This window comes from Mangrovibacillus cuniculi (genome assembly GCF_015482585.1).
In the GTDB taxonomy this organism is placed as follows: Bacteria; Bacillota; Bacilli; order Bacillales; family R1DC41; genus Mangrovibacillus; species Mangrovibacillus cuniculi.
In genome coordinates this window covers 1,084,560-1,199,902 of record NZ_CP049742.1, presented here as the reverse complement: position 1 = coordinate 1,199,902, position 115,343 = coordinate 1,084,560, and the positions used below count along the sequence as shown (strand labels likewise).

The 115,343-nt window shown below is 36.2% G+C and carries 119 protein-coding genes, 3 pseudogenes and 1 riboswitch (2 of these 123 cut by a window edge); of the genes and pseudogenes, 57 read left to right on the top strand and 65 right to left on the bottom strand.

The annotated features are described in order from the left end of the window. Positions 1 to 1,128: the 3' portion of a 2-oxoglutarate dehydrogenase complex dihydrolipoyllysine-residue succinyltransferase gene (gene odhB / locus G8O30_RS06085; RefSeq protein WP_239674087.1), read on the top strand. It extends 111 nt beyond the left edge of the window; 1,128 of the gene's 1,239 nt are visible here — the last part of the coding sequence; its start codon lies beyond the left edge, outside the window; its stop codon occupies positions 1,126 to 1,128. 440 nt (positions 1,129 to 1,568) lie between these two features. Here the strand turns inward: odhB and G8O30_RS06080 are convergent, their stop codons facing one another. After that, positions 1,569 to 1,691 carry a sporulation histidine kinase inhibitor Sda gene (locus G8O30_RS06080; RefSeq protein WP_239674086.1) on the bottom strand — a complete coding sequence of 41 codons (123 nt, stop codon included), beginning with the start codon at positions 1,689 to 1,691 and terminating at the stop codon, positions 1,569 to 1,571. Positions 1,692 to 1,878: 187 nt separating this feature from the next. On the opposite strand from G8O30_RS06080, the gene G8O30_RS06075 reads away from it, so the two are divergent. The 9 genes from G8O30_RS06075 (at position 1,879) to G8O30_RS06035 (ending at position 10,601) form a co-directional block, all read left to right on the top strand. Then, positions 1,879 to 2,718 carry an AAC(3) family N-acetyltransferase gene (locus G8O30_RS06075; protein WP_239674085.1) on the top strand — a complete coding sequence of 280 codons (840 nt, stop codon included), beginning with the start codon at positions 1,879 to 1,881 and terminating at the stop codon, positions 2,716 to 2,718. Beyond that, a complete protein-coding gene (locus G8O30_RS06070; protein ID WP_239674084.1) occupies positions 2,719 to 3,498 on the top strand; it encodes a gamma-glutamylcyclotransferase family protein in 780 nt (259 codons plus the stop codon). It begins immediately after the preceding gene. A gap of 32 nt (positions 3,499 to 3,530) precedes the next feature. Continuing rightward, positions 3,531 to 4,577, top strand: a complete 1,047-nt coding sequence (locus G8O30_RS06065; RefSeq protein ID WP_239674083.1) for a C45 family autoproteolytic acyltransferase/hydrolase — start codon at positions 3,531 to 3,533, stop codon at positions 4,575 to 4,577. 113 nt (positions 4,578 to 4,690) lie between these two features. Beyond that, positions 4,691 to 4,894, top strand: coding sequence for a DUF6501 family protein (locus G8O30_RS06060; RefSeq protein WP_239674082.1), 204 nt, complete (start codon positions 4,691 to 4,693; stop codon positions 4,892 to 4,894). Positions 4,895 to 4,915: 21 nt separating this feature from the next. After that, entirely contained in the window at positions 4,916 to 5,485 is a 570-nt protein-coding gene (locus G8O30_RS06055) for a Rok-like winged helix domain-containing protein (RefSeq protein ID WP_239674081.1), read from the top strand. A gap of 158 nt (positions 5,486 to 5,643) precedes the next feature. Continuing rightward, complete coding sequence (locus G8O30_RS06050; protein WP_239674080.1) at positions 5,644 to 6,513, top strand: ATP-binding protein; 870 nt, start codon at positions 5,644 to 5,646, stop codon at positions 6,511 to 6,513. 12 nt (positions 6,514 to 6,525) lie between these two features. Beyond that, positions 6,526 to 8,445 carry a vWA domain-containing protein gene (locus tag G8O30_RS06045; protein ID WP_239674079.1) on the top strand — a complete coding sequence of 640 codons (1,920 nt, stop codon included), beginning with the start codon at positions 6,526 to 6,528 and terminating at the stop codon, positions 8,443 to 8,445. 477 nt (positions 8,446 to 8,922) lie between these two features. Beyond that, complete coding sequence (locus tag G8O30_RS06040) at positions 8,923 to 9,336, top strand: CHASE3 domain-containing protein (RefSeq protein ID WP_239674078.1); 414 nt, start codon at positions 8,923 to 8,925, stop codon at positions 9,334 to 9,336. A 71-nt stretch (positions 9,337 to 9,407) separates the two neighbouring features. Beyond that, positions 9,408 to 10,601, top strand: a complete 1,194-nt coding sequence (locus tag G8O30_RS06035) for a methyl-accepting chemotaxis protein (protein ID WP_239674077.1) — start codon at positions 9,408 to 9,410, stop codon at positions 10,599 to 10,601. A gap of 38 nt (positions 10,602 to 10,639) precedes the next feature. Here G8O30_RS06035 and G8O30_RS06030 read toward each other — a convergent pair whose 3' ends face one another. The 5 genes from G8O30_RS06030 to G8O30_RS06010 all read right to left on the bottom strand — a co-directional run bounded on the left by G8O30_RS06030 (position 10,640) and on the right by G8O30_RS06010 (position 16,534). Beyond that, positions 10,640 to 11,803, bottom strand: coding sequence for a toxic anion resistance protein (locus G8O30_RS06030; RefSeq protein ID WP_239674076.1), 1,164 nt, complete (start codon positions 11,801 to 11,803; stop codon positions 10,640 to 10,642). Next, positions 11,781 to 12,440, bottom strand: coding sequence for a 5-bromo-4-chloroindolyl phosphate hydrolysis family protein (locus G8O30_RS06025; protein WP_239674075.1), 660 nt, complete (start codon positions 12,438 to 12,440; stop codon positions 11,781 to 11,783). The genes G8O30_RS06030 and G8O30_RS06025 overlap by 23 nt, the downstream gene beginning before the upstream one ends. A gap of 314 nt (positions 12,441 to 12,754) precedes the next feature. Beyond that, the gene (locus G8O30_RS06020) at positions 12,755 to 13,906 is read right to left on the bottom strand and encodes a Ger(x)C family spore germination protein (protein ID WP_239674074.1); all 1,152 of its coding nucleotides are present in this window, start codon (positions 13,904 to 13,906) and stop codon (positions 12,755 to 12,757) included. After that, on the bottom strand, positions 13,884 to 15,008 hold the full coding sequence (locus tag G8O30_RS06015) for a GerAB/ArcD/ProY family transporter (RefSeq protein ID WP_239674073.1): 1,125 nt from the start codon (positions 15,006 to 15,008) through the stop codon (positions 13,884 to 13,886). The genes G8O30_RS06020 and G8O30_RS06015 overlap by 23 nt, the downstream gene beginning before the upstream one ends. Positions 15,009 to 15,019: 11 nt before the next feature. Then, positions 15,020 to 16,534 (bottom strand): spore germination protein, encoded by a 1,515-nt coding sequence (locus G8O30_RS06010; protein WP_239674072.1) that lies wholly within the window; start codon positions 16,532 to 16,534, stop codon positions 15,020 to 15,022. Positions 16,535 to 16,612: 78 nt separating this feature from the next. Here G8O30_RS06010 and G8O30_RS06005 point away from each other — a divergent pair, with 78 nt between their 5' ends. The 4 genes and pseudogenes from G8O30_RS06005 to G8O30_RS05990 all read left to right on the top strand — a co-directional run bounded on the left by G8O30_RS06005 (position 16,613) and on the right by G8O30_RS05990 (position 20,017). Beyond that, a complete protein-coding gene (locus tag G8O30_RS06005; protein ID WP_239674071.1) occupies positions 16,613 to 16,954 on the top strand; it encodes a DUF1033 family protein in 342 nt (113 codons plus the stop codon). A 59-nt stretch (positions 16,955 to 17,013) separates the two neighbouring features. Then, positions 17,014 to 18,033 (top strand): DUF3231 family protein, encoded by a 1,020-nt coding sequence (locus tag G8O30_RS06000; RefSeq protein ID WP_239674070.1) that lies wholly within the window; start codon positions 17,014 to 17,016, stop codon positions 18,031 to 18,033. Positions 18,034 to 18,083: 50 nt separating this feature from the next. Next, entirely contained in the window at positions 18,084 to 18,362 is a 279-nt protein-coding gene (locus G8O30_RS05995; RefSeq protein ID WP_239674069.1) for a YkvA family protein, read from the top strand. Positions 18,363 to 18,689: 327 nt separating this feature from the next. Next, positions 18,690 to 20,017: pseudogene (locus G8O30_RS05990) on the top strand (FAD-dependent oxidoreductase). A gap of 28 nt (positions 20,018 to 20,045) precedes the next feature. Here the strand turns inward: G8O30_RS05990 and G8O30_RS05985 are convergent. Together G8O30_RS05985 and G8O30_RS05980 are read right to left on the bottom strand one after the other, a co-directional pair. Next, positions 20,046 to 20,909: a DMT family transporter gene (locus G8O30_RS05985; RefSeq protein ID WP_239674068.1), complete on the bottom strand. Its 864-nt coding sequence runs from the start codon at positions 20,907 to 20,909 to the stop codon at positions 20,046 to 20,048. Positions 20,910 to 21,184: 275 nt separating this feature from the next. Then, positions 21,185 to 22,777: an ABC-F family ATP-binding cassette domain-containing protein gene (locus G8O30_RS05980; RefSeq protein WP_239674067.1), complete on the bottom strand. Its 1,593-nt coding sequence runs from the start codon at positions 22,775 to 22,777 to the stop codon at positions 21,185 to 21,187. A 121-nt stretch (positions 22,778 to 22,898) separates the two neighbouring features. Here G8O30_RS05980 and recQ point away from each other — a divergent pair, with 121 nt between their 5' ends. The 5 genes from recQ (at position 22,899) to G8O30_RS05955 (ending at position 27,624) form a co-directional block, all read left to right on the top strand. Then, positions 22,899 to 24,698 (top strand): DNA helicase RecQ, encoded by a 1,800-nt coding sequence (gene recQ, locus G8O30_RS05975; RefSeq protein WP_239674066.1) that lies wholly within the window; start codon positions 22,899 to 22,901, stop codon positions 24,696 to 24,698. Between the two features lie 103 nt (positions 24,699 to 24,801). Further along, complete coding sequence (locus G8O30_RS05970; protein ID WP_239674065.1) at positions 24,802 to 25,974, top strand: MFS transporter; 1,173 nt, start codon at positions 24,802 to 24,804, stop codon at positions 25,972 to 25,974. A gap of 141 nt (positions 25,975 to 26,115) precedes the next feature. Further along, entirely contained in the window at positions 26,116 to 26,421 is a 306-nt protein-coding gene (locus tag G8O30_RS05965) for an SNARE-associated domain-containing protein (RefSeq protein ID WP_239674064.1), read from the top strand. Continuing rightward, positions 26,355 to 26,690: a DedA family protein gene (locus G8O30_RS05960; protein ID WP_239674063.1), complete on the top strand. Its 336-nt coding sequence runs from the start codon at positions 26,355 to 26,357 to the stop codon at positions 26,688 to 26,690. The genes G8O30_RS05965 and G8O30_RS05960 overlap by 67 nt, the downstream gene beginning before the upstream one ends. Before the next feature lie 70 nt (positions 26,691 to 26,760). Beyond that, complete coding sequence (locus G8O30_RS05955) at positions 26,761 to 27,624, top strand: CvfB family protein (protein ID WP_420844613.1); 864 nt, start codon at positions 26,761 to 26,763, stop codon at positions 27,622 to 27,624. Between the two features lie 73 nt (positions 27,625 to 27,697). Here the strand turns inward: G8O30_RS05955 and G8O30_RS05950 are convergent, their stop codons facing one another. Next, positions 27,698 to 29,245 (bottom strand): glycosyl-4,4'-diaponeurosporenoate acyltransferase CrtO family protein, encoded by a 1,548-nt coding sequence (locus G8O30_RS05950; RefSeq protein ID WP_239674061.1) that lies wholly within the window; start codon positions 29,243 to 29,245, stop codon positions 27,698 to 27,700. A 134-nt stretch (positions 29,246 to 29,379) separates the two neighbouring features. Between G8O30_RS05950 and G8O30_RS05945 the strand changes: the two genes are divergently transcribed. Continuing rightward, positions 29,380 to 30,897, top strand: coding sequence for a phytoene desaturase family protein (locus G8O30_RS05945; RefSeq protein WP_239674060.1), 1,518 nt, complete (start codon positions 29,380 to 29,382; stop codon positions 30,895 to 30,897). An 82-nt stretch (positions 30,898 to 30,979) separates the two neighbouring features. On the opposite strand, the gene G8O30_RS05940 is transcribed toward G8O30_RS05945, so the two are convergent. Then, a complete protein-coding gene (locus G8O30_RS05940) occupies positions 30,980 to 31,738 on the bottom strand; it encodes an SDR family NAD(P)-dependent oxidoreductase (protein WP_239674059.1) in 759 nt (252 codons plus the stop codon). Positions 31,739 to 31,940: 202 nt separating this feature from the next. Between G8O30_RS05940 and G8O30_RS05935 the strand changes: the two genes are divergently transcribed. Genes G8O30_RS05935 through G8O30_RS05920 form a run of 4 tightly spaced genes read left to right on the top strand, consistent with a single transcriptional unit; the run spans position 31,941 to position 35,469 of the window. Then, on the top strand, positions 31,941 to 32,348 hold the full coding sequence (locus G8O30_RS05935; RefSeq protein WP_239674058.1) for a GntR family transcriptional regulator: 408 nt from the start codon (positions 31,941 to 31,943) through the stop codon (positions 32,346 to 32,348). Then, a complete protein-coding gene (locus tag G8O30_RS05930) occupies positions 32,323 to 33,225 on the top strand; it encodes an ABC transporter ATP-binding protein (protein WP_239674057.1) in 903 nt (300 codons plus the stop codon). Before G8O30_RS05935 ends, G8O30_RS05930 begins: the two co-directional genes overlap by 26 nt. Then, positions 33,197 to 34,933: a hypothetical protein gene (locus G8O30_RS05925; protein WP_239674056.1), complete on the top strand. Its 1,737-nt coding sequence runs from the start codon at positions 33,197 to 33,199 to the stop codon at positions 34,931 to 34,933. The genes G8O30_RS05930 and G8O30_RS05925 overlap by 29 nt, the downstream gene beginning before the upstream one ends. Before the next feature lie 17 nt (positions 34,934 to 34,950). Further along, on the top strand, positions 34,951 to 35,469 hold the full coding sequence (locus G8O30_RS05920; RefSeq protein WP_239674055.1) for a hypothetical protein: 519 nt from the start codon (positions 34,951 to 34,953) through the stop codon (positions 35,467 to 35,469). Positions 35,470 to 35,537: 68 nt separating this feature from the next. On the opposite strand, the gene msrA is transcribed toward G8O30_RS05920, so the two are convergent. After that, positions 35,538 to 36,062 (bottom strand): peptide-methionine (S)-S-oxide reductase MsrA, encoded by a 525-nt coding sequence (gene msrA / locus G8O30_RS05915; protein WP_239674504.1) that lies wholly within the window; start codon positions 36,060 to 36,062, stop codon positions 35,538 to 35,540. A 164-nt stretch (positions 36,063 to 36,226) separates the two neighbouring features. Between msrA and G8O30_RS05910 the strand changes: the two genes are divergently transcribed. Both G8O30_RS05910 and G8O30_RS05905 read left to right on the top strand, forming a co-directional pair. Then, positions 36,227 to 37,144 carry an FkbM family methyltransferase gene (locus G8O30_RS05910; protein WP_239674054.1) on the top strand — a complete coding sequence of 306 codons (918 nt, stop codon included), beginning with the start codon at positions 36,227 to 36,229 and terminating at the stop codon, positions 37,142 to 37,144. 171 nt (positions 37,145 to 37,315) lie between these two features. Beyond that, positions 37,316 to 37,516 carry a cold-shock protein gene (locus tag G8O30_RS05905; protein ID WP_239674053.1) on the top strand — a complete coding sequence of 67 codons (201 nt, stop codon included), beginning with the start codon at positions 37,316 to 37,318 and terminating at the stop codon, positions 37,514 to 37,516. An 84-nt stretch (positions 37,517 to 37,600) separates the two neighbouring features. Here the strand turns inward: G8O30_RS05905 and G8O30_RS05900 are convergent, their stop codons facing one another. After that, positions 37,601 to 38,137, bottom strand: coding sequence for a DUF3231 family protein (locus G8O30_RS05900; RefSeq protein WP_239674052.1), 537 nt, complete (start codon positions 38,135 to 38,137; stop codon positions 37,601 to 37,603). A gap of 445 nt (positions 38,138 to 38,582) precedes the next feature. Between G8O30_RS05900 and rpmG the strand changes: the two genes are divergently transcribed. From rpmG to G8O30_RS05885, 3 genes are all read left to right on the top strand, one after another. Continuing rightward, positions 38,583 to 38,732: a 50S ribosomal protein L33 gene (gene rpmG, locus G8O30_RS05895; protein ID WP_239674051.1), complete on the top strand. Its 150-nt coding sequence runs from the start codon at positions 38,583 to 38,585 to the stop codon at positions 38,730 to 38,732. A gap of 70 nt (positions 38,733 to 38,802) precedes the next feature. Continuing rightward, complete coding sequence (locus tag G8O30_RS05890) at positions 38,803 to 39,051, top strand: type B 50S ribosomal protein L31 (RefSeq protein ID WP_239674050.1); 249 nt, start codon at positions 38,803 to 38,805, stop codon at positions 39,049 to 39,051. 114 nt (positions 39,052 to 39,165) lie between these two features. Beyond that, complete coding sequence (locus tag G8O30_RS05885; RefSeq protein ID WP_239674049.1) at positions 39,166 to 39,447, top strand: hypothetical protein; 282 nt, start codon at positions 39,166 to 39,168, stop codon at positions 39,445 to 39,447. A 108-nt stretch (positions 39,448 to 39,555) separates the two neighbouring features. Here the strand turns inward: G8O30_RS05885 and G8O30_RS05880 are convergent, their stop codons facing one another. Further along, complete coding sequence (locus G8O30_RS05880) at positions 39,556 to 41,139, bottom strand: YndJ family protein (protein WP_239674048.1); 1,584 nt, start codon at positions 41,137 to 41,139, stop codon at positions 39,556 to 39,558. 118 nt (positions 41,140 to 41,257) lie between these two features. On the opposite strand from G8O30_RS05880, the gene G8O30_RS05875 reads away from it, so the two are divergent. Together G8O30_RS05875 and G8O30_RS05870 are read left to right on the top strand one after the other, a co-directional pair. After that, entirely contained in the window at positions 41,258 to 41,779 is a 522-nt protein-coding gene (locus G8O30_RS05875; RefSeq protein WP_239674047.1) for a type 1 glutamine amidotransferase domain-containing protein, read from the top strand. A gap of 340 nt (positions 41,780 to 42,119) precedes the next feature. After that, positions 42,120 to 43,454, top strand: a complete 1,335-nt coding sequence (locus tag G8O30_RS05870; RefSeq protein WP_239674046.1) for an alkaline phosphatase — start codon at positions 42,120 to 42,122, stop codon at positions 43,452 to 43,454. A 15-nt stretch (positions 43,455 to 43,469) separates the two neighbouring features. Here the strand turns inward: G8O30_RS05870 and G8O30_RS05865 are convergent, their stop codons facing one another. Together G8O30_RS05865 and G8O30_RS05860 are read right to left on the bottom strand one after the other, a co-directional pair. Next, on the bottom strand, positions 43,470 to 44,516 hold the full coding sequence (locus G8O30_RS05865; RefSeq protein WP_239674045.1) for a DUF2515 family protein: 1,047 nt from the start codon (positions 44,514 to 44,516) through the stop codon (positions 43,470 to 43,472). Next, positions 44,500 to 45,225 (bottom strand): YwaF family protein, encoded by a 726-nt coding sequence (locus G8O30_RS05860; RefSeq protein WP_239674044.1) that lies wholly within the window; start codon positions 45,223 to 45,225, stop codon positions 44,500 to 44,502. Before G8O30_RS05860 ends, G8O30_RS05865 begins: the two co-directional genes overlap by 17 nt. Before the next feature lie 90 nt (positions 45,226 to 45,315). On the opposite strand from G8O30_RS05860, the gene G8O30_RS05855 reads away from it, so the two are divergent. Next, positions 45,316 to 45,870: a thioredoxin family protein gene (locus tag G8O30_RS05855; protein WP_239674043.1), complete on the top strand. Its 555-nt coding sequence runs from the start codon at positions 45,316 to 45,318 to the stop codon at positions 45,868 to 45,870. A 39-nt stretch (positions 45,871 to 45,909) separates the two neighbouring features. Here the strand turns inward: G8O30_RS05855 and G8O30_RS05850 are convergent, their stop codons facing one another. Continuing rightward, positions 45,910 to 46,521, bottom strand: a complete 612-nt coding sequence (locus G8O30_RS05850) for a DUF1349 domain-containing protein (protein WP_239674042.1) — start codon at positions 46,519 to 46,521, stop codon at positions 45,910 to 45,912. A 150-nt stretch (positions 46,522 to 46,671) separates the two neighbouring features. Between G8O30_RS05850 and G8O30_RS05845 the strand changes: the two genes are divergently transcribed. Both G8O30_RS05845 and G8O30_RS05840 read left to right on the top strand, forming a co-directional pair. Further along, the gene (locus G8O30_RS05845; protein WP_239674041.1) at positions 46,672 to 47,436 is read left to right on the top strand and encodes an AAA family ATPase; all 765 of its coding nucleotides are present in this window, start codon (positions 46,672 to 46,674) and stop codon (positions 47,434 to 47,436) included. Positions 47,437 to 47,458: 22 nt separating this feature from the next. Continuing rightward, entirely contained in the window at positions 47,459 to 47,890 is a 432-nt protein-coding gene (locus G8O30_RS05840; protein ID WP_239674040.1) for a GNAT family N-acetyltransferase, read from the top strand. Here the strand turns inward: G8O30_RS05840 and G8O30_RS05835 are convergent. Continuing rightward, positions 47,867 to 48,088, bottom strand: a complete 222-nt coding sequence (locus G8O30_RS05835; protein ID WP_239674039.1) for a hypothetical protein — start codon at positions 48,086 to 48,088, stop codon at positions 47,867 to 47,869. The genes G8O30_RS05840 and G8O30_RS05835 overlap by 24 nt on opposite strands. A gap of 201 nt (positions 48,089 to 48,289) precedes the next feature. Continuing rightward, positions 48,290 to 48,859, bottom strand: a complete 570-nt coding sequence (locus G8O30_RS05830; protein ID WP_239674038.1) for a GDSL-type esterase/lipase family protein — start codon at positions 48,857 to 48,859, stop codon at positions 48,290 to 48,292. Between the two features lie 967 nt (positions 48,860 to 49,826). Here G8O30_RS05830 and proC point away from each other — a divergent pair. The 7 genes from proC to G8O30_RS05795 all read left to right on the top strand — a co-directional run bounded on the left by proC (position 49,827) and on the right by G8O30_RS05795 (position 55,735). Next, positions 49,827 to 50,723 (top strand): pyrroline-5-carboxylate reductase, encoded by an 897-nt coding sequence (gene proC / locus G8O30_RS05825; protein WP_239674037.1) that lies wholly within the window; start codon positions 49,827 to 49,829, stop codon positions 50,721 to 50,723. Between the two features lie 20 nt (positions 50,724 to 50,743). Further along, positions 50,744 to 51,853: a glutamate 5-kinase gene (gene proB, locus G8O30_RS05820; protein WP_239674036.1), complete on the top strand. Its 1,110-nt coding sequence runs from the start codon at positions 50,744 to 50,746 to the stop codon at positions 51,851 to 51,853. A 41-nt stretch (positions 51,854 to 51,894) separates the two neighbouring features. Beyond that, entirely contained in the window at positions 51,895 to 53,139 is a 1,245-nt protein-coding gene (locus G8O30_RS05815; RefSeq protein ID WP_239674035.1) for a glutamate-5-semialdehyde dehydrogenase, read from the top strand. A gap of 125 nt (positions 53,140 to 53,264) precedes the next feature. Then, entirely contained in the window at positions 53,265 to 54,236 is a 972-nt protein-coding gene (locus tag G8O30_RS05810) for an ABC transporter permease subunit (RefSeq protein WP_239674034.1), read from the top strand. Then, positions 54,226 to 55,128: an ABC transporter permease gene (locus tag G8O30_RS05805; protein ID WP_239674033.1), complete on the top strand. Its 903-nt coding sequence runs from the start codon at positions 54,226 to 54,228 to the stop codon at positions 55,126 to 55,128. The genes G8O30_RS05810 and G8O30_RS05805 overlap by 11 nt, the downstream gene beginning before the upstream one ends. Before the next feature lie 66 nt (positions 55,129 to 55,194). Further along, a complete protein-coding gene (locus tag G8O30_RS05800) occupies positions 55,195 to 55,359 on the top strand; it encodes a hypothetical protein (RefSeq protein ID WP_239674032.1) in 165 nt (54 codons plus the stop codon). 127 nt (positions 55,360 to 55,486) lie between these two features. Continuing rightward, complete coding sequence (locus G8O30_RS05795; RefSeq protein ID WP_239674031.1) at positions 55,487 to 55,735, top strand: hypothetical protein; 249 nt, start codon at positions 55,487 to 55,489, stop codon at positions 55,733 to 55,735. 47 nt (positions 55,736 to 55,782) lie between these two features. Here G8O30_RS05795 and G8O30_RS05790 read toward each other — a convergent pair whose 3' ends face one another. From G8O30_RS05790 to G8O30_RS05775, 4 genes are all read right to left on the bottom strand, one after another. After that, a complete protein-coding gene (locus G8O30_RS05790) occupies positions 55,783 to 56,364 on the bottom strand; it encodes a biotin transporter BioY (protein ID WP_239674030.1) in 582 nt (193 codons plus the stop codon). A gap of 162 nt (positions 56,365 to 56,526) precedes the next feature. Then, on the bottom strand, positions 56,527 to 57,717 hold the full coding sequence (locus tag G8O30_RS05785; protein WP_239674029.1) for a NupC/NupG family nucleoside CNT transporter: 1,191 nt from the start codon (positions 57,715 to 57,717) through the stop codon (positions 56,527 to 56,529). Positions 57,718 to 57,949: 232 nt separating this feature from the next. Next, a riboswitch (purine riboswitch) is annotated at positions 57,950 to 58,051 on the bottom strand. A 127-nt stretch (positions 58,052 to 58,178) separates the two neighbouring features. Further along, positions 58,179 to 59,234: a copper resistance D family protein gene (locus G8O30_RS05780; RefSeq protein WP_239674028.1), complete on the bottom strand. Its 1,056-nt coding sequence runs from the start codon at positions 59,232 to 59,234 to the stop codon at positions 58,179 to 58,181. Between the two features lies 1 nt (position 59,235). Beyond that, a complete protein-coding gene (locus G8O30_RS05775; RefSeq protein ID WP_275576537.1) occupies positions 59,236 to 59,700 on the bottom strand; it encodes a copper resistance CopC family protein in 465 nt (154 codons plus the stop codon). A gap of 301 nt (positions 59,701 to 60,001) precedes the next feature. On the opposite strand from G8O30_RS05775, the gene G8O30_RS05770 reads away from it, so the two are divergent. From G8O30_RS05770 to G8O30_RS05760, 3 genes are all read left to right on the top strand, one after another. After that, positions 60,002 to 60,628, top strand: a complete 627-nt coding sequence (locus tag G8O30_RS05770) for a metal-dependent hydrolase (RefSeq protein ID WP_239674026.1) — start codon at positions 60,002 to 60,004, stop codon at positions 60,626 to 60,628. A gap of 66 nt (positions 60,629 to 60,694) precedes the next feature. Continuing rightward, positions 60,695 to 61,243, top strand: a complete 549-nt coding sequence (locus G8O30_RS05765; RefSeq protein ID WP_239674025.1) for a hypothetical protein — start codon at positions 60,695 to 60,697, stop codon at positions 61,241 to 61,243. A gap of 86 nt (positions 61,244 to 61,329) precedes the next feature. After that, the gene (locus G8O30_RS05760) at positions 61,330 to 61,719 is read left to right on the top strand and encodes a GNAT family N-acetyltransferase (protein ID WP_239674024.1); all 390 of its coding nucleotides are present in this window, start codon (positions 61,330 to 61,332) and stop codon (positions 61,717 to 61,719) included. A gap of 27 nt (positions 61,720 to 61,746) precedes the next feature. Here G8O30_RS05760 and G8O30_RS05755 read toward each other — a convergent pair whose 3' ends face one another. Continuing rightward, complete coding sequence (locus G8O30_RS05755) at positions 61,747 to 62,385, bottom strand: NUDIX hydrolase (protein ID WP_239674023.1); 639 nt, start codon at positions 62,383 to 62,385, stop codon at positions 61,747 to 61,749. 172 nt (positions 62,386 to 62,557) lie between these two features. Here G8O30_RS05755 and G8O30_RS05750 point away from each other — a divergent pair, with 172 nt between their 5' ends. Beyond that, positions 62,558 to 62,962 (top strand): hypothetical protein, encoded by a 405-nt coding sequence (locus G8O30_RS05750; protein WP_239674022.1) that lies wholly within the window; start codon positions 62,558 to 62,560, stop codon positions 62,960 to 62,962. A 53-nt stretch (positions 62,963 to 63,015) separates the two neighbouring features. Here the strand turns inward: G8O30_RS05750 and G8O30_RS05745 are convergent. After that, positions 63,016 to 63,530 (bottom strand): annotated as a pseudogene (locus tag G8O30_RS05745) (3'-5' exonuclease). A 206-nt stretch (positions 63,531 to 63,736) separates the two neighbouring features. After that, on the bottom strand, positions 63,737 to 65,647 hold the full coding sequence (locus G8O30_RS05740) for a DUF294 nucleotidyltransferase-like domain-containing protein (RefSeq protein ID WP_239674021.1): 1,911 nt from the start codon (positions 65,645 to 65,647) through the stop codon (positions 63,737 to 63,739). Positions 65,648 to 66,201: 554 nt separating this feature from the next. On the opposite strand from G8O30_RS05740, the gene G8O30_RS05735 reads away from it, so the two are divergent. The 3 genes and pseudogenes from G8O30_RS05735 (at position 66,202) to G8O30_RS05725 (ending at position 67,903) form a co-directional block, all read left to right on the top strand. Then, on the top strand, positions 66,202 to 66,639 hold the full coding sequence (locus G8O30_RS05735; RefSeq protein WP_239674020.1) for a peptidylprolyl isomerase: 438 nt from the start codon (positions 66,202 to 66,204) through the stop codon (positions 66,637 to 66,639). A 187-nt stretch (positions 66,640 to 66,826) separates the two neighbouring features. Next, positions 66,827 to 67,345: pseudogene (locus G8O30_RS05730) on the top strand (peptidoglycan recognition protein family protein); the annotation flags it as partial. Further along, positions 67,334 to 67,903: a peptidoglycan-binding domain-containing protein gene (locus tag G8O30_RS05725; protein ID WP_338040677.1), complete on the top strand. Its 570-nt coding sequence runs from the start codon at positions 67,334 to 67,336 to the stop codon at positions 67,901 to 67,903. The pseudogene G8O30_RS05730 and the gene G8O30_RS05725, both read left to right, overlap by 12 nt. A 55-nt stretch (positions 67,904 to 67,958) precedes the next feature. Here the strand turns inward: G8O30_RS05725 and G8O30_RS05720 are convergent, their stop codons facing one another. Continuing rightward, entirely contained in the window at positions 67,959 to 69,014 is a 1,056-nt protein-coding gene (locus tag G8O30_RS05720) for a DUF3900 domain-containing protein (RefSeq protein ID WP_239674019.1), read from the bottom strand. A 117-nt stretch (positions 69,015 to 69,131) separates the two neighbouring features. Here G8O30_RS05720 and G8O30_RS05715 point away from each other — a divergent pair, with 117 nt between their 5' ends. Beyond that, the gene (locus G8O30_RS05715) at positions 69,132 to 69,299 is read left to right on the top strand and encodes a hypothetical protein (protein WP_239674018.1); all 168 of its coding nucleotides are present in this window, start codon (positions 69,132 to 69,134) and stop codon (positions 69,297 to 69,299) included. 101 nt (positions 69,300 to 69,400) lie between these two features. Then, positions 69,401 to 69,712: a hypothetical protein gene (locus tag G8O30_RS05710; RefSeq protein WP_239674017.1), complete on the top strand. Its 312-nt coding sequence runs from the start codon at positions 69,401 to 69,403 to the stop codon at positions 69,710 to 69,712. Positions 69,713 to 70,186: 474 nt separating this feature from the next. Here G8O30_RS05710 and G8O30_RS05705 read toward each other — a convergent pair whose 3' ends face one another. The 3 genes from G8O30_RS05705 to G8O30_RS05695 form a co-directional block, all read right to left on the bottom strand. Further along, entirely contained in the window at positions 70,187 to 70,756 is a 570-nt protein-coding gene (locus G8O30_RS05705) for a cell wall hydrolase (RefSeq protein WP_239674016.1), read from the bottom strand. A gap of 257 nt (positions 70,757 to 71,013) precedes the next feature. After that, positions 71,014 to 71,313, bottom strand: coding sequence for a hypothetical protein (locus G8O30_RS05700; RefSeq protein ID WP_239674015.1), 300 nt, complete (start codon positions 71,311 to 71,313; stop codon positions 71,014 to 71,016). A gap of 152 nt (positions 71,314 to 71,465) precedes the next feature. Next, a complete protein-coding gene (locus tag G8O30_RS05695; RefSeq protein ID WP_239674014.1) occupies positions 71,466 to 72,101 on the bottom strand; it encodes an SDR family oxidoreductase in 636 nt (211 codons plus the stop codon). 120 nt (positions 72,102 to 72,221) lie between these two features. Here G8O30_RS05695 and G8O30_RS05690 point away from each other — a divergent pair, with 120 nt between their 5' ends. Then, positions 72,222 to 72,809, top strand: coding sequence for a hypothetical protein (locus tag G8O30_RS05690; RefSeq protein ID WP_239674013.1), 588 nt, complete (start codon positions 72,222 to 72,224; stop codon positions 72,807 to 72,809). 31 nt (positions 72,810 to 72,840) lie between these two features. Here the strand turns inward: G8O30_RS05690 and G8O30_RS05685 are convergent, their stop codons facing one another. Then, complete coding sequence (locus tag G8O30_RS05685; RefSeq protein WP_239674012.1) at positions 72,841 to 73,536, bottom strand: DUF421 domain-containing protein; 696 nt, start codon at positions 73,534 to 73,536, stop codon at positions 72,841 to 72,843. Positions 73,537 to 73,803: 267 nt separating this feature from the next. Here G8O30_RS05685 and G8O30_RS05680 point away from each other — a divergent pair, with 267 nt between their 5' ends. Then, on the top strand, positions 73,804 to 74,304 hold the full coding sequence (locus G8O30_RS05680; RefSeq protein WP_239674011.1) for a hypothetical protein: 501 nt from the start codon (positions 73,804 to 73,806) through the stop codon (positions 74,302 to 74,304). On the opposite strand, the gene G8O30_RS05675 is transcribed toward G8O30_RS05680, so the two are convergent. The 6 genes from G8O30_RS05675 to G8O30_RS05650 all read right to left on the bottom strand — a co-directional run bounded on the left by G8O30_RS05675 (position 74,292) and on the right by G8O30_RS05650 (position 82,558). Beyond that, on the bottom strand, positions 74,292 to 74,741 hold the full coding sequence (locus tag G8O30_RS05675; protein WP_239674010.1) for a staygreen family protein: 450 nt from the start codon (positions 74,739 to 74,741) through the stop codon (positions 74,292 to 74,294). The two genes, G8O30_RS05680 and G8O30_RS05675, sit on opposite strands and share 13 nt — an antisense overlap. Before the next feature lie 155 nt (positions 74,742 to 74,896). Beyond that, entirely contained in the window at positions 74,897 to 75,694 is a 798-nt protein-coding gene (locus G8O30_RS05670; RefSeq protein ID WP_239674009.1) for a hypothetical protein, read from the bottom strand. Positions 75,695 to 75,805: 111 nt separating this feature from the next. Then, complete coding sequence (locus G8O30_RS05665) at positions 75,806 to 77,251, bottom strand: alanine/glycine:cation symporter family protein (protein WP_239674008.1); 1,446 nt, start codon at positions 77,249 to 77,251, stop codon at positions 75,806 to 75,808. Between the two features lie 268 nt (positions 77,252 to 77,519). Beyond that, positions 77,520 to 79,964, bottom strand: a complete 2,445-nt coding sequence (parC, locus tag G8O30_RS05660; protein ID WP_239674007.1) for a DNA topoisomerase IV subunit A — start codon at positions 79,962 to 79,964, stop codon at positions 77,520 to 77,522. 3 nt (positions 79,965 to 79,967) lie between these two features. Then, on the bottom strand, positions 79,968 to 81,938 hold the full coding sequence (parE, locus tag G8O30_RS05655) for a DNA topoisomerase IV subunit B (RefSeq protein ID WP_239674006.1): 1,971 nt from the start codon (positions 81,936 to 81,938) through the stop codon (positions 79,968 to 79,970). Positions 81,939 to 82,141: 203 nt separating this feature from the next. Further along, the gene (locus G8O30_RS05650; RefSeq protein ID WP_239674005.1) at positions 82,142 to 82,558 is read right to left on the bottom strand and encodes a CoA-binding protein; all 417 of its coding nucleotides are present in this window, start codon (positions 82,556 to 82,558) and stop codon (positions 82,142 to 82,144) included. A 157-nt stretch (positions 82,559 to 82,715) separates the two neighbouring features. Here G8O30_RS05650 and G8O30_RS05645 point away from each other — a divergent pair, with 157 nt between their 5' ends. Both G8O30_RS05645 and G8O30_RS05640 read left to right on the top strand, forming a co-directional pair. Continuing rightward, positions 82,716 to 83,900 (top strand): GTP-binding protein, encoded by a 1,185-nt coding sequence (locus G8O30_RS05645; RefSeq protein WP_239674004.1) that lies wholly within the window; start codon positions 82,716 to 82,718, stop codon positions 83,898 to 83,900. A gap of 28 nt (positions 83,901 to 83,928) precedes the next feature. Beyond that, positions 83,929 to 85,008, top strand: coding sequence for a metal ABC transporter solute-binding protein, Zn/Mn family (locus G8O30_RS05640; protein WP_239674003.1), 1,080 nt, complete (start codon positions 83,929 to 83,931; stop codon positions 85,006 to 85,008). 25 nt (positions 85,009 to 85,033) lie between these two features. On the opposite strand, the gene G8O30_RS05635 is transcribed toward G8O30_RS05640, so the two are convergent. The 4 genes from G8O30_RS05635 to G8O30_RS05620 all read right to left on the bottom strand — a co-directional run bounded on the left by G8O30_RS05635 (position 85,034) and on the right by G8O30_RS05620 (position 89,429). Next, positions 85,034 to 85,924, bottom strand: a complete 891-nt coding sequence (locus tag G8O30_RS05635; RefSeq protein ID WP_239674002.1) for a glycine betaine ABC transporter substrate-binding protein — start codon at positions 85,922 to 85,924, stop codon at positions 85,034 to 85,036. 13 nt (positions 85,925 to 85,937) lie between these two features. Beyond that, the gene (locus G8O30_RS05630) at positions 85,938 to 86,576 is read right to left on the bottom strand and encodes an ABC transporter permease (protein ID WP_239674001.1); all 639 of its coding nucleotides are present in this window, start codon (positions 86,574 to 86,576) and stop codon (positions 85,938 to 85,940) included. After that, the gene (locus G8O30_RS05625) at positions 86,569 to 87,525 is read right to left on the bottom strand and encodes an ABC transporter ATP-binding protein (RefSeq protein ID WP_239674502.1); all 957 of its coding nucleotides are present in this window, start codon (positions 87,523 to 87,525) and stop codon (positions 86,569 to 86,571) included. The genes G8O30_RS05630 and G8O30_RS05625 overlap by 8 nt, the downstream gene beginning before the upstream one ends. Positions 87,526 to 87,680: 155 nt before the next feature. Then, a complete protein-coding gene (locus tag G8O30_RS05620) occupies positions 87,681 to 89,429 on the bottom strand; it encodes a glycosyl hydrolase family 18 protein (RefSeq protein ID WP_239674000.1) in 1,749 nt (582 codons plus the stop codon). 202 nt (positions 89,430 to 89,631) lie between these two features. On the opposite strand from G8O30_RS05620, the gene plsY reads away from it, so the two are divergent. Then, positions 89,632 to 90,219: a glycerol-3-phosphate 1-O-acyltransferase PlsY gene (plsY, locus tag G8O30_RS05615; RefSeq protein ID WP_239673999.1), complete on the top strand. Its 588-nt coding sequence runs from the start codon at positions 89,632 to 89,634 to the stop codon at positions 90,217 to 90,219. Between the two features lie 22 nt (positions 90,220 to 90,241). Here the strand turns inward: plsY and G8O30_RS05610 are convergent, their stop codons facing one another. The 3 genes from G8O30_RS05610 to G8O30_RS05600 all read right to left on the bottom strand — a co-directional run bounded on the left by G8O30_RS05610 (position 90,242) and on the right by G8O30_RS05600 (position 93,834). Continuing rightward, positions 90,242 to 92,461, bottom strand: coding sequence for an ATP-binding protein (locus G8O30_RS05610; protein WP_239673998.1), 2,220 nt, complete (start codon positions 92,459 to 92,461; stop codon positions 90,242 to 90,244). A gap of 102 nt (positions 92,462 to 92,563) precedes the next feature. Continuing rightward, positions 92,564 to 93,313: a LytR/AlgR family response regulator transcription factor gene (locus tag G8O30_RS05605; RefSeq protein WP_239673997.1), complete on the bottom strand. Its 750-nt coding sequence runs from the start codon at positions 93,311 to 93,313 to the stop codon at positions 92,564 to 92,566. Positions 93,314 to 93,573: 260 nt separating this feature from the next. After that, a complete protein-coding gene (locus G8O30_RS05600) occupies positions 93,574 to 93,834 on the bottom strand; it encodes a hypothetical protein (RefSeq protein ID WP_239673996.1) in 261 nt (86 codons plus the stop codon). A 120-nt stretch (positions 93,835 to 93,954) separates the two neighbouring features. Here G8O30_RS05600 and G8O30_RS05595 point away from each other — a divergent pair, with 120 nt between their 5' ends. Continuing rightward, entirely contained in the window at positions 93,955 to 94,248 is a 294-nt protein-coding gene (locus tag G8O30_RS05595; RefSeq protein WP_239673995.1) for a HesB/YadR/YfhF family protein, read from the top strand. Positions 94,249 to 94,320: 72 nt separating this feature from the next. Here the strand turns inward: G8O30_RS05595 and G8O30_RS05590 are convergent, their stop codons facing one another. From G8O30_RS05590 to G8O30_RS05535, 12 genes are all read right to left on the bottom strand, one after another. Continuing rightward, the gene (locus G8O30_RS05590) at positions 94,321 to 97,164 is read right to left on the bottom strand and encodes an ATP-binding protein (protein ID WP_239673994.1); all 2,844 of its coding nucleotides are present in this window, start codon (positions 97,162 to 97,164) and stop codon (positions 94,321 to 94,323) included. A 5-nt stretch (positions 97,165 to 97,169) separates the two neighbouring features. Beyond that, positions 97,170 to 97,532 carry a response regulator gene (locus G8O30_RS05585; RefSeq protein ID WP_239673993.1) on the bottom strand — a complete coding sequence of 121 codons (363 nt, stop codon included), beginning with the start codon at positions 97,530 to 97,532 and terminating at the stop codon, positions 97,170 to 97,172. Beyond that, on the bottom strand, positions 97,525 to 98,475 hold the full coding sequence (locus G8O30_RS05580) for a diguanylate cyclase (protein WP_239673992.1): 951 nt from the start codon (positions 98,473 to 98,475) through the stop codon (positions 97,525 to 97,527). The genes G8O30_RS05585 and G8O30_RS05580 overlap by 8 nt, the downstream gene beginning before the upstream one ends. A gap of 17 nt (positions 98,476 to 98,492) precedes the next feature. Further along, entirely contained in the window at positions 98,493 to 99,143 is a 651-nt protein-coding gene (locus G8O30_RS05575) for a response regulator (RefSeq protein WP_239673991.1), read from the bottom strand. A 135-nt stretch (positions 99,144 to 99,278) separates the two neighbouring features. Next, complete coding sequence (locus G8O30_RS05570; RefSeq protein WP_239673990.1) at positions 99,279 to 99,581, bottom strand: hypothetical protein; 303 nt, start codon at positions 99,579 to 99,581, stop codon at positions 99,279 to 99,281. 2 nt (positions 99,582 to 99,583) lie between these two features. After that, positions 99,584 to 100,006, bottom strand: a complete 423-nt coding sequence (locus G8O30_RS05565) for an acyl-CoA thioesterase (RefSeq protein WP_239673989.1) — start codon at positions 100,004 to 100,006, stop codon at positions 99,584 to 99,586. Between the two features lie 121 nt (positions 100,007 to 100,127). Beyond that, positions 100,128 to 100,358, bottom strand: coding sequence for a small acid-soluble spore protein Tlp (tlp, locus tag G8O30_RS05560; protein WP_239673988.1), 231 nt, complete (start codon positions 100,356 to 100,358; stop codon positions 100,128 to 100,130). Between the two features lie 26 nt (positions 100,359 to 100,384). Then, positions 100,385 to 100,528: an acid-soluble spore protein N gene (locus G8O30_RS05555; RefSeq protein WP_239673987.1), complete on the bottom strand. Its 144-nt coding sequence runs from the start codon at positions 100,526 to 100,528 to the stop codon at positions 100,385 to 100,387. Between the two features lie 74 nt (positions 100,529 to 100,602). Then, positions 100,603 to 100,731 carry an FbpB family small basic protein gene (locus G8O30_RS05550; RefSeq protein ID WP_239673986.1) on the bottom strand — a complete coding sequence of 43 codons (129 nt, stop codon included), beginning with the start codon at positions 100,729 to 100,731 and terminating at the stop codon, positions 100,603 to 100,605. A 62-nt stretch (positions 100,732 to 100,793) separates the two neighbouring features. Continuing rightward, positions 100,794 to 101,273 (bottom strand): TlpA family protein disulfide reductase, encoded by a 480-nt coding sequence (locus G8O30_RS05545; RefSeq protein ID WP_239673985.1) that lies wholly within the window; start codon positions 101,271 to 101,273, stop codon positions 100,794 to 100,796. Between the two features lie 181 nt (positions 101,274 to 101,454). Further along, positions 101,455 to 104,166 carry an aconitate hydratase AcnA gene (gene acnA / locus G8O30_RS05540; RefSeq protein ID WP_239673984.1) on the bottom strand — a complete coding sequence of 904 codons (2,712 nt, stop codon included), beginning with the start codon at positions 104,164 to 104,166 and terminating at the stop codon, positions 101,455 to 101,457. Between the two features lie 333 nt (positions 104,167 to 104,499). After that, positions 104,500 to 104,760, bottom strand: coding sequence for a hypothetical protein (locus G8O30_RS05535; protein WP_239673983.1), 261 nt, complete (start codon positions 104,758 to 104,760; stop codon positions 104,500 to 104,502). Between the two features lie 118 nt (positions 104,761 to 104,878). Here G8O30_RS05535 and G8O30_RS05530 point away from each other — a divergent pair, with 118 nt between their 5' ends. Further along, positions 104,879 to 105,022 carry a small acid-soluble spore protein P gene (locus tag G8O30_RS05530; protein WP_239673982.1) on the top strand — a complete coding sequence of 48 codons (144 nt, stop codon included), beginning with the start codon at positions 104,879 to 104,881 and terminating at the stop codon, positions 105,020 to 105,022. A 66-nt stretch (positions 105,023 to 105,088) separates the two neighbouring features. Here G8O30_RS05530 and G8O30_RS05525 read toward each other — a convergent pair whose 3' ends face one another. The 10 genes from G8O30_RS05525 to G8O30_RS05480 form a co-directional block, all read right to left on the bottom strand. Next, complete coding sequence (locus G8O30_RS05525; protein WP_239673981.1) at positions 105,089 to 107,332, bottom strand: DEAD/DEAH box helicase; 2,244 nt, start codon at positions 107,330 to 107,332, stop codon at positions 105,089 to 105,091. A gap of 49 nt (positions 107,333 to 107,381) precedes the next feature. Then, the gene (locus tag G8O30_RS05520; protein WP_239673980.1) at positions 107,382 to 107,660 is read right to left on the bottom strand and encodes a DUF4359 domain-containing protein; all 279 of its coding nucleotides are present in this window, start codon (positions 107,658 to 107,660) and stop codon (positions 107,382 to 107,384) included. A gap of 49 nt (positions 107,661 to 107,709) precedes the next feature. Next, positions 107,710 to 109,230 carry a glycine betaine uptake BCCT transporter gene (locus tag G8O30_RS05515; protein ID WP_239673979.1) on the bottom strand — a complete coding sequence of 507 codons (1,521 nt, stop codon included), beginning with the start codon at positions 109,228 to 109,230 and terminating at the stop codon, positions 107,710 to 107,712. A gap of 93 nt (positions 109,231 to 109,323) precedes the next feature. Continuing rightward, positions 109,324 to 109,977 carry a YczE/YyaS/YitT family protein gene (locus G8O30_RS05510; RefSeq protein WP_239673978.1) on the bottom strand — a complete coding sequence of 218 codons (654 nt, stop codon included), beginning with the start codon at positions 109,975 to 109,977 and terminating at the stop codon, positions 109,324 to 109,326. Positions 109,978 to 110,041: 64 nt separating this feature from the next. After that, positions 110,042 to 110,491 carry a hypothetical protein gene (locus tag G8O30_RS05505; protein WP_239673977.1) on the bottom strand — a complete coding sequence of 150 codons (450 nt, stop codon included), beginning with the start codon at positions 110,489 to 110,491 and terminating at the stop codon, positions 110,042 to 110,044. A 63-nt stretch (positions 110,492 to 110,554) separates the two neighbouring features. Beyond that, entirely contained in the window at positions 110,555 to 113,662 is a 3,108-nt protein-coding gene (locus tag G8O30_RS05500) for an AAA family ATPase (protein ID WP_239673976.1), read from the bottom strand. Continuing rightward, the gene (locus G8O30_RS05495) at positions 113,659 to 114,792 is read right to left on the bottom strand and encodes an exonuclease SbcCD subunit D (RefSeq protein ID WP_338040671.1); all 1,134 of its coding nucleotides are present in this window, start codon (positions 114,790 to 114,792) and stop codon (positions 113,659 to 113,661) included. The genes G8O30_RS05500 and G8O30_RS05495 overlap by 4 nt, the downstream gene beginning before the upstream one ends. Before the next feature lie 109 nt (positions 114,793 to 114,901). Continuing rightward, a complete protein-coding gene (locus tag G8O30_RS05490; RefSeq protein ID WP_239673975.1) occupies positions 114,902 to 115,042 on the bottom strand; it encodes a YvrJ family protein in 141 nt (46 codons plus the stop codon). Positions 115,043 to 115,055: 13 nt separating this feature from the next. After that, positions 115,056 to 115,277 carry a DUF2922 domain-containing protein gene (locus G8O30_RS05485; RefSeq protein ID WP_239673974.1) on the bottom strand — a complete coding sequence of 74 codons (222 nt, stop codon included), beginning with the start codon at positions 115,275 to 115,277 and terminating at the stop codon, positions 115,056 to 115,058. Between the two features lie 17 nt (positions 115,278 to 115,294). Continuing rightward, positions 115,295 to 115,343 carry the final stretch of a DUF1659 domain-containing protein gene (locus G8O30_RS05480; protein WP_239673973.1) on the bottom strand. Its footprint extends 176 nt past the window's final position, so only the last 49 of its 225 coding nucleotides appear in the window; the start codon falls outside the window, past its right edge; its stop codon occupies positions 115,295 to 115,297.

The window sequence follows — 115,343 nt, the reverse complement described above, 5'->3', positions numbered from 1 at the left end:
GAGTTAGAAACAGATAAAGTAAACGTAGAAGTAATCTCTGACGAGTCTGGTGTCATCCAAGAACTAAAAGCATCAGAAGGAGATACGGTGGAAGTTGGGCAAGTAATTGCTGTTGTTGGAGAAGGTGGGGCGTCTACTTCTGCACCTTCGTCAGAAACAACTACAACACCTGAAGCAACAAAAGTACCTGAAGAAACTCAGCCACCTGCTCCAGAAAAGAAGGACAGAACAATCGCTTCTCCTTCTGCTCGTAAATATGCAAGAGAGAATGGTATCGATCTTTCAACAGTACCAACACAAGATCATTTAGGGCGAGTTCGTAAGCAAGATGTGGAGAATTATCAACAACAGCCTGCTCAACCGGCTTCTCCTTCACCTCAAGCAAAACAACCTGCCGAAGCACCAAAAGCTAAAGTACAGTTTGAAAAGCCAGTGGAGAGAATTAAGATGTCTCGCCGTCGCCAAACAATTGCAAAACGTTTGGTAGAAGTACAATCGACTGCTGCAATGTTAACAACATTTAATGAGATTGATATGACAGCAGTAATGGATCTTCGTAAACGTAAGAAAGATCGCTTCCAAGAGCAACACGATGTCCGTTTAGGATTTATGTCATTCTTTGCAAAAGCAGTTGTAGCTGGATTGAAGAAATATCCATATGTAAATGCAGAGATTGATGGAAACGAAATCGTACTGAAAAAGTTTTACGATGTGGGTATGGCTGTCTCTACAGATGATGGATTAGTCGTACCAGTAGTAAGAGACTGTGACCGTAAATCTTTCGCAGATATTGAAAGAGAAATTTTAGAGTTAGCGCTTAAAGCAAGAGATAATAAACTAGCTCTAAGTGACTTACAAGGTGGATCGTTTACCATTACAAACGGTGGTGTGTTTGGGTCTTTACTTTCTACTCCAATCTTAAACGGTCCTCAAGTAGGTATCCTTGGAATGCACTCCATTCAATTAAGACCTGTAGCGATTGATAAAGAGCGAATGGAAAATCGTCCAATGATGTATGTTGCTTTATCTTACGATCACCGTATTATTGACGGGAAAGAAGCCGTTGGTTTCTTAAAGATGGTGAAAGACCTGTTAGAAAATCCTGAAGATCTTCTTCTTGAAGGATAATGTGTAAAAAGCCGTTAGATGTCAGATCTAACGGCTTTTTCCTGCCCTTTGAATGAAGATAAAGATACATTGATACTATTGATTGATGAGTTGCCATATAGACAAACAACTATTTTGTTTCCCTAAAGAAACATTTTAAGTTATATGCATATTTATATAAAAAGGAGTGATCTATATGAATAGCAGAACTCAAAAAAAAGTGCTTGGCTGCGCAACACTTTTAAATAAACTTGGTGTACTATCACAAGATGATGTTAAATCAATCCAGAGTACACTAGTAAACCAAAGTACAAGCAAATAGGGGGACTTATGCTAACTATTTCTACAAATTTAGTGTTGATTGACAGTGTTATTAGAGAGCTTTTTCATACTATTGACCGTAAAAATGCTATCTAGCATTCACTAGATAGCATATACATATAAGGTTCATTTAAAGTTTCTTAATGTTTAATTCCACGCATTCTTAATTCTTTCTTCAGAACTTCTCTCCACTCTGGTAAGTCACCGTTCTTTTTTGCTTCACGATACGCTGATAAAAGTTGCTCATTACTCATGATTTTCATTGATGGGTTCCTCCTTGAAGTGAGTTGTTCTTGCTTGAGTAAAATTGTAACAGGTGAGGAGTGAGATGTATATATATAAAACAGAATAATTTGAATTGTTAGAATAATGTAACGGTATAGAAAGAACTTTGTCATAATGGACAAGTTTTTGTAGAATGGACAAAAGTATTTAAGAAGGATGTTCTATTTGGAAAAATATTATTTAGCTAACTACATACATGAGGTGATGAACATGGTACAAAAAAATATGGTGACAAAAACCGAGCTTGTAAGAGTGTTGAAACAACTGCTTCCAGATAATTGTTCATCTGTTATCATTCATACTTCGCTCTCTTCAATTGGATATATACCTGGTGGAACACAAAGCTACATAGATGCATGGATAGAGGTTATGTCAAACGAAGGAACAATTATCATGCCTGCTCAAAACGCGAATAATTCGGATCCATCTTTTTGGAAAAACCCTCCTGTTCCAAAAGAATGGTGGCAAACCATTAGAGATGAAATGCCTGCATATAGGAAAGATATAACACCGACTGCCTATATAGGAAAGGTGCCTGAAACATTTCGACAGTACCCAGGAGTAGAAAGAAGTAGTCACCCAACATGTTCATTCGCTGCACTTGGCCCTTTAGCAACTTACTTTATGGGTACTCATCCTTTAGATGATTGCTTTAATCTGGACTCTCCTCTTGGAAGAATAATAGAGAAAGACACATGGTGTGCATTAGTAGGGGTTGGATATGACGCTTGTACAGCAATGCATTTAGGGGAAGCATTATCTGGTAAGTTACCTTTGTTTACTCAAGGTTCTGCCATATTGAATGAGAAAGGTAAAAGAGAATGGGTTAACTACCTGTCTCGTGAAGAAAGAAGTGAAGACTTCCCTCTTATAGGAAATGAATTTGAAAAGACATATTCAGGAGATGTAATAAAGGGGAAAATTGGAGAAGCGAACATAACATTAATTAAATTAAAACCATTGGTAGAATATACAGCTAAGTGGTTTAAAGAAGAGGTGAAATAAATGAGATTTGTTTTTGGTAAAGATCAATCCTATTTTACAGATACAAAAAGTAACGTTTTTTGCGAACAAGCAAATATTCTTGGGGAAGGTTATTATCATAATGGACAATACAAAATTGTTTTAAATGGAGTAGAAAAAGTATATGGTGAATTACACATTGCGGAAGAGAGACCAGAACACTCCGTGGAAGTGAACGTAAAGACCGATAATGGGGACTACTTAGCTTGGATTGCACAGGAAGATATTTTAGAAGTTGCAACGGGAATAAAGGTAAGTCTAGGGAATGCAGCAGTTGATGATTATTTAAAAGAAAACCATGAGTATTATTACTTTGCTTATGGATCTTGCATGGATCACGAACGCTTTAAACTTGCAAATGTTGTTCATCACTTTCAAAATGGAGAAAAAGCTAGCTTATCTGAATACGATATGAGATATACATTTATGGTTCATGATGGAAGCCGTGCAGACATAGTAGAGTCTAAAGGGTCTGAGGTAGAAGGAGTTTGCTATAACGTACCGAAAGAAGCGATAGACTATTTATATGTTAGAGAAGGGGTAAATGGTGGTTGGTATCGTCCTGCTATCATCCAAGTAAAAGTAAATGAACGGTTACTATGGGCTTTGACATTCCTTGTTATTTCAAAGGTAGAGGAATCCTTACCACCTAATCATTACTCAAGTGAAATTGTAAGAGGTGCTATAAATTATCAATTATCAGATAGTTATATACGTAGATTAGAAAAAAAACTTCAGGACTTACAGAACATAAAAGATTAGAAAAAAGTTAAATAATCTTCTAGGAGATATAAATGAAATCAATTAGAGTAGAAATCATACAGTCTAGAGGAACTTATTACACAATTGGGCAAGAAGCAGGTGAGAAGCTTAGAGAATCAAAGTTATACCATAATCATCTGAAACGTAGAAAAACCAGTTTACGCCATTACCGAATCTCAATGAAAGAAGTTTATGAGCATTACCAGAGGCTATCACCCGGTTTGTGGGAAGAATTAGAAGGGTTTGCTGATGGGTTACAATGGAAATTAGAAGATTGTGTTCATGAGTATTCGGGATTTCAACAAGATTGGCTACGCTCTGGCTGTTCAGCACTAATGATAAATGGATTGTATGCTAGAAACTATGATTATCACCCCAAGACATATGAAGGCAGGTTTCTTCTTACGCAGCCCATAGGGGGACTAGCTACTATTGGTTTCTCGGGGAGAGGAATAGGAAGAATTGATGGAATGAATGAAAAAGGTCTGACAATAGGATTTCACTTTATTCACCGTAAGAAAGCTGGTACTGGGTTTATTTGTTCTACTATTGCTAGGATGGTACTGGAAAGATGTCACACCACAGAAGAAGCTGTTGCTCTGTTAGAAGAAATACCTCATCGACATAGTTTCAATTACTCTCTTCTAGACAAAGGTGGTAACGGGGCTATCGTGGAAGCCTCTCCAAGGGGTACATCTACCCATTTTGGGAACGAATTAGCTTGTTCCAATCATTTTAGAAAAACAGAGATGCTAAAAGAAAATAGGTATCACACGGTAGAATCAGAAGAAAGACTAAAAAAAATGCATCAATGGTTAAACAGTTCTGTAACGGAAAAAGATTTATATAATTTTCTTCAAAGTAAAAGTACTGGTATTTTTAAAACGGATTATAAGAATTGGTCAGGAACCATACATTCAGTGGTATATAACCCGTTAAACCTAACTGTCTTAGGTGGAGTAGGGAATCAACCTTTACCCTTTTATGTATCTTTAAAAGATTGGATCTCCGGAAATAATGTTCCATTTAAAGCGTTTATAGGGAATATAGATACATTATTAGAATTTCCGTTTGAATAATTTGTAATTTATTACTGATAATAAAAAATATAATAGTGATGTATATTAATTTAATGATTGTTAGGAAAGTTGTTATGAATTATACTAACTTTATGATATAAAAGGAGGACCTTATGTTACATTTAGATTGGCTTGATAGCCCGACAATTAAAACCATTACATGTGTACATACGAATGCTTCAAAGTTTGTCGTTAATAACGTATTAACGGAAGGTAAAGTCTACGAAGTCAAAAACGAGACAGAAGAATTTTACTTTATTGTAGACAATTTCGGTAAAGTTGGCGGCTACTATAAAGAGTATTTCAAGGAAGATTAATAGGGTACAGGAGGTAAGGAAATGTTTACAGAAAGAACAGCATTAAAAGTACGATTAGAACAATTAGCTGACTCCGAAGAACGCATTATCCGTGAATTCAGACAAGAACGTGAAGCAATCTTTGAACGTTTACGTGAATTAGATGCTAGAGATTTAGTGAATCAACCGACAGTAGATGAAAAAGCTGTGGAGAGACCATCTAAGGTTGAGGTAACACCTTTCCCTGTGGAAGAATCTCTTACAGTTTTATCTGAGCCTATAGAAAAAAAGAGCGAAGAGCCAAAAAAAGCTTCTAAAACAACGACAAAAAAAGCAGCCAAAAAGAAAAAAGATGAACCTGTGCGTCAACGTACGAAAACGAAAGAATTACGCCAAGCAGTGGTTGATATCTTACAAGAAGAAAAAGAATCTATTCGTGGTGCAGCTCTAAGACGTGCAGCTGAAGAGCGAACAGGATGGGAAATTGCCAATATGACAGCGTTCATGAACTTATTAATGTCAAAATACCCTCAAATCCAAAAATTAGATCGTGGTATGTACGGTTGGGTAACAGTTGAAGGAGCGGCTGTTCCTGTCGTGGAAGAAGATTAAAACGAAAATATTGTAAAAAGGTGCATACTTAAAAAGATGCGCCTTTTTAGTATTCAAAAGAATATAAAATGCATTAGAAAATTCGTTTCCTTTTATTCTTCTTGTTTATTCGGTACAATGGTAAAGCGAATTTTAAATTAGAAAGTGAGTGTACAACAATGAATATACCTAACAATGTTAAGGAACTAATCTTAAAAAGAAAAGAAAAATTTGTAAACGATAAAAATCTACAATTAATAGGGAAACCTGGTTATTCTTCACCAGATGAACATATTTTACCAGATGCTTTAACTTCTCTTGTCCTACATAAAAATGTATTACTGAAGGGACCTACTGGAGCTGGTAAAACAAAGCTCGCGGAATCGTTGTCAGCGGAAGTTGGACAGCCAATGCACTCTATTAATTGTTCCGTTGATTTAGATGCAGAAGCACTTCTAGGATTTAAAACGTTAGTAGAAAAAGAGGGTAATACCACTATTCAATTTGTTGAGGGACCAGTTATTCAAGCGATGAAAAATGGACACTTACTATATATCGATGAGATTAATATGGCAAAACCGGAAACTCTACCCATTTTGAATGGGGTACTGGATTACAGACGTACAATCACTAATCCATTTACTGGTGAAGTGATAAAAGCAGCAGAAGGCTTTACAGTTATTGCTGCAATTAATGAAGGATACGTGGGTACTGTTCCACTTAATGAGGCATTAAAAAATCGATTTATTGTAATAGATGTTCCGTACATTCAAGGTAGTATTTTAGAAGGTGTCCTAAAGTCACAAAGTTCTTTAAGTGATGGAGACTTAATTAAATCATTTGTTCAATTGTCAGAAGATCTAGTAACGCAAGTGAGAAATGGTCAGATTCCTGAAGAAGCTGCTTCTGTTCGAGCGCTAATTGATACATGTGACTTAGCAGTATTTATGCCTCCAATGAGAGCCATTCAGCGTGGAATTATTGATAAAGTAGAAGATGAACGAGAGAAAGCAGCTATTCGAAACATTGCAGAAACTATTTTCGGATAGAGGTGACATAAATTGGAAAGATTTATAGAATTTAATGATCAAAAGGTAGACTCTAGGTTATGGATGGAGCTAGCGGATTTGGTAAAAACATTTATGAAAGACGCAGAATACGATATTGAATTTGCAGTTTCTTCGTATCTAGATCGAAAGCAAAAGATAGTTTTTGTAAGTCACTTTTGGGACCACCGATCGGAAGAATTAATTAAACTAGGTTTAAAAAGTGATGTTTTTCTACGAGCATATGGTAACGCAAGATATAGTGACCAATCGGAAGTAGTTTCTTTTATTAAAAAGTTAAAGAAGAATCGACTAGTGAGTTTAGGAAAACAGTTATTTGTTTTAGGAGAAGACTTACGGATTCAGGAGATAGTGAAAAAAGAAAGAAAAGGGACAAAACGTTCTTTTGAAGCAAGAAACAATATTTTATGGGATTATTTCGCAACGCAGCAAAAAACAAATGTTGTAAAAAGTGTTCACACGGATGCATTGTTTAATACCTTATATTTGCTTGTACAAGCGGATCGTCCGAATACTCCTATTCCGGCTTTCCCAGAACAAATAAAAATGCTGATACCTTTTTTGCAACGATCCATGTTCTCGATGGTAGAGGCGAGGAACACAAAGCAAGTAAGTAATATAGTCTTAGAGATGATTGAAACATTAGATGAAATAATAGAGAAAGATATGCTAAATGAGTATTTTCATTTACCAGAAAAAGTTTATACAGTAGATGAATTAGGGATTAGTTTTGAAGACTTAAAAAGACAAGATAAATTAGCAAACAATGATCAAACAGATGAAGCGAATGAAGAAGCGGATACATTTGAAGAAGAAATGAAAATGTGGCATAGAGAGACAAAAGATCAAAAGCAAGAAGCGTTTCTTCAGTTTAACATGGATCAAGGTGTTTCTTCTAAAATGCTTGGTAATGCAGCCAGAGAAGGTGATGATGGGGACCAAGCTTTGGGGATGGTGCAAGGGAAGTCATCTAAATCAAAACAAAATGACTATAATAAGTTGCAATCTCTAGAGAGAGAGAATGAAGATAAATCAGGTGGTAAGACAGAACCGTATGGAAAAGACAATCGTTTTGCCGTTCCAAAAGTTACCTTTCCTACTCCTGCGAATTACGAGCAAACAAAAAAATACCAACAATTAAAGTCCGATATTACGACATATCAAAAGAAGCTCCAGCAAATGATTGAAAAAACATTAGAGCATAAGAAAATTCAACCTCGGACTGATTTGTTAGCTGGTAGACTGGGGAAAAAACTTTTGAATATCATGATGGATGATGTTCCTAGACCATTTTATAAAAAACATGAACCTTCTCATGAAATCGATGCAGTGTTCTCCTTATTAGTAGATTGCTCAGCTTCTATGTTTGATAAAATGTACGAAACGAAAAAAGGGATTACTCTTTTCCACGAAGCACTTAAGTCGGTAAGAGTTCCTCATGACATTCACGGATTTTGGGAAGATACGAATGATGCTACGAAAGAGTATCAACCAAATTATTTTAAACAAGTAGTATCCTTCCAAACTTCCATGAAAAAATCAACAGGTCCAGAAATCATGCAGTTAGAGCCAGAAGAAGATAACCGGGACGGGTTTGCTATTCGTTATCTAACGGAAAGCTTAAAGAAAAGATCGGAATCGCAAAAGTTTCTACTTGTATTTTCAGATGGAGAGCCTGCCGCAACAGATTACCATCAAAACGGTATAGTAGATACTCATGAAGCCATTTTGCATGCAAGGAAAAATGGAATAGAAGTCATGAATGTCTTCTTATCTACGGAGCCAATTGCAGACTCCCAAAAGCAAGTAATCCAAAACATGTACGGTCGCTTTAGTCTTTTCGTCCAAGATGTAAACGAACTGCCAGATGTCTTATTCCCGCTACTCAGAAAGCTATTGTTGAAGAGCATTTAAAAAAAATTCCTTAGTGACTGCAGAGGGATTTCCGCTTCAGGGGGGACGCGTTCCGCGGGGCGGTGTCGAGCCTCCTCGTCGCTGAAAAAACGCTCCTGTGGGGTCTCGCCTTACCGCTTTGATCCCGCTGGAGTCGCCCCCCTTCCGCTTCAATCCCTAAACAAAAGTAGGTTAAAGAATTATTTCTGCAGTAATATGTAAAGTGAACTTGTAGAACTATCTACACAGAACTACCAAAAAACAGGTGACGTAGTTTAACTACTCCTGTTTTTTGTTTAAAGATTATAAGTAATTAATTTCTTAAAAATAACCATTTGCAAATAAAATATTCATTCCTCCGAGTTTTTATTTTAGCCTTAATTATAATGTAAGCGGTTAAAAATTTTATCCAATTTTTCTACAAATTATGCTAATATCTAACTAGGAAGAAAGATATAGAGATTAGATTGAAAGATTCAATCACAAGGAGATGAAGGCATGAGAAGCTTGAGGGGGAAATTGGTAGCTAGCTTTATCGGGGTATTTATTATTTTACTAAGTGTCATGGGCTATCAGCTTTGGACTTTTTCGTCCATTAGCAAACAGCAACAAGAAATACTAACGTCTGATATGCCTCTATTATTACAGGATGAAGCGTTACGAGAAAACGTTGCAGAACGCATTTCTGTCACACGCGCGTACATATTATATGGTGATCCAGTGTATAAAGAAAGGTTTCAGCAATTAACAGAACAAGCTAATAAACTACAAACGACTTTGACAGAAAAAAATCCTAGTGAAGAGTTAACTAGATTAATAGCTCTTACAACGGCATTTCGAGATGCTGTCCAAAAAAAGTCTTTTCTCCTTATGATTTCGGTAACATTGAACAAGCTCAAACAAATTTATTAACAGAAGTGCAACCGCTTGCAGTGCAAATTGAAGAAGGATTTAAGGAGCGAGCAACCAGCAGGAAAAGTGAAATGACAACACTGTCAGAGCAAACAACGAAAAGTGCTCAGGCAGGAATTCAAACAAGTATCATTATCACGTTAATCGCTCTTACTTTTACATTCATAGGTGCACTTGTGCTGTCTAACCGTATCGTTAGTCCCATTAAGATTATTAAAAGTAGATTGAATGTAATTGCAAATGGAGAACTACCGAGTGAACCGTTAAAAATTCAATCTAGGGATGAAGTAGGTCAAATGGTTGAACAGCTTAACAGTATGACGGATAGTTTGCGTACTATTGTTTCACAGACTACACTTTCATCGAGCAATGTATTACAAAGAGTTCAATTAGTGTTCGAACAATCTTCCGCCATCAGAGCTAATGCAGATCAAGTAGCAAGCACCATGGAAGAAATGACCAATGGAGTAGAACAACAGTCGAACGACCAACAAAAGTTAACGGAACAGGTGAATGATTTTGCGACCCAAATCATGACTACTGCAACAGATGGAGTAGGGATAAAAAATTCAGCTCAACAAATGGTGCAAGCAACTAATTTAGCAAAAGAAACGCTAAACTCTACGATTAGTGTTGTTAGCGAAGTTGCAACTCAAATGTCTGATGCACAAAGGGAAGTAGAGGGGTTAGAACGAAAAACGAAGGATATTACTAGGTTGACGCATGTCATTCAAGATATTGCTGAGCAAACAAACCTACTTGCGTTGAATGCTTCCATTGAAGCAGCAAGAGCAGGAGAGCATGGTAAAGGTTTTGCAGTTGTAGCCAATGAGGTAAGAAAATTAGCGGAGCAAGTTTCTGCTTCTGTGGTTGATATTTCTTCTATTGTCATGGCGATTCAGCAGAGCTCTCACGGAGTTTCCACCACTTTGAAAAAAGGGTATGTAGTAGTTAAAGAAGGAACACACAAAATGAGTTTAATGGATCAACAGTTTGCTGGGATGTCAGAAGAAGTAAACGTGGTGACAAACGCAATAGATATCATGTCTAGTAAGCTATATGCAATTTTAGACGAAACGAAGGAAGTAAATGCAGCTATTGAAAATTTGGCAGCTATTGCAGAGGAGACAGCAGCAGGAATGGAACAAATTTCAGCTTCCACAGAACAATCAGCGCAATATGTTCATAATATTCATCAAGAAACGGCAACTTTAAGAGATGATGCTGTCTCTTTAAAAGAATCTGTGTCTAAATTTAAACTTTGAGGAATAAAGAAACAAGCCCAATAATTGGGCTTGTTTTTTTAATGATTTTCATTCTTACTCTCTTGGCCTTGGGTAAGCATCAAGGATTGCTTCAATTGGTTCTCTAAATGCTGTAATTCTGACTCAGCTTGCAGTCGCTTTGCACGACCAGATTGTTGAATTGCTAATGTTTCTTTAATAGTAAGTACCAAATCTTCTTGTGTCTTTTTTAATGTTTCCATATCAATAATTCCACGTTCGTTTTCCTTCGCAGTTTCAATAGAATTTACTTTTAACATTTCAGCATTTTTTAATAACAACTGGTTAGTTGTATCAGCTACATGTTTTTGGGCGTGTAATGCTTTTTGTTGTCGCATTAATGATAGAGCAATCGTCATCTGATTTTTCCATAATGGAATCGTGGTTAAAATGGAAGATTGAATTTTTTCTGCTAAAGATTGGTTCATATTCTGAATTAAGCGAATCTGTGGTGCTGTTTGGATAGTAATATGACGACTTGTTTTTAAATCAAAAATTCTCTTTCCTAGTCGGTCTGCATATTGTTGAATATCATATAAGTCCTGTTGAAGCATTTGATCATCTGATTGTTCTACTTTTCTTCTTAGTTGAGGAATAGTAACTTGCTCAAGTTCCTCTAACTTTAATTCTGCAGCAGCAATATAGACGTTTATTGCTTCAAAGTAAGCTTTATTTTCATCGTATAGGCCATTCAGCATATTGGCATCTTGAAGTAGTACACCTTTAGACTGTTCTAATTTTACGGAGATTCGATCGATTTGTGCGCCAACCTTTTGGTATTGTGAGAATAATTCATTCGTGCTCACAGAAACTTTTCCTACTAAGCGAGATAACCAGTTTCCTTTAGACTTTCCCATTGCTTCAGGATCGACTTCTTGCAATCGTTTCATTAAGTCTTTTAATAAATCACCAATTGGTCCGATATCCTTTTTTTGCACTTCATTTAACATCGAATGGGAGAAAGTAGATAATTTCTCTTGAGCTTGAGCACCATACGTTAACAATGTTTGAGGAGAACTTTCATTTAATTGTTTTGAAAGTTCTTTTGCCTTGGATTGATGTTCAGCTGGCAGACTATCGAATACATTTTTACTATTTTCTGTTGGAGGAGTATTTACCAATACATTTTTCTCTTCAGCTTCAAAAGGTTGAGATAATAAATCACCGAATGTGTTTTTGGTCATCTTTTTTTTGCTCCTTTATCTGTTTTCTAGCGGAACTAAATCGATTAGCTAATTTTACGGTAAAATGTAGATCCTCTACATCATTGTTGAATAGGGACTCATAATCTATCGTCACACGGTCCGTCAATTCACTAAGTGATTGCTTTGCTTCATGAAGTGTGGAGCGTCTTTTCATTTGATTGCCCTTTAACCTGTCTAGTTTTGAAATCGTTTCGACTAAAGATAGGGCTGTATCGACATGATGATGGAAAAAATCAGAGGCAGCGTAATAATCATTAGGTTTTGTTTTAATTTGTTCAATCATTTTTTTACTTGCTTTTTGTAATTGATAAAGCTGAACTATTGAACGAATAGATCTACTCTTCCAAGTGTAAGAGCGAATTTGAATTAATTTCTTTTCAGTATCCTTCACATACTTACTAATCATTTTGTATTCGGCGTGTGTAATACCTTTTTTCTTTAAGTAATTTTTATGAGAAAGGATACGCCATCCAGCTACAATACCAGTAGTAGTAAGAATAGAAATGAGAACGCTTAGTCCAACTGTACTTGTTGTCACAAAGCTGCTCATCAAAACTCCGGTAAAAATAAAAGGACTAGAAGCGTATGTTAAGGCATATTCTTCTGATCGTTTCAACGTATTCACCTCTTTTTATATACAATCTATACGATTATTCTTCTCAAAAGTTTCATCTGTTTTTTGTACTTTTAGAACACAATAAGAAAATGGGCACCTTTAGGAAGTAAGGGTTTTTCTGAGAAGTAAAGGTGAAATTTTTTCTGATGATCTCTTCATTATTTTCATTATACGTCCAAGTAGTATTAAATATCTTATTTTTCATAAATCGATTTTTCTCATTATACCATTTTCTCCTTTACTACTCTAACGGATAGGAAGGTGGAAATAGTCAATGTATAAACAAAAAGGACATCACAAGGTGGTGTCCTTTTTTAATCTGTAACGCCAGTTCGTACAAATTCTGTATCTACGTTGATATCAAAAGTCGCTCTTTTAAAAATACTTACCCACTCATCTTGACTGAGTTCTTTTTTCCTTTCCTTAGTTTGATAAATGGATCCAAATCCGATAGGATCACTTTCTATTTCTTGTAAATACGCAATGTTTCGCCTAATTCCATCTTCTAACTGTTTATTACTGATTTCTTTCAAGATATCAAAAGTTTTTTCTTGCATAAAATCTATGTTATCTGTGACTTCTAGAACACGAGTTTTAATTTTTATATCAATTTTAAATGTAGGAGGTTCTTTCTTTACTAATTTTATTTTTTGCTTCGTCGACACATTATCAACCGTAACAAAAACAGAACCTTGTCTAAATTCTTCCGCTGTTTTATGGGCTTTTGAATGATAAAGTTGACCAGAGATTTTATCATAAGGTACATCAATATCAAAGCTTGCAGAGCCGAAGCCTTTCATCATTATCAATAAATAAAATAACTCTTTATTTGATAACGTACCCACTAAGCGATCTCCTTTTAATAAACCAATTTCTTTTAGGCCAATCCGGTCTTCATCAATACCCATAATAGGAAGAATGGGATCTCTACCAGGATTATCATACGTATTAATAAAATCTTGCAGAGTAGGAGAAGGAAACTGTTCGTCTTTCACATTTTGTTGGATCAAATTATACAGGTGTGTACCAAAATTATACGTAAGGGTACCTTTCTTAAACTTGATTAATTCCTCAGCACTTCCTTCAGCGATAACTAAATATAACATGTTTCCTATTGAAGCATCTCGTGTAAAAGAGTCTACAATTGACCTAATTCCATTTTCAGCCATTTCCCTTCCATATACAGCAACACGTAATTGCCCAGAGACTACTTGATGACTGGATTCTTGATTTAACGCTCTACGGATTCCTTTAGAAGTAACTCCGTCTTGGGTAATGACGTTCGTAAAATTACTAAGTTCTGGTGAAAAGTTTAACATGACTACCGTTCCTCTAATGGTGGGGTTCGATTTATCTGGGATATCATACCCAATAGCTGTAATTAAACCTAATCTCTCTAACTGTTTTTGCTCTACACAACTTGCAAGTAAGAGACAACACAAACTAATTATTAGTGCTTTTCTCATTTGGTTTGGCTCCTTTTTTTCTATACAAATGAATTCTTACAAGTAGAAAAATAATAACAGGGTAAATAAAAGACATATACATACCTGTAGTCGCGAGTTTATCTGTAATCAAATTCATTATCAATCGGCTATCTAAAAAGTACTGGGCAACAAAGCCAACAGTTACAATGATCCAAACGGCATATTTTTGAGGAATATTAAAAACATGTCGAACTCCTCTACTAGCTGCCCATAAGTATAGTGCTAAGTTTGGTAAAATTACCAACATCCAGAAGGATACAGCGATAAATTCAAAGCGTTCCAAATTTGGAAGTCGAACTATTTTAAACATGGATAATACTGGCCAAATGGTTTTTTCTAATGACACATCGGAAAAAAAACCAATACATACAATCGTAACCAATGTTATTTGGATGGTGGTGTAAATTAAAGCGATATTTACATACCTCATTGTTTTCTTTTGGTCATCCACAAATGGGTAGACAAAGAAGAGTATTTCAAAACCTAAGATAGTGTAACTCGTCTTTAACGTTGCCATCATCATTTCTTTAAAAGAATGATTGAAAAGCGGGAAATATTGTGTAGTTTCAATGTACTGTATTGGTACAGCTATCATAAAAACTAGCCAAGTAGATAATAAAAATGACAAAATAGTGACTCCTGTTACAACTCGTAAACCACCTTGCACAGCATAAATAGCAAGTGCTGCTAACAGTAGAAACATTAGCCAAGTAGGTAGCAAATTAAACACCCAAGCTTGAATCATCTCAATATAGTTCATGACTATATTAAAAAACACCCAACTTAAGTAAAATGCGTAAAAGAAATTTAGTAGCTTACCAATCCACTTCCCATAAATAATATCGTGTATAGCATATAAGTCTAATCGACCAAAAGGTTTTAGTGTGTAGTAAATCACGTATGCAAAAGGAATTGCAACCAAGGAACCAATCATAACTGAAATCCATGCATCCTGAGCTGACTCTAAAAAAACCACCCTCGGCATACCAACAATTCCAACGCCAGTTTGTGCAGTATGTACGATAAACATGAGCATATAGGCATTAATCCATAGCCTTTTGGTTGGTTGTTGGATGTTCATACTGCACCTCCTTACTGGTCAATATCTCTCTTCTGTTTTGGATCTCTTTTAGTATATCTTTCTTCATTTAATGGCCTATTGGATGCTGGTCTCATTTTTAGATATTGCTGTGGAACTCTAAAAAGGCTATATCTCAAATCTGACAATCTTAATGGGTATATAGGAGATAAATAAGGTACACCAATTGTTGTAAGGCGTAAAAGGTGAATGATAATAAAACAAAAAGCTAACATAATTCCCACTCCTCCCCATAAAGCAGCTAAAATAATAATGGGAAAACGAGTGATTCTGATTGCAGTACCCATTAGGTAACTTGGTGTTGTAAAGGATCCCAGTGCACTTAATGCAATGATAATAATTAAAATATTACTAGTTATCCCTGCTTGCACGGAAGCTTGACCAATAACAATTCCTCCTACAATGCCGATTGTTTGTCCAACCTTAGTAGGTAGTCGGGCTCCGGCCTCACGAAGTAATTCAATGATAAATTCTAAAAGCAATGCTTCAAAAAAAGGAGGAAAGGGGACATTTGCTCTGGATTGCCCTAGTGAAATTAATAAAGCAGAAGGTATGACTTCATAATGATATGTCAATACCGCTACATAAGCAGGTGTAAGTAATACGGATAAAAAAATGGCCAAAAACCTCAGCATACGCAGAAAAGTCCCCATATTCCAGCGCATGTACACATCTTCTGTAGACTCGAAAAAAGAGAGAAAAGTGGAAGGGCCAATTATTGCAGTTGGACTTCCATCTACTAGCACACCTACTTTTCCATGCAATAACGAAAGACTAAGTCGATCTGGCAATTCTGTTGTTAAAATTTGAGGAAATATAGTTTGAGAGTTATCTTCTAATAACTGTGCTAATACGGTTGAATCCATTATGTGATCGTAGTGTAGATCAGTAATACGTTGGCGAAATGTTTGAACTAACTCCTCATTCGTTATATCCTTGATATACAGGATAGAGACAGGCTTTTTTGCTCTTTCACCTACAATAATTTCTTCCACAGTTAACTGTGGATCATTTAGGTGAGTCCTTATTAAATTTAGATTCTTGGATAACGATTCTGTGAAAGCAACTTTTGGTCCAAAAACTAATGATTCCGTTTCTGCTTTTTCAGGATTTCTTCCTTCAACCAAAACAATATTATATAAAACAGCATGTTCAGAGCCTTCACAATAAAGTAATACGGCGCCACTTAACAGACCACTAATTATATCTGAACCATTATTTGTCCATTTAGGACTTGTTATTTCCACTTTTTCGGTAGCTTTTTCAAAAGATATACCTTCATCTTTTTGTTGTAAAAGTGGCTGCAATATAAATTCAGATAGTAACTTTGTATCGATACTTTGATCAATATAGGATACTAATACATTCATTTCACCAAAACTAAAGTAATTTACTACTATGTCACTGCTTTGGTGAAATTGGTGTTTAATCCAGATTTCTAATAAGTGTGTATCATGTGGAAATGGGGTATTTTCTTGTGTTTTACCTTTTAATTTTTTCCGCCACATGTTTATTCACCTACTTAATTTCGTTAATTATTGGTAGCTTTACCTAAAACGTCAAAACTATGAAAGGGGAGAGAAATTTTGTGGAAATTAGTAAAAATGACAGCAGATTATGAACCATGGTGGTTATTTGAAGACTGGCAAGATAAAATCGTCATGGAAAAGAGTTATTCCTCTTTCGAAGATGCGTTGGTAGATTGGTCAAAGCTTACATGTGAGCTATCAAAGAAATTTTCTTCTAGTGAATATCGGGAAACAGGAATGACCGTTTTTTATACAGAAGGTGATTTGGTATTCTGTGAAGCGTGTGATGACGATGTTCAAATTTTTCATGGAATTTTGTTGCTGAAAGATGATGTGCCGAACCCATCTTTGTCAGCTGAAGAAGCAAGTAAGTTAAGAGAAACCTGCTGTAAGGAATAGTTTTCTAAGGTAAAACACACACTACAAATAACAAAAATTTTTAGAGACGTGGTGTATTTATGCAGGATTTTAGAGGAGCAACGCTAACTTCTGGTGAAATTGGTTCACTTTGGACAACTTATATCGGTGAAACAATGTTCTCTATCGTATACCAGCACTTTATGCAACATTGTGATGACCCAGAGATCAAACAATTATTAGACATGGGTTCGCGTGTTACAGACCAACTTATTAAACAAATTAGAGAAATTTATAAAGATGATAGGATGAAATTGCCGGTTGGATTTGGAGAGCAAGATATTAATTTAGAAGCTCCGAGGATGTTTTCCGATAAGTTTTATATGTTTTACTTAAAAGAGGCGGCGAGGTCAGCTATACACAATTATTCTGCCTGTTTAGTAGGATGCCATAGAGAGGATATAAGAGAATTTTTCTCAAGTGCTATTAAAGAGTATCTAGAGGTGTTTAATAAAGTAATGGATTTAATGCTTTCAAAAGGAATAGTTATTCGTACACCTAGTATTCCGATTCCAAAAGAAGGAACCACTGTCCATAACCAATCTTTTCTTGGCTCTTGGATTGGTCCAAAAAGACCAATTTCGTCTGAAGAAATAAAAGCAATTTATGTCAACTTAGATACCAATATGTTAGGAAAGTCCCTAATGATAGCTTTTAGCCAATCATGTAGAAATGAGAAGATAAAAAATTATTTGGTAAAAGGAAGAAAGATCTCTCATAAACATATTGAAATTTTTATTAATTTGCTAACAGACGAAGATTTACCTGCACCTCAATTATGGGATCCGGAAGTAACTGAATCGAACATTCCACCGTTCTCAGATAAGTTAATGATGTATCACACTGGTCTGGCTGCTGGAGCGGGTATAGAAAACTATGGAATGGCTATCTCAAAATCAGCAAGAAAAGATATTGCAGCAGATTTTGTTCGGCTTGCTATTGAAAGCGCACAATTTGCACAAGACGGCGCACAGTTATCAATAAATTTAGGTTTCCTAGAGCAAATCCCCTTAGCTGCAAATAGAGATCACCTTGCCTCCCACCCGCAAAACCAATACTAGTTGACGTTTTCCTCCCTTTATAAGTAAGATGGAGGAAAGGGGAGAGTTCTTTGAGATTCTTAAAGAGATTGCTTTTTATAGTAAAATTCCATCGTTTTATTCCATTTCTCGTGACTTTCTTTTCATCTAACGAAGTGGACGTATGGAAGAAAATTATTAGTTTATTGGCCATAATAGGGTATGCTTGGTTACCAGTTGATCTCATTCCAGATTTCCTATTTTTAATTGGAGTTGTAGACGATGTGATCATTATTACGTTGATATTCCAATGGATGATCTATGTAGCACCTAATTCAATTAAACAAAAGTATCCTAACCTACCTAAATAAAGGTAGGCTTTTTTTGTTACCTGACCAGTATCAACTTATCGTTTACTACATGACGTGACTTACCATTAGATGAGTCCTCGTGTTATGTCATATGTTCAAACTCCATCCATGTGTTATATTGTGATTCATTTCACATTGTACTGATGGTATTGTCGATAAATGTCACATAAGAACATAATTATATTGTGAAAAGGTGAGCAAAATATATTGCGTAAGAATAAAATGTGGTGTATAGTATGAATTGTAGAAATATTGTTCATTACTTCACATATATAATTATGTGAAAAGGTGAGCAATATAACAGTTATCATTCTAGGAGGATGAAATATGAAAGTCATTATTGTAGGATCTACACACGCAGGTACAGCAGCAGCAAAAAATATTCGTTCCCTGCATCCAAATGCAGAAATCACGGTTTATGAAAGAAATGATAATGTGTCATTCTTATCATGCGGTATTGCTTTGTATGTTGGGGTGTGGTCAAAGATGCTCAAGGACTATTTTACTCATCTCCTGAAGAAATGTCTTCAGCAAACATAAACATGAACATGCTTCATGAAGTAATGGAAATTCGAAGTGAGAAAAAAGAATTAGATGTGAAAAATCTAACTACTGGAGAAGTGTTTACTGACACGTACGATAAATTAGTCATGACAACAGGTTCTTGGCCGATAGTTCCCAACATCGAAGGAATAAACCAAGAAAACATTTTGTTAAGTAAAAATTATGGCCATGCACAAATGATTATTGAGAAAGCGAAAGAAGCGAAGAAAATTGCAGTTATTGGAGCGGGGTATATAGGTGTTGAACTAGTTGAAGCATTTCAACAGTATGGAAAAGACGTAACGCTAATTGATGCATCAGATCGTATCTTAAATAAATATCTCGATAAAGAATTTACAGATCCAGTCGAAACGGAATTTGAAAATCGGGGAGTAAAATTGGCATTAGAACAAACCGTTAAGAAATTTGAAGGTAAAGATGGAAAAGTGAATAAAGTAATTACAGATAAAAGCTCCTATGATGTTGATTTAGTTGTTCTATGTGTAGGCTTTAAACCAAATACGTTTCTATTAGAAGGGCAAGTAGAGATGATGCCTAACGGTGCTATAAAAGTGGATGAGTACATGCGTACATCTAATGAAGATATTTTAGCGGCAGGGGATAGTTGTGCAATCCATTATAATCCAACTGGTCAAACACAATATATACCTCTTGCAACGAATGCAGTACGAATGGGTACGTTGGTAGCTAGAAACCTTGTGTCTAAATCGATTAGATATATGGGTACGCAAGGTACGTCAGGCTTGCACCTTTACGATTTAAGTATGGCTTCTACAGGTTTAACAGCGACTAGTGCAGCTGCACAAGGAATAGAAGTAGATCATGTAATTGTTCGTGAAACGGATCGTCCTGGTTTTATGCCTACTACAGAAGATGTGTTATTTAAGCTAACATTTAATCCGAAAACAAGAGTAATTTTAGGAGCCCAAGTGTTATCAAAAGCAGATATGACTCAATCTATAAACACCATGTCTGTCGCTATCCAAAATAAGATGACTGTAGAAGAACTAGGATTTGTTGATTTCTTCTTCCAACCACACTTTAACAAGCCTTGGAATATTCTAAATCAAGCTGCTTTAGCTGCATTATAAAGAAATGAAAAAGAGGTTAGGGTAATCCCTAGCCTCTTTTTGCATGTACATGTTGTCCTTTTAGATACATATAAACTGCTGCACTAACGATGATCAAGTATCCTAGAAAACTCCATACATCTGGTATTTCTTGAAACAACCAAAACCCTAGCAGTGCCGAATAGAGAATAGAGGAATAATTAAAAATGGAAATCTCTCTTGCAGCAGCAAATTTATATGCCAGGGTAATACCGAACTGCCCAATTGTAGCAAAAACGCCTGCACCAATTAGGTAAACCCATTGTTTTATTGTCATAGGTTCGTAGTTAAGTAAAACGAATGGTAAGAGTACGACAGAAGAAAAGAAAGAGAAATAAAAGACAACAGTATAAAATTTTTCTCTTGGGCCCAAAACTCTTAATACAGTATAGGCACCAGCTGCGAAAGCGGCTGAAAGAAGTCCAATACCAAATGGCAAAAATTCAAACGAAAATTGCGGCTTAATAACGAATAAGGTACCAATAAAGGCAAATAAGATCCCAATAGCTTGATACTTAGATACATTTTCTTTTAAGAAAATGGCACAAAAAATGATAAGTAAAAATGGACTTAAATTATTTAACATAGTAGCATCTGCTAGCACTAGGTGGTCAATAGCGTAGAATAGGAATACGATTCCAAGAGTTCCTAAAGCAGAGCGTAAGAGTAATAAGGCTTGATTTTCTTTTTTGCCAAAAAAACTTTCTTTAAAGTATATAACCAGAAAAAAAGTCACTAGGGCTGTAACTCCATTTCGGAAAAACGTCTTTTGAATGGTAGGTAAGTCTCCAGACAATTTTACAAATGCAGACATTACAGCAAATCCGAATGCGGAGGCTAAAAGAAGAAGCATGCCTTTCGTGTAGTTGGTCAAACCAGGGACCTCCTTTGTAGTCATCTAGCAAAAAGACCTCCCTTGCATTAGGGAGGCTTTTTTAGTATGCGTCATTCGACGGAGTTTATCTGCTTTTGTGTAGCGGAGCACGAGAAGGGAATAATCCCCGTTCAGGTGTCCCACAAGAGCGTCTTGCGGAGCACGAGAGGAGAATAATCCCCGTTCAGGTGTCCCACAAGAGCGTCTTGCGGAGCACGAGAGGAGGGGAATCTCCGTCCAGGTGTCCCACAAGAACTCATTCAGCAAAAAAAGGATTATTGAGCTTTTTTCCACTCAAGGTACTCGTCGTATGATACTTGTTTATCTAATGCACCGTCTTCTGTAATTTCTACAATACGGTTTGCGATTGTTTGCATGAACTGGTGATCGTGTGAAGTGAACAGAAGCACGCCTTTGAATGCGATCAATCCGTTGTTTAATGCAGTAATGGATTCTAAGTCTAAGTGGTTTGTTGGTTCATCCATGATTAACACGTTAGAGTTAGAAAGCATCATTTTGGATAGCATACAACGAACTTTTTCTCCTCCAGAAAGGACACTTGGCTTTTTCTTTACCTCTTCACCAGAGAACAACATACGTCCTAGGAATCCTCGTAGGAACGTTTCGCTTTCATCATCTGGTGAATATTGACGTAACCAATCTACTAATGTAGGTTCTGGTCCGTTAAAATACTCTGAATTATCTTTAGGGAAATAAGCTTGAGAAGTAGTTACACCCCAACGGAATGTTCCTTCGTCTGGCTCCATTTCACCCATAAGAATTTTCATTAAAGTAGTTTTAGCAATCTCGTCACCTAGAAGAGCAATCTTATCATCGCGGCCGACTGTGAAGTTTACATTGTTTAAAACTTTCACGCCATCAATTGTTTTAGATATACCTTCTACACGTAACACATCGTTACCAATTTCACGTCCTAATCCGAACTGAACATAAGGATAACGACGAGAAGAAGGTTTAATGTCGTCAAGTGAAATTTTATCTAATAACTTTTTACGAGAAGTTGCTTGCTTAGATTTCGAAGCATTGGCCGAGAAACGTGCGATAAACGCTTGTAACTCTTTAATCTTCTCTTCTTTTTTCTTGTTTTGGTCTTGTGCCATACGAGTCGCTAATTGAGAAGACTCATACCAGAAGTCATAGTTACCTACGTATAATTGGATCTTTCCGAAATCAAGGTCTGCAATGTGCGTACAAACTTTGTTTAAGAAATGACGGTCATGGGATACGACAATAACTGTGTTTTCAAAGTTAATTAAGAACTCTTCCAACCATTGAATCGCTTCAATGTCCAAGTGGTTGGTAGGCTCATCCAGTAGTAAAACATCTGGTTTACCGAACAACGCTTGAGCAAGAAGGACTTTAACTTTTTCAGAACCTGAAATGTCGGCCATTTTCTTATTATGAAGATCTTCGCCGATTCCAAGACCTTTTAATAGGATAGCAGCTTCTGACTCTGACTCCCATCCATTTAATTCAGCGAATTCTCCTTCTAACTCAGCAGCACGAATACCATCTTCGTCAGAGAAATCTTCTTTCATATAGATCGCATCTTTTTCTTTCATCACTTTATATAAGCGAGCATGCCCCATAATAACAGTTTCCATTACTTCATACTCTTCATATTCATAATGGTTCTGTTTTAAAACTGCTAAACGCTCATCTGGACCTAAATGTACAGAACCTGTTTGAGCTTCAATCTCACCAGAAAGAATTTTAATAAAAGTGGATTTACCTGCACCATTTGCTCCAATTAATCCATAACAATTGCCTGGTGTAAATTTAATATTGACATCATCAAACAGCTTACGATCGGCAAATCGTAAACTGACATCTGTAACTGTAATCATGTACGTACCGCCTCCAAACTATATTCCTCGAAATTATACCACTCTTTAGGGTAAAAACGAAACAGTACTATTGAAACTTATGTTAGACTATCTCTGTATGATCAAAAAATGAGGTGATGGAATGAAATTGTTAGAAAAAGCAAAAGAACCTTTAAAGCATTATTTTGGATTTGATGATTTTAGAACTGGACAAAAAGAAACGATTTCAAACCTACTGACTGGAAAATCCATGTTAACCGTAATGCCAACAGGTGGAGGAAAGTCATTGTGCTATCAAGTCCCCGCATTACTCTTCGAAGGAACTTCTATCGTTATCTCACCATTAATTTCCTTAATGAAAGATCAAGTAGATGCTCTGCAAGAGAATGGTGTTAAAGCAGTAGCACTACATAGTGGTCTATCCTCAAATGAATTAGAAGAAACTATGCAAGAAATTATGACTGGAGAAATCAAGTTGATTTACGTTGCTCCGGAAAGATTAGATCACCCTAGATTCAGAGATATTTGTTTGCGACTAACAATTCCTCTTGTAGCGATTGATGAAGCACACTGTATCTCTCAGTGGGGACATGATTTTAGACCAAGTTATCGAATGATATTACCATTTATTCAATCACTTCCAGTACATCCTCTCGTTGTTGCATTAACCGCTACGGCAACGCCAAATGTTCGACAAGATATTTTAGCTGCACTACGAATTCCGAGGGAAAATGAAGTAGTCACGGGGTTTGAGAGAAGTAACTTAACGTTTGAAGTGGTTAGAGGTACAGATAAAACGAAGTATATTGAAACATTTATTGAAGGAAATAAATCAGAATCAGGAATTATCTATGCTGCCACTCGAAATAAAGTGGATCAGCTCTATGAATTGTTAAAACAAAAAGGCTATGCGGTAGGTCGCTATCATGGTGGTTTAGCAGATCAAGTGAGAGCAGAGCAACAAGATGCTTTCTTACGCGATGATGTTTCTATTATGATTGCTACTAATGCTTTTGGGATGGGAATTGACAAAAGTAATTTACGATACATCATTCACGCACAAATGCCTAAAAACATGGAAGGGTATTATCAGGAAGCGGGTAGAGCAGGACGGGATGGCTTACCTAGTGTGTGTATTCTTCTTTATTCTCCACAGGATATTCAAGTTCAACGTTTCTTATTAGAACAATCAACTACATCAGAAGAACGTTATTTACATGAAGTGGATAGACTTCGAAAAATGCAAGATTATTGTCACACAGAAGGGTGCCTTCAACAATTTATAGTTAACTATTTCGGTGAAGAGTCCGCTGAATCGTGTGGTAGATGTGCAAATTGTACAGATCAAAGAGAATCTGAGGATCGTACCGTTGATGCACAGCGTGTACTAAGTTGTGTTGTTCGAATGGGTCAACGTTTTGGAAAAGCCATGATAGCCAATGTTTTAATAGGATCTAAGAATAAAAAAGTTTTAGAGTTTGGTTTCGAACAACTACCAACATACGGTATTTTAACTGCTTGGTCCGGTAAACAAGCACAAGATTTTATTGAATACTTAACTTCTGAACAATATCTACTCATGAGTGGTGGAAGTTTCCCGGTTCTGCAAGTATCAGAAAAAGGAAAAGAAGTGTTGAAAGGATTGAGAAAAGTCTCTAAAAAGGCAGAAGCGGCACAACATACTATTGTAGCAAATGACGAATTATTTGAATCGTTACGAAAGAAAAGGAGAGAGATTGCTGAGGAAGCAGGTGTTCCTCCATTTGTTGTGTTTTCGGATGCTACGTTAAAAGAAATGAGTGCCAACCAGCCTACTACCGAGAGCGCATTGTTAGAAGTAAAAGGAGTAGGTCAGAGAAAGTTAGACCAGTACGGAGATTTCTTTTTAACTATTATTTGCGAGTATAAGAGTAAGGTAGACTCACAAGGTAGTACAGAATAAACAATTGTCTTTTTAATAAACTTCTGTTTATTTTCAGAAAATTTTCTAGCCATTCCTGTGATACAATAGTCAATAACTTACAGCATGGATGGAGACGATATATGTGAATGAAGGCATGGTATACAAAAGCTATTACACCTTAATGTTCTTGGCCGTAGGAAGTTTATACCCTTTATTAAGTGTATATTTATCAAATGTGATTGGTTTATCACCAGCAGAAATAGGGATGATAATGTCTCTTGGACCAGTTGTCATGATTGTCTTTCAACCAATATGGGGATTCCAAGCAGATAAAACAGGTCAACCTAAAATGCTTCTTCAGTTGACGATGGTGATGACTGCTATTATGGGGATTGGATACTTATTGTTTGATTCGTATTTAATCTTGTTCCTTGTTGCTATTTTAGTAGCGGTATTTCAAAGTGCTTTAATACCATTATCAGATTCTATGGCACTAAGTTATGCGGGAAGATCTGGTACTCCTTATGGTAGCATTCGTATGTACGGATCGTTAGGATTTGCTTTGGCTGTATTTTTCATGGGAAGATTAGCGGAAACGACGATTGGTTTACCTGTTATTGTGTATGCGTTCAGCATATTTCTTTTATTCGGTGCAGCATTTTTATGGTTTATTCCTAAAAGTGATGTACAGAAGAAAGCAGATCTATCTCTTAAGAAGGCAGTCGTAGGATTGTCTAATAACAAGCCATTTTTATTATTGCTTGTAATAACTTTCTGTTTCTTTGGTCCCAACTTAGCAAACAATGTGTACTTTTCTCTTTTTGTAGAAGCTTCTGGTGCCACATATGCTGGGATTGGAATTGTGTTTTTATTAGCGGTAATTAGTGAGATTCCTTTTATTCGAATTGCTTCGCTCGTTGCTAATAAAATTGGTGTGATGGGCTGTATTTCACTTGCGAGTGGCATTGCGTTGATTAGGTGGATTATTTATCTAAACGAACCTTCTTTAGCAGTAGTTTACGGAACAACTATTCTTCAGGGTATATCCATTGGGTTATTTATTCCTACAGCTCTTCAATATGTGAAGGAAATCACTCCACCAACCATGGTAGCATCTGCTATTACAATATACTCTAGTATAGGAAACGGTCTTGGAAACTGGTTCCACACGTTAGTTGGCGGACAAATTGCAGAAAGATTCTCTATTTACCACGTATATACTTGGTTTGCCATTATTACAGCACTTGGTTTAGTTACAACCATCTATTTAATGAGAAAGCCAGTTGAATCATACGTGGAGCAACAAGCCTCTTAAGAAAATTCCCTTGCGCGTTCATAATTGCGTAAGGGAATTTTTTTTCCTTTTAAAAATAATAATCAGAGTAACACCTGATAATTGAGTTTTTTTTACCAATCCGCTACGATAAGAAATAATACATTAAAGGAGTCCAAAACGATGGACACAATAATCTCTTTATATGAAAAAGCAGGTTACCTAGGCATTTTTCTATTTGGTTTTATTGGACTAATAGGACTGCCGTTGCCGAACGAAGTAATTGTGATGACAAGTGGCTGGATGTCTCGAATGTCTGTAGTGCAACCCATTCCTGCACTTGTCATGACAATAATGAGCTTATTAGCTGTAGTATCTACATGTTTCGGGGTTGGTAGAGGCATTAGTCAGGCAGCTACAAAATGTCTACTAAACAGTGGTGGAAAAGAGCGGAAAAGACATTTGAAAAGTACGAAGATAAAGCACTAATACTCTCTATATCTCTACCTGGTCTTCGTTTAGCTGTTCCTTTTTTAGCTGGAGTGAAGGGGATTTCGGTTAAAACATTTTACTTATATTCCACCTTGCCGGTTACACTATGGGCATGTGGATATTTCCTATTAGGTTTTTGGTACTTCCCGATAGCAAGTGAGCAGCCATGGCTATTCATCCCTGTTTTTTTAGTCTATGTAGCTGCTTTGGCACTAAGATCTATTCTTTTAACAAAGAAATCTCCATCGAAAAGTCACCTTTCGTAACTTGTATATAGAGGATGGACATGGTACAGTTAGTCGAATAAGTTATATGGATCGGTAGGAGGAAATTATGATCGAAATTGGTAAAGTATGTACATTGTTTGTCGCTCGAGAAGTAGACTTTGGTGTATTTTTAGAAGATGATAGAGGCGAATCTGTACTCTTGCATAATAATGAAATGACAGAAGAAGTCTTTGTAGACGATGAAGTAGATGTCTTTGTGTATCTTGATAAAGAAGGAAGATTAACAGCTACAATGAAACTTCCCAAAGTACAAAAAGGAAGATATGGTTGGGTAGATGTTGTCGCTGAACACGGGGAACATGGTGTATTTGTTAATATCGGTTTGTTAAAAGATGTGCTAGTCTCAAATGACGACCTACCTGCCTGGCATTCTGTATGGCCTGAAGCAGGGGATAGACTATTTGTTTCCCTAAAAGAAGACCAAATGGGAAGGTTGCTTGCGAAAGTGGCGACAGAAAATATTGTAGCATCTATTGCTAGAAAAGCACCTAAATCGATGTACAATCAAAAATTCGTGGGAACGGTTTATCGTTGTCAAAAAGTTGGTACTTACTTAATTTCAGATGAGGGCTATAAAGCGTTTGTCCATTATTCTGAGCGACAAGAAGAGCCAAGACTCGGTCAAAAAGTGGAAGGTCGAGTAATTGATGTAAAAGATGATGGCACGTTAAACGTATCTTTCTTACCACGTAAAGAAGTAAAAATGGATGATGATGCAGAGCAAATCTATTCTTATTTACTTCAACGTGGAGGACAAATGCCATATACGGATAAATCTACACCTGAAGATATTCAAGATCGCTTCCAGTTAAGTAAAGCTTCTTTCAAACGAGCTCTTGGTCGTCTAATGAAGGAAGGGAAAATCGAACAAAAAGATGGTTGGACGCGTGTAAAGGAAAACGTGAATAACTAATAAGGTAACCGTGAGTGATTCTTTTCGCTTACGGTTTTTTGTTCGTCCATGCTGGGCGAACAAAAAACCACCTTCAACGAATGATGCTCCTTTTTAAGAGTGGCAAAATTCTAGCTCTGTTATAACGCTGAATAAAGATAAAAGGAACATTTACTAGGACACCGTATAATACCATCCAACATAATAGAACAGTATCATTCATCCAAAAGAAAGGAAATACAGGTAAAATTTGTAGCCAGTGTGATTGCTCTGCACGGACCGTTTCGTAAAAGAAACTATTTATTTCATCGCGTTTTACTGTTTTTTTACTTTGGGATGAAGAGAACCAACCACCTGCATCTGGCAAGATATCCTTCCACTTAGAGATTCGGAGTTTTTGATAAAGGCTTTTCTCTCTATCATTTGGATATAACCACTTATTCGTAGAGAAAGATCTCCGTATTGCTGAATATGACCAAGAAGAACTCCATAAAGCAATGAGTAGTTGACAACATCCCCAATACAATACTAAGCCTACCCATCCCATTTTCTTAATTTCCTCCACTAATCGTCCGGTCTTTCCAAACCGTTTTTTATTAAAAACACCATTCCATACAGAACGAGTAAAGATGTAAAGGAAACCAAAGAAAAAGAGAGGGATAAGAAACATATCCGTCCATTTCATTTTTCCGAACAGATTAGCTTGCATCCAAAATAAGAAAGAGTAACTAAGCATGAAAGTTGCCCAAATCGAAAATGATACTTGGTCCGTAATGTGGAAAATCTCCATCGCTGCTGTGAAGTAAAACGTTAGCCAAATGGAAATTAAAAACAGCATAACTGAGTTTGTCATCATGGCTCCTTTTGCAAAACTCTTACTCCAACCATTTACTAGCTCCGACCAACCATTCGGATACATTCTCATATGAATAATGTCTTTCCCAATATACGCTTGAACTGGCAAGTTTCTTGATTTTACTTGTTGAATTAAAGCAAGATTCTCTACGACTTCCTCGTGAATCGCTTCATGACCACCAATCCCAATGTATGTATTACGGTTCATAACAAGTGCTTGACCATACCCCCCTACGGTTGAATCTTTTGAACGAAATAATTGAGTGGAGCCTGTTGAAGCAGCTGTAATGAAATGAAATAAGATGGAAAAGCGTTCTTTCCAATTCTTCATCTCATGGTAAGGCTGAATGCTCATGGCACCTTGGTAACGTTGTTTAGAGAATGCAGTATCGATTTTTTTTATCGCTTCAGGCTTAAGCCATGTATCAGCATCTAAAAAGATAAAGTGATTGCCTGTTGCATAGTTAACTCCATTCCATAAAGCCCATGATTTACCCATCCAATTTTGAGGTAGAGGAGGTGTATCAATAACAGTAGCACCAAATGATTCCGCTACTTCTCGAGTTTTATCGGTTGACTGATCATTAATCACAATTACTTCCTTTACTAACTCTTGACCTAGTACTGTTGGTAATAGAGTGATCAGATTATGTTGTTCATTACGAGCAGGAATTAATATCGTATACACAGCTTCGGACGATTGATTGGAATGACGACTCTTTAACATGTTAACCCTTGAAAATAGTAAAACGTGTAACCCTATTAAAACGATAAAAGTCCAAATCATTACTATACCTCCTTTTTCTATCATTCTTACCAACTATGTAGGTTCAAAAACCTTTTTCTATTTGATAGTTATGAAATTCAGTTTTTTTGTCAAAAAAGAGTAGAGAGAAGTTGAAAGAAGAAGGAGAGAATGTCATGAAGAAGAAAGTAGTAGTGGTTGGTGGAGGAATTGCTGGGATGAGTGCGAGCATTCGTCTAGCTGTAGCTGGCTATGATGTAACAATCATGGAAAAAGGCGAGAGGTTAGGTGGAAAGTTGAACGTCCGTGGAGGGATGGGGTATTCCTTTGATACAGGGCCTTCTATTTTAACAATGCCTTGGACGTTGGAAAAATTATTCGCTTCAGCAGGAAAGAATCTGCATGATTACGTAACTATTACTAGAGTAGAACCAGGTTGGAGAACGTTCTTTGAGGACGGTACTAAATTGGATTTACACGCAGATTTAGTTGAAATGATGGAAGAAATAGAGCGAGTAGCTCCAAAAGATAAAAATGCTTATTTAGACTATCTATCTTATGCAAATAAAATGTATGAATTAAATAAAAAGAGCTTTTATCATCAAAGTATTTCTGGTCTACCAGATCTACGTCAATTGCATTCTTTAAGAGAGTTATTACAAATGGATCCTTTAAAATCAATGGATCAAGCTACTAGAAAATATTTTAAGAGTAAGTACTTACAGCAACTGATGAACTTTTTAATCATGTATATTGGATCTTCCCCATACAATGCGCCAGCAGTTTTATCACAGCTTGCTCACGTTCAAGTCGGTGTGGGCGTGCATTATGTACAAGGTGGTATGTATAAGATAGCCGAAGCGATGAAAAGTTTATTAGAAGAGTTACAAGTGAAAGTGGTGCTTGATACAAAGGTAGAACAAATTAATGTGAATGGCAATCGAACTACGGGTGTAACTATTAACGGAGGAGAAGTAGTTCCTGCTGATTTAGTAGTATCTAACTTAGAAGCGATACCTGCTCACCAAACACTTTTAACAGACTATCCAAAACAACAACAGGCGTTGTCAGAGCTTCAAGATTTCCAGCCTACCGTATCAGGTTTAGTTTTATTATTAGGTGTTAATCGCGAGTATCCTGAGTTAAAACACCATAACTTCTTCTTTGCGAAAGATCAAAAGAAAGAGTTCGTGCAAATGTTTGATCAAGGGAAAATTACAGATGATCCAACCGTATACGTAGGTATTTCTAGTAAATCTGATTCGACGCAAGCGCCGGATGGAAAAGAGAATTTGTTTGTATTAACACATGTTCCACCACTAAAAGATGGAGAAGATTGGAATGTGTATAAAGATTCCTATCGTGAACTTGTTTTAAACAAGCTAGAAAGAATGGGAGTTACAGGCTTACGTCAACATATTGAATGGGAATATCAATTTACACCGAATGATATTCAACAACTTTACGGATCTAACGGTGGTTCCATCTATGGAGCTGTTACGGATCGTAAGTTAAATGGAGGATTTAAAGTTCCTAACCGTTCGGCTCATGTAGAAAATCTTTATTTTGTAGGAGGGTCTACTCACCCCGGTGGAGGAGTACCTATGGTGTGCTTATCAGGTCAATTGACGGCAGACTTAATCTTGAAAGACCAGGGAAAGAGTGGGAAAATGGACGATCGTCAAATAGGCTAAACTATCTTATCTCTAAAATGCAAAAAATACCGTTGCTAGCATGCAGCGGTATTTTTATTGTATTAATAGACACAACTCATCATCATGAAAGAAAATCTTTAACATCTATCATTTTTCCATTCTCATACTCTTCTCGATGATTCAGTAGAGTAAGAACTACCTTTGCTACGTCATAAGGAGAACGTAGCGCATTTTCTTCTTTGAACTGTTGGAACTTTTCTACTTCTTTAAAAGCTTGTTTGGAGGAGGACCTAATCTCTCCTTGCATGTCTGTATCCATAATTCCTGGATTAAATGCCATCGCTTTAAGCGGCAAGCCTTGCTCCAATACTTCCATATTTACGACTTCTGTAAAGTAATTTAATGCTGCCTTTGTTGCGCCGTACACACTCCAGCCATGTATTCCACGCGTTGCTGCCCCAGATGAAATATTTACAACCGTTGTGGTTACTTTAGTAGATTTTGCAAACAGTACCGCATGCTTACTTGCTATCATAGGTGCTTGAATGTTTAACTGAAGGGCTTTATTTACTTCAGAAGAAATTAAGTGTTCGACCGTGTCAATCGGTTGTACGGTGCCTGCGTTATTGACTACTACTAATTCACTAATAACGTCAGGTAAATCTTGATAAACACTTGTCCATGTTTCTTCCGCTTCTAGTTCATTCATTAAATCCACTGGGTAAAATCGAAAGTCTTTTCCAGATGATAAAGCTTGATCTTTTAGCTTTTCATTTTCGTTTCTAGAAAGAGCAATCACATTCCACTCGCCCTTTAGAGCCTCTAAAGCAATTGCTTCACCTAAACCTTTGGAAGTACCTGTGATCATCATATACTTCATTTTTATCCCCCTGACAAAAAGTTCTTAACACTATGTAGTTCCTATTATATCCTTGCGTCTTTTTAAAAGTCGAACAAAGCGAATGTAACGTTCTTGAAATAAATACGTCATATTTATGGAAATATTAAGTAGACATTAATTGTACTATGACATATAATACAGTTAAGACAGATAATACACTTATTGGTAAAGGAGGGAAAAAATGATACAGCTTGATATTAGAAGTAGACAACCAATCTATGAGCAGCTTATTGAAGGATTAAAGAATCGAATTATTCATGAAGAGTTGCAAGCAGATGAACAACTTCCATCCGTCCGTTCTTTAGCAAAAGACTTAACAATAAACCCTAACACCATTCAAAAAGCATACAGGGAACTAGAAAATCAAGGGTACATTTATTCAGTCCCAGGAAAAGGAAGCTTCATTGCTCCGCAAGCTAAACAAAAGAAAGAGGAGAAGGTGGAAGAAATGAAAGAACAATTGAAACAACTGTTCTCAGAAGCGCTTTTTCTAGGGGTTAAAAAAGAGGACATTATGCAGTTGTTACTAGAAGTAGAGACGGATTCGAAAGGAGGGCAAGTAAATGATCAAGGTGACAAACGTTTCTAAAAGCTTTGAAAAAGAAGCGGTAGTAAATCAATTATCGATGCACGTGAAAAAGGGTTCTATTTACGGACTATTAGGTTCAAATGGTGCTGGTAAAACGACGTTAATGAAAATGCTTGCGGGACTATATAAGCCGGATAGTGGATCGGTTGTAATTGACTCCCAGGAAGTATTTGAAAACGTTCCTTTAAAAGAAAGAGTTATTTTCCTACCAGATACGTTATACTTCTTTCACCAAGCCACCATTGAGCAAATGGCTACTTTTTATAGAAGAACTTATCCGCGTTGGAATGAAAAAAGATATCAACAATTGAAACAAGTCTTTGACATTGATACTTCCCGTAAAATTCACCGGTTGTCTAAAGGGATGCAACGTCAGGTTGCCTTTTGGCTAGTGTTCTCATCCATGCCAGATATTTTAATTTTAGATGAACCAATTGATGGTCTGGATGCTGTTATGCGTGGAAAAATAAAAAATATATTAGTCCAGGAAGTTGCGGAAAGAAACATGACAGTATTGATTTCTTCTCATAACTTGAGAGAAGTGGAAGATCTGTGTGACCATGTGGGAATTATGCATCGTGGACAATTACTTATAGAGCGTGATTTAGACGATTTGAAATCGGACGTTCACAAAATTCAAGTAGCGATTAGCGAGGAAAAAGAGGAGGGCTTCCTATCGGAATTAACAGTACTTCACAAAGAGAGAAGAGGGTCCATCTTAATTAGTATTGTTAAAGGGGAACCATCTAAAGTTGAGAAGTATGTGAAAACGTGGAATTCACCAGTGTTTGACATTCTACCTTTAACACTAGAAGAGATTTTTGTTTATGAAATGGGGGATCATGGCTATGCAATCGAAAACATCCTTATTCAGTAGGGCGATTATAGGGCAGAATATTCGTTCTGTTACTTGGTTGAGTGTTTTATATACTATTATTCTACTATTTGCTTATCCTGTTGCTATGCTGACCATCATTTCTAATGAGTATTCATCCAATACAGGAGAAGATTTAGCGAACTACATGCAATTTGGATCATTTGGGACTTCTGTCTTTTTGCTAATTGTACCGTTAATTTTTAGTATCGTTTTGTTCCGATATTTACACACACCATTAGCAAGTGATTATTTGCATTCACTTCCTTTTAAGAGAGATACACATTTCATTTCTAATTTTATTTGTGGACTTGTTGGATTAATTGCACCACTTATCATCTCCAGTATATCAATTCTGCTAGTAGTATCTTTGAATGGATACAGTGATGCGGTGGGTACAAGCGATGTTCTCGTTTGGATGGCAACAAATATCCTTGGTCACGTATTATTCTATATAATAGCGACGTTTGTTTTAATGATCACAGGGCTTACATTCGTCAATATTGTTTTATATTTCATTTTCATTTTTTATCCTTTTTTCATTACTTTGTTAGCAATTAGTAATATGAGACATAGTATTTTAGGATTCCCAATGGAGTATTACATTGAAGAATCATTTGAATACCTTCTTTATATCGCAACTTTTGTGCAGGCGTATACATCTCCCTTTACATTAGGGGAGTGGTTAACATTTAGTTTTATGGCAGCGGTACTATTTGCTTTAACCTGGTTAGCTTATAGAATTAGACCATTAGAAGTGGCAACCCAGTCTATAGCTTTCTCTGCTTTACGACCAGTCATTTTATACGGTATTACGTTCTTCTTTACATTAATGTTCGGAGCGTTTTTCTTTGAAACAAACGGGAAAGATTCCTGGGCATACTTTGGTTATGTAACAGGTTCTTTTTTAGGATTTACTATTACGGAAATGGTGTTACAAAAAAGTTGGAGAATTGGAAAGTCGTTCCGTAAGTTGGGCGTATATATGCTAGTCGTAGTAGCTATGGTTATTGGTCTGAAATTGGATATCACAGGGTTTGAAGGTCGTGTCCCTGAAGCTTCTGAAGTGAAGAGAGTGTGGTTCTCAGAGGATCAGTGGGCGTATCAAGAGTTTAAAAGATTTGAGCAGAACGAGAGTGAATTTTACCAAATGAATATTAATCAAGTAGGTTCACAATTTTATGCTCAACCCGAAAACGTGGAGGCTATCGTCCAGCTACATGAAAAGATTCTTTCAGAAAATTTAGCTAGGGAGTATGACCGTAACTATCGTCCAGATGATTTTAGATTATTTATAATTTATGAATTGGAAAATGGGAATGTACAATCAAGGTTGTATACAGTACCCGAAAAGGTTGTTAGTGAGATGTTGTCCCCTGTTTTAGAATCCTCTGAAACGAAAGACATGGTAGATTACTTTACTGATTTAGAAGAGAAGGATTACAAACTAAGCGATGTACGAATTGGATATCCAAATGGTAATTCAAAATTTGTTAGTAATGATGCCGAAATTTCGTCATTACTGAATGCCATTCAAAATGATTCTGATAATTTAAAAGGCGAAAATAGATTTGTAGAACCTGGGTATGCTAGTAACTATTATCTAGAGGTAACTTTTAAAAAGAAATATAAAACACAACATACTATTTATTTGGAAGTATATGATTCCTATAAAGATACAAAGAAATGGATCGAGAATTTCACAAATTAGGTAGGAGGAGAGCAGAGTTGAAACATAAAGTAATCTTTACAGTCATATGTTTCTGCTTTTGTTCCCTGTTCTTTGTAGCAGAAGAAAAAAGCAAACCTCTGACCCAAAATGAGCAAGCAACTTTTTTAGTGAAGCAATTGCCAATGAGAGATTTATTTTCAACTCTCTCTCTGACAGATGATGTGCTTGAAATTGCTTACACCAGTAACAAACCGTCAGTGTTACCTAAATCTGATCCCGTTATTGATAGTTCAACTGTGGACATTTTAAAAGGGAATCTTGCTTTGTTCTCCATCATTTCCGATGAAGTAACAAAGATAAAGATATCTTACGACGACATAACGATCGAAGCTAGTAGACAAGAGATAGAGAGAGAAATAGCTTCAGTGTTTGTTAATCTTCCAACCGATAAAGAGATGCATCAAAGTGAAATAATTGCTTCTTTTGTAGCAGAAAACCACGATGCAATGATACGTTTAGTAAAGACATGGAATGGATTTGTCACGGTAGACCGCGCCGCTGCAACTGCTATTTAAAACCCTTGCCGAGTGGCAAGGGTTTTTTGTGAAGTAAAAACATGATTTGTCATTTGTGGTGATTTATCTTACTTCCAGTTTGCTTCAATAAACTCGTCACGACCAGACTTTGCTCGATCTTCTTTATATTCCTTAGGATTCTTCTTATAAAAATCTTGATGATAGTCTTCAGCAGGAATAAATGCCAACGCAGGGCGAACTTCTGTCACAATTGGGTCTTTAAATCTTCCGCTGTCTGCGATTGCCTGCTTGCTTTTTTCTGCTAACTCACGTTGTTCTTCTGTGTGATAGAAGATGGCTGTTCTGTATTGGCTGCCTCTATCTTGGAATTGTCCTTCGTCGTCCGTAGGATCAATTTGTGGCCAATATAAATCTAATAATTGTTGATATGGAAAAACTGCTGGATCAAACGTAATTTGCACCACTTCTAAATGACCTGTTTCTCCTGTTTTCACTTCTTTATACGAAACGTTTTCCGACGAACCTCCCATATATCCTGAAACGATTCCTTCTATACCAGGAAGTTCATCAAAAGGCTTTACCATACACCAAAAACATCCACCTGCAAACGTGGCTTGTTCTACTTTTTTCATCATAAACTCCTCCTTTAATGATTTAGCTGATTATAACAAAATAGAGAAGCAGAATACACTATTTCTGCATAATAATAACATAATTTCTTAACAACCTATTTACATTGATTTGGTATAATTGGCGAACAATCATATTAGTTCATTACCCAAGGAGGATTATACACATGCCTATGAAGGCTGTTTTACGAAAACCCATATTCTCAAGAATGTGGGAGAGACATCCAAGAATCTGGAAAATAATTATTGACTTTGGAGTATTTTTGAAATATAAAACGATCAATTCAACTAAATTACCATCTAAAGTAACCTTGCCAACTGGACAAGGAATATTTGTCAATGCTGCTGAAAATCGCGGGAAAGCAATTCTATTAAAAGATGGTGTAACGCAAGAATCTCTTACGGCATTTTGGGTAAAAACGGTAGAAGAATTTAAGCCTACAATTGTGCTAGACATAGGAGTAAATTACGGGGAATGTATTTTTTCTACAGTCTATGACAAAAGTACGTCTATTTATGGAATAGAAGCAAATGAAAAATTACTTCCTTATATAATTCAGTCGAAAGAACAACATCCAAACCGAGAGCAAATGAACATTATTCAAGCATTTGCATCAGACCGTTCTAAAGGAGAGCAAATTTTTTACGTTGATACACATTGGTCTGGAACGTCATCTGCATCACATGAACCTCAACATAAGATGGTTGAGGCGACAACCGTTCAAACAATCTCTGTTGATGATTTATTAGAACAATCCGTTCAGGAAAGCGACAGGCTTCTGTTTAAAATCGATGTAGAAGGCTTTGAAGCGTATGTCATAAAAGGAATGGAACGGATTCTTCGTAGGATGGATAATGTTATTGGTTTTATGGAATTTGATAGTTATTACATTCAAAAATCTGGCGTCAATGTGGATATGTTTTTAGAAAAATTGCAGAGAGATTTTACTATCTCCTTTTATTCACATGAACAAACTATTGTTCAACTTGATGATATGAATGTAAACAATCTACAAAACTACTTTGGAACGGAATATGTGCATACGGATTTTATTTTAGAAAAAAGGGCTTCTACATTGTCATAACAGAGGGTTTCGTGCATATACTACTAGGTGTAAGGATTGTGAAATTTGACTTTGACGACAAATTTCGGTATTATTAATTAAATACCCAATTAATTCCTGCGCCTCAGTTGAATGATAACTAGTTGGATTTAGTTGAACTGGTGGTCGGCACGGAAGCTTAGGAGGTCCTACATGTATAACCGTAAACCACAGGAAGAGGTCGTGAAAGAAGAAACAAAAATTTGGGAATGTGCTTCTCCTGATTGCAATGGTTGGATTCGCGATAATTTTACATCCGAGGCTGAACCATTATGCCCACTATGTCAATCGTCTATGAGTGAGGCATCAAGATTATTAGAAGTAGTTCATAACCCAAGTCGAGTAATTTCATAGTTCCACTGTTCATTTAACGATTTTACAAGGACCAAGAACAACCCCCGTCATGTAGTTGATGGGGGTTTGTTTTTGCTAATTCCTTCATAGTTTTTGGCCCCACGCAGGAGGAACTTTTAGCCACCCTTTTTGAATCAGGGTTTTCTTCAATTTAATGTTATAGGTTAACGTGTTGCTTAATAGATCTGAGAAGAAATAGCCTACATCCATGCGGATGCATTGTGCAAGTGAAGTCCCCGCAAAAGAAATATACGTTGCTGTTTTAACGCTAAGGAAATTAGCTATTTCTTCATCTGTGAATCGAACCCCAATTGGTACATCTTTTGATTCACTATCAGGCTTTTCTTGACTCACAGGAGGAAGAGGAATACCTTCTCGTTTGAAAAAGTCTTTTAGTGTGTTAATACCACGTTCTGTTTCAATATGTGCTGATTGAATAGCATTAATTAGATCTTTATCTGTCGTCGTATTTAAAAACACACCGTAAAAAGCAATTGCTTCACACATCATGGTATAAATAGTCCAAAGTGCCATTACTTCTCCGACATGCAGATCTGTCTCTGGTTCTCCGTCAAATTTGGTTTTTAATGTACTCCAAATGGCCTCTAAAGGATTTTGCACAGATAACACCTCCCCTACTATGATGTCTCATATATCCAGAACTATTACGGGAGTTGTTAAAACTTCAAAATCTCTCCAAAAAGTAACTTTAATATAGCAAATAACTAATTTTTATTAGCCAACTTTATGGTATAATGTATGAAGGGAGTGAAAGTAGTGTATACAGAGAAGAAGTACTCATTACCATGGACAGTTGAATAATGAACCGTTACAATTTGGCGTCCTACTGATGTGCCATTAAATAGGAAATTACCTGTTATATATACATATGACGGCCTAAATATGTTTTTTGATAAAAAAGCACTTAGATGGGGCTTCGAATTGAATTGAACCCTTTCCACTATTACATTCCGCTATACAGAAAAAATACTTGACAGTAGTCCCGAAATTTTATACAATCCAATTCGTGAATGATTTCGGTTTTTACAAAGAAGGAGGCAGAACTATGCGCGTTAATATCACGTTACAATGCACTGAAACGGGTGACCGTAACTATATCACTAAAAAGAACAAGCGTAACAACCCAGACCGTTTAGAGCTTAAAAAGTACAGCCCACGCCTTAAGCGTGTGACTCTTCACCGCGAAACGAAGTAATACTTTTCTAAACGACTAGGTAAGCTCGTGCTTACTTATATTATTTTCTTGAAGAAAGGAGGAAAACAACATGAAAGCAGGAATTCATCCTAACTACCGTAAAGTAGTATTCATGGATACAAACAGTGGTTTCAAATTCATCACTGGTTCAACTATGCATACTGCAGAAACAATCGATTGGGAAGATGGTACTACTTACCCTCTAATTAAAGTAGAGGTAACTTCTGACACTCATCCATTCTACACTGGACGTCAAAAGTTCGCGGACAAAGGTGGCCGCGTAGACCGCTTCTTAGAGAAATACAACATGAAGAAGTAATTCTTTATGGGACAAGGAAGGCATTTGCTTTCCTTGTTTTTTTATGGCCTTTTTTGGATAAGCAGGCGGTTTAAGTAAAAGATAATCCTAAGACAAGCTTAGGAGGGAAAATCTATGAATGAAAAAGAGATGCAACAGCAAGAAGCGGCAGAAGCAAATGTAAAATTGGAACAGGAACTACATAGCGGTGCAGTAGAGCCAAAGATTGATTCTCAACGCCATTCACAGTTAGTAGGTGGTATGAGTTCTCCGATAGATGTAGAACAGACAGAAGCTAACATGGCCATTGAACGTTACTTCTATGGAGCAAATGCAGAAGAGGTAGAGGAAAATACGCTTCCTGCTTATGCTAATCCGGGTATGGCTACTGTTAGAGTAACAAAGCAGGAAGACTGAGTTTTATGGGCGTGCTATTCTCTCCTAAAGGAAAGTTTCCGCTACTGAGAACAGAATAGAGCAATTCCACTTCTAAAGTAAAAGGAAGCGACCATCAGCCGCTTCCTTTTACTTTTTATAAATATCATAATGAATGGTCAAGAATGGCAGCCCGAAAATTTTCATGTGATGAATTGCTTTAAGTGATTGTTCATCAACTTTTCTAATTAGAAAGTTCTCAGAAAGAGGTAAAGTAACTCTATATCCTTTAACGAAAAGATATACACCCGTTTGATCGTCTGAGGAACTAGTTATCTTAATAGATTCACGTAGATCTTCTGAGTGAACGGAAAGTATCCCCATCATCGTGCAAAATGGGAGAGGTAAGGAGATGCTCATATAATTAACTCCAGCATTATCTTCATAAATAGAATAAATAGCTTGGAATATTTTTTCCCCTTTAATTGCTCTACTCCAAACTCTAGGTTTTTCTCTTCCATCCAACTGTTTAGAAACGGATGAGATTTCTCCAGTCATTTCTTGTCTCGTTGAAATTACTGGCAAATGAAGCTGTTGAAACTTCTTTGATATCACATGCCAACAAAGTGCTAGAGGGTAAAACAAATAATTCCACCTAACAGAAGAGAACAAAGAATATTGTGAAGTGTTTTCATAAAAGTCTTTTATTACATCAGGACAATTAGATAGCTTAAATGTAGAGAAATCATCGACTAATCCACTAGGATGTAATCCAGCTTCAATAGGTACAACTACAGGAAGGCCACCAGTAACGTGACTCTTCTGAAAAGTAGGGGACATAAACCTCTGTCTAGGAAAGGATACTAACCATGATAAAATTCCTACTAATCCGAAGCAAAGACAATTTGTTATTCCATGGAATAGAATCATTGTTGCAATACTAATTTCGGTACCAAATCCAACTCTCGCTACAGCGTATAGTAATGACCAGCTAAGACTGAAAAACAAAGAACCAATACTGAAGAGCACTAGCATTTTTTGATACTTCTTAGGGAAGGTAGTTTTTAAAATATGCGTAAACAAAAAGCCAATTCCTATTAGATAAAACATTACGGAAAACAGTTCTAATAACCTGGAAACACTAATACCTATCGCTACCCAGATTGGAGCTAGTCCTATAAAGGTTGCAGCAATTTTGTAAACCATTGTTTTGTGTACTCTACCAACTAATCCTGTAAATATGAGAAGCAAGAATGCGGCATAGTGAAAGTGAATACTTGTCATCCAAGTAATGATAGGGGAGAAGCCTGTTTGAATTTCTCCAACATGCGCGAAATACCACATACCACCGATTGGCAAATAGATAAATGCCCAATCGATTATTCCTTCTTCTATGTACCGATTGCCACGTGAGAGTAGCCTCTCTAATCCAATTAGAGCTGTGACGGTTGTATATAGTAAATATACGCCAGCAAAGACTAGATCTAATGATGTAGAGGAGGTAACAGAGAGACAAGTGACGGATAGCACTCCTATTATAGAAGCAATGATCCAATATGGTGTTAACTTATGTGAACGAATGATTTGAAGTGTTATAATTGGAACTAAGACGACTTGAGCAAAAGTTAAAATAAGTTCATACCATGGTCCTTGATAAAAAAAGACAGAAACCATGAAGAGACAGATGTACACGATAAAAAGGATGTATTTTCTTTTTTGATATACTGCTGACATACTTCTTCCCCCATTTCTTCCCTATTATTCTAGCATACGTAAAATAGGATGTTTAGGGTAAGGACAACTATGGGAATAGTATGTATGTATATGCTTACGACAAGAAGGAGGAAAAATAATGCGATTAGAAGGTAAAAAGATATTGCAGATAGTGAGTGATGATTTTGAAGATTTGGAACTGTGGTATCCTGTGCTGCGTTTAAGAGAAGAAGGTGCTTCCGTAATCATAGCTGGAGAAGAAGGGCAAAAGACATACATAGGTAAATATGGTGTGCCAATTCAAAGTGATGTTTCTTTCTCCAAAGTAACAATTGAAGAGTTCGACGCACTTTTAGTTCCAGGTGGATGGTCTCCCGATAAGTTAAGAAGATATGATGAAGTGTTAAACTTTGTTAAACATATGGACAAAAAACAAAAGCCAATCGGCCAAATTTGCCATGCGGGTTGGGTGTTAATATCTGCTGATGTATTAAGAGGCAAGAAAGTAACAAGTACGCCAGGTATTAAGCATGACATGATGAATGCAGGTGCGGAGTGGGTAGATGAACCAGTTGTAGTAGATGGTCATATTATCTCTAGTCGACGCCCGCCAGACCTTCCTGACTATATGAGAGAATTTATTCAGGTGTTAGAAAAATAAAAGTAAGAACAAGCAAAGGGAAGTAAAACCCTTTGTTTTTTTATGAGGAACTTTTGAAGTTTATAGATGTAAAATTCGTTACAAGTATGTAAATCAATTAAACTATTGATACATATATGATTTTGCACAAACAGATTTACATCTGTAACGAACTTGTTAGGTAAAATACATCTAATTCCCTCTTGAATATAAAAAAACGAAACTAACTAACTAGAATGGATATTCTTTCATGGTACTTTTGATAGAACATTCGTCATCAACCTTTAATCTTCTATTTATCTTCTATTAACAAAAACTTGTTAAAGTATGTTCAAGCAAGTAATTGATAGGAGGAATAAAAATGTTAAAGAAAATGGCTAGTGTTGCATTAGTAAGCTCTATCGTTGTGTCAGGTGCATATGTAGGAATGAATGAGACTACCGCAGGAGCAAAGAAAAATTCAGATGAGCAATTCAAGAATGGAAAAGTTAAAAATGTTATCTATATGATTCCTGATGGATTTGATGCTAGTTATGCGACCAACTATCGCTGGTTTAATGGAGAAGATTCCTCTTTTGATCCTCATGTAAAAGGATTAATGAAAACTTATTCAGCAGATACAGAAGTAACAGATTCAGCTGCTGCTGGTACAGCTATGGCGACAGGTGTTAAAACGAATAATGGTATGGTGGGAGTAACACCTGATGGAGAAGAAGTAGATTCTATTTTAGATGCTGCAGAACGTGGAAAGAAAGCAACAGGTCTAGTAGCAACTTCTAGAATTACTCACGCAACTCCAGCTGTATTCGGTGCAAGTGTAAATGCAAGAAGTAACGAAGCTGGTATTGCACCCCAATACTTCCAAAATGGTGTAGATGTTCTTCTTGGTGGAGGCCGCGACTACTTCACAAGTGAAGAAGCCGGCGGGAAACAACCAGAAGGAGATCTAATTTCTAAAGCAAAAAATGATGGCTATGAATATATTACAAATAAAGAGGAATTATTGAATGCACAAGGCGGAAAATTACTTGGTTTATTTGCCGAGGGACCAATGTCTCCAGAAATGCATCGTAGTGAAACGGAAGAACCTAGTTTATCTGAGATGACAACTGCAGCTATTGGTGCATTAGAACAAGATAAAGATGGTTTCTTCTTAATGGTAGAAGGTTCACAAATTGATTGGGCTGGACATGCACACGATGCTGCTTGGGCGATGAACGATACAAAAGCTTTTGATGAAGCGGTAGAAGCAGCAATTGAGTATGCAAAGAAAGATGGAAACACTTTAGTAGTAGTGGCTGGTGACCATGAAACAGGAGGTATGTCTGTAGGTTCGAACGGACAGTATGATCTAAATATTGATATCCTTCATGATGTAAAAGCTACTGGAGACTATATGGTAACAAAGCTAAATGATGATAGGAGTAACCTAAAGGAAGTAGTGAAAGAATATACTTCTCTTGATTTAACAGAGGAAGAAGTTGCTAAGATTAAATCTGCTGAAAAAACGGCGATTGCTATTAATGAAGTAGTTTCTGATCGTGCGTTAATCGGATGGACAAGTACTGCTCATACAGGTACTGATTTACCAGTATATGCATTTGGTCCAAAATCTAACAAGTTTCATGGACTACTAGAAAATACGGATCTACCAAACATTATGGCTAAGGTTATGAAGGTAGATTTGAAAAATTAAGGTCAAAAAACGCCCCTATTCATTAGGAGCGTTTTTTCTCTTATATTGTAGATAGGATGTAAGCCAATCTTTTTTCTTCCATGCACTTTTATGCATGCGGCTTCTGTTAAAACCATTTTTTGAAATCGTATAAGCTTCGTAAAAATCTTTGATTAGCAATTCTTCTTTTGGAATATACCAGTCTTGTGTAGGCATAGGACGTATCGAGCGATCTTCCCATGCATGTTTTAACGACGGACTAAAGATTCTGTTGTTTTTTTGCCTGTTACTAGAAAAATGAAATGGCCAATAGTCTTGCCTAGAAGCGGTATGAGGTTGATTGGTTGCAAATGATAGATAGCTAGCAACTTTATCATTTGATTGGAATAGTAATTTGTACAAGGAAAAACCTGTTTGAATCCTACTTCTATCATCTAAAAAAGAATCGATACTTATCCCATACAAAGAATTCTTCCAGAACGTCTTTTTCGGAAAAACAATGTCTGTCCAACCCATTTTTTCTTGAAATCGATATTTAAGAGAATGAAAAAGGTCTACATAAGAAGAGGATTGATCAAGCAGTCGTGTTTGCAACATTTTTTGTTCATTTATTATTAAGGAGCACGTCATAAACATAGATGGAAAGATTTCTTGCTGAAACGCTTGTTGCCACTTTTCTATCATAAATTTACTAACTGAAAAAAGAGAAAGAAGAGGAAACAAGTCTTCTTTCTTTTTTTTACAGAATTCCCACATCAGTAATTGTGGATATGCGTCTTTAAAAATCCAAGCATTAGCGGTTTCTAATAAAGAGAAAGTTAGGTCAATTTCTTTGGAAGATAATACGGAAGGTAATATATCTCCCTTCAAATCCGTCATTTGATAGCCGCCATTGCGTGAAACCATATGCGCTAAAAAAGCCCAATGCACTTCAGGGTTCGCATGAAAGAAGGATAAGTAAGCAGCAGTTCTTGTAACATTGTTGCGATTATTTGTCTCAGTTTTCTTTTGTATGTTCTTTACTAATTCTCTTGTCTCTGGAAACAAAATAATCGGTGAACTACCATTAGTTTTCACCGACATGAACGTTTCCTTTCTGTAACAATTTATATAGTCCTGCTAAGCCAAGAAAAATCCCTAAAGCTAGGGCACTTAATGAAAAAACATAGTAAGGGTATGGTCCTAGTACATCTAAAAGGGAAGCGGTAGACGGTTTCCTTTGAAGGAACATATAATTTCCACCTGTAGATCGATTGATAAAAATAATGATACAAGCCAAAACTAATAAAGTAGAAAACGAGATAACAGCGTTACGGAATGTTGGAACGATGTCTTTTACTACAACTGCATAAATAGCTACTAAGATGATAGCCATATGAATATAGAAAAAATGGAAAAAACGAAAGTGCGGAAAGCCGATAAATAAGACCGGTGTTAGAACAGCTTGTAAAGCACCTGCAATACCTGCGTAATAAAGAAAAGTACCAGCAGGTTTCCAGCCAGTTAAAAGAAACAAGATACAAGTGTATAAGGTAATGCTACACAGTTCTAAAGGTAAAGAAGTAGAAACGCTCCAATACCCAGTTTGTAGTAACCACCAATAGTAACCCCATTCTACCGTAAGAAGTGTTATTCCTAGGAAGATTTCTATTTTTCGATTATTATTATTTCGTAATGAATTGCGTGAAAATATCATAATAGCTGCTATCGTGAAGAGTAGAAAAATCATGATGAGATGCGATAAACTTCCAAATGAAAAAGGATTACCTTTATCCGCCCAAAACCACTCCATTGTGTACCTCCAAAGTCCTAATGTTTTGTGACAATTCTGTCTTTATATTATACTAAAGGAAATCATAGTTTAGAAAGGATTGTTGAAAAAATGGCAAGAACAGAATCAAAAATGTTCCCATTAGGTAAACTAGCACCTGATTTTTCATTGATAGAACCAGCTAGTGGAAAGATGCGTTCTTTTGAAGAACTATCATCTTCTACAGCAACTGTCGTTATGTTCATTTGTAATCATTGTCCGTTTGTTATTCATGTAGCAGAAGAGCTATCAAAAATAGGGAAAGAGTATGGAGAAAAAGGTGTGTCATTTATTGCGATAAATTCAAATGACATAGAAAATTATCCAGCTGATTCTCCGGATAATATGGTGAAAATGGTGAATGAATGGGGGTTAACTTACCCATATTTGTTTGATGAAACGCAAGAAATTGCTAAAGCTTATGATGCAGCGTGTACTCCCGATTTCTACGTATTTAATGGAGAGAAACGCTGTGTATACAGAGGGCAACTTGATGGGTCTAGACCTGGCAACGATATACCGGTAACAGGTGAAGACTTACGTGCGGCTTTAGATGCTGTTTTAGAAGGACGAGAAGTGCCTCAAGACCAAAAGCCATCCCTTGGTTGTGGGATTAAGTGGAAATGATGAAAAGAGAAAAAAGCACCGCCTTAAGGGTGCTTTTTCTTATCCATATACTTTTGTTCTGTCGTCAGAGATAGAGTGAATTTCTAAATAATCAAATGCTGCAGAGAATCCTGCTTTGATAGGACTGCAAGCGTATAATCCCACTTTTGGGACAGTTTTTGGAACCATTGGCAGATGACCAATTCGAATTTGATACCAATTTATTTCATCTAAAGAATAGTCAATGTAACAAACTGGATCGATATAAGATAATCGAAAAGAAATAGATGTAACATCGTCTCCAATTGGTTGTGTGGACCAATCTGAAAAGCCTTGCTTTGTTACAACAGCTCCAAGTTTATTTTCTCCTTCTGTCATAAATTCAATAGAAGCCTTGACCCAATTATCTGCATCAAAACGGATATACAATCCTGCTTGATCATACTGATGAAGTGGATGCAAATGAACTTTTGTCTTTAATTGAAAGGGACCATGTTGTTCTTGGAAGAGAAAATGCCCATTATCATGTTGAAAGTCATAATGAGTTCGTTGCCAATAATCTGTTTCATCTTCTGGCTTAATCACCAATTGTTTTGTGTTCTCGTCAATCGACCAACTTTTAGGGGTATTCATCCATGTTAAGTTTAGGTTTGAAAAAGTAATGAAAGTCACAATAGGTCTCCTTATTAGTTGAGATGTGTAAGGTGCAAATACTTTTTTATATAGTCTAGCAATTATCTAAAACACTTACAATTTTGAAGCTTTGTGCTACTATTTATTTACATAGAATGAAGTGAGAAGGATAAGGAGTGAAAGATAAATATGTCTCTCCATTTAAAGAAAATATCAAAAAAATCTCTATCTAACCATGGTTGCTTCCCTTTCAATTTACCACTAATAGAAAACTTCTCTGAGCTTTCTATTACTAAACCTGTGACTATCTTTGTAGGAGATAATGGAACAGGAAAATCTACTTTTTTATCTGGTATCGCAAACGCTGCACAATGTATTACGGTCGGAGAGAAAGAGGCGGATTCAACTAGTTTAGGACAAGCTTTATCACTTACGTGGTCTGCTAGAACAAAAAAAGGATTTTATTTTCGAGCAAATGAATTCTCCCATTACATAAAGAGATTAGAAGAGATGAAAAGAGAAGCACAAGAAGCTATAGCAGAAATAAAAGAACAAGATCGAAGCCAATTAGAAATCTTACCTCATGCTAGACAGTTACATGATTTAAAACATTTTTATGGAGAAGGGTTGGAGTATCGTTCTCATGGCGAAAGCTTTTTAGATTTGTTTCATTCGAGATTTCAACCAAACGGATTGTATGTTTTAGATGAGCCTGAGGGACCTTTATCTCCAGTAAAACAGTTGACGTTGATCTCTATGATTAAAAATATGGTTGAAGAAAACGGACAATTTCTAATTGCTACGCACTCCCCTATATTAATGGCTATACCAGGTGCGGAAATTTTTTTATTAGAAGAAGATCGATTAGTTAAAAAATCTTATCAAGAATTAGAACATGTGACAATTATTAGAGATTTTTTGCAGAGTCCAGAGAGGTACTTGCGCTATCTTTAATTTCACTTTTGGAGGACTTTAAATGGAAACAATGTTATCTACCAAGCGAGAATTTAAAGAGATTCTTGCCATAGATGAAAAGATTATTGGCACTACATCACGTGCAGAGAATATACTTCAAGCCATTCTAGAAAACAGGTGTATTCATATTACCTTAGAAAAGCAGATTGCTGGATTTATACTATATGACAACTCTTTTTTCGAATATCCCTTTGTATCTCTAGTTATGGTTGATCCATTATATCAAGGAAAAGGATTAGCTGGAAAATTGCTAAGAAGTGTACTAGTAATGATAAATGCAGAAAAAGTCTTTTCTTCTACAAATGAATCTAACAAAAAAATGCAATCTGTCTTCCAAAAAGAAGGGTTCATTATAAGTGGAGTAATTGATCATTTAGACGACGGAGATCCAGAAATGATTTATGTACATTTAAAACAAAAAAACCATTCCTAGAAGAATGGTAGAAGCAACCTTACTTTTCCGTTTTATCTCTTGGGCCAGGTGTTTGGTAAGAATAAAAAACACACTATTAGAAAGTAGCACTTCATAAGTAGCCCATAAGAATAATACAATGCTCGTCTTTATATATAGAAATAACAAACAAGACATAGCAACTAACAAGAAAAAGCTATAAGAAGAAAGTTTCTTCATTACTATCTCTCCTAAATTGCGCTTGTCAACACACATGAATAGTGAGTTTTAACAGGTCTATCTATACATAAGTATAATTAGGGGAGATATAAATAAATGTAAGTAAGGTATCTGAGTATGAATAAGGTCCCTACAAATACACCAATCTTCACACAGCACAAATGACGCTATTTCAGTACCTAAAAATCATAATTATTCCATTTACAGGAACTTATCTTCAATAGCATCTATAATAAGTTCACACAATAATTCGTAGGTACCTTCTCCAAAGTGTAAACCATCATCCGCAACCCCTTTTAATAGAGAAGAACAATTCTTATGAAAATATAAATAATGAAAGAAATCAATAAATGGTACTTGGTATTGAGTTGCTACTAGCTTTGCTGTTTGAGCATATAAAACCATTACTTGATTAGTACGTTTATTTTGTTTGCATTCATCAACTGGTGGAGGAGAAATAAGTACTACTTGCTCCGGTCCAATTTGACGAATCATTTTCTCTAAATTTCTTCTGTATGTTAAAAGAGGTACTAATTTATGCAACCCGGCATCATTGGACCCAAGTAAAATAGTCACTATATCTGGTTTATGTGCCAACACATCTTTTTTTATTCTAGCTAAAGCTTGAGAAGAAGTATTACCAGGGACGCCAGAATTTATAATGTACCACTGTTCAAAATGGTCAGCTAGCATGGAGGTTAATAACGGCTCTTCATATCCTTCTTTACGTGCAGTTAAACTATCACCGAAACACACTAATCTTTTATGCATGTCATCACCTGCTTTCTATTTATGTGTTTACATAAGAAGTTACGTAGATTGATTATATTTTATCATTTTCATTCAGTTAATTGGAATTATTATTGGAAAACCCCTCTAGCTCTTCAAACTAGTCATCGACTTACTGTCAAGATTCTTCATAGATTATAAAATATACAATAAATCCTTAGAAAGAGAATATGTTGCTCCGCGGACTTGCCGCATGACGCCAAGAGGAATACACACGGCTTCACGTACTTGCCGCATGGTACCAAGAGGAAAACGTGCGGCTTCACAGACTTGCCGCATGGAACCAAGAGGAAAACGTGCGGCTTCACGGACTTGCCGCATGGAGACAGGAAAAAAACACACGGCTTCACAGACTTGCAGCATGACGCCAAGAGGAAAACACGCGGCTTCCGCGACTTACCGCATGGAACCAAGAGGAAAACGTGCGGCTTCACGGACTTGCCGCATGGAGACAGGAAGAAAACACACGGCTTCACAGACTTGCAGCATGACGCCAAGAGGAAAACACGCGGCTTCCGCGACTTGCCGCATGACAACAGGAGAAAAACGTGCGGCTTCACGGACTTGCCGCATAGTACCAAGAGGAAAACGCGCGACTTCACAGACTTGCCGCATGGAACCAAGAGGAAAACACACGGCTTCACGGACTTGCCGCATGGAACCAAGAGGAAAACGCGCGGCTTCTCCCACTTGCCGCATGACACCAGGCAGAAACCACGAGACTCCTCGGACTTACCACCTAGATCCAGAAAGATTCCCCACGGCTCCACGGACAAGCACACATTCACCCCTACATAACTCGTCCCAATCTCCATATACACCGATAATCACGAATTATTTGCTCTCAGAAGCTCTCTCGGGAGTTTATCTATAAATGATAACGCTTTCACTAACTATATGGAGTAAATTCTAACTATCTGGGAATTGTGACCAAAAAAATTCACCATACATGTTACGATTATTAGCGTTGAACAAAACGAACGGGAAAACGGAGGAGAGAACAATTATAAAACAAACAATCGGTTTTTTAGGTGCAGGTAATATGGCAGAAGCGATGATGAAAGGAATGATTACTTCCAAACAAATAAGTCCCAATCAGATCATCGTTACAAACAGACAAAACGCTGAAAGACTATCAGAGTTAGAAGAACGTTACGGACTTAGAACTGCCAAAAGAGAAAAATTTCCTTATAAACCTTTAACCGTATTATTTTTAGCAATGAAACCAAAAGATGCAGAAAATGTACTTTTATCCATTCGACCACATCTTTCAAAAGGTACGGTTGTTGCTTCAGTCATGGCAGGTATTTCATTAGAATTTATGGAATCACGATTACCAAAAGGGCAGCCAGTAGTTAGAGTAATGCCTAATACATCTAGTGGCATCGGTGAATCAGCCACTGCTATGAGTGTGGGAACAAGTGTAACGGCAGAACAGGAATTAGAAATAGAAGAAGTCCTGTTAACGATGGGAAAAGTATTTACCATAAAAGAAGATCAAATGGACCTATTTACAGGTATTGCTGGAAGTGGACCTGCTTATTTCTATTATATGATGGAAAATATGCAGAAAGTTGGAGAAGAAGCCGGCTGGGATGACGAACTTGTTCAAGAATTATGTGCTCAAACAATCCTTGGAGCTGCACAAATGGTGTTACAAGGATCCGATTCCCCAACCGAATTACGAAAAAAAGTAACCTCCCCAAATGGAACAACTGCAGCAGGTTTGGAGGCATTACACCAAAACGGCGGAGGAAAGGCAATTCAAGAAGCGATTTTAGGGGCCGCTTCTAGATCGGAAGAAATACAACAACAATTAGCACAACTATTGAAGAAAACATCGTAAGTTAGGAGATGGAAATTACTGTGAGTGACAATACCAATAAGCGCATTGTAATTAAAATTGGAAGTAGTTCATTAACAAGCCTACATGGAGAAGTTAGCAGAAGGAAGTTAGAGCGCTTAACAGATGAAATTGCTCAATTAAAAGACGAAGGACATGAGGTTATCTTAGTGTCTTCAGGAGCAGTAGCTGCTGGCTATCGTAAACTAGGTTGCTTAACAAGACCTGATTCACTACCAGAGAAACAAGCCGCTGCGTCAATTGGCCAAGGACTGTTAATGGAGGCGTATTCAGAGTTATTCATGTCTCACGGCTATGTAGCATCACAAATATTAATTACACGTAGTGATTTTTCAGATGAAAAACGTTACGGAAATGCGCGTAATACGTTACACGTGTTAATGGAACGAGGAATCATTCCTATCGTTAATGAAAATGACACGGTAACTATCGATCGTTTACGATTTGGTGATAATGATACGCTTTCTGCAAAGGTTGCTGCTCTAGTAGACGCAGATCAGTTAATCATCCTTTCAGATATAGACGGATTATATACAGATAATCCAATGGTTAATCCAGAGGCTACGTTAGTAGAAAAAGTGACGGAAATTACGGAAGAAATTGAAGCGAGTGCTGGTACAGCGGGAAGTTCGGTTGGAACTGGTGGAATGAAATCCAAAATTGATGCTTTCAAGATTGCGATGGCATCTGGCATTCCTTCCTTCTTAGGAAAAGCTGGAACACCAAATATCTTACTCGATGCTGTAAATGGTGATGCAAAAGGAACTTACTTTGATTCAGAAGAAGAAATAATTAATTTAAACCAGAAAAAACGCTGGATTGCATTTAACTCAGGTCCTCAAGGGACAGTGGTTGTTAATGAAATTGGTGAACACACATTAAAAGAAAAAGAAACACCAATTTACGCAAAAGAAATTATTCATTTTGAAGGTCGATTTAAAAAAGGTGATGTTGTACGTATCTTTACTCCTAATCAAGAAGAGATAGGTCTAGGTGTTATTATGATTGATTCGGAATCCTTGGCAGGAAAAGATATTGCACAAGAGGAGCCGATTATGGTGCGTGATGAACTTGTCTGTCACCAGGATATGTCCGTTAGTATTACAGGATAAAATAACGATTAATAAAGGAGACGATAACCATTAGTAAGACAATGATTAGTGTAAAAGAATTAGCAAAAGAAGCCAAGAAAGCATCAAAGGAATTAAGTTTAGTTACTACAGAACAAAAAAATACTGCTTTAAAAGCAATGGCAAAAAAGATTCGTGATATGGAAGTAGAAATTTTACGTGAAAACGAGAAAGATTTAGTAGCTGGAAAAGAAAAAGGATATGATCAAGCGTTATTAGACCGTCTAGCATTAACATCAGAACGCATCGAAGGTATGGCAAAAGGATTAGAGGATTTAACTAATTTAACAGATCCAGTAGGAAATGTTGTCTCCAACTGGACCTTAGATAATGGTTTAGATGTCGAGAAGGTTACCGTACCATTAGGTGTTATTGGGATGATTTATGAAGCAAGACCAAACGTAACTGTTGATGCTACTGGTATTGCATTGAAATCCGGTAATGCTATTGTGTTAAAAGGTGGTTCATCCGCTATTCATTCAAATAGAGCGATTGTAGCTGTCCTACACGAAGCGTTAGAGGAGACAGACATTCCAAAAGATGCTGTTCAGTTCATTAATACAACGGATCGTTCTGCTACACAAGAACTGTTTACGATGAACGATTATGTGGACGTTCTTATCCCGCGTGGTGGTGGCAAGTTGATTCAAACGGTCGTCCAAAATGCGACAGTACCTGTATTAGAGACTGGGGTAGGAAACTGTCATATCTATGTAGATGAGTTCGCTGATGTGACAAAAGCGCTATCTATTGTTAAAAATGCAAAAACAGATCGACCTGCAGTGTGTAATGCAGCGGAGACGTTAATTGTTCACGAAAAATGGTTAGAACAGCATAAAGAAGATTTACAAACTATGTTGGATCAAAATGATATTGAGCTTTATGGAGACCAAAAGGCAATGAAAGTACTAACTGATGTCCTACCAGCTGGTGAAGAAGACTGGTCTAATGAATATTTACGAAAAGCTATTGCTGTGAAAGTAGTTTCTTCTCTTGATGAAGCAGTTGATCATATTGAGAAATATGGTACCAAGCATTCAGAGGCAATCGTAACCGAAGATGGGTCTTCTGCTGAGCGATTTATGGCACTTGTCGATGCTGCTGCGTTGTATCACAACGCTTCTACTAGATTTACAGACGGTAGTGCCCTTGGTTTTGGAGCAGAGATTGGTATCTCTACGCAAAAATTACATGCGAGAGGACCTATGGGATTACCTGAAATGACAACGATTAAATTTAAAATGCGTGGGAATGGGCAAGTACGCTAAACTATTTCTGCCACGTGAACCACAAATGGACATATCGTTCATTTGTGGTTTTTTTAGGTTAATTATTTTACGAAAATTATAAACATTCAAACTAAAATAGTGTATCATAAAGGAATATTAAGGAAATGAAAGGAGCCGTAGGAACACTTATGATACATGCGGTTTTTCGTCAATTAGTTATTTATGTTGTAGTATTACTGTCCATTGTGACGATTGCACTTTTACCTTTAGCCATTACTCCAAATGTCGTAAACTACCAGTTGGTGTGGGATATTTCATGGAGTGTTTATAGTGAAGAATGGAAGAATTGGTGGATTCGCTTGTTTTCTTTAGAAGGACTAGGAACCACAAGTGTGGGTACTACAGTAGTGCAATCTGTTTTGTTTTATGTAAAACGTAGCTTAAGCATTATTATCCCTGCTTTGTTACTAAGCTTATGTGTAGGAATGTTGCTCGGAGTAGGAATATACAGATGGGTAGGGCAAAGAGCACCTTCCATCACACGAAAAATTTTATCGACAATTTTGTATTCTTTACCTGACTTTTTTATATTTATTGGGCTTCAAGTCATCCTATTGCAACTATATACAAACGGGTGGAGTTTTTTAGATCTATATGGGCACGAATCTTGGTATAACGCTATTTTACCTGTATTTGCTTTATGTATTTTTCCTATTAGTTATTTAGCTAAAGTAGTAATGGAAGAGCTAGGGAGAGAGTCTAAGCAAGACTATACTAGGACTGCTAGAGCAAAAGGAACAAAAGAGAGATGGGTAATTTCCCGCCATATGTTGCGAAATACATTAAGGACCATCACCGTTCATAGCGTGGCTGTATGTTCCATGATTTTATCAAGTTTACCAATAATTGAAATGTTATCTAATTATAACGGAGCAGGATATCATTTAATGGAAACGATCGCGAGAAATGAATCTTTTTTAGTAATCGGATATTTACTTGCATTCTTCTGCATCATGGTAGTGATGACGTGGTTTATTAGTACCGTCTATTACTTATTGATGAAGGAATGGATCATACCATCTTTCCGTAGCTCTACTTATTATGTAGAAAGAGGAGGAGAGATGCATGTGGAATAAACAATCTATTATTCTTTGGATTGGAATTATTTCTGTTTCTCTGTTGCTATGCATTTCTATTTTCGCGCCACTATTACCATTTGTACAGCCAGACTTAGAGAAACAGTTATATATTAAGCTAGAAGATGGCAGTATGCTAGTACCTCCATTACCAGCCTCAGAGGATTATCCAATTGGGACGGACCGAGTGGGAAGAGATTTACTTAGTGTGTTAATAATGGGGACAAAAGAGACATTGCTTATTGTTTTAACGGTAGCAGTTCTTCGCTTTTTACTTGGCGTTCCATTAGGTTTTTTAGCAAGTCAGAAAAAGCACTTTAAATCATTTTTAGGTTTTTGGAATCAATTATTTTCCTACATACCGTCCTTTTTTCTTGTAATGATCCTAGCGTTTTTACCATACATTGTTTTTTCTCCAAAGCGTTTTTGGTGGATGATTGGCATAATGGTGGTAGTGGAAGTTGGGAAAATTGCGATGACTTCCTGTAACACGTTTGAACAGATAAAGGAAAAAGAGTATGTACAAGCAGGAATCGTCGTTGGAACAAGTCCTTTTTTTCTGTTTTTACGATATTATTTAAAACCCACTAGAGCAGCATTGTTAGTCCAGTTTGTTTTTGATATAAGTAGGTCCATGTTATTATTAGCACAATTGGGTTTTGTTGGTATTTTTATCACGCATGTAGCAAAGCAACAGGAGGATGGAAGTTTTTATTTTTACAATACGTCATTAAACTGGCCTGTAGCATTAGAAAAGATTACCCTAAGTATGTTTGATGCGCTGTGGATCCCACTATGGTCGACAACATTTATGGTCATAGCTATTATTTCATTTAATCTTCTAGGAGAAGGATTAAAGCAGTATTTCCATTCTAAAGAACATCGTGCTTAAGCATACCAAATGACTTATAATGATGAAGGCATAGCTAGCATACGTTTTTCTAGGAGGTAGATAGAAATGAGTATTTTAACACTTTCTATTATTGTTTTTATCATCGTTACTCTGCAATATGTAGGGATCTTATTTAAAAAGGATACTAATAAACAAAATAAGAAGTTAGCATTAACATTGTATTTATTTACGATTATAGGCATTGTAGGAGTAAATCTATACTATGCATAAATTGAAGTTTCATTATTCTAATTAGAATGAATTGGTTAAAAAGTCCGATAATTGTCACATTTTTAACAATATTTCACTCTTGTAAATGGTAAAATGTCAGTAAGTGAAAGGTACGGGAGTGAAGAAAATGGCAACAACCGCTATAATTACAGATAAAAAAAATGAAGTTAAAAGAAATGAAGTTTTTCGGATGTTAGACTATCTAAAAATTGATCCAAATGAAATGGATGCTTTCGTAAAGAAGTACACAGATAGGAAAAATGGGAGAGAAGTATTTCGTGTGAAAGGGAAAAAGGTATTAACCTTCTCCCTAAAACCATCTTGTATCGATGACAAAGTGATTGTTGTAGTAGATCGACATTACTTAGAACAATAAAAAAGCATGGAACACACTCAACAGAGTATCGTTCCATGCTTTTTTCGTTAAGCAGCAGTCTTTTTATTCATAGTGCTACTAGTATAAGAAAGTGTTCTAGTAAGTCTAGGTGCTAGTACCGCTGCAAAAGCAGCTAACAAAATATCTTTTGGAAGTGGCACCACCATCCACGCCCATGCCATTTTGTAAGTGAACCCTTCTGGTGCTGCAGCCCATAGGACATATGCCGCATACATCCAATTTGTTCCGAAAACATAATTTATGATAAATCCAACAAAAGCGGCGACAAATATTGTTGTCTTAGAATTGTTGCGTTCTACCATTTTCCCAACTACATAAGCTACCAAAATATACGATAGGATAAATCCAAAAGTCGGTTTGATAAAGATAGAAGGTCCGCCAGTAAAACCTGCGAAAACAGGCGCTCCTACAAAACCGACCAAAGCATAGACCAACATAGAAAGAGCGCCAAGTCTACTTCCTAAAATAAGCCCTGCTAATATACAAAAGAACGTTGTCAACGTAATAGGTACCCCACCTACTACTAAAAAAGAAGTAACATTCGCACCAATTGCCATTAGTGCTGCAAACATCGCACACAAAGTAAGATCAATTGCTTTCAATTTCATCCCAAAATCCCCCTAGTAATATAGATTAATTATAGATTAATAGAAGGGATCACTATATGTCAACTTGTTTTATAATTTAGTTGACATATAAGACTAAACTCTACAAAAATAGACGAAAAACAACAAAATAGAGCCCGTTGGTAACGAGCTCTCGCGAAAAATTTAAATAAACATAGAAACAAAAATTGCGGTAATAAAACTTGCTAACGTACCACCCACAATTGCTTTCAACCCTAATTTAGCCACTAAAGGTTGTTTATTTGGCGCTAATGAGCCAAGACCTACAATTAGTTGACCAATAGAAGATAGGTTAGCAAAATTACAAAGAGCAACAGACATTATTGCAATAGTTTGTGGTGACAAGTCTTTCATCATTTCTTGTAAGGAAGCATAAGCTAAAAATTCATTGGAAGCGAGTTTTGTTCCAATTAGAGAAGCTGCTTCAAATGCATCAGAGAAAGGAATTCCAATAAGAATAGCAAAAGGATAAAATACATAACCAAAAATAGTAGCTAAATCAGTGTTGATAAATCCAAGTACACCATTTACAAGGGCAATAACACTAATGAAAGCGATTAGTAATCCACCGATATTAGCAGCTAATTTAACTCCATTTACTGCGCCGTCAGATATTGCTTCAAAAACGTTAACATGACTAGATTTCTCCATTTGAACATCATCATTTAATACTGATGTCTCTGTTTCTGGTTCTAGTAATTTTGTAATAATTAATGACACAAAAGGTACACTAAAAATAGAAATTAACAAGTAGTTTAAGTCAATACCCATACTAACGTATCCAACTAAAATTGCACCACTAGCAGAAGCTGTTCCTCCTACCATGATTGCAAATGTTTCCGATCTCGTCATACGGTCCAAATAAGGTTTAACCAATAAAGGTGCTTCTGCAACTCCTAAAAAGGTGTTTCCTACTGCACTAAATGACTCTACTTTTGATGTTTTAAGAAGTTTACCTACAATCGTACCAAGTATCTTTACGATAAAAGGTAATAGACGGATGTGATAAAGAGCAGAGATTAAAGCTGAAATAAAGATTAAAGCACCTAATACGTTGATAGCAAATAAAAAATTAATCTCCGTATTTTCAAATAGGGGACCAAATACAAAATTAATACCGGCTGAACTATAATCAATCACACGTTGAATAACAAAAGCCGTTTTACTTAAGATCATTTGTCCAATGGAAACATTCAGCATGGTGTAGACAAAAACGCCTTCTAATACCAAACCGACTAGAATAGTATGCCATTTCACCATTTTACGATTACTACTTAAAAGCCATGCAAGACCAATGATTACTGCTAGTGACAAAATACCTGTAAGAATGTTCAAGTAAATTCCTCCTTAGGAATTGACGAACCTTATAGTTGTTAAACGTCAGACCTGTAGAGAAAGTTTTTGTAAGCAATTTATCTCAGACCTAAAATAACATGATTTAGAGTGCAATTAGGTAAGGATACTCGGTTAAGTACAGACCACATCACGTGGTCAACGCCGAGTTGTTGCATCACGCAAAAAAAACTCTTTCCTAAACTAAAAGGAAAGAGTAGAAAGGTATACTAAATACCTAATAAACTTTCCTTATAGTCTAGCCATTTACGGTAGCCAGGTAGAGACTTGTGGACCATATTTCCACATTTATATAAGGTGTTCGTTCAAATGTAATGTTTTGAATTCTAGCAGAGGTCTGACGTCATGACAATACAAAAGTGAAATGTTCTAATATGGTTAATTTTCTATTTATTTAACGAAAAAAGGTTAGGCACGAAAGACCTAACCTTTTTAACGTGTATTCAAATTGCAAATAAAAGTGAAATGTAACCAGATATAACGCCCATTACACTTAAGAGAATAGATGCAATTGCTCTGTTTCTTTTTAGGAGAGCAATAACACTTGCAATAAACAGTATTGCTGCTAAAACACCGTAAATACTACTAATAATGTTCCACTCAAGTTGAATGTTTTCAACTTGGAAAAAGGAAGCCCACGGGATTAGATTATCCTTAATATCGTTCACTTCATGAGGAGGAGAACTAGTACTCATCACGCTTGTAGCTAGCAGAATAAAGGTAACCACTACAAATTCAATTTTAATAGACTTTAGTACTGGTAATTCAGAATTCTTCTTTAACCACCTTTTTGTTAAAGGCCCATTTATAAATGCGTAATACAATAAAGGTATTATGGATAAATGTTTTAAAAGCATAGCTGAACCATATGGTGTAACGATAGAGTCTGCATATTGGTTTAAAGGAACTATACTAATCATCATGGCAATTCCAGTACCAACCGTTAGAACAAAAGATCCTGATGCAGTAGGGGAATACCATTTTAAAAAAGCGCTCCAATTATTAGTGTCTTTAGCAAACCAAGACACTAATCCTAAAACACCAATCCATCCAACTACGCCAACATAGTGTAGAGTGTGATAAATACTCCCATAGATATTAGCCATAGAATTAGGATGGCCGCTAATGGTTAGAGAAAAGATAGTTCCAAAAAAGAGAACTAATGCGATGAAATAATCACTTTTACTCTTACTGATAGCAGTCCAACTAAGCAAGAACAAGGCGAAGATAACTAAAACCCACCATGTTTGCCCTACTTGAATTTCAAATAAAACGGCTGTTACAGCTGTTTGAAACCCAAAGTTTGGTGTTAATGCAATAATTAAATCCAACAATGGACCAGTACTAGATAGGATTAATCCTGCTATCGCTAAGAGAGCCCACTTCTTTTGAAGAACTAAGGTCGGTTTCTTATCTTCCGAGATAAACGAAAGTACGTAATATCCAGCTAGAAACGACAAAAACCCATACGTGAAAAGTTTTGCAACAATACTTATCATATTATTTCTTTCTGAGTGCGAAAATTAATAGCCCAGCGATTACAACTACTGCAACACCAATTGCTATTAATAAAGGTGTAGAGGAATACTCTACTTCTTCGTTTTCTACTTGTGGTTCTTCAGCTGGAATAGTTTCTGTCACATCTGTGTCTTCTGGTTTATCTGTTTCTTCTAATTCTTGCGTTGTTTCAGGTAGTGCCACCGTAAAAGGAATTTCTCCTTCTTGTAAATGGCCATCTGAGGCAACTATTTGCCATTTCAACGTATATTCACCGTTTGATAATGGTTGCTCTAATTCTCCTTGAATTGCCTGTTCCTCTACAGTTGTTTCTAATGGCATTTCCATACCAGATTCATCCACAATAGAAAAGGTACTAGTGCGTTCGATTCCACCTGTAAAGGTTATTCTATACGTTGTTTTTTCCGTTTCCACTATACTGTCTGCTGCTGGATCCGATGTGTCCAGAGCTGTATGAGCAAAAGTAGGTACAGTAAGTACGAAGAAGAGTAATGCTGTTGTTAAAATGGCATTTATTTTTTCAATCCGATCATCCCTTTCTTCCTTATAGTTACTATCTTACCATAAGAACTACACCTTATTACCTTTACAACATTATGAACGATTCGTTGAGAAACTGTGAACGATTTGTTGTAACCAGATGGATGCTTCTAAGCTATTTTACCTAATTACTTCAGAATGTATGTTCTGACAAGTTTTTTTTAGTAACATAGGAAGATACATCTATTTTTACTAGGGAGTGAACAACATGAATGGAACAACACATGCAGTAGTAGGGGGAACGGTAGGAGTATCAATAGGAATCGCATCAAATGTACCCACAGAAACTACCTTTTTCTTAGCTAGTGCTGGTATTGTGGCTGCATTAATGCCAGACATCGATACACAAGGGATTTTAGCAAATAAATTAGCAGCAGGGAAAAAGCTGATGTGCTCTGTATGCACTTTAGCTGCTATTTGTCTCGGTATCATGTGGTTTTTAGGAGAATTATCGTGGAATGCCTACATGCTCATACCAATTGTTATTGGTCTAATTGCCGTTCCACCTGTAATACCAAAAAAATACTTTGTGTCAGGAGCGGGTAGTTTGTTAGCAGGTATAGGTATATACACTCAGCTAAATGCAATAATCTATTTAGGAGTATTTATTTTAATTGGATCCCTATTACCTCATCGCTCCTACACACATAGCATCCTTGGTTTAGCATTTTGGGGAATAATATCTGTTTATTTAGAGTTATGGTTAGCAGTAGAACAACTAATGGTTACGCTCGTAATTGCCTATGCAAGTCATTTACTATTAGATTCAAAATATATTCCACCAAACAGAAGAGGGATTAAATTATTTTTACCTTTTTCTAACAAAAATTTTTAGAAATAACTATAAGACTGGTATATAATAGAAAATATGAAAAAGAGTTTAGCAAAAGGGGGAGAGAATTTGTTAGCCATTTCACATGATAATGTTCATGATTACGGAATTGGGATACTCATTGCTGGGATAATTTCCGTAATTTTGAGTTTTCCATTTGGATTAATTGCTGTCATGATGTACCAAGATATGTTTATCAAGCCAGAAAACTACTTATTATTTAGTACTAATCCAAATGCGTACTTTTATTTTGCAGCAGGTACCGTCATTATAGTAGTAGGAATAGCCATTATGGTGTTGTTTTTAAAGAAGGCAATGAAATCAATTGGTCTAATTATTGCAGGAATTGGTGTGCTTTGTATCTACTTTTCTATGATACATTCTACGGTTTTTAACTGGGATGGTATAGTCTTAAACCAAAAACTAATTCCATGGGAGAATGTAGAGTCAGTTACTCAAATTGTTGAAGATGGTACTAGTCTTCGATTAGAAATTGTTACAAAAGATGATGTAATTATTTTTAAAACAAATAATGATTGGAATAAAGATGGATCTAGAGTTCGAACATACATAGTAGAACAAGGCATACCATTTGAATTTGAAGACATTTCTAAGTAGGAATGTGCAGGAACAATTGCACATTCTTTTTTGTCTGAATTTAGTATACTAAAAAAGATATTGGTAGAAAGAGAGGTTGCGATTTTATGCAGATAGTACCATTTCACTCTAAGTATTTTGATCAAATTATCACCATGTGTGAAGAAGAAGGATGGACGAACTTAGTTCATAAACGAAATGATCTCTTGGAGGCATTTCAATCTTCCTCGATTGCTTTTTTGTTATTGGACGGGGAACAAGTAATTGGGTACATACGTGGAGTGACAGATACAAAGATTTCTACATTTATAGCAGAACTTCTAATCAAAAAGGACCATCGTCAAAAGGGACTTGGTACAAAATTGTTAAAATATGTACACGACCAATATCCAGAAACAAGAATGGAGTTGTTAGCTTCTTCTACTTCAAAAGATTATTACGAAGAAAAAGATTTTCGACCTTTTAATGGATATAGAAAAACATATATCGAATGGTAAATAAAAAGCGAACGCAACGACATGTACTCACACGTCACGTTCGCTCTGTTGTTGTTTCAATAGCTTCACAAACTCAGCTGTAATTCTTGCGGTCAAGCCCCAAATGCTATAACTTTTATAAGGATAAAAATACTCTTCATAAACTCGCTTTCTAAATGTATAATTCTTCCCACCTGGTACTAACTCATATGGGAAATTTTCTTCTGGGTGTGCCTCAAATTCCACTTTATGAATTGCCGGCTCTGTTGATAAAAAGTGAGAAAGCGGTACGGTAAACACTTCACTTACTTCATCTTCATTTGGAGCTGGTAACTCATTTACAGTTAAAAAACCAACAAAAGGATACACGATCATTCCATAAGGTGATACAAGATAATTTAATGGATAGACGGATTCGATCTGGTTGCTATTCACTTTTAACTCTTCCGTGGTTTCCCTAATAGCAGCGAATTGTGGTGACTCATCTGTCTTATCAATCTTCCCACCAGGAAAACAGATTTCTCCAGGTTGTCTACGTAAGCTTTCTGCTCTCACTTCATACACTAAATGTAGTTCATTTTCTATTTCTATTAATGGTAGTAGAACTGAAAACTTAGAGAATGATTCAGATCCAAGTATAATAGGATTATGTTGTTCCATAAGGGATAGGATAGTCTCTTTTCTCATCTTTAACACCCTTTCTACACTCAGTATAACAAAGGAAATACTGTTTAAAAAATATTCGCCTTTAGGAATATTCTTTCTTAAAAGAAATATGTCAGCATACATTATAAAATAACGATAAAAATTTGTGACCTTTTCTTACTATATAAGTCTAATTTACTAGAAGGAGGATGCCATGAATCGTCTGATAAAAACGAATACATATTGGGTTGTACTATTATTATGTTCCATAATAACTATGGGTTGTACTCATGAAACAACATTAGTTCGAGTTGGAGTTGGCGATGAAGAGTCTACCTTCATTACTATTTATGATGAAAATAAACTAGTACAATATGAATATTACTTTAAACAAGCAGATTGGAAGACAAAGAGTATAAATATGAATTCAAAAGAGGACTATGTGTTAGCGTTAACGTTTAAAAAAGGTGATATTGCGGAGGAAGAAGTATATAAACTCTGGTTAAAGGGAGAGGAGTCTGTCGAAATGTTGAATCACTCAACTGGAGAAATGGGAATTTTAATCGGAGAAAATGCAGCTATTATGAAAAAAATGATTTTATCGGAAGTACGGAACTAAATAGCGATACATAAAAACTTAAAAAGTACTAAAAAAGAGAGCCAACATTTTCGCTAGCTCTCTTTTCTAATATACCAATGTAAATCTTCCTCCTCTAGTATCTGCGAAAGAGAAGGATGTTTTTGCAACTCTAAAAATAAATATCCCGTCATTAAGGCATCGTTTAGCGCATGATGTCTTGAGTGAGAAAATAACTGGTACTCTTCTAATAAGTCATCTAACGCTATTTTTCTTTCCTTTTTCAATGCAAACGCCAATCCCCTAGAATCTACATACGTAAGTGGAAGAGGGGGTAGCTTCCATACCTTTGCCTGCGTTTGAATGAACGGTACATCAAATGCAGCAGGATGTGCTACTAATACTGTCCCTCGGCAAATTCTAAAAATCTATTTAATGCTTCAGAAAATGAAATGCCGTTACCTAATTCATCTTCCGTAAGGCCAGTAAGCTTCTTGATAAAAGAAGACACCTTACCGAAAGGTTTTACTACTTCATAGAACTGTTGGGATTTTAATACTTGGCCATCTTTCACTTTTACTGCGCCGATAGATAATACCTCGTCTCCCATATGAGGATAAAAACCTGTAGTTTCTAAATCAAAGACGGTGTAGGTAATGTTCTCCTCAAAAGGGGTAGCGGGACTCGGACTGGAAAAGTGTAAGATTCTTTCTGTTACTTGTGCATATTCAGTAGTTTGTTGTTCTTTTTTCACGCCACGTTTTACGACAAATTGATCAATAAAAAGATAACGTAATAATCTTAATTCGCTATTATTCATGTACCCACCCGATTTCGATTAAAACTAATCTTGATGACTTGATGCATTCGGTGTGCAACTTGAATGGCTTCTTTCCATTTTGCTCGATCTTCTTTTGAAATGGTCACAACCGGAATTTCGTTTTTTAATGGTGTGCCTTCATTCAAATGTTTCAACTCATTTTGTAAACGATAGGATAAGAAATAATGTAAGGCCGTCTTGGCATTTTCTGCATCACGGGGATGCATCCGTTTCTCTCTTTTTAAAGCTTCTAACCGTTTAATCGTACTTACTTCCATAATTCCATACTTAATTGCTTGGATTCGTACTGCATAGACAAGTTGCATCAAACCGGCTGTCTTTACGTGAATCACTTTATCTTTTTGCTTAATTAATCCAAAAGGATTGGATGGTAAGCGATAGCGCAGGGCATCTTTCATCAAGTGTTGTTGCATAACTAACGACTTAGCAGCTCGCTCGGATACATATTTTCGCAATTCTTTCGCCAAAGTATGATCTCCATATACAGGTCTAAAGTCAAAGAGCATCGTAAACGCTTGTATCTCTTCCGCATCAATCTCTTTCATCCATCGGTTTATATCGTCTTTATAAGCAGATAGTGACTTTCTCCATTGGGAGTGATTAGCCATTATTCCTCCTTTACAAAGAGGAAATCCGCATTTGACTAGTCTTTCATTCACCACTTTGGAAAGCTCCAGGAAATAGTTCTCAATGGACTTTTTATTTGCTAAGTGTTCATAATCTGACAAGATAATGCCATTATCTTGATCCGTATAGAAAGTTTGCTCTCTTCGTGCTTGTGATCCCATGACAATGAAAGCGTAAGGAATTGGGGGTTTCCCTAAACCATCCGCTTCTAATTGTTTTTCTGCCAACTGAATTGTACGTCTATACAACTGATCATGATATTTTGTTAACACTTCTGTCACGTCAAACGCATAGGCATCTGCATCTAATAAATCTTGGATAAATGTTTGAACAGGCACCTGTTCCTTAGAACCAAGTGAATGTAATTCTTCAGATGTATCAGCATCAACCACTTGGTGAGTGATATTTAAATATGGACTTTCATTTAAATAGAGGAATGAGCTTGGAGTTAACATTCCTACAACTCGTTCACCATCATAAACAGGAAGCACATGTAGATCCTCATTTTTCATAATAGATAATGCTTCATAAGCAAATGCATCCCATTGTAAAGAAAAAGGGACAGGTTTCATCCATTCTTTTACAATAGTTGGAGAGCTTGTAGAAACTATCATAGAACGAAGTAAATCTTTTTGTGTAATCATTCCTACAGTTTGATTTTGCCCATTTAGAACGATAAGACCAGATCTTGATTGGTCAATCATTTCCTTCGCAGCAACAGATAGTGGTTCGGAGTCTTTAATGGTATGTACTGGCCACATCAATGAATCCACTCTAGTACGGAGAAGGGTAAGTTGATCGTCATCTCCGCTATTCGCATCTTTCATTTCATCATAGACGGACTTCATACTTTCACCAATACGGTTCCAGATCCCCGTAGAGAAATCATCATTGATTTTCATTAAATTCATAATGGTTGCTTTATTCAACTCATATACCACACAATGTTCCATTGCTTGAACAGAATAAGTACGATTATTTGGAGCAAAAGCAATGACCAATCCAAGCAAGTCACCAGGATAATAGAATCGCAAAGAAACAGTAGAACCATTCTTTTTATGAAGAAGGTTTCGCGCTAAACCGTTCACCAAAAAATAGATTTTCACATCTTCATTTGGAGCGTCTTCATGAAAGATCCATTGATTTTTGGAAAATTGACGTGGAGTAGCATGATTGCTTAATTCTCTAAGTTGCTCCTCCGTAAGTTGAGTAAATGGGGGGAAGTCTTTACATAAAAGATGAAAAGGTTGTAATTCCACTAGTATTTCTCCTTTCATTCGTCTCCATGAAAGCAAGTTGAGACAGGAAAGGCTTGAGGAGACTGTATATGTCGTGTGGGTTGGTGTGTTTGTTACGTGAACAGTAACAACAAGGTGTTGACGACGTGATGTCGTCTGGTCTTAACTGAGTATCATCTTATATGATTTGTGTCTAGCTTCAGGTGCGCAACCGCTCGGGAAAGTACAAAATCCCTCCGGTGGCTGAAGAGCTGCCTCCTCAGGATTCTGAACTTTCCTGCCGCGGCTGGACGCGCGCCTGAAACTTTTGTTACGTGAACAGTAACAACTCAGTGTTGACGACGTGATGTCGTCTGGTCTTAACTGAGTATCATCTTATTATTAAAAGAAAATAGCCCTAGCCGGTCCGGTCAGTGGTTAAGTGTCCCGCAACAAGCGTTGTTAAGATCCGGTCTAGGGCTACGCCTACACAATATCATTTCCGAAAGCAAAAAGCAAAGAAGAGGGGGATTACTTCCTTTTCCATATGTAAAGTGGTATTATAAGCAATGATTAATGGAAAAGGAGTGATTCCCATGACGAAAAAAGGTAAAATCGAAATGGAAAATGGAGCAGTAATCGAATTTGATCTGTTTCCAAATGAAGCACCAGGAACTGTAGAAAACTTTGAAAAGCTGGCAAAAGAAGGGTATTATGACGGATTAAACTTCCACCGTGTCATTCCTGGATTTGTTTCTCAAGGCGGATGTCCTAACGGTACTGGTACAGGTGGCCCAGGTTATACAATCAAATGTGAAACTGCTGGTAACCCACATAAACACGTACCAGGGTCTCTTTCTATGGCTCATGCTGGTAAAGATACTGGTGGAAGTCAATTCTTCATCGTTCACGAATCTCAACCACACTTAAATGGAGTACATACTGTTTTCGGACAAGTAACTTCTGGGATGGAAGCGGTTCTTGATATGAAGAATGGCGATGTAATGAAGAAAGTAGAAGTATTCGAAGCTTAATTACATAAAGTGCGCAAAAAAGGCTGCTTTTTATTCAGATAACACTGGATAAAAGGTAGTCTTTTTTTGTGTGTACCCTTTTTATACATAGATGAGTATATAATTGGTAGAACAGCACATTTCACTTCACCAATCATCTTTGTCTCTCATATGGTAGATAGGTAAACAGATGACTAGGAGGAATAAAATGAGATACTCTATTACACAGGATTATATTTCCCAAGGGAATGCTAGACCTGGCACCGCAATTGATCCAGTTCAGTTTATTGTTGCTCATGACACTGGTAATGCAGGAAGTACAGCGTATGGCAACCGCAACTACTTTAACAACACACAACCCTCTGCATCCGCCCACACTTTTATCGATGACAGAGTTATTTTAGAAATTATTCCGTTGACAGAAAAAGCATTTCACGTTCGATATAATGTACCAGTTGATAATTCTCGCTACGGCGCAAACGCTAATGATGCAGCGATAGGTGTAGAATTATGTTGGGGAGGAGCTATTAACTTTGAAGAAGCGTATAATAGGTATGTTTGGTATCATGCATATTTAATGGACAGGTATGGGTTTAACCCTCGTGAAAAGATTGTTGGCCATAGTACGTTAGATCCAGCAAGAAGAACCGATCCTGAAAATGCACTAAATCGATATGGTATCTCATTTCAACAATTTATTGATGATGTGGAGGCTATGTTAGCAAGTGAATTTGGTGAAGGTGCTAGGGAGGGAGAGGAGACCCTAACTAGAGTTTCACCAGAAAGACCAGTAGTACGAGGCGTTATGACTACAAGACCAATAATCCAACGAGGTGCCTCCGGTGATTTCGTTAGAGACATTCAACGTGATTTAATTCGCGCAGGATTCTCTTTACCTGCATTTGGGGCAGATGGCGATTTTGGTGGAGAAACGGAGAGGGCGGTATTACGTTTTCAAAGAACGTATGGATTACAGGTAGACGGCATTGTCGGCCCTGAAACGTTAGCCAAACTGAAAGAAGTGACCAATACACCTTCTAGAATGCAAGAATTCCCTTTACCTACGGGTGTTGTAAGACCTGGAACAAGAGGGGATAACGTTCGGCAAATTCAACGAGCACTAAGCCAAATCGGAGAAAGATCGGGAGCTATTGATGGAATCTATGGTCCACAGACCACCTCTGCAGTTCGAGCATTCCAAAGCAGGTTTTCTGCTTTAGCGAGAGATGGTATATACGGACCAAACACAAAACGTTACTTGGAGATGGAATTAGAAGATATGTAAATGGGGAAAAGCCACGTTCCGTTTAAAATAGGAACATGGCTTTTTGCGTATATTGTTAGTTTCGATTGATTAACCATTCCAGCAGGTTATGAACATCATCTGGTTTCATAAACTCTATCGGTGTTACGCCTTTATCAAATTGTATTGTGTCTGCCTCTATCATCACCATATAGCGATTATTTACTTTGGCGATATGAATATGTTCTCCAAAATCAGCTAATTTTCCTTTAATGTGCGTATCTCCAAGACGCATTTTCAACTCTAATTCTGGCGATTGCTCTACCATTCTAGACGCAGCTTCTACAATTTGCTGTGGCTCAATTCTTTCTTGCAATTCTCTCGTTTCACTTGCATCCCAAACATCTAACTCCTGCTCAAACTGGGCAAGATCAATGGAACCTTCTTCAATCATCGGTTTTACTTGTTCTTGAACCATTTCTACAACTTGTTGTTTCATTAATACAGGAATTGGGTCACCATACTCAACAAATTTTAAAAAGTCTTCAAAGTACCTTGCATGAGAAGCTTGATGAACCTTTAATTCCGTATCTTCCACAATTCCTTCTTCCGGCATATGTGGGTATTGAATGGATTTCATGTTTTTAGTCGTAATGGCCATCTCTACGGTTTGAAGAAGACTTTTTTCATCAGAAATCCTAGCTACTTTAGGTTCAAAATCACACTTTAGGATAAAGGCCATTGGTGTATCAATCAGAGGCGGGAGGGAAGCGGTTATAACGATAAACGCTCCGCCTCTTACAGCAGTCGTATCTGCATAATGCTGGGCAAATACGTTACTTGCTTCCATAAATTGATCAACAGACCCTGCATGTCGAATACGTTGGAAAGCATTAAAGTTTGGATTACTTTCTAACGCTTGATCTGGTTCTATAATGAATGTTCCTATCTTTGTAGGAACAGTATCTGATTTTGGATGTCTTTCTGCTTTTCTCTTTACTATTTTCGCTAATTCACCATCTAAAAATTCTTTTAAGGAAGAATGCTGATAGTCTGTATGGTGAAGCGTTTGAAAGTGATTTAAGCGTTTATCTCCAGTATCTTGCTGAATTGTTAATACAAAAAATGAGGCATATTTAACATCGAATTCCATCTGTTCTCCTCTTTTCTTAAGGGGCTTGTTTCAGTATAGAAATGGAAGCGGGATACGTCAATTGAATAGCGTAAATTTCGCTCTATAGGTAATGATAAAAGGAAGGAGGTGAATACAATGGGTAGAGGTAAAGGTTTTGATGCAAAAAAGAAAAACCATCCAGGCGATTTTCCTGCAAACAGTCAAGTAGAAAAACATAATACAGAAGCAAATGAAGATGAAGAATACTTAGTGACACAAGAAGCTTTTAAAAATAGAGTAGGTTTTGATGATGGTCGTCCGTAAAATGTAGTGTAGCAGCAGAAGGGATATCCTTCGCAATGACAAGTAGTGTATGATAAACTAATCCCAAATAATACCCTTTTGTAGAAAGAAGGGGTTTGGGTATGAAAAGAAAATTACTTCTTTTTGCTCTTGGTTTAGTCACCATTACAGGTCTTGCATTTGTGGTACCTAGTACGCTTAGTAACCAGGACGAACCATTAGATAACCAAGATATAGAAAAATTTCGAAAAGAGTCTTTTACATTAGCGGAAGAACAACTTTCTTCTGCTAAGGATCAATTTTTCATTTTGTCGTATAAAGTAGATGAGATCACATTGCATGAAGGCAAGCCAGTAGCTGCAACAGTGACGGCATACACTTTTTTGGTATACCATATGCAATCGTCGATACTGACCAAGAGTCTGCAGGGGTAAGATTACGATAAACACATGAGAGATGCATCTCATGTGTTTTTTTCATGCCTTGGGGAGAAGTTATTGTGCGGCTAAAGCGCTTTTGTACCTGGTCTGCCGAGGAGAAATCAGCGGCTTTGACGATTTGTACCCGAAGTGTAAAGGCGATACCTGCGGCTAAAGCGCTTTTGTACCTTGTGTGCCGAGGACGAATCAGCGGCTTTGGCGATTTGTACCCGAAGTATAGAGGCGATACCTGCGGCTAAAGCGCTTTTGTACCTAGTCTGCCGAGGACAAATGAGCGGCTTTGGCGACTTGTACCCGAAGTGTAGAAGTGATACCTGCGGCTAAAGCGCTTTTGTACCCAAAATACCAAATCAAGGAGACTCAACTAAGAACAAGCCACATCACGTGGCTAACGATGAGTTGTTACTGGTCACGTAACAAAAAAAGATGGAACCAAAAAAGTTCCATCTTTTCTATAAATCCATTAAATTACTTAGCAAAATTATGGTTACCAATTTTCGTGATTACTTCGCGAGAGAAGATCCAATCACTTGTTGCAGTATCAGGGTTGTAAAAGAAAAGAGACCCGTTTCCTTGTCCACCAAATGTAATTGCTTCATCTACAGCTTTCTTCGCTTCTTGATCAGCTGGTTTATTAATGGAACCGTTTTGAACAGGTGTGAAAGCGTTACTTTGATTAATAACTTCTTTAATCGTATTAGGGAACTGGCTGCTGTTTACACGATTTAATACAACTGTTGCTACTGCTACTTTCCCTTCATACGGTTCACCCTTCGCTTCTGCATGAACTAAGCGTGAAAGTAAGTCACGCTCCTCTGCAGATACAGCAGTAGGGAGTGTTAGTACTTGTCCAGGATAGATTAATGATCCTTCGATGTCGTTCGTCTTTTGAAGATCTAATACAGATACACTGTATCTTTCTCCAATGGACCATAAAGTATCACCTTTAACAATTGTATAAGAATTTGCGCTCGCTGCTAGCGGTAGTGATGCAAGTAACCCTAGAGTTAGAGCGGATGAAATAAACCACTTTTTCATAAATTACATTTCCTCCTCCAAAGCTGTTTCGTCTAGGTAAAACTCTAGCAGATGTAATACTTTCTGACACGCAAAAACACGCCCCATTATTTACCTAACTGCTAGAGTAACTGTCATGACAGCACTGAAGAGAGGAAAAGTAAATTATACCAATTCCCTCATAAAACCTAATAAATTCCTGGACTTTCATTATTAGGAGTGAATATAACATAACGTAACAAAGCGATGACAATGTTACGGGTAGATCAATAAACGGGTTACTTTTTCAGATTTTCTTGTTTAATAGAAACTATATGCGCCAATTCTTCATTTCCAAAAAGAGAAAGTACCCCCATTAACGTTGTGAAAGATATCTCACCAGCTTCTTCTTTAGGAACTGTTAAGTCGGTCATTTGCTGTAAAATTGGGTTTTTCGCTTGATCTGGATATGCTTCTAAGTAGACCGTATGAGGATCTAAGTCATTATTCACGCACCATTGCGCAAAAACTAAGACCATCATGTGTTCATCTTTTTTATATTGTTCAATAATTTTGTCTTGAATTTGTCGGTCACTCATTTAAATGCTCCTTCACTGTTTCATAAATAGTAGTATATCAGATATTGATGATGAAATAGGTAGGAAAATTTAAGACCGTAGTAGGTGAAGTACCCTTATATAGAAAAAATCCGCCACAAGAACAAGTGTTCTCACAGCGGATTTTTAGCACTTTATAGATTGGAAACGGCTTCTTTTATACTTTGGTCGCCATTTGTCATTTCAAATAGTTTTCGACTAGTATTGCTTGTTTCTAAACTTTCTACAATAGTAGAAGCTACATCTTCACGTGTAACCGTAGAAGTATAATCTACCGTTTTACCTACAGTAATAAGTCCAGTTCCTTCGTCATTTGTTAATGTAACTGGACGAACTATCGTATAATCAAGTTCGGTATTTAATAAAAAGGCATCCGCCTCTTGTTTCATTTGAAGATAGTGTTGTAAACCTTCTGGCCCTTTGTCAGGTTGTTCTGTACCTACAGAACTTAACATAACGAATCTATTTACACCTTTTTCTAAAGCAGCTTTCATTAGGTGTATTGCTGCATCACGGTCAACTGCTGTTGTCTGTTCAGGTTTTGCTCCACCACCGGCACCAGCTGCAAATATGACAGCATCTTTTTTCTGAAGAGAAGAGGAGAGATCCTCGGTTAAGTCTGCTAAAATAGGACGAGCTTTTAATTGTTCCATTGTTTCTACTTGCTCTGGTTTTCTAACAATAGCATAGACTTCATGTCCGTTTTTCACTAATTTTTCTACGATCATTTTACCTGTTGTTCCATTAGCTCCTGCTACAACTACTTTCATCAAAAACACCTCCGTTAATACTGTACCCAGCCAATGTCGCTTTAAACATAGGTAAGGAACCTTGCAATAAACAATAGGAAAGGCTACCATTAAGGAAAATGAATTAAAGTGAGGATCCATATGTTAAAGAAACGTTACCAAGAATTTTTATCTCAGCATTCACAACAAAACGTTCCATTACAAGTTAGTGAACAAGAATATAATTATGTAAACCAATACTCTGAAATGAATGCAACAAATCTAGAAGTACTAGAAAAGCCAGAAAAGATTCTATCTCCGTATGTTGAAAGAGTGGAGAAAGAAACAGAAGAAACAGTAAAAATGATGGATGAAACGTTTTTACAACAAGATTTTAGCTTTTTATACCGTAAAAAGTCAGAGTATGTGTATATAGAATCGAAGTGGTTTGATGTTATTGCTATGGAAAGCTTATCAATAGAAGTAGATGATGTTTTTAACAATATAGAACTAATGTTCGGTTTAAGGCTGCAAAAGAAAAAAATGGACGAAATTAAGTCGTTTTTAACAGATCAGTTATCTCTAGAAAAGGGGAGACTTAGCGTTCTTTTTAACGGTCAAGATGGTTTATTTGATATAAATATTTCTTTAGAGACACTACCGAATTACCAAGAAGAAATGTCGTTCTCAGAAATTCTCAGTGCCTTATATGATTTGTTATTTACATTACACGTAGATCTAGAAACATAATCTACCGATTATTCAAACCAAGTGAACAATGTCACTTGGTTTTATTTTGTGTAGGCAAACAAAAGAATCCATCATCTTCTCGCCATTCCCCATATAACACATCTTCAAAATTAGTAAGGCCGTACTGTTGAATCTGGTTCATTAACCATGATTCAGTGAAACCTGATTGTTCTAAGTTATCCAAATCAACTACTCCATCACTAATAAGAGAAATAGGTAAATACACTGCCTTTGCTGTCATTTGGAATTCACTTGTAGTAGGAGTGTCATAGGGATATTTTTTTAGTGCACTGATTTTACCATTAGGCTCTAAGATAGCAAATTCAACTTCTCGAATAGAAAAGATATCCTTTTCTGTACGCAGCATCTGTAGTAGCTCGTTAATATCTAATTTGTTTTTGACTAATTGTTCTTTGTCAATTATTCCATTTCTAATTAAGATGGATGGATTTCCTTCCAGAAATGAACGGGTATGTCTAAATTTTTGGGTGATGTAAAGCACACCGTAAACCAAAACAGTCCAAACGACAATCGCATATAAAATGCTCCAAATCGTTACATCAGGATCGAATATACCGTTTCCAACTAATTCGCCAAGGACGATAGCAGAAATGAAGTCGAACGCAGTCAATTGAGAAATCTGTGTCTTACCTAGAATCTTAGTAGAAATTAAAAGTGCAAAGAAACCAGTAATTAATACAGCGCTTATATGAAGAATAATCGACATGTGAAAACCACCTTGATTAACTAATATATAAAGTAGCTTAACCAGAGCAAGCAAAGATATGAGGAGGTAGGTAAACTTGGTGACTTTACTAAAAAAATTAAAAGGTTTACATAATATAAAGTATAGGAAGTTGAACAATAATAATAAAAAACGTCTCAATTCATAAGTAATCTTATGATATTGAGACGTTAAAAGAAAAATGTAATGATTTTTACTTTGTTGGTCACACTATTCACTAGTAAAGTAAATTACATCGAGGTGTCCGAAATGTCCTATAAATTAAAACATGTTTCTAAGCGCGATGCTCGATACATTTTATATGCATTACTATGTTTACCGTGGTTATTACTTCCGTTTATCGGGAAAAATACATTTAAAACGTATGGTCCAGCAGCTATCTTTATGGCTCATCTCATACGTATCGAATCCGAGATTGCGGAAAAAAGAAATTGGTGGAAAATCAAACCTGTCATTCGTCCATTTAATAGATCTGAATCACCTTTAATTTGGGGAATATTCTTTATTGGCTCATTGGTTGTTTTAAAATGGTTTTACGGAAGATTTTGGTTGTATCTAGGTGCTAATCTCGTTTTGAATGCGCTATTTTCTTATCCATTTTATTATATAATGAGAAAACTTGGAATTGCTAAATTTGTTCGTTTGTCTAGAGCAGGAATGATGTTTCTCTTTTTATTAAAATCCATCATCATGTATGGGTATCATTGGTATTTTATTGATTCTTCTAAAAAAAGTACTCAAACTAAATAATCTCTAACCCTTCCCATCATATTGGTTTGCTGGAACACTGGTATAGACGATTGAAAATGGGTAACAATTGGAGCATCCAACAACCAAGGGCAATGTACAAAAAATGAATAATCACCGTACATCATTGCCCTAAGTGCTAGTGAAAGTTCCTTCTGAAATATCTCGTAACGAATACGACTTTCCTCAAAAGTAAACTCTCCATTAGTTATATATACATATATATTTAGTTGATACAGACCTAGTTGCCGGTCCCACTTCCCCACTACTTCATCACGTTTATCTTGGTCAATTACATTGTTGTATACTTTGCACCCTATATATAAAAACAAATCCCCTGTTTCATCCGAATGTGTTAACGTGTACGTACGATTATCTAAGGGTCCAAAGACGGTTGTCGGTGGTAATAATGTCGTGGTCAATTTTTCTGGAGTAAACATACTATAATCACTCCTTATGATTTTGTCTTTGTATACTATATGTCAAACGCCTAGTTCTGTGCACTTTACAAAGACTTATCAAGCGATCTATATGAATATAAATAAAGGCAAATTTGATGGTAGTCAAATTTGCCTTTATTTATATTCATACCTCTTTATTTAACGGACGGAGCCGGGACCCAACTAGATGTTATCACGTTCCACTTTCCTTGATCGTAATAATACATCGTTTCTACCGTACCAATGTTATCAGCTTGATATGCACCGTTGATGGATTGATAACCCTTTAGCCCTTTTCCTCTATAGCCTTTGATCTTTACAATCTGATAAAAAGATGTGGGGTTTACCATTAATTCTGTCGGTTCGTTTAATTTACCGTCTTGATATAACCCTAAGCGATTGTAATCTTCTTTCCTCGAAGATAAGTCCACAGTTATGGTTTCCAATCCAGGTATTTTAATAGATGCCTGGTAGTGATCTAGAAATCGCCCTTCAATAATTGGTGAATCTGGAAGAGGGATATTCCTTACCTCTCCACCCTTAAGCGTATCCAATTGATAATTGTAAAACCCGCCACTACCGCCTGTTGCGCTAAAATAAAATAAATCTTTTACCCCATCATGATTTAAGTCTTCAAATACAATTTTTGGCTCGTATCCATCCTCATATTGTATTTTTTTCGTTGATGATTCAGGCATTGTTATGGTTGCTTCTACGCTTGTAAAAAATGGTGATTTTTCTTCAAAAGGAGTTCCATATAAATCTATTTGATCTTTCTTTTTATCACCAGTTACATCAATGGATTTTTGTTGAATTAACAGTGGTTTTAATGTTTTTTCACCTGTTTCGGATTCTACTACTTCTTGCTCTGATACCACAGATCCAGCTAAAGCATGTAAGCTCATAAAAAAGAATGCGCCGAACGCTAGCATTAGTTCTTTTTTTCCTGTCATGGTTGAATCCTCCTCTAATTTTCCTTATTTTTCTCTAAAGAAAGGAAAATTATGTGCGAAATAACCAAAAAAAACACCCAAATCAAGTTTGGGTGCCTTAAATGAGTATACTTACTTTTGTGACGTTGGCTTCTTTTCCCACGCCTCTACATTCGGTAAGTTAGGAATAGAATCAGCGTAAAACACAGGGTTTTTGCCTTGTTTTCGTTGATTTGTGTAATCCTTTAGAGCAGCGATAGCAATTCGTCCTAATAACACAATAGCTAGGATATTAATTAGTGCCATGATTGCCATAAATAGATCTCCCATGTTCCATACTGATTGTAATGGTTGAGTTGTACCGTAATATACCATTCCAATTACTGCTAAACGATAGAGTGTTAGTGCTACTTTGTTATTACGGATAAACTCTAAATTTGTTTCTCCATAATAGTAGTTACCAACGATAGAACTAAAAGCGAATAAGAAAATTAATACTGCTAAGAACGGTGCACCAACAGCTCCGACAAACTCACCTAATGCATTTTGAGTTAGTTGAATTCCGTCTAACTCTGGATTCGTATAAACACCTGACAGAATAATGATAAACGCAGTGGCAGAACAAATTAGAATTGTATCAAAGAATACACCTAATGACTGAATGAAACCTTGTTTAGCAGGGTGAGATACAGTCGCGGTTGCTGCTGCGTTTGGTGCAGAACCCATACCAGCTTCATTAGAGAAAAGACCACGCTTAATCCCAAACATAATTGCAGCACCCATTCCTCCACTAACAACTTCTCTTAATCCAAAAGCGGACTCTACAATTAGTGAGATCATTGCTGGGATTTGTGTGATGTTTGTCAAAAGGACAAAGATTGCTACAAGAATGTAAATGATGGCCATTACCGGAACAATCGCTTGAGAAAGAATAGCAATGCGGTGAATTCCACCAAAGATAACAATACCTGTAATAACAGCTAGAACGATACCAACTAATTCAGGTTGTACTCCAGCTGCTTCTTCCATGGCAAGTGCAATCGTATTTGATTGGATGGAGTTAAAAATTAAACCAAAGCAGATCATGATGATAACGGCAAAAATAATTCCTAACCATCTCTTATTTAACCCTTTTTCCATGTAGTAGGCAGGTCCACCTCGGAATGCTCCACTGTCATCTTTTACTTTGTAGATTTGAGCTAGTGTACTTTCAATAAATGCCGAAGCACTACCGATTAAAGCAATGATCCACATCCAAAAAACAGCTCCAGGGCCACCACCCGCGATAGCAGTTGCTACTCCTGCAAGATTACCTGTTCCAACGCGAGATGCGGCGGAAATAGTGAATGCTTGGAAAGAAGAAATTGTTTTCTTTCCTTCTGTTGATAATGTTTCTTTTTCAGTTAAAAGACCAAACATCTCTTTTATGTACCTAAATTGTACAAATTTAGTGCTAATGGTAAAGTAAAGGCCCGCACCTATTAATACATAAATTAGGACCCAACCCCATAATTGATCATTGGCAACATTCACAAAGTTATTTATTCTTTCTGCAAATGTTATAGAGCTAAAAAACATATAAATCCTCCTTTTTCAAAGCAACACTTACTTTACCAAATATAAAATGATTGTACAATAGTTTTTTATTTCCTGTGTTATGTTTTCTGACATGTATAGAACATACGTTTTTTCATACCACTCAATTATTACTATTGCCATTTGGTACTACTTCAGTCTCTTTAAATAAAGGAGACTCATCTAAGAACAAGCCACATCACGTGGTTAACGATGAGTTGTTACTAATCACGAAACAAAAAAAGAGGAAACGTCTCCGTCTCCTCTTTTCTTATTTCGTCTCTGGCTTGATTGCCGTAGAGACTATTGGGTACATAGTAATTACCGTTCCTTGGTCCGTATCATCTACATAGAACGATCCATTTGAATACCTCTCTCCGAAACGTAAATCACCAGTAGATACTTCCTCTACATACCCTTTGGTTGTAACGAGATGCACTAGTACATCCTCCTCTGTCACAACTAAACTTACTAATCGATGCGGGTTGTTTTTTAATTCTCTTAACATGACAGAACCACGTTTAGCTCTGCTTGATTTCTCAAACTCATTTAATTTCATTTTTTTCATTGCTCCACGCTGTGTTGTAACAATGATATTTGGAGAAGTGTTGGCTCTGATTAAGCCAGCTCCTATGACCTTATCATCCTCTTTTAAGTTAATACCTTTTACACCTGCTGCTCTTGCACCTACTAACGACACTTCTTCTACACTAAACCATAGGCCATAACCGGTTGCGGTTGATAAGAACACATCATCAGCGTCAGTTGCCAGCATAACAGATATTAATTCATCACCAGACTTTACATTTAAAGCAACAAGAGGCTTGGAATAACGTTGAGCTTTATAAAGACTTAACTCAGATTTCTTGATCATCCCATTTTTCGTGACAAATAGAATGTATTGCCCTGTATCAAAGTTGCTGACATGTTCCACATGAATAACTTGTTCATCTTTATCGATTGGCACAATGGTTCCAATGTGCTGACCCATATCTTTCCACCTGATATCTGGTATTTCATGAATCGGTAGGAATATGTAATTTCCTTTGTTTGTGAAAGCAAGCATAGATTCGGTCGTGTTAACCTCTTTTGCAAAGATACAACGATCCGTTTCTTTCATCGCCAGGTCTTGTCCACCTGAAGCGGAATAAGAACGTAAACTAGTTCGTTTTAAGTAACCATCCTGCGTTACAGTTAACATAACGTCTTCACTCGCTACTAACACTTCCAAATTAATCTTTAACTCTTCAATCTTTTCTTCAATCAAAGTTCGTCTGCCATCAGCATATTGCTTTTTCACTTCTCTTAATTGCTTTTTTATTACACCCGTAAGTTTCGATTCACTATTTAGGATCTCTGTCAGCTCTTTAATCTTTTGATCCAGTTCATCAGCCTCTTGCTGAAGTGCTGTTATGTCTGTATTCGTTAATCGATATAACTGTAAGGAGACAATCGCTTCAGCCTGCACTTCTGTAAACTGATATTTAGAGATTAGATTATCCTTTGCATCACGTTTATCTTTAGATGCTCTGATTGTCGAAATAACTTCATCTAAAATTGACAGAGCTTTCATTAATCCCGCAACGATGTGTTGACGCTCTTTCGCTTTTCGTAAGTCGAATTGAGATCTTTTAGAAATCACTTCTTTTTGATGCTCGATATATGCATCTAGAAGCTCTCTTAATCCCATTAACTTAGGTCGTCTATGATGAATGGCAACCATATTAAAGTTGTATGTAATTTGTAAATCTGTATTCTTATATAGGAAATTTAGAACTCCTTGTGCATCTGCTTCTTTCTTAAGCTCTACAACTACTCGAAGTCCTGTACGATCCGTTTCATCTCTAATTTCGGAAATTCCTTCTACTTTACGGTCTAAACGAAGCTCGTCCATTTTTTTCACTAAATTAGCTTTATTAATCTCAAATGGAATTTCTGTAATAACAATTTGTTGTCTACCGCCGCGAAGATCCTCAATTACGGCTTTCCCGCGAATCATCATTTTTCCTTTTCCAGATTCATAAGCTTTCTTTATTCCATCTACCCCTTGAATAATACCGCCTGTTGGGAAGTCAGGACCTTTAATGATAGTCATTAAATCGTCCACAGAGCAATCTGGACGATCAATTCTAAGAATCGTACCATCGATGATTTCTTCTAGAGAATGAGGTGGTATTTCTGTTGCATATCCAGCAGAAATACCTGTAGAACCATTAACTAAAAGATTTGGAAAACGAGCTGGCAGAACAGTCGGCTCTTCTGCAGTATCATCAAAGTTAGGAATGAATTCTACTGTTTCTTTTTCGATATCTCTCAATAATTCAGAAGAAATCGCTGATAGCCTCGCTTCTGTATAACGCATTGCGGCAGGTGGATCTCCGTCAATACTTCCGTTGTTTCCGTGCATTTGAATTAATAAATTTCTAACTTTCCAATCTTGACTCATACGTACCATTGCATCGTAAACAGACGTGTCACCGTGAGGGTGATAGTTACCAATTACGTTCCCAACAGTTTTAGCTGATTTTCGGAAATTTCTTTCGAACGTATTTCCATCCATATGCATGGCAAAAAGAATACGTCGTTGAACTGGTTTTAATCCATCTCGTGCATCTGGTAGTGCGCGATCTTGAATAATATATTTACTGTAGCGACCAAAACGATCACCTACAACATCTTCTAATGGTAAATCTTGATACCTTTCAAACAATGACATAGATTAGTCCTCCTTCACGACCGAGATGTTTTCGTTTTCTAAAATATTTTGGTCGTCATCAAGGCCAAACGCTACGTTATTTTCAATCCACTTTCTTCTCGGTTCTACTTTGTCGCCCATTAACGTGGTAATCCTTCTCTCGGCACGAGCAGCATCGTCTATTCGAACGCGAATTAGTGTTCTAGATTCAGGATTCATGGTCGTTTCCCACAGTTGGTCTGCATTCATTTCTCCCAAACCTTTATAACGTTGAATCATATAACCTCTGCCAACTTTCTTAATTGCACCATTTAATTCTTCATCTGTCCAAGCGTATTCAATCACTTCTTTTTTTCCAGACCCTCTACTAACTTTGTAAAGAGGCGGAAGCGCAATATAGACTTTTCCAGCTTCAAGCATCGGTTTCATGTAACGGTAAAAGAACGTTAGTAATAATACTTGAATATGAGCGCCGTCCGTGTCAGCATCTGTCATAATGACAACTTTGTCATAATTCATATCACTAACCTCAAAGTCAGGACCAACACCTGCACCAATAGCATGGATGATGGTATTAATCTCTTCATTCTTAAAAATATCAGCTAATTTAGCTTTTTCTGTATTAATTACCTTACCTCGTAGTGGTAACACAGCTTGGAATTTTCGATCTCGACCTTGTTTTGCAGAACCACCTGCAGAGTCACCCTCTACAAGATAAAGTTCGTTTCGGTCAGGATTTCTCGACTGTGCAGGGGTTAACTTACCAGACAAAACTGTTTCCGATTTCTTTCTTTTCTTCCCACTTCTTGCTTCTTCTCTTGCTTTTCTAGCAGCTTCCCTTGCCTGAGCAGCTTTGATTGCTTTTTTAATTAGTAAGTTAGCAGTATCTGTGTTCTCTTGAAGATAGTAAGCAAGTTTCTCTGAAACGATTGCATCAATAGAAGAACGCGCTTCGCTAGTTCCTAATTTCCCTTTTGTTTGTCCTTCAAATTGAAGTAACTCTTCAGGAATTCGGACAGAAACAATCGCTGTTAAGCCTTCTCTAATATCTGATCCTTCCAGGTTTTTGTCACGATCTTTAAGCAATGACATTTTTCTTGCATGTTCATTAAATACCCTAGTCATGGCAGACTTGGCACCAGCTTCATGTGTTCCACCATCTTTTGTACGAACATTATTTACAAAAGACAATACATTCTCTGAAAAGCCATCATTGAACTGAAAAGCATATTCCATTTCAATTCCGTTTGATTCACCTTCAAAGAATACAACCGGGTGAATTTCATCTTTATCTTCATTTAAATACTCTACAAATGCTTCAATACCATTCTCAAAATGATACACTTCTTCTTGATCATGACGTAGATCTCTTAAAACAATTTTCATTCCTTTTAATAAAAAAGCAGATTCTCTTAATCGTTCTGATAACGTATCAAAGTTATATGTAATTGTGGAGAACATGGTTGGATCTGGTTTAAAATGAACAGTAGTTCCTGATTCTTTTGTTTTCCCTATCTTTTCTAATGTAGAGACAGGCTTTCCACCATTTTCAAATCGCTGCTCATAAATGATGCCATCTCTTTTAATTGTAACGGTTACCCATTCAGATAAAGCGTTCACAACCGAAGCACCAACACCATGAAGCCCACCACTTGTTTTGTAACCACCCTGGCCAAATTTTCCTCCTGCATGGAGCACCGTGAAAATTACTTCTGGAGTAGGCTTACCGAGTTTATGCATACCAGTAGGCATACCTCTACCCTTATCAATTACTTCTATACTGTTATCTTTATGTATGCTTACGATGATTTCGTTTCCGTATCCAGCAAGGGCTTCATCCACCGCGTTGTCTACAATTTCATAAACTAAATGGTGGAGTCCTCGTGCATCTGTTGAACCAATATACATACCAGGTCTTTTACGCACTGCTTCTAGCCCTTCTAGTACCTGAATGGCATCATCGTTATAATCGAATTGAACTGGCTTTTTTGCCACAAAAACTTCCCCCTTTATAAAACAACGTGCCCATAAAGAGCACGACTTTCCATTTCAACCAAAACGAACGTTTGTTCTTACGATACAAGAGTGTCGTTCCGTTGGCAACTATGACCTATTTTATCGTGAAAACGACTTTGTGAAAACGTATTTTTACAGAAAAGCTATAAAGTTTAAGGAAAAATGAAGCAAAATTCGTCTTTTTATTTCCTTTTCGTCATGCTATGTTCTACTTTAATGCAGCGGTCCATGATTACTTGGAATCCGTTTTTCACCAACTCGTTGTAAAAGTTTTCATCTACAACACCTAGTTGAGTCCAAATAATAGGTTTATACTTTAGCGACAAAATACCAGGTAACAAGTCTTGTAAAAATTCTGGTCGACGGAAGATATTCACAATGTCCACTTGATCATTTAAGTCATCAAGATGATCAAATGCTTTTTCACCTAATGATGTATTAATTGTAGGATTTATTGGGATTATTTTATATCCAGCTTGTTGCATAGCTGCAGATACCATATATGATGTTCTTGTAGGGTTGTCACTAAGCCCTATAACAGCAATTTTTTTACTACTACGGAGTATTTCTCCTAATTCCTCACGAGTCCAATCTTTCATTATATAATCACCTCTTCTCTTATTATGGTATGAGACTTCGTGTTTTCATGCAACAAAAGTGTTGAAAACAAAATCGTAATCATTATGGTTTACAGATGTTATTCACCATGTTATTGTTTAAAGCGGAATCATTACGTATACAATTAGAGGTGTAAAGATGAAAAAAGTCCCTGTTACAGTGTTAAGTGGGTATTTAGGTTCTGGTAAAACGACGTTATTGCAACATATTTTAAAGAATCGTGAAGGGTTACGTGTCGCTGTCATTGTAAATGATATGAGCGAAATCAATATAGATGGAATGCTCGTAAACAATGAAGAATTCATTCGTTCCGAAGAATCATTAGTAGAAATGCAAAATGGCTGTATTTGTTGTACACTACGTGAAGACTTAATGATTGAAGTAAACAATTTAGTACAAAAAGGAAACATTGATTACATCGTTATTGAATCAAGTGGGATAAGTGAACCAATCCCGGTTGCACAGACATTTGTTTATGAAGATGAAACTCTTTCTATTCAGTTGGCAGATGCAACAAGTTTAGATACAATGGTTACCGTTGTGGATGCAAATCGTTTCTTTACAGATTATGAATCTGGAGAAACATTAGTAGAAAGACAACAAGGAGTAGATTCAGAAGATCATCGAGATATTGCAGACTTATTGATTGATCAAATTGAATTTGCGAACGTTATTATACTAAATAAAGTGGATTTAGTGGAAGCGCATGTGGTAGAACAACTTGTACACTTGTTAACAACGATGAATCCAGAAGCAAAGATCTATCCGACAAGCCAAGCGAAGATTGAATTGAATAAAATTCTTCATACCAATCTTTTTGATTTTGACAAGGCCTCTCAAGGAGCTGGTTGGATTAAAGAGTTAAACAATGAGCACGTTCCTGAAAGCGAAGAGTACGGAATTTCCTCTTTTGTTTTTCGAGCTTCAAAGCCGTTTCATCCAGAAAGATTAATGAATTGGATGAATCAATGGCCGATGGAAATTGTTCGTTCTAAAGGTTTCTTATGGTTAGCTACTCGTAATAACATGTCCGGTTTACTATCTCAAGCTGGATCCTCTGTTACTCTTCAAGGTGCAGGAGAATGGGTAGCAACATATAGCGAAGAAGAACAGAAAGAACAATTTAAAGAAGATCCCTCTCTTCTAGAAAATTGGCACCCTATTTTTGGGGATAGAAAAAATGAGATCGTTTTAATCGGTATCCATATGGATGAGGAAGAAATCAGAAACGATTTAGAAAAGTGTCTATTAACTAATGAGGAACTAGAGCAAGATTGGACTTCGTTTAAAGACCCGCTTCCGGAATTCCTTATTTCGGAATAACGATAAATATAAAAAAAGGAGATATAAAATGAAGAAAAATATTTTTGCAGTAATTGGACTAACTGCAGCTCTTTTATTAGCCGGTTGCTCTTCTTCTAACAAAGAAAACAACTCAGGAAATACAGAGGAATCCGCTGATCAACTAACAGTTTATACCACTATCTTTCCTCTAGAGGATTTTGCAAAAAAAATTGGTGGAGAGTATGTCGATGTTAAATCAGTTTATCCAAATGGCGTTGATGCACATACTTACGAACCTAGTACAAAAGATATGACAGAAATCGCAGAAGCCGACCTTTTCTTTTATATTGGAATGAATTATGAAGCACTTACGCAAGTGGTAGAAGATACAATGGTTAATGAGAAAGTTTCATTAGTAAAAACAGCAGAAAATATTGAATTGATCTCTTCGAATGAAGGCGTTCATGTTCATGAAGAAGAAGGCCACAGTCATGACGAAGAACATGCTCATGAAGAAGAAGGTCACAATCATGACGAAGAACATGCACATGAAGAAGAAGGTCACAATCATGACGAAGAACATGCTCATGAAGAAAAAGGTCATGAAGGTCATAATCATGGTGATGAAGATCCGCATGTGTGGTTAGACCCCAAAAGGTCAATTCAGTTAGCAGAAGCAGTAAAAGAAGCACTAGTAGAAAAAATGCCTGAACAAGAGGAAACATTTAATAAAAACTTTGAAACGTTAAAGTCTGAATTAACAGCTTTAGATCAAGAGTTTACAGATGCGCTTTCAGCATATGAAGAAAAAGAAATTTTAGTATCCCACGCAGCATATGGATATTGGGGAGATCGATATGGTTTAGAGCAGATAGCTGTTACAGGACTATCCCCTACGCAGGAACCTTCTCAACGTGCTTTACAAGGTATTATTGAAGAAGCGCAAGCTCATAACATTAAGCATGTTTTATTTGAGCAAAATATCTCCCCAAAAGTTGTGGAAGTAATAAAAAATGAAATTGGTGCAGATAGCTTACAATTGCATAATTTAGAGGTTGCCACGGAAGAGGATCGCTCTTCTAACGAAACATATATCAGTCTTATGAAACGTAATTTAGATGTGCTAAAGACAGCACTAGACAAATAAAAAAATCCCCATTAGGGGATTTTTTTTATTCTATTAAACCCGCTTCCTTTAAGAAGTTGATTGCAACTTGCTTAGGGTCTTCTCCATCAATATCTACCTTTGCATTCATTTCTCGCATTTGATCCTCTGAAATTTTACCTGCTAATTCATTCAGCACGCCTTCTAGTTCAGGATATTGCTCTAACACTTCCTCACGAACTACTGGAGCAGCAAAATAAGACGGGAAGAATTTTTTGTCATCTTTCGCATAAGCCAACTCAAAACGATCAATCCGAGCATCTGTTGTAAAAGCTGGAATAACATCTACTTCTTTATTTTTCACAGCTTCGTACATGATGTTAGGATCAAAGCTCTTTTTTTCTTTAAACTGAAAACTATATGCTTCTGCCAAAGTATCATATCCATCTTCACGCTCATAAAATTCATGAGGTCCTCCAAAAGATAGGTCTCCTGACTTTGTAGCTAGGTCAGTAAATGTCTCTGCATCGATACCAGCATCGTTACGATACGCTAATACATACGTATTTTCGAAGCCAAGCGGCTCTAACCAAGTAGCATTTAATTGCTCTTCATAGCCAGCACGTACTCTCTTAAGAATTTCATCTGCCGTTTCTCCTTCTTTCGCTTTTTCTTTTAATACGGCCTCTAATCCAGTACCAGAGTATTCGACGTAAATGTCAATGTCTCCTTTTTCTAACGCTGGTGTAAGGATCGTTACCTCCCCTAATCCTTCATCAACCGTGACTTCATAATCGGTCTTTGCTTGAATATATTCAGACAGGATGTGTGGAAGAATATATTGTTCTGTCCATTTCTTTCCTGATATTTTTATCACATCCTCCTCATTTCCTCCTCCGTTTCCGCATCCAGCTAAAAGTAGCATCATTCCTAGACTTAGTCCTATTAATTTCTTCATAATAATCTCTCCTTTATGTATGTAAGCCTTTTGGTGTTGCTTTTTTTTCAATGAATCGTAACAATAAATCAAACCCTATCGCTAACAAAGCAGAAGGAATTGCACCAGCAAGGACCAAATTTGAATTGTATGTGGATAAACCACGATAAATAACATCACCTAAACCTCCTGCTCCTACAAAGGTTGCTAATGTTGCAACACCAACTGTCAGTACGGTAGCAGTTCTAATGCCGGCCATTAATACCGGAAGTGATAATGGCAACTCTACTTTTTGGAGAATTTGCCATTCTGTCATCCCCATTCCTTTTGCTGCTTCAATAATACTTCGGTCTACACCGCTAATACCCGTATAGGTGTTACGTAAGATTGGTAGTAAAGCGTATATAGTCAATGCTAATATAGCAATGGTATTGCCGGTACCTAAGAATGGTACCAAAAATCCGAATAGTGCTAAACTAGGAATTGTTTGAAAAATTGCTGTAATCCCAATAAACCACTCTGCCAGTCGTTGCTTCCTTGAAATGATGACTCCAAGCGGCACTGCAATGATTAATGCTATTACAATAGAAACGAAAGACAAGTATAAGTGTTGTAGTAAAGAAGTCCACAACAAATCTTGTCTACTAACTACGGTATCCAAAAACTCACCCAACAGAAGTCCTCCTCTCTTCTAAAGCTTCTAGTAAGACACGAACCAAGGTATTTGTTTCTACATATACATTTTTATCTTTTATTCCAACCATTGGCTCTCTTAATTGATATGCTTTTAAGAGGAAATCATGGATAGAGAAATCTTCCGTTACATACATTACATCATTTTCATCTACTTGAATGTTTCTAAAATAAGATAAATAGTCCTTCAAAAATTGTTTACCAGTCTGCCTATTTCCGATAAAGCTCTTAACGAACGATGTCTCAGGATTAGTTGTAATATCTTCTGGAGTACCTAGCTGCACTAATTGACCTTTATGTAAGATAGCTAGTTTATCTGACATCTTTAATGCTTCATCCATATCATGTGTTACAAAGACTACTGTTTTCTGTATTTCTTTTTGAATAATTTTTAATTCATCTTGTAGTTTTTCACGCGTAATGGGATCTAGTGCACTAAAAGGCTCATCCATGAGTATAATTGGAGGTTCTGCTGCTAAAGCTCTGATTACCCCTATACGCTGTTGTTGGCCCCCACTAAGCTCAAGTGGATACTTATATCTATAGACATTTGGATCAAGACCTACTAAATCCATCAACTCTTCTGTTTTCGATTTAATCTTTTGTTTTTCCCATCCAAGTAGCTTAGGAACGATTGCGACGTTTTCTTCTACTGTCATATGTGGTAATAATCCTATTTGTTGAATGACATAGCCAATAGATCTTCGCAATTCCACTGGAGACTGTTTCAATATACTGTTTCCTTCTATAAAAATATCTCCACTTGTTGGTTCTATTAAACGATTAATCATTTTCATCGTTGTCGTTTTACCACAGCCACTAGGACCAATTAATGAGACAAATTCACCTTTCTCTATTTTTAAGGATAAATTGTCCACACCAATTGTTCCATCTTGAAACTGTTTCGTAACTTGCTTGAATTCAATCATTTCTCCACCTACCATTATTTACTTCCTACCAATAAACGTTACCCTAAATCCACTCCTTTAAACGATAAGAACGAGCTTTAAACAGTTTATTTTATGAATTTCTGCGAAAAATATGAAAAACCCACTTTGACTACATCAAAGTGGGGTACATCTTTCTATAAATTAGGCATAGCATCTCCTCTGGCCTCTAGCGTTAAAAAGGTATCATGGAGCGTAGCGAATGCATCATCTGTTCCGAAGAATCTCGCCCATGTTGCCACTCCAGCTAAGTTATATTTGTTTGTTATTTTTGCTCTTTTCTTTAAAGAAGTTTCATTTTCCAACCACATTTTGTATGTTACATTTCCTTCTTGGTAGGAGACGAAATCTTGCCCTGTTTCTTCCTCATAAATAGGGGTCAAATTTCTTTCCTTTATCCATTTAGCGGCTTTTGACATACTTAATGCTTCAGATGACACACTTATATCTCCTGCATCTGTTACTTCTTCTTTCCATAGTCGTGTATAAAGAGGAACTCCTAGTACTACCTTTTCAGATGGTACTTGTTCTAAAAGTCGTTGTAAGTTTGCCTCTACCCATGGAATACTTGCAACAGATCCAGCGACTGGAGAAGATCCCCAGTGCTCATCATAAGCCATTACCATCATATAATCGACTACCTCTGCCAACTTTTCTCTCTCTAAGAAAGCACTCCAATTACCAGAGGTAGAAATAAACGTGACGTCTACAGAAACCACTTTCCCTACTTGATGGAGAGAGGCACTTACCTCTCTTACAAACTGGGTAAATAATGGGCCATCTTCTAAATTGACATTTTCAAAGTCGATATTAATTCCGTCCAATTTATAGATAGCAACATAGTGAAGAAGCGTATCAATCATTCTTTTCCTAGTTTCGTAGTCTTTTAATACTTGATGTGTGAGCTCAGGATCAAAATTATTTGAAAACAATGCCCATACATGATAATCACGACTCTTTGCCCACTCCATATAAGAGGAAGATGCTAGATTCTTAAGAGTTCCTTTTTCATCTTCTAGATGAAACCAAGTAGGAGAAACGACATTTAATCCATCCATTTTACCCAAATTAGACGGCGTTGGGTTTTTTGTATATACCGCTTCCCAAGTTAAGCGTATTGGTTCATTAATAGGCGCAGAAGGATAAATGGGAAGTGGACTATTAATAACAATCGCTTCTTCCTCTTTATGATCAACACTATCTTGGTTTACATACCCTTTCGTACCGTTCTTCGTTTCCACATATAGCATATCTCCTTTTTCAGAAAGGATTTGAATTTGTTCATGTATCTCTATTGTCTCATAATATGGAGAAAGTAAGGATGGTTCTTGACGAAGCTTTACTTCATCAATTAATGGTTGTTTAATAATCGTAGCAGTCGTTCGTTTGCCTTTGTCTTTTGCTAATTTTAATTCACCATTCTTTAGAATGGTAAATTTTACAGGGTATACTGCTTCAATCATTTCTTTGGATAAATATGCTTCTCCAGATTCCGTCACGTATGCAGGAATGGAAAGCTGGTTGATGTCATCATTTATTCTTACACTTTTTTCATTTTCTTTTAAAAATACAATGTTTTTTGACGGTGTTACAATCACCATTGTTTGATCCTCGTTCATATGAATTCCATCATCTATGTTCTCTATTAAAAAGTTGACAGATATATAGTTTTCTTTCTCCACAAGTATACGTGTATTTATTTGTTTTTCCTCGTTTACCCAAACAGCTGAGATGTCGCGTTGATAATCTATTTTTATGGGTGAGCCATTATATATAAGATAAAGAATGGTACCTCCAGTGGATAATAAGGCAAATAAAAAAATACTTATCCGTAATACATTGTTTTTGTTTCTAGTTTTGTTGTATTCTACTAAAGGTGTATTCATCGATCAATCTCCTCTCTTTTTTATCCTACTAAAATATGAGGAAAGTCTAAAGGTAAATTAATCATTTAAATGTGAGAATTTATGGTTAGAAACAGATGTTTGTCATAAATTATTTTCCATCACGTACACTATTCATGGTAAACTATAAGTGGGTATTAGTAGCAGGTAATATATTATGGAATTAGTAAAGGAGAAGTGATTAATGGATCAGGTGTGGATTATTCTTGTAGCTTATATACTCGGATCTATTCCTTCTGGATTAATTGTAGGGAAAGCTTTTTATGGAATTGACATAAGAGATCATGGTTCAGGAAATCTTGGTGGTACAAACACTTTTCGTACATTAGGAAAAAAAGCTGGAATCGTCGTAACGTTAGCGGATATATTAAAAGGAACATTAGCAGTTGTACTTGCTGCTTCTTTAACACCTGATATTCATGAACTGATTGCTGGTGTCTTCGCAGTAATAGGGCATATGTTTCCTATTTTCGCTAAGTTTAAAGGTGGAAAAGCCGTTGCAACTTCTGCTGGAGTTTTATTAGGATACGCACCTTTTATCTTCTTGCTTTTATTATTTGTGTTCTTAGGATCGTTAAAATGGACTAAATTTGTATCCTTATCTTCTATTATAGCTGCTGGTTCAGCTTTTATTGTAAGTCTCTTTACAAGAGATTTACCTTTAATTATTGTAATTGGTATATTAGCAATCTTTGTAGTGTATCGACACAGAGCAAATATTCAGCGTATAAAAAGTGGTACGGAACCAAAAATTAGTTGGATGGGAAAATGATATAGACTAACAAAAAAAACCCTTAATGCAGGGTTTTTTTCTTGTTTACATAAAATTTTAGCTTTTGTTCTAAATCTTCAAATAAAAACGGTTTGGTTAGGAAATCATCTGCACCAGCATGGATACTTTTTTCTTTCTCTGATTCACCTATTGCAGTAATTACAATTATTGGTATATCTTTAGTATCTTCATGGCTTTTCAAGAATTGCAAAACGTCGTAACCATCGATATCTGGTAAACCTAAATCTAATAGTATTAAATCTGGTATATTCAACTTAGCAAAATGAATCCCCATTTTTCCAGTAAGAGCAACAGAGAGCTCTCCTAAATTTTTACTCTCAAAGCAGCTCTCCATTATGTCGATATTACCTAGTGTATCCTCTATATAGAGAATTTGCTTGTCACTCATGGATTTTTGGCACGCCATACCTTTTACGATGGGAAACTTTACCCAAAACGTGGTATGTGAATTTTGTATAGAATAAGCACCACATTTCCCATTCATCTTTTCCGTTAGCTTTTTGACTAAGGCAAGCCCTAAACCGGAACCTTCTTCGTTCGTTCTTCGTAATCGATAAAAAGGTTGGAACACCGCCTCTAATTCTTCTTTTGGAATTCCTTTCCCATGGTCCGTAACGGATACTTTCATAAATTCATCCATTTCTTCAATAAGGATGTCAATTTCGTCATTCGTTGCTCCGTATTTAATGGCATTCGTTAATAAGTTGAGTATTATTTGTCTAAATCTTGTGCCGTCGATATGAATAACAGCATTGCTTGATGCATGGTCTCTCAATAGTAACGATTTATTTTTCTCTTCTGCTAAAACATTAACTAATCGAATGGAATCCTTTACTAAGTTTGTGATAGACATCTGTTGAGCAGAAATAGTTATTTTACCGTTATCCGCCTTAGAAAAATCTAGTAAGTCATTAAAGACACTTAACAAATGATTTCCAGCACGATTAATTTTATTTGCCATATCCATTTCTTTTGATCCCATTGGTAATAAATCAGCAAACAGTTGTGTGTATCCGAGAATACTATTTAATGGTGTACGCAATTCATGACTTACATGTGAAATAAATTCTGATTTCTCCTGATTTGCTTGTTCAGCTTGAGATTTTGCTATTATCAATGATTGATTGGAAGTTCTAAGTGCCTCTTCTTGCTCTTTCCTTTTTGTTTGATCGAATGTTTGAATTGCTATTCTTTTTAGCTTCTTTTGTATAAAGATAGGGAAAATAGTCCCTTCTACAAACTTTTCAACGCCATTTAAATAGAGATATGCTTCAAAAGAGGTTGCGTGACCCTTATGGACCTGTTCAATATAGCCCATAACGGATTTTCTATCTTTTTCAACTACTATTTCTTCGAATTTATTTACACCAATTTCCGTGTGAGCTATACCAAACCATTTTTTAAATGTTGGATTGGTTCGAATGATACAATTCTCTTCATCAAGTTCTACTACTAGGCCAGGATGAAAATAGTAAATAGAATCGATTTGATGCTCCAACCTATTCTCTTCTTTTTTTGAAAGTAGATACTGATAATACAATAAGCAAGAGTAAATACCGACCACACTAAAGGTGGAAATGGATAATAGTAAACCCATTTCAGTAGTAGATACTCGAGTAGCTTCATTTATCTCATTATGTGAAACGTGCCCATCAGCTGTAACAAACATTAAATAAAAATGTGTCATCATGATGGACGACGAAAATAGTAAAATACTCCACCACTTATGTCGAAATTGGAAGAAAACCCACTTAGATAAATACGTTAAAACAGTACCAAAGAATAAGGTAAACAAAATATCAGTAGTGCTAGGTTGAATAACATCCTGAAGAATGATCGCATTCATTCCATAGAGGTGAAATCCGTGTACGCAAAGAGAAAAAGCAATAGAATAAAACCATAGCCATCTTCCTCGGACTTGTTTATACATTAACGGAAGAATACATAAATAAGGGATAAATAGTAGCAAAAACGAGTAAAAAAGTACATCATAATGTATTTCCGAAGGGTATGGATTTGGGTGAGCTAAAATGCTTAAATAATGAAATGACCAGACAGTAGTGGTCAATACAAATGCTACAGATAATGCATGATAGATTTTCTTGGAGAATAGAGTACTCCCAGTTAAGAATAATTGATAATTTGTAATAATCCCCATTATTAATGTTAAGATTGCAATTAACATTAGAGAGGGTTGATGATCAGTAAGATAGGATAACAACTTCGACCCTCTTTTCTAAACTATTTCATTCTAGTAAGATGCTAAACTTTCTTATTTATAAATAGAAACCATCACTTTTTAATAGTGACGGTTAGTGCAGACTTATGTCTCCATAGAACTATTTATTTTTGAAAATAAATCTTTAATTTTTAGTTTAGAAGCATGTGCATAGTGGTCTATCTTATTAAAATAGACAAGATAGGTCTCATTTTTCGGTTTAATCTGCGATATATAATCGACATTGATAATGTATGATCGATGACATGGAAAAAATCGTTCATCTAATTGTTTTACTATCACACTTAAATTTTCATAGGTTTCATACTGTTCAAATTCTGTGTAGATAATAGATTTCTTTCCATTTTTCTCAATAAAGATGATATCTTCAAAAGAAATATACGAAACGATCCCCTTAAATTTTACGGATAATCTGCTATCCATTTTATTCATGGAACTTGTAGATTCTATTGTTGTTCTCATGTACACTATTTCTTTTTTTACTTTTTCTAACGCTTGATAAACTCTAAACTTTTCTATTGGTTTAACAATGTAATCTACTGCTGCTATCTCAAAAGCTTCTACAGCATACTGATCATATCCGGTAATAAAAACAACTTTTAAATCGGAATGAAAGGTCAGTGACTTTTTTACCGCTTCCATGCCATTCATTTGAGGCAAATTTATATCAGCAAAGACAAGATCTGGCTTTCGATTCATCACTTTTTCCACTAATTCATCTCCGCTTCGAGCCGTATCAAGTACAATAAATTCCTCTAGCTGATCGATAAATAGAGATAAAATCTCTTCTGACGCTTCATCGTCTTCTGCAATAATAATGGTAATCGGGTCCATGGTGATCTTCCTTTACAACAAAAATATTTATCATTTCTTTATTTTTCATTATAGCGAAAGCAACTAATTAATTTCTACAAATCCCGACATTTTAGGAAAATATCCTTATTTAATAAGTAGATGTAAAACAATAAACAAATACTTAGTAAAAAACAGGTAGACATAAGAAGTGTCTACCTGCCTTTAATTAGGATAATAAGGTTAGTTGATACAATACATCCGTATTATTCATGCTGTGCCTATTGTACTTTGCATGAACCTCAATGACCAGTATGGAAGATCATTGGTTGAAGGAATATCATTAAAACAGAAACTATTGCTAATGCAGTCATTCCAATAAACCAACTCTTACTTTCTTTCTTTGAAAGGGAAACAAATAAAAAGTAAATTACCCCAACGATCGCTAAGGTGATCCAAGCTTCCAAACGATATTTCATGCTATCTAGTTGAATAAAGCTTTGAAGCAAAATTCCACCGAAAATAAATACTCCAATAATTGGCCAAATCCTTTTTTCTGTCATGCTGTTCCTCCTTTTTGGTATACTACATAAAGAAATAGGCAGATTTCTACCGAACAATTTTTTATCATGTTACACTATAGCTAATATACTTGACAGCTGTCAAATGAAAGGAGTATTACCATGAAAATCACCATGTCAGAAGATGCTAAACAATGGTTTAAACATGAAATGGAAGTTAAAGCTAATGAAACGGTGAGATTTTTTGTAAGATATGGTGGTGCTAGTACACTACATACAGGCTTCTCTTTGGGAGTCACAAAAGAAGATCCTATCAACATTGGGTACTCTACGGAAATTGATAACGTTACCTACTTTATTGAGGAGAAAGATTTGTGGTACTTTAAGGACCATAATTTACATGTATCTTTCGATGATAAATGGAATGAACCATCTTATGAATACATGGAGAGATAACTCATTTCTGTTTAACCACATGTAGTATTTCCAAGCTTATTTACTCTATACAATAGGTAAAGCAGCCACTTCTTACGAAAGATGGCTGCTTCTTTTGTTTTCATTCAATAAACTACTTTTTATCGTTGCAGTTAACTCACTTGGTAAATATGGTTTTAGAAAATACTGATGTACACCAAGTTCTCTAGCGCGAGCCTTTTCATCTAGGGAGCTAGATATGATAATAGGAATACTACTTAATATAGGATCTTGTTTAATTTCCATTAGAATATCCCATCCTGATATCGCCGCATGCTGAAGCATTAAATCTAACACAATGATATCAGGTTGTGACTCCTTCATATGTTTTACAGCATGTTCACCAACTGAATCTACAACTACCCAAAAACCGTTTAAACCTAACTCGGAAGAAATCGCATTTGCTAATGCACTGTCATCTTCAATTAAGTAAATAATTCCACTCTTTTTAGACCCTTGCTCTTTAATTATTTTCGGAGTTTCTGTTTTAGGGAGTTGTATGATGAAAGTAGTGCCTATGCCTAATTCAGATTCTACAGAAATTTGACCTTGGTGAGCTCGAACAATTTCTTTTGAAATGGAAAGTCCAAGCCCTGTTCCACCTATTTTTCTTCGGTCTGTATTATCTACTCGATAAAACTTTGTAAATAACTGTGGTATCGCTTCTCTAGGAATTCCAAGACCGAAATCAACAACTTTTATGATCAAATTATCTTCATTTAAATCTACTCTTGTGATAACTTCCCCACCATGTGGAGAATATTTGATGGCATTCTGAATAATATTTTGAAAAAGTTGCTTAAGTTTATCTTTATCTCCATACATTTCAACTTCTGTGTCTTTCACTTCTAATTTCAATTGATGATTAGAGGAATGTACACTTAATTCCTCTAAAACTTCCTTTAGTAAAGGATAAATTTTTAGTTTCTCTCTAAAGTAATCTTGTTTGTTTGACTCCATCCTTTGTAGATCCAAGAAATCATTAATTAATGCTGTTAGCCTTTTTGATTCTTGATAGATATTGTTCAAATATTTTTGTTGTCTTTCTGGACTTAATGTTTTCTTTAACAGTAATTCGGTGAAACCAAGTATACTTGCAAGTGGTGTACGGAGTTCATGTGATACAGTGCTGACTAATTCAGACTTCATTTTGTCGGCGTTATATTCTGTCGTAATATCTCTATGAACTAAAATGAATCCTGTTAATTGCTCTTTTCTAAACAATGGTTCCCAGTACATTTGAACAGTTTTCAGCAGCTCATCTTCTATTTGATAAACGATGGATGAATTAAGGGTGGCTTTTTGTTCTAGGATAGCATGGATAAACTCGTTCATTTCTTCTCTATCTTTTATCTTCGCATGAAAGAATTCAAGCCAATTTGATAATTCTATTTTACTTGTTGGCAACTGAGGCTTAGAAAGGTTGAATAGTTCATACATTTTGTTATTAGACGATACAATATTCCCATTAGTATCTAAGACTAATACACCCTCATGAATAGTGTTTAGAATATCTTTATTTAGTTGCTTCTCTTCTTCTGTTGATTCATATAAGTCTATGTTTTGGATGGAAACAGAAATTTGTTTAGCTAACTCTTCTAATTCTCTTAATTCTTCTTCCATAAATCCTTTGGAAAACCTGGAATAGATCATGATAGCAATTACTTTCCCATCACCTTGAAGAACTGGAATATAGGCATCATAACAAATTTGCGTTTCATCATGAATTCCTTTTTCAGAACCTACTAATGCTCTTTTGATACAAACTGTTTCTTTCTCTAAAAGTAAATGTTCATGCAATCCACTATAAATGCTTTCTTTGAACTCATTAGCAGCAGAACTACTTACTCCCCACGATGAATGAGTTAATTCCTCATCTAATAATACAATCATCCCACGGTCTGCTTGTGTTACGTGTACAAATCCCTTCACAATACTTTCTGTTAAAAGTTGTTTATTAAGTGTATTGGCTAAGGATTCATTTAATTGCTGCCTTGATAGAAGTTTGCGTTCATTGGTCTCCATTTGACCTAACAACTTTTCTAACTCCAGTGCTTGCGCTTGTAATTCATCTTGTTGTTCCATCAATTCTTCATTTTTATCCGTTAAATATTCCTCATTTTGTTGAATGTGCTTCACCATTTTATCTAAACTAACAGCTAATACTCCAAGTTCATCTTCTCTATCTAATTGAAATGTTTCGGTATTAATCATACTACCTGCACTTACTAATTCTGACGCTTCCGTTAAACGACGCAAAGGAACGACAAATCTTGAAATAATGTATTTTGTAATAAAGAATAATACGAATAACATGATGACGATAAAGATTAATAGCATGAGTTGGAGATAGATATTTTTTTGTGTTACTTCTCCGTAATGAGAAAAAATCTGCTGATCGATAGCCGATCGGTAATTACTTGTTGTTTGTTGAAAGGCTTCAATTCGGTTCGTTAAGACTTGCTGTGCATCCTGAATTACTTGATCCTGTTGATTAGATTCTATATTCTCTCTAATTTCTGGGACTTTTTCTAAAAAATAATAATCGTAGAAACTAGCAACCTCGTTATAAAAAAATGTATCATCTTGTGACTGAGAGATTGTTCTTAACTTATTTATTTGGTCTTCAAGCTTTTGTTGATCTTTAGATACCTTTAGTAAAAAATCTTCGTTATTATAAGCGATGTACCCTCTCATATTAAAAAAAGCGTTCGCAAAATTTTTATCTATTGCTATCGCGATATCTTCTTTTGTTTCTAAATTAGTCTGTATCTCCAGCTCTTGTTGCTGAGAATAATACGAATAACCAAGTAATGTTCCAATACCAATAACAAGTAAAATCATGAAAGAGAACATAGTTAAGGTAAATTGTTTGGTGATACTATTTTTAATTTTCATTCCGTTCACCCAAGTAGTTCTTCTAGAAGTTCTATTAAATACATTGGGCTAAAAGGTTTAGACAAAAACATATCTGCTCCAACCGCTAACACCTTTTGTTGATCTTCTTGTTGACTCTTAGCAGATAGCATTAATATTTTCATAGAGGTAAGAGTTGGATTACTTTTTACTTCTTTAATAACTTCCAGCCCAGTTTTCCCGGGCATCATATAGTCCACAATCAATAGATCGAATTGCTCTTTATTTAAATAGGATATTGCTTCTTCCCCGTCTGCTGCCTCTACTATCTCGTATCCTTCATCTTCTAACGTATCAACTATAAGCATTCGTAAGATTTCTTCATCTTCTGCAAGTAATATTCTAACCATTGTTATCCCCTTCAATTATATGTTGGATAAAAAACTCCATCTTTTTTTGTAACAATTCAAACGAAAGTGGCTTATTAATATAATCAGTAGCCCCAGCAGCTATCATTTCCCTTAGCTCATCCTTATTTTTATTTGAAGTAATCAATAAGGAAAGGGGCAATATGTTTAGCCCTTTTAGATAATTTACTAATTCAACTCCGGAAATACCCGACAGAAAGTTACTTAAGATAATAAAGTTCTTCTTATTTGTTACAAGTGTCGAATTTAGGTAGCTTTCCGCTGTTTCAAATCTATGAACATGTAATTCTATTTGAAACTTCAAAGCTGATTCCTTTAAGTTAGAATGAATAATGGATTGCATGATGGGATCACCTTCTATAATGGAAACATGTATAGTGGGTAATGCCACTGGATTAAATTTATCTTTATAAGGTTGAACTCTGTTTCTACCATTTTCTTTTGCATCGTACAATGCTAAGTCAGCAAGATCTAACCAGTAGCTTATGTGAGGGTTCGTTGCCTGTACTTCTACTACACCAGCAGAAAATGATTGAAAGTGCGTTCCATTGTCTGTTTCAAAAGGAAGCTTAAAAAAAGAATTTTTCACTGCGTTTAATTTATTTACTACATTTTCGATTGTTTGATTTGCAAACAATAGGATAAATTCTTCTCCGCCATATCTAAATAAAATATCTTCAGATGAAAGGTTTGATTGAACAAATGTTGTAAATTCTTTTAACACCCTATCACCAACAAGATGTCCATACACATCATTTGTCTTTTTGAAGTAATCCAAATCCACAAATCCAACACAAAACGGTTGATTTGAGCTGATAAAGCGATCATGTAATCGTGTGAAAGCTTCTGTTAAATACTTCCTATTGTATGCCCTTGTTAATTCATCAATTATTATTAATGATTCAATTTGTTTTTTTCTTTCCATACACCTCTGAACTCTAGCTAATGCAGTGGGTAAAGATAACGGTTTACTCCAGTAATCATCTGCCCCTTTTGCAAGCTTTCAATTTCCAAGATAGGGTTCTTGTCTGCAGTCATCATCACTACTGGTATGTAACTTCTCTTCGTAATTTGTAGTACTTCTTCGAGTGTATCAATACCATTGCTATCTTCTAGCATAATATCTATTAGTAGACAATCTGGTTTTGTGTTTGCAAGCATTTGAATTGCTTGATTTGGGGAGGTGAATGCAAGGACATGCAACCCATTTTGTTCAAAATAATCCTTTAATACATGCAACAAGGTAATATCGTCATCAATAATAAATACGGTTAATGTTTCTTTATCCTTCAAAGATTTATTCATAACCGGGAATCCTTTAGATAAGGTATAGTGCAATTCCATAATAGGAGAGAGTATTTTCTCCATTTCTCCTCTACCTATTTCATGATCTAGGTCATTTGGGTGCTTATCTAAAATCAATTTTGCCAATTCCCCTAGCTCATTTAACTGAATAGTTGGTGCGGTACCAACTATTGAATGACAAAAACGTCTGATTTCTTTACCTGGAATTTTATCCGAAGTAAGCATGGATTTTAATTGATTCTCCACATTTTCTAGAAATCTTTGTTGATACTCTAATAAATTTTTCAAATTGACACCTACTTTTAATCTTAACTTTCTTTGGTTGATGCAAAAAGGAATAGAGTTTTTGTAAACCAACCAATGAAAATTGTATAATCTTCTATTAATGTATTTTAATAAAAACATCGTTTATGTTACGGTCCATTAGGAAAGGTGGAATTTATTCCATTGTTCTACTTTCCCTTCGACTTTTAAAATGTAGTATGCTTTATCACCAAATAAATCAAAGTGAGGAAACCCAGGTTTATAATCAATCCAATTGGGGTCTAAGTCATACTTGTTACCCCAACGTATTAATTTTTCCACATCGGTGCAACCCACTTTAGTAACTGTTTTTTGCCCTGGAAAACGGTCATCTACCCAATAATGTGTAAGAAACGCTACTTCCCCCATTCGAACTTGTCTTTTCCATTGATTAAGCTCTTCTCTAGTGATTCCAAATGCCATTACTATTCCTCTTTTGTTGCATCCACATAAGCTTGATGCCAATTTGGAAATTTCTTTTTAATAGATATCGGACGAAAACCGTCTTTCTTTACACATACATGATCACTTGTAGCAGAAAGTGCTACATCTCCATTTTCTTTTACCACTTCATATCCATATGTAACTCGGAGACCGTCGTAGTGTTCAATCCATGTTTTGATTAATGGTGTTTCACCATATTTAACGGGAGATTTATATTTCACTTGTAAACCAGTTACAGGGGATACAACTCCTTGTTCTTCCATATCTGCGTAGCGAAAGCCCAGTTTCTCTATTAATGAGGTTCTTCCTAACTCCATCCAAATGACATAGTTTGCATGATACACTACGCCCATTTGATCGGTTTCCGCGTAGCGGACTTGAATAGGATACTCTGAAATAATCATATTGCACCTTCTTCTTATGTAGTATAGTAAATAGTTTATCAAACAAAGTTAGAAAAAACATTTATTTACCTATTTTAAACAAAAAGGAGAGGCTTCTTAAAGAGAGCCTCTCCAATCGTACTTATGTTAAATCATGTTGTTGGTGTGCTTCATCTTTTACTTCACTTTTAAAGGCTTGAATGCTTTCACGTCTTCTTTCATTCTTTGCCTCTATCGCTGCCTTATCATGAGCAGTTCCATGAGCAATTGCTTCTTCTGCCTTATGGATATTTTCTTCCGTAGACTGAATTAGCTGTTGTAGTTTTTCTACGTTGTCTGAACGATCATCTGGATTTGATTTTTGCCATGCCATGGTAAATTCCTCCTCAAAATGGGTAACTATTCCCCTTTAGTTTGAATAACTTGTGGCTGATGTCCCGATTTGTCAGCCATTTGCTTACCATTATTTCGATGAGATACGCGAGATTTTGTCCCTAAATGGTCTTCACTAAAACGCTTTTGAAAGCTTTTTTGATTTCCCATTGACACTCCCTCCCCTCATCCTATAGTTTGGCTAACTAAACAGGAATTATGGTTGGCATTGTTAACCAAGACTTCTATATCTTAGCTTGGTGTCTAGAGTCAATTCGATCCTCTAACCGCTCCATAGCTTGAGCGTCTCTTAGTAACGCTTGTCTATTTTCTTTTACTAGGTCTGCAAAACTTCTTTTACGTATACGTTTCATTTACGTCACTCCTTTTTTTGTTTAGTATGGTCGAAGGAGATGTAATACAAACGTAAATATTCTCACAATTCCATATTTTCTTTTATGAAGAAATACCACTGTTCTGGATCCATAGCACCAAATTGTTCTTTCTTTATAAAGCCATCTTTATCAATATAAATAGTAGTTGGAACAGCAAAAATACTGTACTCTTTTTGGATTTTATTATTCTTATCAAGTAAAACTGGTAGAGTAACACCTGACTTTTCAATAAATTTTTTCACCTGTGCAGTAGAATCCACGTTTATAGTAATAATTTTTGGTGCTATATCCATCTGTTTCACCACTTCTTCCATTGCTGGAAGCTCGTCTTTACAAGGTGTACACCACGTTGCCCAGAAATGTAGAATAATGTCTTCTCCTTTAAATGAATCAAGTGTAACCGTTTTACCATTTAAGTCTTCTAAAGCAAATGTTGGAGCTTGTTTTGCATGTACTAACTGGCTAGTGGAAAAAGTAATCATGAACAGGATAATAAGGGAAGTACATATTTTTAGTCTCATTTTTTAGCCTCCTTATCCATATTGTTCCCGCATAATGTAATTTCATGATGAATGGTCTTTGTGATAGGAGCGCTTACGAAATAAACTTTCATTGGTCTGAAACTCGTTTTTCTATTAGCTTTAGCGTAAAAAAACAAAAGCCTGAAGCAGATAATCTACTTCAGGCTAATTGTATTCTTCCTTATGCTTGTAATTTTTGACGTAATACCATCGGAAGGATTCCACCATGACGGTAGTAATCTACTTCTACATCAGAGTCAAAGCGAACTAACACATCAAATGTTGTTACTTTTCCGTCTTCTGCAGTAGCTGTTACTGTCACGATATCACGTGGTTTAACAGATTCCGATACTTCTACGTGTAACGTTTCTTCACCAGTTAGACCAAGTGTTTCTGCGCTTTCTCCAGCTTTAAATTGAAGTGGAAGAACACCCATCATTACAAGGTTAGAACGGTGAATACGCTCATAGCTTTCTGCAATAACTGTCTTAATGCCTAAAAGGTTAGTACCTTTTGCAGCCCAGTCACGTGAAGATCCCATACCATAGTCTTTACCAGCTAAGATAGCTAAACCAGTGCCATCTGCTTGATACTTCATACATGCATCATAAATCGCCATTACTTCACCAGTTGGAAGATACGTAGTATATCCACCTTCCGTACCTGGTGCCATACCATTTCGGATACGAATGTTTGCGAACGTTCCACGCATCATAACTTCATGGTTACCACGACGAGAACCGTATGAATTAAAGTCTCTAATTTCTACACCATTCTCACGTAAGTAACGTCCTGCTGGTGTATCTTTACCAATTGCTCCTGCTGGAGAAATGTGGTCAGTAGTAACTGAATCACCGAACTTACCTACTACACGTAAACCTTTTAAAGGTTCAACTGTTCCAGCATCTCCAGCTAAGTTGCCAAAGAATGGAGGATTTTGAATGTACGTAGATTTGTCGTCAAAATCATAAAGTGGTTTGTTATCCGTTTTAATAGCATTCCATTTTGCATTATCTGTGAAGACATGCTCATACTCTTTACGGAATAATTCAGGTGTTACGGATGATTGAACTGCTTCTTTTACTTCCTCTGTCGTTGGCCAAATATCTTTAAAGAATACGTCGTTACCATCTTTATCTTTACCAAGTGGTTCCGTTGCGAAGTCGATGTTTACTGTACCAGCTAATGCGTATGCAACTACTAGTGGAGGTGATGCTAGATAGTTTGCTTTCACTAATGGATGAATACGACCTTCAAAGTTACGGTTACCAGATAATACAGATGTCACTAACAGATCATTCTCAGAAATTGTTTTTTCAATCTCTTCTTTTAATGGTCCAGAGTTACCAATACATGTTGTACAACCATACCCAACGATATTGAAACCTAGTTGGTTTAAGAACGGTTGTAACCCAGAATCACGTAAATATCCTGTTACAACTTTAGAACCTGGAGCTAACGAAGTTTTCACGAATGATGGAACCGTTAAACCTTTCTCTACTGCTTTTTTCGCAACAAGACCTGCACCTAACATTACATAAGGGTTAGATGTATTAGTACAAGATGTGATAGCAGCAATTGCTACAGCACCTGTTGTCATTTCTGTTGTTGATCCATCAGCAAAATTTACAGTTGCTGTCTTATCTAGTTCTTCTTCTTTTAAACCAAAGCCTTGGTTACCAGAAGGAGCTGTTACAGCAGACTTAAAAGAATCTTGCATTGCTGATAATGGAATTAAATCTTGTGGACGTTTTGGTCCTGAAAGATTTGCTTCAATTGCTGTTAAATCTATTTCAATTACGTCTGTATACGTTGGATCTGGATTCTCAGGAGTGAAGAACATGTTATTCGCTTCTAAGTAAGATTTTACTACTTGAATATGTTCTTCTTCTCTACCAGTTAATCGTAAATAATCAAGTGATTCTTCGTCTACAGGGAAAAATCCACACGTTGCACCATATTCAGGAGCCATGTTGGCAATCGTTGCACGATCAGCTAGAGGTAGGCTACTTACGCCCGCTCCAAAGAACTCTACAAATTTACCAACAACACCTTTGGAACGAAGTACTTGCGTTACTTTAAGCGCTAAGTCCGTTGCTGTTGCACCGTTTGGTAACTCACCTAAAAGTTTTACACCGATTACTTCTGGAATAGGGAAGTAAGAAGGCTGACCTAACATTCCAGCTTCTGCCTCAATTCCTCCAACACCCCAACCAAGTACACCAATACCATTAATCATTGTAGTATGAGAGTCGGTACCTACTAATGTATCTGGATACGTTTCGAAGTCTCCTTCCGTTGTTTCTACAGCATGCACTACATTCGCCAAGTACTCTAAGTTTACTTGGTGAACAATTCCTGTTGCAGGTGGAACGGCACGGTAGTTATCAAATGCTTTTTGTGCCCAGCTTAAGAACTGGTAACGTTCAGCATTACGTTCAAATTCTAAGTCCATGTTAAGATCTAGCGCATCTTGAGTACCATAGCGATCTACTTGAACCGAGTGATCAATTACTAGATCAACCGGAATTTCAGGATTAATTTTTTGAGGATCTCCACCAATATTTTTCATTGCATCACGCATTGCAGCTAAGTCAACTACTGCTGGAACCCCAGTGAAGTCTTGCAGAATTACGCGTGAAGGTTTGAATGGTACCTCTGCATCTTTTACATCTTTGTTTCCCCATTTAGCTAAGTTTTCAACGTGTTCTTTTGTAATAACACGGCCATCATATTGACGAAGCACTGATTCTAATAAAACCTTTACAGAGTATGGCAACTTAGATACATCCGCCACTCCAGCATTTGTTAGTGCATCTAAATGATAGTAATGATAGCGTTTACCATTTAGTTCAAAAGATTTTCTTGATGAAAAAACATCATTCTTTGCCATAATTCCTTCCCCCTTGTAACTATTTCAGTTACGATATGTTCTTTTATTCTCATGTATATCATATCGGATCGTTATGTATAAGTAAATTACAAGAATGTTATACAGAGCAATAAGATTTACTTATGTTCTACATTGAGAATAGTTATCAATGCAAATGCATACTCATTACTCTCGATATATTCTGAATGTTCACGATCCTTAATACTATGATAACATAATTTTTTCTCTATTTCCTTTCACAAACTTAACATTTTATGATTTCTTTTTACTTTTATGAACAAAAACAGGTGCGCCCCTTAAGGGACACACCTGTTTTTGCTTAAGCATTATGAATTAGAATGTAGTATTGTTTTTTCCTAAAATTGCATCTAAGTCATTTTTGTATTGCTCCAATTGACCTCTTTGGTGCTCACTTGCTACTTCTAGAGCATTTTCAATTTGTTGATATGCCTCATTGATTTCTTGTTCTAAATGAGCAAGTTGCTCCGCTGCACTGGCACCGTCCAATACCAATTCATGTTGCGCTTGTTCTGCTTGATGAACTCCTTGAACTGCTGCTTGGAAAGCTTGTTGTTTATCTTTATGATATGGCATGTTCCCTAACCCCTTTTCGGTAGTATCAATACTATTCTTCCAGCTTTTCACGTATTTATACGGAATAGAAAAAACAGATAAGAGCAATCTAAGCATACGTTCGAAGGGAGGGACAAACATGAATAAAAATGATTCTAAAGATATGCATAAGAACGCACCTAAAGGGGACAATCCAGGTCAACCAGCTCCATTAAGCGGTTCACATAAAGTAAAGAACCGCAACCATTCACGCCAAAAACATCACGCACACCACGATTTATAAGAAAAAGTTACGCACTGATTGCGTGGACTTTGCATACTATAACTCACCATATCATTAAGCTCCCAATTACGCCCTTTTATTAAGGGCGTTTTTTTCTTTATTAGAAAGGATAATATTTTGTAACCATTCAACAGCATTAGGACTATTTATTCGTATGCTTACATAAGGACGAAAAACTAAGTTAGGAATAGCAATCTGTAGCCATAATACTTTCTCATCTGCTATAAAAAAGCTAAATGTACAGTCCTTCTTCACATGCTCCCAGCCAGTTGGAGGGCTACACTCCCCCACCCAGACTTTCCTGACATCTCTAGAGGAAATGTGCTCTAATCCTTGGTTATTGCGAATTGGCCCACCCATTACAATGGATTTTTTGGAACGTTCAATATCACGATTCCACATAGCTGTATTACCGTTTGTGAAGAGTAATCTATTATCCAGCTGATGGATCCAATTTCCAATAGATTCTTTCGAAACAATAGTATTATGTTTTTGCTGTTCATGTATCCATTTCTGAAGTAGGTGTTCTTTTGGTAATTTTGTTTCTAAGAATCGTCGATGGCCAATATGAAAGAATTTTGATTTTGATCGTGTAAATGCAACCGTAAGCAGTCGTTCATGCTCTTCTTTCGTTAACATTAAACTTGCTCGGTACTCTGGAGGACTATCGACTGAATCGAAAATAACAAGATCTTTCTCTTCTCCTTGGAATTGGTGGACCGTTGCAGCAAAGATATCATGTTCCCCATTTATTAGAGGAAAGAAATCTTGAATCAAACGCTTCAATAATTGTGCCTGCGCTGCATATGGAGTCATTAAACCAATGGAAGTAATCCCATTGTTTACAGCTTCTAGTGTTAATTGAAGTTGTAGGATAGCATGAAAAGGATTAAGTCTAGATTGACCTCTACTATCTCGTAACGTAAACTCACCAAAACCTGTTGTATCAATAAATTGGCTCGCCTTATTTGGGAATGGAGCCAATGAATGTATACCCCTTTTTCCACTTAAGATAGAAGGATGGTCTCCAACTAAATCATGATATATATATTTGTTCGTAAAAGATGATATATCTTGATGCATTCTTCTTTGTTGTGTTAACAACACAGCCTGTGGATGACTATACGTTTTGTCAAAGGCTGAGGCTACTCCAGCGGCATGAAAAATGTCTTGCTGTAACCATTTCATGGCAAGTTTTTCACGTGACTGTGCAATAGGAGGTAGCTGTTTAAAGTCACCGGCAATTAGGGTTTTTTCTGCAAGCGTTGAACAGAAAGCAATTTGCGGTATATTGATCATACTAGCTTCGTCTATGACAACTAAATCATAGTATTTGGTATAGATTTGCTTATCGATAGACGCTTTAGATATAGTCGTACCAATAACTGCTGCGTCTTCAATAGCTTCTTTTTCTTTTTTTCTCCACTTAGAAAAAGATGTATTTTCATTATTCTCATGAGTTTGAATCTCATTCACTAATGCCTGTATGGAAGGTTTCGTTTTTTTATATTGTCGATCTAGCACTTTACTTGTTAGTCTGTCTATTTCTGGGTGTTGTTGAATTAAATATTTCCTTAACGTAACAGAAGGATGGTGCAATAAAAATGGGGTGATTGGTTGACCAATGCGCAAAACATCTCCATCTTTCCACTTTTTCTTCTCTGTAAGTACATGTACGAGATTCTCCATAAGCACATCGACAGCAGCGTTACTATGAGAAAGTACAAGTATTTTCTTTCCCTTTGTATAGTGTTGGGCGATTACACGACTTAAATTATACGTCTTTCCAGTTCCTGGAGGCCCCCAAACGAAGGTTACAGGATTTTTAAGTGTTCGAAAGTAAATATCTTCTAGGCTAGACGAAGCATTTGATGCAGTTTTTGCTTTTTTCTTCGGCTTCAGTACACTATGCACTTTTTGCAGCGGAGTTTTTTCTTCTCTCACTTCTTCTAAACGTTTCATTAGTTGCTTTAAAAGGAAACTTGATTCGACTAGTATTTCACCATTAGGAATTTCTGTTCCTAATGAGTGTCCTATTTCTAGAACGACATAATCATCTTCTCGGAATAATACTTCGGCAGCATACCTTTTTTTGTTTAACTCTATCTCTAAAGGCATGGAAACCGGTAAAGATTTACTATCTGAACCTGTTGAGAGCTGCGCTTCATAAATAGACACGTCTTCAGACTGTTCAATCCTAACTGCATCTATGAACGGAAAACGTTTAGCACCAAACTTCTGTACGTACTCCGCCTCCTGAAGCAATGCTTTTTCCCACTGCTTACATAGTTTTTGTAACGTTTCTAACATAGTATGACCCTCTCGTTAGTAATGAAAAAAAGTTCCTAAAGAGGAACCTTTAAAAAAATTGATTAAATAATCCTACTGTAATAGTTGTTTCACCATTTATAGGGTTTTTCGTTTCGTATAAACTAAAAATCACTAAATTATACGTTTTTGTAGAAGATTGAATGATAGGAGCTGCAATGTGTTTTTCTGCTGAATTTTGTAACAATCCCTCGCTTTGAAAAATTGTACCAGCAGCCCATTCTACATATTCTTCTTGTTTAGGATTGTTTAATGCAAACAATAATACAAATGCAGCAAATCCAAGTACTAGTATATATCTTCTCTTCAAAAAAATCACCTCTTGTCCTAGATTAGACAAGAGGTGATTTTTTTAAACGCTATTCTTTTTTCGTAGGAACTTTTCTTGGTCTAACATATAATCCAAGTTGTTTTTGTTCTTCTCTAAGCGATCGGTACAAAGCAATTACCATAAGAATCATAATGAATGAAAATGGAAATGCTCCTGCAATTAGTGCATTCTGTAACGCCTGTAACCCACCAGAATAAAGAAGAATCAATGCGACAGTTGATTGTGCAAGTCCCCAAGTTAATTTAACTGAATTGGATGGGTTGAGTGAACCGTGTGTCGTTTGCATTCCTAAAACATATGTAGCTGAGTCAGCAGATGTAATAAAGAATGTCGAAATTAGCAAAATTGCTACAATGGAAAGGACGGGACCTAAAGGTAGTTGATCAAACACAGCAAAGAGTGTTTGTTCTGTAGCAAACCCTGATAAATCAGCGATTCCTGACGATTGGATATCTATAGCTGTTGCTCCAAAAGCGGAGAACCACAGGAATCCGACTAAACAAGGTGCTAACAAGACACCTGTCAAAAATTCGCGAATGGTTCTTCCTCGAGATACACGTGCGATAAAGATCCCAACGAAAGGAGACCATGAAATCCACCATGCCCAATAAAAGATTGTCCAACCATCAATCCAAGCTCGATGATCCTCATTTAAAGGTGCAATTTGAAAACTCATACGTACAATGTTCTGAGCATAAGCTCCAATGGAGTCAGTAAACATATTTAAGATGAACAAAGTTGGTCCCACGATTAATACTGCTAGGAAAAGGATAATCGCTAAGACCATGTTGGCGTTACTTAAATATCTAATTCCTCGACTTACACCTGTTGTAGCAGAAATCATAAATAATACAGTAACAATTGCAATAATAATCAACTGTACATTAAATGAATTCGGAATGTTAAATAAATAACTCAGCCCGCCATTTATTTGTGAAGCACCAAACCCAAGTGTTGTAGCTACACCAACTACAGTTGCAAATACAGCAATAACATCTACTAATGTGCCTATTTTACCTTCAGAGTATTTTCCCAATATAGGAGATAACGTTGCTGAAATTAGACCTGGTTTTCCTTTACGGAACTTAAAATAAGCTAATGCTAATGCCACTATTGCATAAATAGCCCAAGCGTGTAATCCCCAATGGAAAAAGGCATATTTCATGGATTCTCTAATAGCTTCGTTTGTTTCTGGAGTAGCGGTAGGTGGAGCGAGATAATGAGAAAGAGGCTCTGCAGCTCCCCAAAACACAAGTCCAATTCCCATTCCAGCACTAAATAACATAGCAAACCATGATATTGTAGAATACTCAGGCTTTTCATCAGGTTTCCCTAGGCGAATACTTCCTAATGGGCTCACAATGAAAAACAAACAAACAATAACAAATATAGATACGATGATTAAATAATACCAACCAAACCCACTAGTAATCATGGACTGTAAATTACCAGTACTTGTTTCAAACCCTTGTGGATCAATTATTCCGTATATAACAGCTATTGCAACTAGCACAACGGTAATCCAAAATACATTACTTACTTTTTTCATATGTTCTCTCCTTCTTACATTGTTTATGTACTAAAAAAGTCCCAACCGTAATTTACCCTTTTTTAATAAGACATAAACATTTTTTTAGGAGTTTTACATACAAGTATTGTTCGTTACCTCTGGTACAGCTTTTAAAATAAGTTTTACTTCAATCCATTGGAACAATTTTTTAGCTAATTTAAGAGAAAGTTGAATACATGGACCAAGACCAAATGCCAATATAAATGTACCTATACCAACTGGTCCACCTAATAAATAACCGATAAACAAGACAACTATTTCCATCAACCCTCGGGTCTTTGCCACGCTCCATCCAGTCCGCTCAGAAAGCCACAGCATTAAATGATCTCTCGGACCTGCCCCAACACCACCAGATACATATAGTCCAATACCGGCACCTATTACAACAACTCCTCCAAAATAATAAACAGATTGCCAAAGAAAAGATGTCGTCTCAGGTAAAATCCATAAAAATAAGTCTATGAACATACCTACTGTTAGCATATTAATATAAGCTCCAACTTGAGGAGCTTTCTTCGTTATCAACCACGTGCTTATGATAATGGAGAGACCTACTAAAATGGACCAACTTCCTACTGTTAACCCTAATTGTGTATAAAGGCCATAATGTAATACATCCCATGAGCTAACACCATACCAACTTCCTTTAAACGTCATTGCAATGCCGCACCCTAAAATCACTAAACCTGTTAGGAAAAAGCTCCATTTCAAACCAAATTGTTTCATTGGGTAACCTCCGTTGTTTTCTTCATTCCATCATAACACGGAAGCATTTTATTGCTCCTTCCATCTACTTCATTTTTAAGTAGAATTGATAAAATAATTGTGGTGACATTTCGAGTTGTTGATATTGGCGGTGAAAGGCTTCGTGAAATCGCCGAGTCAACACTGCTCCTAGTCCGTGTTGATTATGTATAAGAAAGAAGCGGTCCCGGATCACATCATACTTAGGATAGAACCCAACAAATTCATGAGTATGTAATACCCACTCTTCGTCTAGTTCTCCTTCATCGATGAGTTCCATTACCGCTTCCCTTACTACCATACTAAAAGGATATAAATGATGTACCTCTAAGTTTTCTGTATCACCTGTAAACATACATTTATATTCTGCCGCCTGTAAAGATGCCTGTCTCCATTTATATAATTCTCTTCTTAATCTTCTTTTTAAAGGCCCAAGATTTGGCTCTAAAGTTGGATGTACGTTACACCAGGTATAAGAAGTAATACTACCACTCATTCTGTCGCCCCCTTTTTACAATTATATGGGGCATGGTTTAGCGCTATGATAGCAGAAAAAGAATTAACGAATGAAAAATCTAGCTTTACTTCCTTCTATGTCTGATTCCACTATTAAATGGGCGTCCAACCTTTCTTTTAACTCAGAAACGTGTGAAATAACACCAACAAGTCGACCTGCTTTTTGTATAGATAATAATGTCTCAATGGCTTGATCTAAAGACTCTGGATCTAATGTACCAAAACCCTCGTCAATAAACATTGTCTCCATGGATACGCCACCAGAACGTTCCTGTACTACATCTGCAAGACCTAATGCTAAGGATAGAGAAGCCTTAAAACTTTCTCCACCAGATAACGTTTTGACGTGGCGTTCTAAACCTGTATATTGATCGAAAACAAGTAATTCTAGCCCACTTTGAACATTTCCTTTTGAACGTTCTTGTTTTCGAACAAGTTGATATCTTCCATTCGTCATAGGAGCTAATCGATCGTTCGCAATAGATAAGATTTCATCTAAAAATGCTGTTAAAACAAATCGTTCAAACGTTAACTTTTGACTATTTTGTCCTCTTGCTATGTCTGAAAGGTTCCCAAGCACTTCATATTTCTTTTCTTTTTCGCCTATTTTCAAATCAATAGTACGAATTATCTCTACGTTGCGAGATATCTGTTGTACCATACTAAATTGTTCTTGATACATACTTTTCACAGACTGTAGTTTCTCTCTTTGATCAACTATTTGAGTTTCTATTTCATTTAAATCAGGCTTAGACTGATGCTTTAGTTCATTCATTAGCCAATTTTGACGTTCCACTAATGTTCGCTTCACGTCTTCAAAATGCGTTATTCTCTGTTCTAGCTTTGTGATCTCCTCATTAGATAGACTTGATTCAAAAAATTCTTCTAGATTACCAAATCCACTTTTGGTCAATTGTACGGTTCTTTGATGCATTGACTTATCTAATTGCTTAGACAAATCCTCTAATTGTAACTCTACTTCATGTACAGAGTTGGTAAGCATGATAAGTCTTTCTTTTAAACTGTCTCTCTCGTTCTCATTTTCCCTATATTGCTTATCAAATCTTACAATCCATTCTTCTAATTCCTCTTTCATTTGATGTAACTGGCTGAAAGTTGGGACATAAGAAAACTTTTTTTGTAGCTGCTGCTCTATCTGAGATATTTGAACTTGAGTAGTTTGTTGACTAGTCTTCGCAACATCTAGTTTTCTTTTTGTTTCTTCTAAGAAAAGTTGCCCTTGTTCTAGCCGATCTTTTCTATGCGCTATTTTTTCTTTCAATTCTGCATATTGTTTTTTGGAACGGAGCGTTTCATTCTTCTTCTTCTCTAACGTTTCCAAGTTCATACTACCATTAACTAATTCAGTTTCGATTTCATTTATCGTTAAATTCACTGAAAGATTAAGATCTTCTAGCGTCTCGTATATTCTCTCTTCTAACGTTGATGTTTTTGTCTTTTGTGCGGCGATTTCCATCTCTATCTGCCTAACATTTTTTTGACCATTTTCGTAGTCTACTAATGCTGCTTTCACGTCTTCACGAGTAAAAGATCCTTCACTTACTTTTTCTTGTCTAGCAGGATGATGTTCACTTCCACAAACTGGACAAGGCTCACCATCAACTAAATTTGATGACAGTTCATAAGCTTGATGTAAATGGAATTTTTCTTCTACTTTTTTATAAGTGAGATATGCATCTTTCTCTCTGCTTGTTTCAACACTCAATTTATCTTCTAAAATTATTAGCTCATTTGATAGTTGGACGTTCGATATCATTAATTGTTTTACTGTAGTAAGTTCTTTCAAACGATAGATTTCCTTGTTTAACTGAAGTTCAACTTTTTCAGAATTTGTTAAGAAATCTATTAGATGTGATATCTCTTTTTCTTCTGCTTGTTGATCATTTTTTAAAACGTGTACTTTGTGTGTAGCTAACTCTAATTTCTTAGCATTTTCTTTCTCATCTAAAAGTAGACCATTCTTTCTTTCCTGTAGTTTTTCTAAGTCACTAACATCCTCGACACTATTTTGAATAAGTGTAAGAGTATTTTTTTTCTTCTCTCGCTCTTCTTTTTGACCTATTAATGATTCTATCTTTTCATTTGCTTTCTTCAGTTGTAGTTCCGTCTCATTACGTTTGGTAATTTGCTTATCTTTTTTTACTACTAACTGTTGAACGGACGCTTCTATCTGCTTCACCTGTTCGTCATACGGTTTTACTTTTTCCGCTGCGATTGCCTCTTTCATTTTCGTTTTTACTAACTCCATATCTTGATTATCTTCTATTAGTTGATTAACTTTCTCATTAAGTTGATCAAGTTCTTCAAAAAGGGCTATGATTTGTTGATCTTTCTGTTTTTTGGAAATCAGTACTTCTAATTCCATTTCTTTTTCATTAATTTGACCGTTAAGATTTATTAGTGATTCTTTCATCTCACCAAGCCAATTTTCTATATCATGAAGAATTACGCTTTCTTCATGATCTATTTCCATCCAATTTTTAATTTGTAACTGAATACTTTCTTTTTCTTTTATAAAATCAGCTATTTCATCTCTAAGAGTTTGTGCACGTTCCTTTAGCTTTTCTTCCAATTTTTTATATAGTTCAGTATCGAATAAACGCTGTAAGATTTGCTCTTTTTCTTTGCTATCGGAGACAAGTAACTTTCTAAAATCCCCTTGAGGTATCATAACAATTTGCCTAAATTGTGTTACATCTAATTGCAACAAGTCCTTCATCTTTTCATCAACTTCTCTGACATTACTTCCCAGAAGCTTTTCTTCAGAACTAACTTCTACCAAAGTTGCTTTTGCATTGATTGTTGTATACCCTTCTCCTCTCGATTTCTTTTTTTCTTGCTGAGGAGAACGGGTAATTTTATAAATTTTTCCTTTCAGTTGAAAAACTAATTCAATTTCGGTAAGTATCTCATCTGAAGCAAACTGACTTCTTAGGTCAGTAGCTGCACGATCTTCTCCACTGGCACGTCCGTATAACCCGAAACAAATGGCATCAAAAATGGTAGTTTTTCCTGAACCAGTTTTACCGGTAATAACAAACATATTTCGATTTTTTAGCTGTGTAAAGTCAATAATCTCTTGTTTTGCATATGGACCAAAAGCTTGGATTTTCAAGGATATTGGTTTCATTGTTGTTCCTCCTTTATTTTCTTCATTAATTGAACAACAATTTCTCTTTTTTCCTCAGTAAATGGGCTATTGGTCATAGATTCATAAAACTCCGTAAACAAATCTAGTTCCTCTCTCTTTTTAACATCTAATTTATTAATGGGCACATTTTTCTTTGCATCTACTACTTCTTGGTGACGTTCTAAGTGTAGGATATTTGGATAGACCTGTCTTAATTTATATAATGGATCTATAAGTGCACCTTCATCCAATAAAACTACTTTTAAATAGTCATCTCGTTTTTGATTTTCATAGAAAGTAGGACTGAGTAAATCGTCAAGTTTTCCGACGATTTCTCTTAAATCATTCTTTCCTTTTAGCTCTTCTTCCCTCATCGTCCATTCATTATCTTCTATGGTAACTACTCTAACTATCTTTCTTTGTTTGATCTCAGAGAAGGAATACTTCATAAGGGAGCCACTATAAAAAATGGAATCATGTTTAATAGCATCTGGACTATGTAAATGTCCTAGAGCAGTATACGTAAATGGTTCAAATACATCTGCAGAAATGGCACCTGTTCCACCTACCGATAATGCTCTCTCTGATTCTGTTTCTTTTGCACCAATAACAAATGCATGAGCAACTAATACAGATGGACGGTTATCTTCCAATTCCATTGCAGCTATCATCGCTTTTGTTGCTTGTTCATGTGTTGTAATAGTCCCGTCATTTAAGAAGTACCTAACTTCTGCTGGTTCTGCATAAGGTAATAAATAAAAATCAACGCCATTAATCTTAATAGGGCGTAATGCTTCCTCTAGATTTGTCACTATATGCAAATTAGATTCCTTAAACCAACTAGAACCAAAACTCAACCTTTCTGCCGAATCATGATTTCCACTAATCGCCAGAACAGGACATTGTAAGGTAACATTAATATGATAAAGTACTTTATTTAGTAAATGGATTGCTTCTGTAGGAGGGATGGAGCGGTCATACAAGTCACCAGAAATAATTACTGCGTCCGGCTTTTCTTTTTCTACTAACTCTATAAAAGATTGTAATAAGTACTCTTGGTCTTCCGTCATATATCTTCCGTGCACTAATTTACCTAAGTGCCAATCTCCTGTATGAATAAATTTCATCATAACCCCTCCAAACGAACTAATGTTCTTATGTTAACAAATATCTATTATAATAGTCTACTAATAACAGAGTGAAAAGACTAGAGTCACTATTGTGACTCTAGCCTTTTTATTACGGACGATATAATTTATCTGGTAACATTACGATAGATTGGTTAACAGCTTCTAATTTAGCTTCAATTCTTGACAACAAGTACATGGTGACAAAAATCGGAAAACCAATTTCAGAGAGCAGATCAATCCACTCAGACATACGTTACAACTCCTTACTCCCAATCAAATTCTTCCACGTCTCGCCTTACTAACCTGGCACCAATTGCTTCAACAAGCTTCATACCACCTGAAGATAATAAGCTATCTTGTGCAATCATTTCTTCCATGACACTTTTAATTACCGTTTCATCCAGTGGCTGTTTTGGTTCATCTAAAGTAAAACGAAATGTTTTTTGATCTTCGGTTTTAAATAGCAGCTCCAATGTTACTTCCACCCTAATCACTCCTTAAATTAAATTTCTTCTAGAATAATATACTCTTCTGTTTTACGAGTTTCTAAC

Bases quoted from the DNA above. Each gene is read 5' to 3' on its own strand.
- G8O30_RS06080 (WP_239674086.1), bottom strand. From the start codon at position 1,691: ATGAAAATCATGAGTAATGAGCAACTTTTATCAGCGTATCGTGAAGCA.
- G8O30_RS06070 (WP_239674084.1), top strand. From the start codon at position 2,719: ATGAGATTTGTTTTTGGTAAAGATCAATCCTATTTTACAGATACAAAA.
- G8O30_RS06065 (WP_239674083.1), top strand. From the start codon at position 3,531: ATGAAATCAATTAGAGTAGAAATCATACAGTCTAGAGGAACTTATTAC.
- G8O30_RS06060 (WP_239674082.1), top strand. From the start codon at position 4,691: ATGTTACATTTAGATTGGCTTGATAGCCCGACAATTAAAACCATTACA.
- G8O30_RS06055 (WP_239674081.1), top strand. From the start codon at position 4,916: ATGTTTACAGAAAGAACAGCATTAAAAGTACGATTAGAACAATTAGCT.
- G8O30_RS06050 (WP_239674080.1), top strand. From the start codon at position 5,644: ATGAATATACCTAACAATGTTAAGGAACTAATCTTAAAAAGAAAAGAA.
- G8O30_RS06040 (WP_239674078.1), top strand. From the start codon at position 8,923: ATGAGAAGCTTGAGGGGGAAATTGGTAGCTAGCTTTATCGGGGTATTT.
- G8O30_RS06035 (WP_239674077.1), top strand. From the start codon at position 9,408: ATGACAACACTGTCAGAGCAAACAACGAAAAGTGCTCAGGCAGGAATT.
- G8O30_RS06030 (WP_239674076.1), bottom strand. From the start codon at position 11,803: ATGACCAAAAACACATTCGGTGATTTATTATCTCAACCTTTTGAAGCT.
- G8O30_RS06020 (WP_239674074.1), bottom strand. From the start codon at position 13,906: ATGAGAAAAGCACTAATAATTAGTTTGTGTTGTCTCTTACTTGCAAGT.
- G8O30_RS06015 (WP_239674073.1), bottom strand. From the start codon at position 15,008: ATGAACATCCAACAACCAACCAAAAGGCTATGGATTAATGCCTATATG.
- G8O30_RS06010 (WP_239674072.1), bottom strand. From the start codon at position 16,534: ATGTGGCGGAAAAAATTAAAAGGTAAAACACAAGAAAATACCCCATTT.
- G8O30_RS06000 (WP_239674070.1), top strand. From the start codon at position 17,014: ATGCAGGATTTTAGAGGAGCAACGCTAACTTCTGGTGAAATTGGTTCA.
- G8O30_RS05980 (WP_239674067.1), bottom strand. From the start codon at position 22,777: ATGATTACAGTTACAGATGTCAGTTTACGATTTGCCGATCGTAAGCTG.
- recQ (WP_239674066.1), top strand. From the start codon at position 22,899: ATGAAATTGTTAGAAAAAGCAAAAGAACCTTTAAAGCATTATTTTGGA.
- G8O30_RS05965 (WP_239674064.1), top strand. From the start codon at position 26,116: ATGGACACAATAATCTCTTTATATGAAAAAGCAGGTTACCTAGGCATT.
- G8O30_RS05960 (WP_239674063.1), top strand. From the start codon at position 26,355: ATGTCTACTAAACAGTGGTGGAAAAGAGCGGAAAAGACATTTGAAAAG.
- G8O30_RS05950 (WP_239674061.1), bottom strand. From the start codon at position 29,245: ATGATTTGGACTTTTATCGTTTTAATAGGGTTACACGTTTTACTATTT.
- G8O30_RS05945 (WP_239674060.1), top strand. From the start codon at position 29,380: ATGAAGAAGAAAGTAGTAGTGGTTGGTGGAGGAATTGCTGGGATGAGT.
- G8O30_RS05940 (WP_239674059.1), bottom strand. From the start codon at position 31,738: ATGAAGTATATGATGATCACAGGTACTTCCAAAGGTTTAGGTGAAGCA.
- G8O30_RS05935 (WP_239674058.1), top strand. From the start codon at position 31,941: ATGATACAGCTTGATATTAGAAGTAGACAACCAATCTATGAGCAGCTT.
- G8O30_RS05930 (WP_239674057.1), top strand. From the start codon at position 32,323: ATGATCAAGGTGACAAACGTTTCTAAAAGCTTTGAAAAAGAAGCGGTA.
- G8O30_RS05925 (WP_239674056.1), top strand. From the start codon at position 33,197: ATGCAATCGAAAACATCCTTATTCAGTAGGGCGATTATAGGGCAGAAT.
- msrA (WP_239674504.1), bottom strand. From the start codon at position 36,062: ATGAAAAAAGTAGAACAAGCCACGTTTGCAGGTGGATGTTTTTGGTGT.
- G8O30_RS05910 (WP_239674054.1), top strand. From the start codon at position 36,227: ATGCCTATGAAGGCTGTTTTACGAAAACCCATATTCTCAAGAATGTGG.
- G8O30_RS05905 (WP_239674053.1), top strand. From the start codon at position 37,316: ATGTATAACCGTAAACCACAGGAAGAGGTCGTGAAAGAAGAAACAAAA.
- rpmG (WP_239674051.1), top strand. From the start codon at position 38,583: ATGCGCGTTAATATCACGTTACAATGCACTGAAACGGGTGACCGTAAC.
- G8O30_RS05890 (WP_239674050.1), top strand. From the start codon at position 38,803: ATGAAAGCAGGAATTCATCCTAACTACCGTAAAGTAGTATTCATGGAT.
- G8O30_RS05885 (WP_239674049.1), top strand. From the start codon at position 39,166: ATGAATGAAAAAGAGATGCAACAGCAAGAAGCGGCAGAAGCAAATGTA.
- G8O30_RS05880 (WP_239674048.1), bottom strand. From the start codon at position 41,139: ATGTCAGCAGTATATCAAAAAAGAAAATACATCCTTTTTATCGTGTAC.
- G8O30_RS05875 (WP_239674047.1), top strand. From the start codon at position 41,258: ATGCGATTAGAAGGTAAAAAGATATTGCAGATAGTGAGTGATGATTTT.
- G8O30_RS05870 (WP_239674046.1), top strand. From the start codon at position 42,120: ATGTTAAAGAAAATGGCTAGTGTTGCATTAGTAAGCTCTATCGTTGTG.
- G8O30_RS05865 (WP_239674045.1), bottom strand. From the start codon at position 44,516: ATGTCGGTGAAAACTAATGGTAGTTCACCGATTATTTTGTTTCCAGAG.
- G8O30_RS05860 (WP_239674044.1), bottom strand. From the start codon at position 45,225: ATGGAGTGGTTTTGGGCGGATAAAGGTAATCCTTTTTCATTTGGAAGT.
- G8O30_RS05855 (WP_239674043.1), top strand. From the start codon at position 45,316: ATGGCAAGAACAGAATCAAAAATGTTCCCATTAGGTAAACTAGCACCT.
- G8O30_RS05845 (WP_239674041.1), top strand. From the start codon at position 46,672: ATGTCTCTCCATTTAAAGAAAATATCAAAAAAATCTCTATCTAACCAT.
- G8O30_RS05840 (WP_239674040.1), top strand. From the start codon at position 47,459: ATGGAAACAATGTTATCTACCAAGCGAGAATTTAAAGAGATTCTTGCC.
- G8O30_RS05835 (WP_239674039.1), bottom strand. From the start codon at position 48,088: ATGAAGAAACTTTCTTCTTATAGCTTTTTCTTGTTAGTTGCTATGTCT.
- G8O30_RS05830 (WP_239674038.1), bottom strand. From the start codon at position 48,859: ATGCATAAAAGATTAGTGTGTTTCGGTGATAGTTTAACTGCACGTAAA.
- proC (WP_239674037.1), top strand. From the start codon at position 49,827: ATGTTACGATTATTAGCGTTGAACAAAACGAACGGGAAAACGGAGGAG.
- G8O30_RS05815 (WP_239674035.1), top strand. From the start codon at position 51,895: ATGATTAGTGTAAAAGAATTAGCAAAAGAAGCCAAGAAAGCATCAAAG.
- G8O30_RS05810 (WP_239674034.1), top strand. From the start codon at position 53,265: ATGAAAGGAGCCGTAGGAACACTTATGATACATGCGGTTTTTCGTCAA.
- G8O30_RS05805 (WP_239674033.1), top strand. From the start codon at position 54,226: ATGTGGAATAAACAATCTATTATTCTTTGGATTGGAATTATTTCTGTT.
- G8O30_RS05800 (WP_239674032.1), top strand. From the start codon at position 55,195: ATGAGTATTTTAACACTTTCTATTATTGTTTTTATCATCGTTACTCTG.
- G8O30_RS05795 (WP_239674031.1), top strand. From the start codon at position 55,487: ATGGCAACAACCGCTATAATTACAGATAAAAAAAATGAAGTTAAAAGA.
- G8O30_RS05790 (WP_239674030.1), bottom strand. From the start codon at position 56,364: ATGAAATTGAAAGCAATTGATCTTACTTTGTGTGCGATGTTTGCAGCA.
- G8O30_RS05780 (WP_239674028.1), bottom strand. From the start codon at position 59,234: ATGATAAGTATTGTTGCAAAACTTTTCACGTATGGGTTTTTGTCGTTT.
- G8O30_RS05770 (WP_239674026.1), top strand. From the start codon at position 60,002: ATGAATGGAACAACACATGCAGTAGTAGGGGGAACGGTAGGAGTATCA.
- G8O30_RS05760 (WP_239674024.1), top strand. From the start codon at position 61,330: ATGCAGATAGTACCATTTCACTCTAAGTATTTTGATCAAATTATCACC.
- G8O30_RS05755 (WP_239674023.1), bottom strand. From the start codon at position 62,385: ATGAGAAAAGAGACTATCCTATCCCTTATGGAACAACATAATCCTATT.
- G8O30_RS05750 (WP_239674022.1), top strand. From the start codon at position 62,558: ATGAATCGTCTGATAAAAACGAATACATATTGGGTTGTACTATTATTA.
- G8O30_RS05735 (WP_239674020.1), top strand. From the start codon at position 66,202: ATGACGAAAAAAGGTAAAATCGAAATGGAAAATGGAGCAGTAATCGAA.
- G8O30_RS05725 (WP_338040677.1), top strand. From the start codon at position 67,334: ATGTTAGCAAGTGAATTTGGTGAAGGTGCTAGGGAGGGAGAGGAGACC.
- G8O30_RS05720 (WP_239674019.1), bottom strand. From the start codon at position 69,014: ATGGAATTCGATGTTAAATATGCCTCATTTTTTGTATTAACAATTCAG.
- G8O30_RS05715 (WP_239674018.1), top strand. From the start codon at position 69,132: ATGGGTAGAGGTAAAGGTTTTGATGCAAAAAAGAAAAACCATCCAGGC.
- G8O30_RS05710 (WP_239674017.1), top strand. From the start codon at position 69,401: ATGAAAAGAAAATTACTTCTTTTTGCTCTTGGTTTAGTCACCATTACA.
- G8O30_RS05705 (WP_239674016.1), bottom strand. From the start codon at position 70,756: ATGAAAAAGTGGTTTATTTCATCCGCTCTAACTCTAGGGTTACTTGCA.
- G8O30_RS05700 (WP_239674015.1), bottom strand. From the start codon at position 71,313: ATGAGTGACCGACAAATTCAAGACAAAATTATTGAACAATATAAAAAA.
- G8O30_RS05695 (WP_239674014.1), bottom strand. From the start codon at position 72,101: ATGAAAGTAGTTGTAGCAGGAGCTAATGGAACAACAGGTAAAATGATC.
- G8O30_RS05690 (WP_239674013.1), top strand. From the start codon at position 72,222: ATGTTAAAGAAACGTTACCAAGAATTTTTATCTCAGCATTCACAACAA.
- G8O30_RS05685 (WP_239674012.1), bottom strand. From the start codon at position 73,536: ATGTCGATTATTCTTCATATAAGCGCTGTATTAATTACTGGTTTCTTT.
- G8O30_RS05680 (WP_239674011.1), top strand. From the start codon at position 73,804: ATGTCCTATAAATTAAAACATGTTTCTAAGCGCGATGCTCGATACATT.
- G8O30_RS05675 (WP_239674010.1), bottom strand. From the start codon at position 74,741: ATGTTTACTCCAGAAAAATTGACCACGACATTATTACCACCGACAACC.
- G8O30_RS05670 (WP_239674009.1), bottom strand. From the start codon at position 75,694: ATGACAGGAAAAAAAGAACTAATGCTAGCGTTCGGCGCATTCTTTTTT.
- G8O30_RS05665 (WP_239674008.1), bottom strand. From the start codon at position 77,251: ATGTTTTTTAGCTCTATAACATTTGCAGAAAGAATAAATAACTTTGTG.
- parC (WP_239674007.1), bottom strand. From the start codon at position 79,964: ATGTCATTGTTTGAAAGGTATCAAGATTTACCATTAGAAGATGTTGTA.
- G8O30_RS05650 (WP_239674005.1), bottom strand. From the start codon at position 82,558: ATGAAAGATTGGACTCGTGAGGAATTAGGAGAAATACTCCGTAGTAGT.
- G8O30_RS05645 (WP_239674004.1), top strand. From the start codon at position 82,716: ATGAAAAAAGTCCCTGTTACAGTGTTAAGTGGGTATTTAGGTTCTGGT.
- G8O30_RS05640 (WP_239674003.1), top strand. From the start codon at position 83,929: ATGAAGAAAAATATTTTTGCAGTAATTGGACTAACTGCAGCTCTTTTA.
- G8O30_RS05635 (WP_239674002.1), bottom strand. From the start codon at position 85,924: ATGAAGAAATTAATAGGACTAAGTCTAGGAATGATGCTACTTTTAGCT.
- G8O30_RS05625 (WP_239674502.1), bottom strand. From the start codon at position 87,525: ATGATTGAATTCAAGCAAGTTACGAAACAGTTTCAAGATGGAACAATT.
- G8O30_RS05620 (WP_239674000.1), bottom strand. From the start codon at position 89,429: ATGAATACACCTTTAGTAGAATACAACAAAACTAGAAACAAAAACAAT.
- plsY (WP_239673999.1), top strand. From the start codon at position 89,632: ATGGATCAGGTGTGGATTATTCTTGTAGCTTATATACTCGGATCTATT.
- G8O30_RS05605 (WP_239673997.1), bottom strand. From the start codon at position 93,313: ATGGACCCGATTACCATTATTATTGCAGAAGACGATGAAGCGTCAGAA.
- G8O30_RS05600 (WP_239673996.1), bottom strand. From the start codon at position 93,834: ATGACAGAAAAAAGGATTTGGCCAATTATTGGAGTATTTATTTTCGGT.
- G8O30_RS05595 (WP_239673995.1), top strand. From the start codon at position 93,955: ATGAAAATCACCATGTCAGAAGATGCTAAACAATGGTTTAAACATGAA.
- G8O30_RS05590 (WP_239673994.1), bottom strand. From the start codon at position 97,164: ATGAAAATTAAAAATAGTATCACCAAACAATTTACCTTAACTATGTTC.
- G8O30_RS05585 (WP_239673993.1), bottom strand. From the start codon at position 97,532: ATGGTTAGAATATTACTTGCAGAAGATGAAGAAATCTTACGAATGCTT.
- G8O30_RS05580 (WP_239673992.1), bottom strand. From the start codon at position 98,475: ATGGAAAGAAAAAAACAAATTGAATCATTAATAATAATTGATGAATTA.
- G8O30_RS05570 (WP_239673990.1), bottom strand. From the start codon at position 99,581: ATGGCATTTGGAATCACTAGAGAAGAGCTTAATCAATGGAAAAGACAA.
- G8O30_RS05565 (WP_239673989.1), bottom strand. From the start codon at position 100,006: ATGATTATTTCAGAGTATCCTATTCAAGTCCGCTACGCGGAAACCGAT.
- tlp (WP_239673988.1), bottom strand. From the start codon at position 100,358: ATGGCATGGCAAAAATCAAATCCAGATGATCGTTCAGACAACGTAGAA.
- G8O30_RS05555 (WP_239673987.1), bottom strand. From the start codon at position 100,528: ATGGGAAATCAAAAAAGCTTTCAAAAGCGTTTTAGTGAAGACCATTTA.
- G8O30_RS05550 (WP_239673986.1), bottom strand. From the start codon at position 100,731: ATGAAACGTATACGTAAAAGAAGTTTTGCAGACCTAGTAAAAGAAAAT.
- G8O30_RS05545 (WP_239673985.1), bottom strand. From the start codon at position 101,273: ATGAGACTAAAAATATGTACTTCCCTTATTATCCTGTTCATGATTACT.
- acnA (WP_239673984.1), bottom strand. From the start codon at position 104,166: ATGGCAAAGAATGATGTTTTTTCATCAAGAAAATCTTTTGAACTAAAT.
- G8O30_RS05535 (WP_239673983.1), bottom strand. From the start codon at position 104,760: ATGCCATATCATAAAGATAAACAACAAGCTTTCCAAGCAGCAGTTCAA.
- G8O30_RS05530 (WP_239673982.1), top strand. From the start codon at position 104,879: ATGAATAAAAATGATTCTAAAGATATGCATAAGAACGCACCTAAAGGG.
- G8O30_RS05525 (WP_239673981.1), bottom strand. From the start codon at position 107,332: ATGTTAGAAACGTTACAAAAACTATGTAAGCAGTGGGAAAAAGCATTG.
- G8O30_RS05515 (WP_239673979.1), bottom strand. From the start codon at position 109,230: ATGAAAAAAGTAAGTAATGTATTTTGGATTACCGTTGTGCTAGTTGCA.
- G8O30_RS05510 (WP_239673978.1), bottom strand. From the start codon at position 109,977: ATGAAACAATTTGGTTTGAAATGGAGCTTTTTCCTAACAGGTTTAGTG.
- G8O30_RS05505 (WP_239673977.1), bottom strand. From the start codon at position 110,491: ATGAGTGGTAGTATTACTTCTTATACCTGGTGTAACGTACATCCAACT.
- G8O30_RS05500 (WP_239673976.1), bottom strand. From the start codon at position 113,662: ATGAAACCAATATCCTTGAAAATCCAAGCTTTTGGTCCATATGCAAAA.
- G8O30_RS05495 (WP_338040671.1), bottom strand. From the start codon at position 114,792: ATGATGAAATTTATTCATACAGGAGATTGGCACTTAGGTAAATTAGTG.
- G8O30_RS05490 (WP_239673975.1), bottom strand. From the start codon at position 115,042: ATGTCTGAGTGGATTGATCTGCTCTCTGAAATTGGTTTTCCGATTTTT.